Consider the following 115,343-nt stretch of genomic DNA (forward strand, 5'->3'; position numbering starts at 1 on the left):
AAAAGGAACATTATTTCACACTTTCTCAGCGAAATGAAGCGAATAAATCGATCCTTTATCTCTCCTCGCTCTATAAGGCTGCACACGATCTTTACACAAGATCTAACCAGGCTGCAAAGAAGAACAGGCATGAGAATATTGATGATGTTGAAGATGTAACCTCTATCCATGTACTACAACACACAAAACATATACCCTCTCCAAAAATGGAGCGGATGTTAAATTTGAAAAACAAGATTTTGAGGCTTCGATACCAGGAAAAAATGTCCTATAGAGATATTTCTGACTTTTTACGCAAATTCCATCGTTTTGAAGTCTCTCATACCACCATCCATCATTTTGTAAAGCAGATGGATGAAACAAACCTAATAAAAAACTACAAAAAGGACACCAAATGAATCATCTATGGCTTAATATCACCTACCCGAAACATCTCATTGAAAAGATGGCAAATGAAATAAAAAGCAAGAAGCAACTTGAATCTCCTAAAAACCATTGTGATTTCAAATATTGTGGCTCCTCAAACTTTCTGCTTTGCGGCGCACGAACGGATTATTTATACCGCGTTTTTAAGGATTTAGAACATTTAGACAGGACCTATCAGTCAGTACATGATATCTTACATTCAATGCCGGACGATAAACCTGCCAAATCTATCTATGAGTCCATTATGCACCACAATTACCAAATACTTAGTATGATCGATAATAAAGGCTATAACCCTATTGTGGCAGGGGATGCTGCGCTTCTTTTTACGCTCAGAGAAATGGGACAGTTTCATACGTTTCTGGAGAATCGTTATGGCATACCCGCTTTGCTTGCAGATAATGACTATTATGCCTTGGGCTATGCGATTATTTTAATCGACCATAACAAAGATGCATATCTAATAGATCTGCTCAAAAACTATTTATCATCACTCAGACCAACAGAACACCCTATTTATGAAATACTGGAAAAGATTGATAGCAGGTATCGTCCTATGGATCATTAATCTATATGAGAGAGCCTCATCTTCTCTTCGAAGAGGGCATCTCTCTCCTCTTCAGAGAGTTGATCTACTGTACTGGAAACGAGTAGTTCAAGTTCCTCTTCCCACTCTATAGTGATTTTTTTTACAGTCACTTCTCCATTTTTAACGATGGATGTATATGTCTTGTCTTTATAGTGAAATATTGTTTTCATGATTTATCCTTTTACTCTGACTAATGGCTGTTAAAATGCTTATTCACATCTTCCATAGAGATATGATCATACATTGTTACCAGATCATAATTCCAAGACCAAAGACGACGAAGCTCTTCGGCTTCATGAGGATCTACCTCAAAGCCAAATAGTTTATATAATGACTTTCGTGCAGAAAATACACTGGAAGGACTTTCTCCTTGTATCATAAGCTGATTTAAAACCCCTTCTGTTTTATCATCAATATAATATTTTGAAAACAGTCCAAAAGCTGTTAGTGTATTACCATACTTATGTTTTAAAAAATAAACCTCATTTTTTTTACGCTCTATATTGCTATCATAACTGTTAATGCTATTTTGGATTTGAATCATTTGATATATACTATACAATATGATCATACTGGGGATACCTGCGACAACACTATTTTTTGTTATAGCATACCCTGCTATAGCCGCTATAGACATAAAGACTATCAAAATAATGTACAAAACATTTTTCTCAGGTCTTCTACGTGAATAAATAGAGTGGTATCTTCTTTCTATATCTCTTTTTATTTTCTCTACCGAAAATAAATTCACTTTAGAAACATCACCTCTAACTCGATAAAGCTCCTGAAACAAGTAATTGATATCTTTATCAATACTTAGTTGTTCTTGGTACTGCCTATGCGCTTCATTGTCCTCACGAATTTCATCTAATTTTTTATTTGCCTCAGATGCTTCTATGTACGCTAACATTTCCCATGTGCTACCCATAGTCTATTCCTCTACCTTTATATCTTTCGCAGAAGAAGCATTCTTATAAGCACTCCAGTCAATACAAGCATTTACTTTTGGTTCTTCACGCTTAAGCGTTTCTGCCGCATCCCAGGTAGGGAAAAGATATGTTGGCTTTTTAAACATTCGGATATGACCCCTATAGTGCGTTGCTATATGGTCAAACATCCTTCTGTACATGCATTTGTCATCTTCAAGCCCACTATCCGGCTCTTTGTTTGCAGGGTTGCAATACCGATCATAGGCTTCACCTGAAGTAATTGGGAAGCCCATCATATTATTATCATACTTAAATCCATAACCGGGATCATCCAATATAAAATATTTATATCCTTTTTTAAGTGTCTCACGCGCAGCAAGATACAAATACGTGTGCATTGCACACTCATGTTCTTTTTCCGGTGTTTTTGAAAAAGCTTCGTTTTCAGTAGGCGCAACAGGTTCCAAATAGAATCTATTGGTTTCTTTTTTGTGTAAGTTTACTGTAGGCTGCGCCCCTCCACATCCCGTAAACAAAAATGCTGATACCGTAACAATCATTCCAGTCAATATGTGTTTTTTCATTATCTGCTCCTTGCCTGATCTTTTTTGGCAATGGAGATCCATTTGCTTTCATTTAACTTGTCATTAGAGACTACAAGTGTCATCAGTCTTGTACGATCGCTTCCGGAATTACACTCTGTGACATAGAGATATTCATAATCACCGGTAGCAGCTTCATTGATAGAGTGTATGGCAAACACGGCAAGTCCTGCAACCGCACCGTTGACCAAACCAGAATTACTGATTAGTTGCGCACCATCAAGAGCACCTTTAACCGCTCTATCTTTTGCTTTTGCAATCTCTTCAGCATATCCTTTTCGATCTCCCTTGTAGACCAATACCGGTGTTGTTTTGCATGGAATGCGTGCAGTATTTGCCGTAAATACTTGTAGATTTTTATGATACTCATTTGCCATTGTCAATACAGGCAAAACAGCCAAGAGCCCTATGAATGTTTTTTTCATCTTCCTTCCTCTTACTTTATGTTCTATAGAACATTTAAAAAAGATTATATAGCTACTACACTTATATAAAAATTACCTATAGGACATATTTTGGAAAGTGCTGATTTCTCTGAGGAAGAACTAGAATTTTTTTACAGAAAAATCGGTACCGTAGTTCAAAGAGCAAGAAAAAAGAAAAATATTACGCAAATGCAACTTGCCCTTGCCATTGGTCACAACTCCGTTGGACATGTCGCAAAAGCCGAGCTTTACAAATATGGGAAACACTTTAGCTTGGAACAGCTTTATAAAATATCAAAAGTCCTCAATATTCCAATGGCTGAACTTTTTCGTGAAGTCGAAGCGATCGATTAACTTCTTTTGCTTATGTTAGATCTTGGTATTGAATTTGTGATGCGCGCATGCAAAGAAGGCATTTTATTTGGCTTCCATGTCCGCCAGTTTTTCACATAGCCATCTCGAAATCTATGATGTTTAAAAAATTCTGGATTTTTTTCGTATTGTTCTTTCCCTATTGCAAGAATAGCTGCAAAAAGAGCCAAAAGCCCCAAAGTAATCATTGCTTCTGTTGAATACATTGCATCTCCTTTCTTTTTGTAAATTATACCATATCCTAATACGCCAAATGCTCTAATCCATAAATCATATTTACTCTAAAGTCAATACCCTAAATAGTGCTCAGTAATATTCGCTCTAAAATGTTTCATCTCCCAACTTACACCCTGTAGTGCCTGCTCATAACTATAGCCGGCTTTCTGGTATGCCCTTACTCGGTTTTGAGCAAAAGTCCATCTAAAACCATGACTGCCATGAGGAGTAATGCCCAAAGAGAGACAAGCCTGTCTAATATCACTACTGTATGCCTGATATGAAATCCGAAAGATATGTGACTCTCGAAAATACTCTTCCAGTAAATGATAAACTTCTATCGGAACAAGCACATCCCCTTCTTTGCCACCTTTCTCTTTGGTCACGATCACTCCGTTGATTGCACCGGTTATTTTATCGTCCCTATAACCTCTAATCTGTTCCTCTTTAATGAGCGTAACCCCTTCGCTTCTGGCACCGCCATAGAGCTGTATCTGAGCAGCTATTTCATGTTTTTTCTCTTTAAGCCTCATAATAATACTTATGGGATCATCATAGACTCTGTTATGATATCCATCGGCAACAAGTTTTTGAACTTTTGCATAATGCAGAAGCTCTTTGCGTATATTCAAATCATACACCCTGTCTTCTCCATATGTATCACGACAGAAATATCTCAATGCCCATTCCAGTTTCCCAATAGCAGATACAATTTTCTCAAGATACTGCTTGGAGGGGTAATACTCTATTTTATAGGAGATATAAGCATGTACATGCTCTTGGGTAATTTTCTCAAAATCCTTGAGCTTCCAATGCTCTTTGAGATAGTTACCGAGATTATCCCAAACGCTTCTGTAAGTTCGCATCGTCTGATAGGATGAGATGCACTGAAAATATGGGTGTTCCGGATTGGTACGTTGATATTTTTTTGCCCCTTCTTGAAAAATAGCTTTTGTCAAAAGTGATGTCTGATAATATACTGATCCTCGCATCTATCGTTTCTTCCCTTATTGGGTATATTGTTTATGTTGAGTCGATCTGCTTTTATTGCCCTGTAGCATCTCAGGTCAGTATACACGAAGTGCACCACTGTCTCCATACGGGTTTTCACTTTTACTATACAGGTCAAGAGTGAGAACTTCAGCCACCTGTATGCCGCTTTTTACGATACCCGGCCCTGTATCGACTCTTCAATGAAAAGTAAATTGAAAGTTAAAGTGTAACAACTATGGTGTGTAAAGGGAAGAGAAGAACGAAATATTTAACATGTCATATTGCAAAAGTACCCGTTTCCATTGCTTTATAAGAGTCTGTACGACAACGTATGGGCGCGATTTCTGGATGTAAACTATATTTTGTGTTTTACAATTCATTTTACAAAAGTTTACAGGGGACTTTACAAAACAGGCGACAAGGTTTTTTATACTTTATCTAGTACATTTATTTTTTAGAAGTATCTTTCTCAAAGAAATGAACATACAAAGAAACCAACCCTACCATGAAGGTATCATAAACACTCATCAAAAGAGATATCCTCCAAATAGATTGCATGCTTCTCTTTGGAGAAGTGAAACAACTTTCTATACTGTGTGTCGTCTGCAAAAATAGTAATGATGACAAAGCGGTTCTTTTTTTTATTAAAGTCGATTAGCATGCTGTAGTAATTACTTTTTTCTCGATCTTTAGGGAAAATAAGAACAGCTCGTTGATACTGCAGCACCTCTCCTTGCTTGAGTGCTACTATAAGAAGTTTTTTAAGAACTGTATCACTAAACCCTTCAATACGAGGCTTCCCGTTTCTTTTATGGTAAAGATGTTTGGTTTTTATAATTTCATAGGCTTGATTGGCATATCTTATTTTCAAAACATATTTGATTTTGGCAGGGGCTTCTTGCATAACCTCCATCTGCTTCTTTCCTCTCTTTTTTCTTACAGATTTTGTCAATATATTTGCTGGAGAAAGACAGACTGTCGCATCTAAAGAGGTGGCATTACTGCCCTGATCGCTAAAATGAGCCCATTTTAAAATACTTCTTCTCTTTTTCAATATCCTTTTAAGCAATTTGGAATATTTTCTTTGTTCATCTTTAAAAATAAGCTTATTGATCCTTTCATCAAAACAAAAATCATCCCAGAGAATCTTTTGATCGTTTTTTATAGAGCTTATATCTATACTGTCAAAATACAAAAGCGTATTCTTGATATGAAATATTTTTGTACTCTCTTCGTAAAAAATTTCAATTTCCATATAGTTTTTATGTTGGATACTCTTGGGAATAACTATTCTAAAGTGCTGATCTTTCAGAGGAAAAAGTGCCCTCACCACTCGTTTAAACAACTCCTGCAAAACCTTTTTATACTCTTTTGAAAACTTTACATTATCTATAAAAGAATCTCTATCAAGCTGAATATGATACCGATCTTTTAGAATAAATGAAAATGTTTTTAGTCTCATAAATTTACTTTTATTTTCAAGTTTGTCTTTTAAAAGAGCTTGCGTACGAATTGTGAAAAACCACTCTTAGGTTTTCTTGTTAAAAACCAAAATAAAATGAATATCCCTGCCATATACATCCAAAAGAACAGGAATTCTTTTATTGAAAATAATAAGGTTGTGAGCAACACCATGCTGCATAAAAAAATAAAATCAAATATACTTTTCTTTAACATCTCTTCTTTCTTTGATATTTCAAAACAATCATAGCACTTGAGCACTTTAAACTTCCATTTTTTATGATAAACATTACCTATTGTAACAACTCTATTTTTTTATAAAAATCTGTTTTTATCCTCAAGTATTTGCATATAAATGAAACTCTCCTCAAGTATACTCAAGTTTCATCAAAGGTCTATTTTTGCTCTTTGACATATGAAATTTTATTGCAAATAATTGGAGTAATGATTTTTCGTGTGATTTTCAATAATACGGAAGAGGTAGCAAGTTAAAGATGCCCTGATTTGAAGCGTCAAACATCTCTAACTTACATTGAGAGGAGTATAGCAAAAAAATACTTCTTAATCAATGCCAAATATAATGTTAAGCTCTACTTCATCAAATTCCAAAAAAATCACATAACACCCTCCGGGGGTTCTACCTTATCCCGGTCTAAGTCGCAAGATATGATCGGGGCTGGTACTTATGGGCGGGAAACCGTTCTAGAGTTGATAGCACATATGCCGTGTTTTCAGCCGAGTGGTCAGGGCACTCTTTTGGGTTACTGATCAAAGATCTACATAATTGCTAACAAAAACTGAAATGCACCCCATCAAAAAGCCGACTCAAGACCTCCTAAGTGGCGAAAGCCCTCTCTAATCAATCCGGAACACCTGAATTAAGAGACCTATAGAAGAATAAGGAGTTATGTATCAGCTATCAATCGATACATATCTGATGATGACCGACGTGCGACGGATCGTTCAATCAGTGTTTTGAGCCCTGTGTTTTAGCATAGGGCTCAAGTGCTCTTCAAATTTCACTCGATGCTCTGGATCATCAAAAGTAGGCTCTATGGTGGTACATAGGTGGTATTTAGTGTCAGTGAACAATAGTTAAAATGCTCTGAGATATCGGTATATTGGGGGTTTAATTGGATTATAAAAAATAGATGGCCGGGAGAGGGGGATTCGAACCCCCGGAGGTGTTACCCTCACCGGTTTTCAAGACCGGCACATTCGACCACTCTGACATCTCCCGACAGCAATAAGTAGAATGAAATTCTATCTTAAAAAGATAAAAATCTCATGAAATGGAGGAGCCACCCGGATTTGAACCGGGGATAGCAGCTTTGCAGGCTGCGGCCTTACCACTTGGCGATGGCTCCACACTAAAATATAATGGGTGGTACCCGGAGCCGGACTTGAACCGGCACGGTCGCAATGACCGGGGGATTTTAAGTCCCCTGTGTCTACCATTCCACCACCCGGGCTTTCTAGGTACCATTTATTATTTATACTGTAACTTCTCATTTATGGAGCGGGCGAACGGGATCGAACCGTCGACCCTAACCTTGGCAAGGTTATGCTCTACCGCTGAGCTACGCCCGCATTTCCACAACCTATTTTAAGTATTAGCTTAAAATTGGAGTGCGATTATAGCCAAAAAACCTTTTAATGTAAAGAGAAAGTAGGATTTTTGAATATAAAAGTGCTATAATCCATAAAAACTATCCCGACTATAATAGGGAGTATAAAGGTTTCATATGAGAAGTGACGAAATAAAACAGGGGTTCAGCAGAGCACCCCATAGAAGCTTACTGCGCGCAACCGGTGTAAAAGAAGAAGATTTTGAAAAACCGTTCATCGGTGTGGCGAATTCTTTCATAGAGATCATTCCCGGGCATTTTTTCCTCAACAAGGTAGCAGAGGTTATTAAAGAAGAGATACGTGCGAACGGATGTGTCCCTTTTGAGTTCAATACTATCGGTGTAGATGACGGGATCGCAATGGGGCATGATGGTATGCTCTACTCTCTTCCGAGCCGTGAGATCATTGCGAACTCTATAGAGACGGTCATGAATGCTCACAAGCTTGATGCGATGATCGCCATCCCGAACTGTGACAAGATCGTTCCGGGTATGATCATGGGTGCACTGCGTGTGAATGTACCGACAGTGTTCGTTTCCGGCGGACCGATGGCTGCAGGACATATGAAAGACGGTACCCCTATCGATCTTGCCACTGCTTTTGAAGCTGTGGGTGAATTTGAGGCAGGAGAGATCAGTGAAGAAAAGCTCCATGAGATCGAATGTAACGCCTGTCCCAGCGGTGGATCATGTTCAGGTATGTTTACCGCAAACTCTATGAATACACTTATGGAGGCAATGGGGATCGCTTTACCGGGGAACGGTACGATCCTTGCATTAACACCGGAGAGAACAGAGCTTTACAAAAAAGCAGCGAGACGCATATGTGAGATAGCCAAATCCGAAGCAGCAGAGCAGGAGAAGTATAGAATAAGAAATATCCTCAATGAAAATGCAGTACGTAATGCTTTTGCTGTAGATATGGCAATGGGCGGGTCTTCAAATACAGTACTTCACATGCTTGCCATCGCTAAAGAGGCGGAAGTTGACTTTAACTTACAGGACATCAACGCGATCTCCAAACGTGTATCACACATTGCCAAGATCTCTCCATCATTGACAACAGTGCATATGGAAGATATCAACAAAGCAGGTGGTGTAAATGCGGTAATGCACGAAATGATGAAACGCGGTGATGATATCTTACTCGATAATCTTTCTATAACAGGTGAAACCTTATATGAGAAAGTCAAAGATGCAGAGATCCTGGATACGAACATCATCCATACCATTGACAACCCTTACTCTGAAGTGGGTGGGCTTGCTATCTTGTATGGTAACCTGGCAGAACAGGGTGCTGTTATTAAAACAGCCGGGATTACCGGTGATAGAGTCTTTACTGGTACAGCAGTATGTTTCAACTCTCAAGATGAGGCAATTAAAGGCATCATCAATGGTAAAGTCAAAGCAGGTAATGTTGTCGTTATCCGATATGAAGGTCCTCGTGGTGGTCCGGGGATGCAAGAGATGCTAAGCCCTACCAGTCTCATCATGGGTATGGGTCTGGGAGATAAAGTAGCACTCATTACTGATGGCAGATTCTCGGGGGCTACAAGAGGTGCAAGCATCGGTCATGTGAGTCCTGAAGCTGCAGAAGGCGGGCTTATAGGATTACTTGAAGATGGTGATGAGATCCATATCGATGTAGATAAGTATATCCTGCAGGCAAACTTGAGTGATGAAGTGATCGCTCAAAGAAGAGCAAATTTCAAGCCATTGGTAAAACCGTTAAAGAGTAGATGGTTAAGACAATACAGAGCGTTGGTCACCAATGCAAGTAACGGTGCGGTACTGGAAGCTGAATAGTCACTTTGCTCCAGTGCCTAGGCATTTTACATATTTTAGAGACAGTGTCAAGTCTTTTGCTGCGTGAATACTGAAATTTAGGAAAAATATTTAAGAAGATGTTGAGGAGCCGGAACTCCTCGAAGAGAGGGGTTTTGGTTATGAAGCTACTCTTCTGGCTCCCTTATAGCGTTGACTGTAGAAAGGTTTATTCAAACTTGTAATAACCACTTTCTTCTTTGCCGAGCTTGCATGGATGAATTTGTTGTTCCCTATATAGATACCCACATGATTGACATACCCTCTACGTCTTTTGGAAGTATCAAAGAAGATAAGATCTCCCGGTTTCAAGTGGCTTCTGCTGACATATTTTCCATATTTTGATTGTGCTATTGCTCTTCTTGGAATACTGATCCCATTTTTCTTACACACATAAGTTGTAAGTCCCGAGCAATCAAAAGTATTTTTCTGTCCTACGGCACCCCAGACATATCTTCTTCCAAGCTTCTTTTTGGCAAGATCAATGAGTTTTTTGCCTTTTACATTACTTTTTCTATGAAAAAAGATGTCATTTGAAGCAAGTTTTTTATTTTTATGTGCTTTTGTTCTGACCGCTTTTTTTGACTTTATGCGCATAAGTGCTCTAGCCAATTTTCTATCATCCCGTTTATTTTTTCTTTTAGCTGTTTTGATCTTCGCTCTTTTGGCATACACATTACCTGGAATTTTCAATGCTTTCCCCAATTTGAGTACTCCGCCTTTTTTAAGACCGTTTGCCTTTCTTATTTTTGCAACAGTCGTATGATGTTTGCGGGCGATCGTAGAAAGTGTGTCCCCGCTTTTAATAACATATTTCATTGATTTTGCTGATCTCTTGCTGTGTACTTTTTTAGCAAGTTTTTTATGCTTGCTTTTTTTAGCGATCTTTACCGGCTTTTTGTCCTCATTCTTGCGGGATTTCATCTTTTTATTTGGGAAATACGTATTTGTCGGTACTTTCAGCACTCTTCCTATCTTAAGCATAGCCCCCTTTTTGAGACCGTTTGCTTTTCTTACTTCTTCTATAGTTGTGTGGTTTTGATGTGCTATAGTATAAAGTGTTTCACCACTCTTGATCGTATGTTTGACTGTTTTTGTAGCGGCTTGGGCTGTAACTGCGGAAAAAGAAAATGTGAGTAATAGAATATAAAGTTTTTTCAATGAATACTCCTGAGAAATTGGTTTTTACAATATAGGATATACTCTCTATACTAAAAAATATTCAAAATTGTATCTATATATGATTAATAAAAAATAAATGTGAATTGAAATTTAACTTAAAGTCATGCCGATACTTTCTTTTTACAATATCCTGACAATATGGTCTGCCACTCTCAAAGCATTTGCATAGATCGTCCAGGTATAGGGAACAGAGCCTCCGGTAGGCATAAAACTGGCATCTGCTACGAAGAGATTGGGAATATCATGGGATTGACAATATTTGTTCAGTACAGACGTTTCAGGATCATCCCCGAAGCGGCATCCACCCGCTACCAGATTTTGAGGGGGAGCTGAAGAAACAGAGCTGTAAATATTTTTTGCTCCCATCTCTTCAAGTACCTTTTCACACTTCTTGGCGATGTATTTTCCTACTTTAACATCCTGGGGATGTGCTTCCAGACGGAGTTTCCCCACAGGCATACCGTATTTGTCCTTATGTGTTTTATCCAGACTCACAAAACAGTCATCATTGGGAAGCCAGTCATTGAAGATCTCAAAACGGATACTCTTGCTTTGGGTAAACCGTTTCACAAGCTTTTCACCCAGTGCTTTTCCCCAGACCAGTCTGCCGTCCTCTTCATTATTCTTGCGTGCCCGTGAAATGATATTTTGATGTTCAAACATGAACTCGACCGAGCCCCCTTTGAATTTACCGTCCCACCAATGGTCGATAAAGTACCAGTCAAGAATAGACCTGTTGACAAAAAGTCCTGTCTCCATAAGTGCTTCGAACTTTATCTCTTTGAGACTCTCCTCGTGCAGTTCTCCCTGCCCTGACCCTCCTGCTGAGAAAATAAGGTTTTTTCCTAATTCTCCGCTGCTGTTTGCAAGACCATGTGGGTGATGGCTGTTTGCCGAGTTCAGCAACAGTCTTGCACTTTCATGTGCCTGTGCTGCTACCACAAACATCTTCCCAAAGATCTTTTTTTCTTTACCCGTGAGCGTATCAACGACCACAGCATACTCCACCTCATCTTTTTTGCCTGCATGAAGATACTTGACATAGGTATTGCTCATCAGTGTAAGGTTCCCTGTAGCAAGTGCCGGTTTCAGAAGTGCTTCCCTGGAGCTTCCTTTTGCTCCGGAACTGCATCCATAGCTTCCGCAAAAGTTGGAATAGTAGCATGCATTACGATACCCTTTATCCTGGGAGAGTACTGCACGGGGTGTTACCAGAGGAACAATATCAAGTGCTTTACAGCTTTTGTCAAGCAGTTTTACCACTTCATTTTCTTTGGTTGGCGGTTGCGGGAAATCAGGCGTACTCCTTGGCGGTTCGAAAGGATGTTTCTCATATTTTCCGGAAATACCTACAAGTTCCTCTGCCAAAGCATAGTAAGGCTCCAACTCCTCATAAGAGATAGGCCAGTCCACAACATTCGCCCCCTTTATCTCTCCATACTTGCTTTTCAATCTGAAATCATCCGGGTGCATACGATGGAACATCCCGCTCATCAGGTTGGAAGAACCGCCTACGATATTACCGTTCCAAAAGCTCCAGCCGGATTCATAGGTAGGGGTAGCTACCCACTTGCCGTCCACTTTCTCCTCTATAGTATGGTATTCATCGAACAGACTCGGAGTAACGATATCTCTACGGGCATAAGCCAACTCATCTTTGGAGAACTCTTCACGCCTGATAAGCCGTCCTTTTTCCAGGACAGCCACCTTATATCCCGCCTTGCATAAAGTATAAGCTACTGCCCCGCCACTTGCACCGGAACCTACTATGACCACATCATATTTCATAATTCTATATACCTCGTAGTCGGCCGGGGAAGTCCGCCATATGCATGAAGGGCTTTCCATCCTGCCTCTTTTGTATTTGATCCGTAAATAGGATCGGAGAACATTCCCTCCATTGTCAGTGTCATGATACGAGAGAGCCAATTTCTTCCGTAATTGGTTTCTTCATAGGCTCTTAATGCACGCTCTTTCTCTGTATCTGATAAAAAAATGAATTTTCCTTTTTCACGGATCTCCAACTCTTCCGCTCCTTCTATCACAAAGGCTCTGATATCCTTATCATATGTGGGATGCATAATAGTCTCTACCAGGAACTGTGTGACATTCATACTCTTGGCCGAAGGTATCTGACTCCCTTCCGGAAAGAGATGCTCCTGTACTGCCCGGATCGTTTTCTCTGCTTTCTTTAAGGATCTGTTCGGCGGGGTACTGTTGTTTTTGCCTGCTGCATATCCGGAGAGCCCAAGAAGTGCCCCTGCAATTAAAAATTTTCTTCTTTGCATTTTATTACTTCTTTTTTTCTAATCATAATCAACCTCTGTGCACTTAAAGTGCAACACTGCCATACCAGACAGACAGCTACACGTATATTGCACGCTTATAAGATTATACTTGTATCTGTCTAAAGGGTAGCTCTATCGGGACCCTTAATTTAAAAAACAGGAGACAAAAATGAAAAAGTTAATTTTCGGTTCACTGCTAGGATTTGCACTTGTTGCCTTTACAGGATGTACAACAGGTGATGATGCAGAAGCAGGAATGAAGTGTCAGTCAGGAAAATGCCAAAGTGCCAGCAAATGCTCTGGAGACAAAGCGAAAGAAACAGCAGCAAAATGTTCTGCATCCGGCAAATGCGGTAAATAATCCTTCCAATATCAAACCTTATATGCTGTAAGACTTTCATTCTTACAGCATATAAATCTTACATTGCAGCTCTTCTGCATACCGAACAAGACCATTAAAGGAATATATCATCATGAAAAAACTACTTTTAAGTGCCATACTGGGGCTGGCATTACTTTCATTAACTGCTTGCAATGAAACAAAAACGAGCGAAGCAACATCTGCAACAACAAAATGCGAGTCAGGAAAATGCGGGGCAGGAAAATGCGGAGATGCCAAACAGACAGGAACAAAAAAAGCTGAGGATTCTGCACAAAAATGCCAAACCGGAAAATGCAATGAAGGTAAATGCGGAAACAAATAAATTTCTGATACCTCTACAGTGACGTAACAATACACATATATTACACATGATTCATACTATACTTCTATTGTATCAAAACTTGAAAAACAATCTTCTCCTGAGATACAAATATGATGAAGGAGGTATATTATGTTAAAACACATATACCCGCTCACAAAAAATATATTAAGCAATGGACAAAGCCTTTCTCTTTTATTTGCAAGGCTTGCTGTGGCTTATGGATTTTATGAACCTGCTATGCAAAAATGGTCCGATATAGGCAGTGTAGCTATCTGGTTCGGTTCCATAGGTATTCCTTTCCCGACGATCAATGCTTATATGGCTGCGAGTACGGAGCTTATCGGTGTTATACTGTTGACTTTGGGACTCTTTACAAGACTTATCTCTATTCCTCTCATGGTCATTATGATGGTAGCGATCATCACAGTACATTTGGCACATGGTTTTGCTGCCGGGAACAACGGGTTTGAAATACCTCTTTACTACATGCTGTTTCTAGCAATATTTGCTTCATTCGGAGCCGGAAAATTAAGTTTGGATCACCTTTTATTCGGTGACGAACAATAACAAAGGATATCACATGAAAAAACTACTTCAACTGGGACTGATTCTCGCTGGCTCTGTCGCCTTGACCATGACTCTTGCCAATGCAAAATGCAATACAGGGAATACTACACCAAATACAATGAAATGCGAAAGCGGAAAATGCAGTACAGGTAAATGCAACCAGGGTACAGACGGAATGAAAAAAGAGATGAATGCAACCAAACCTGCACCGACAAAAGGCAAATGCGGTACAGGTAAATGTGGATGACCAATAAACCCGATTTCTAAATGATCCAAATACCCTCTCTTTCTGCCATCTCCTTTTTTAGGGGATGGCAACTTCACTTTTCTTCCACAAATCATTGTATAATACATCTATATTATTAGAAGGTACCCACATGAAACAAATAGTGATAGCACTGATCCTGGTATTTTCTTTTTCAGGATGCCAGGATGCCAAAGAGAAGCAGGCACAGCATGATGCCCAGGTAGCACAGAAAGCCAAAGCAGAACTTCTTGCCGAACTCGAAGCACAGGCGGAAGAAGAGAAAAAAAGAAAGATGGAAGCACAAAAAAACAATAAACTCTTCCAGATAGGTATTACCTCAGAAGACGGGAGGATCATCATTGATACAAACAAGACCAAAGGCTTTTTCAAAGAGATGGCAGCAAAGATGACACACAAAATGGAAAAGCTCTCCAAAGATCTGGAAGAGGGGATGATAAACGATAAAAACACCGGTATTGAAGTAGATGAGACACATATCAATATAGATTTGAACAAAACAAAAAGTTTTCTTGACAATTGGGGCAGAAAAATGCAAGGATTCGTTAAAGAGTTTGATGATATCGCAAAAGAGATCAATAAGACAGTTTCACAATAAAGGATAATAATGCAGCAGATAGATATGAATTCAGATGAATTTCAAGCTGAACTGGAAAAAACATGGGGATTTGTAGAAAAAGTCAATAAACAGTTCGGCTTTGTACAAAATCCCAATGAAGAGGTCAATGAAGGTGTGGCAATGGGACTTGCCAGGAACAAACTCATCTACGGTAAAAGATTCTGCCCATGCTTCATGGTCATCGGAGAGACCAAAGAGGAACAAAAAGCTGCCGATAACCGTATCTGTCCGTGTAAGCCTGCTCTGGAAAAAGAGATCCCGGAAGAGGGTCTCTGTCACTGCGGGATCTTCTGCACACCGGAATATGCCGCTGCACAGGCACAGCACGATGAAATAGAAGAGATCGTACATGAACACTCCAAGGGTCTGACAAAAGAACAGGCTGAAGCACTTCTCAAAGAAGAGCAGCTCGATGGAGATGAACTTGAAGCACTTATAGAAGCCAGAAATCTGAATATGATCAACTTCACACTTATGGATGTAAGAGAATTCATGGAGTTTCAGATGGGACACATCACAGGAACAGACTGTCTTGTACCGACTTCACAGTTCTATGCAAAAATAGAAGAGCATAATGACAAGAAACAGACCCCTGTCATCGTCTACTGCCATACAGGAAGCCGAAGCTTTCAGGTACAACACGCTATGAAAGCACTTGGTTTTGAACATGTAGGTAATCTACGTCCAGGGATCATCGGATATACCGGAGAAACGCAGAGAGGATGATCTCTAAGTGAAGCGTGAAGCGTGAAGCGTGAAGCACTTTGACACAAAAACACTTTTGTGTCAAGGGAATTTTGAAGATACGGCAGTTCCTCACATTTTCTTTTTTTGGGTTCGTTTTTTGCTTTAAAGAAAAAAAGGAAAACTCAATCCAATTTTAAACAATGATAAAAATTAGGGAAAAATAAAAGGGGTTGAGGAGCCGAAGCTCCTCAAGAAATAGTCAACTAAAAGTTAATTATTTAGCAAGTGCTGCTTTAGAAGCTTCAGCTACTTTTGTAAAACTTTCAGGAGCATTCATTGCCATATCAGCAAGAATTTTTCTATCAAGTTCAATGTTTGCAAGCTTAAGACCATGCATGAATGTTGAATAGTTCATTCCATTCAATCTTGTTGCCGCATTGATACGAACGATCCAGAGTCTTCTGAAATCTCTCTTTTTCTGTCTTCTATCTCTGTAAGCATATACTAATGAACGCTCGAGTTGTTCTTTCGCTTTTCTGAAATGTTTTCTTCTACCGCTGTAGAACCCTCTAGCTTGTTTTAATAGTCTTTTGTGACGTCTATGTCTAACTGTACCAGTTTTTACTCTCATGGTTTTCCTTTACCTTATACTTGTACTACAACTTCATATCCGAAGTCATGTTATAGTAGGTGTCAAACATTTTCTCTGTTTGAACTTGCCCCTAATCGGGGGAATCTCTTTATCAAAAAAATGAAACTATAATTAGTTGATCATCTCTTTAATGTTTTTTGCATCTGCAGCATCAACATGTTTAGGACTTCTCATACCTCTGTGGTGTTTACCATCCACTTTACTAAGGATGTGGCTTCTATACGCCGTTCCTCTTTTGATCTTGCCGCTTTTTTTGATCTTAAAACGCTTAACAGCGCCTTTAACACTTTTCATTTTTGGCATATGCTTACTCCCTATAGAATTTTTTCTGCCACATCAAGTAGCAGAAAATGGGACGGTATTATACCTAGTTTTTCTGAAAGATTACTAAAGCTTACATTCTCCTGTAGTTCCCTCCCTTCCTCACAACTTCTCTTTACTCCGGCCACACCGCTTTCAACACCATAAAGCCAAAGCAGTTTACCTTTACTTAACGCTTCTCATGATAAAATCTAACCTAATAAAATATGAGGCATTGCTTGTGGACAAGATCACCGAAATACTTTCTCAAAAGAAGAAACTTTTAACAGAGATCTACTTTGACCTGCAGCGTCATTTTGAGCAAAAGTATGGGAAAGATGCCCTTGTACTTATGGAGATCGGTACTTTCTTTGAAGTCTATGAGGTCAACAATGACGACCTCAAGATCGGTAAAGCTAAAGAGATCGCCGAACTGCTTAATATTCAACTTACACGAAAAAGCAAAGCTGTTCTTGAAAACTCTGTAAACAATCCTCTGCTTGCAGGGGTACCTGCTGTCTCTCTGGACAGATACCTCTCCCGCCTCATAGCTACTAAAAAATATACGATCATTGTTGTCAAACAAAAAGGAGAAATGCCCAACGTCAAACGCTATGTCTCCAACATCATCTCTCCGGGTACGAATTTTGAATACCTGAGTGAACCCAGTGAAAACAACATTGTCTCACTCATGATAGATGAAAATGCAGGTATCTACTCTGTAGGATATGCTGCTATAGATGTGAGTACGGGGAAGACGATCTGCAATGAGATACACTCTACACGTGATGACAAAACCTATGCACTTGATGAAGCCTTTAATCTTTTACAGACCTACACCACTTCCGAGGTCATCATCACACTCGAAGGTAAAGAGATAGACCAGGAATGGCTTATCCATTATCTGGAACTGAACTCCCTGCACTACTCTGTCAATACCAAACGTTTCAGGATCAACTTTCAGAACGAACTCTTTACACGCATCTTTGAAATAAATTCTTTTCTCTCTGCCATTGAGTTTCTTGATCTTGAACGGCATCCTTATACCACGGAGGCTTTAACTGTACTCATAGACTTTATCATAGAACATGATGAAAGTATCATCGAGAAGATGAATAAACCCCAGTTTTTGGGTTCCAACCGTTATATGTATATCGGGAACAATGCAATGGAGCAGCTCTCTGTCATCTCAAGAGACCCTGCTGATATAACACTGCTTGACCTTATAGACAAAACTTCTACAGCTTTTGGGAAACGTCTGCTCAAAGAGAGGCTTCTCAACCCCATCTGTGACAAAGCACTCCTGGAAGAACGTTACGACCTGACCGAGAAACTGCTGCCCAACATCGACCGTTTTGAAACCCACTTAAAACAGATCTATGATCTTGAACGTATCACAAGGCGTATCAAACTACGTAAACTGCACCCTGTTGAGCTTACCTATATCGCAATGTCTTTGGAATCCATCCTCAAACTGCTTGAAGATGCAGACCGTAACGGACTGGAAATAGAAAGCAGACTTTTTGATGAGACGAAAGAGATGCTGGGTGTACTTGAAGAAACATTTGAACTGGATATCTGTGCCCGTTTCCGTATAGAACAGATCAATGACAATATCTTTAAAAACGGTATATACCCTGCTATTGACACCATTGTCAAAACCCAAAAGAAAGAGGTTGACAAAATGGAAGAGGTTGCTTCACATGTCGAGTCACTCTTTCAAAAAGACAAACTTTTTTCCGGAACTACACGCTATACAACTGTAGGCTATCTTGAAAGCGAAGGGTACTTTATCAACCTGACAAAGAACAGATTCTCTCTCATAGAGAAATCCCTTAAAGACTCTTTTGTGACCATAGACAATGAACACCACTTCTTTAAAGATTTTCACTACAAACACCTTAAAAATGCGGTAAAAATGCAGGCACCGCTCTTTGAAGAGATCACCCGTTCATATGAAACGGCTCAAGTCAAGCTTGTCTCTCTTGTCAAGCAACGATATATTGAAAGTCTGGATGTTCTGGAGAACAGATTTTCACTGTTACTGGAGAGACTCATTGCTTTCATCGCCAATATTGATGTAGCGATCTCTACAGCCAAGTGTGCCAAAAGTATGAACTTGTCACGTCCTGTCATAGAAGAAGGCAACTTTTATGAAGCCATCGCCCTGAGACATCCTATCATTGAAGCTAATGATGAAAGAGGTATCTATGTCCCTAATGATATTTTTCTGGGAGAGAACAACTCCAAACACAACCATATCACTCTCAATGCTAGTGAGGGAGAAGATGTCTTGGGTGTATTGCTCTACGGTATCAACTCTTCAGGGAAATCTTCACTCATGAAAAGTATCGGGCTTTCTGTTGTGCTGGCCCAGGCCGGGTTCTTTGTACCGGCAGTAGAACTACGTTTTGGGCTCTATGACAAACTCTTTACACGTATCGTCTCGCAGGACAATCTCTACAAAGGTCTTTCAACTTTCTCTGTAGAGATGATGGAACTCAAGAATATCTTCAACCGTGCAGATGAACGGTCTCTGGTACTGGGTGATGAGATCAGCCAGGGGACAGAGACAGAATCTGCCCTTGCGATTGTTTCAAGTGCTATTTTAAAGCTTATCTCACTCAGATCAACCTTTATCTTTGCAACACACCTGCACCAGCTAGGAAGCATTCCTCAGCTTCAGAACTTGAAACATCTTATCTTTTTGCATTTGGGTATCCGCTATGATGAAACCAATGATACACTCATTTACAACAGGGTATTGCAGCTGGGAAGAGGAGACAGTCTTTACGGACTGGAATTCGCCAAATCCCTGCATATGGATAAAGAATTTCTGCAAATGGCACAGACCATTAGAGAAAACCTTAACCATTCCGGAAGTGAGATCAAAAAACTACGCAGACAAAAAAGCAGCAAATACAATAAAGACCTCTACTTGAGCAAATGTGCCCTGTGTAATGAGAATGTAGAGGAAGTACATCATATTGCTGCACAAAAAGAGGCAGATCATGATGGTCATATAGATCATTTCCATAAGAATCATAAATATAACCTCATACCACTCTGTAAAAGGCATCACCATTTGGTACATGAAGGAAGGATCATCATCTCCGGCTTCGTGATGACATCAGAGGGGCTGAAATTACATTATGAGATCAAGAGTTAAAGCACAGTACAGGTGAGGAACTAAATTCCGAATCGTACAAAGAAGAGTAGGTTTGGATATACCGTGTCAGTACCGTACAAACCGTTATTCCCTGATATAGGTTGGCAGGTCCATTCCCATCTGCGGAGAGAGGGAATGTAAAAAGAAAAGAATCTAAAATTATTTTTTAAGCGGTGTTACATACATATTGATATAACGGCCCTCTTGATGCGCATCTTTTTCAAGATGCCCGACATCTTCAAGCATAGGCCAGACACGTTTAAGCACATCGATACCCCATTCCGGGTTTGCCATCTCTCTTCCTCTCAGAAAGACACGTAATTTAACGTGTTTCCCTTTTTCCAGGAATTCTCTGGCATGTTTCACTTTATATGCAATGTCATTCTCTGCGATCTTACAGGAGAACTTGACCTCTTTTACTTCGATCTTTTTTTGGTTTTTACGTGCCTCTTTTTTCTTTTTTTCCAGCTCGTATTTATGTTTACCGTAGTCCATTACTTTGGCAACAGGAGGTTTTGCATCTGGAGAGACAAGTACCAGATCCAGCCCCTTCTCTTCAGCTATATTCAGTGCCTCTGCTCTGGAGATAATACCGAATTGTTCTCCATCATCACCCAGCACTCTGAGCTCACTTGCTCTAATCGCATCATTCATGATGGTATCATCAGCTTTTTTTCTACCTCTGTTTCTGTCGTTTTGTCTACTCAAATCTTTCCTTCAGTAAGTTGTTTGGTTAATTTTACCATAAATTCGTCTTGTGTAAGATTATACTGTTCTTTAGCTCTTCTGTCACGAATTGCAACTGTTTTATTATCCACCTCTTCATCACCTATGATCACTACATACGGTACACGCTGCTTTTCAGCAGTACGGATACGTTTATTAAGACTTTCATTCTTGTCATATACTTCTGCATCAATGTCTTCGAGAAGCAACAGTTTCTTAAGCTGTTCGGCATAGGCGACATGACTGTCTGCGATCGGAACGAAGATCACTTGTACCGGTGCAAGGAAGAATGGGAACTCTCCTGCATAGTGCTCTGTCAAAATAGCGATAAACCGCTCAAATGAACCAAGAATAGCTCTATGTATCATAACCGGATTATGGCGTTCATTGTCTTCACCCACATACTCTGCATTAAAGCGTTCCGGCAGGTTAAAGTCCACCTGGACCGTACCACATTGCCATTTACGGCCCAGAGCATCCGTGATCTTCACATCAATTTTAGGTCCGTAGAACGCCCCGCCGCCTTCATCAATGGTATAAGGCAGATCATTCTCTTCAAGCGCAGCTTTGATCCCCTCTGTTGCCAATTCCCATACATTATCATCCCCTATCGCTTTATCCGGTTTGGTCGCGACTTCCATAGAGTAGTTGAATCCGAAGAGGCTCATCACAGTATCGACGAATTCAACCACTTCCAGAATAACAAGTTTGATCTGTTCAGGCGTACAGAAGATATGTGCATCATCCTGAGTAAACTCTCTTACACGTAAAAGTCCGTGAAGCACCCCTGATTTCTCATGTCTGTGTACTACACCGTATTCATAATATTTAAGTGGCAGATCACGATAGCTTTTCCCTGTCTGTTTAAATATCTGGATATGTCCGATACAGTTCATCGGCTTGATCCCGTATTCCTGTCCATCGATCTCGGTCAGATACATATTTTCACCATAACATGCATAGTGTCCGGAGGTATGCCACATCTGTGATTTGAGAATCTCCGGACCTCTTACCGGTTCATACCCTCTGATACGGTGTGCTTTATGAAGAATGGCTTCAAGTTTGTTACGGAGTCTTGCACCTTTTGGCATCCAGAACGGCAATCCTGCACCTGCCTCTTCATTAAACATGAAAAGCTCCATTTCCGTACCGATCTTACGGTGGTCCCGTTTCTTTGCCTCTTCCAGCATCGTCATGTGTGCTTTAAGGGACTCTTTATCTGCAAAAGCGATACCATAAATACGTGTGAGCATCTCTGCATTTTCATCACCGCCAAGATACGCTCCGGCAATTCTTGTAAGTTTGAAGTTATTTAAAAAACGAAGTGCCGGTACATGAGGTCCACGACATAAGTCTTCAAACTCTCCCTGTCTATAGATAGAAACCGTTTCATCCGGTATACGGGAAAGTACTGCCTGTTTCAAGTCATCATTCGAAAACTTCTCCAAAGCTTCATCTTTGCTGATCTCATACTTCTCTATTTTGTACTTTTTCTTAATGAGTTCTTTCATCTTCTTCTCAATGGCTTTAAGATCTTCTTCACCAATCTTCTCATCCACTCTGAAGTCATAATAGAACCCTTCATCCACTACCGGTCCTACAAAGAACTGTGCATTCGGATAAAGCTCCTTGATCGCCTGAGCCATAAGATGTGCGGTAGAGTGACGAATGATCTCTAATGCCATCTCACTATTATCATACTCTATAGGTGTAGCTGTACAGTTATCTTCTGCACTTTGTGTATCTATAATATTCCCTTGGTCATCTATATAACCGATAAGATTTTCACTCAAATTAACCCTTTACTGTAAACGCAACCCACAATGTCGCATTATAAAATGCAGTTATTATAGCTAAAAGTTGGATAGAAAGAAATTAATGGAATAAAATCATGAAGTTATAAAGTGTAGAATGAGAATCATAGTGATATCAACCACTACCGACCTATACAAGAAAAAAACATATACTTTAACATGGTTTATCTTCTACCAAGCCCAAAAGGCTGAGTAGAAAAGCTTTTAAAACTTATAGGTTACCCCAACGTTCACAGTGTAAATAGTGTAGTCCAAAGTTCCTCTGCCGTCTAAATTTTGACTTAAGGTAAGATCATCATCATATAAGTTTACATAATCTACAAATACTGAAAAGTTATCTGTAAATTCATAAGATGCCCCAAGACCCCAATGAAAACCATCTTCATCAAACCAGTCACCTGAGTCACTCAAAGTAACATTACCATAACCAAGTAATGCATAGACATCAAATTCCTCAGTTACCGGGTACATTGGCTTCACATAGATTCCCCATGCTGTAAAATCCATATCACTAGAAGATCCACTATTCGTATAACCGTCCGATTCATACTTCCAGTCACCATCACCGAATGAATTCCAGTATCTTCCTTCTACAGCAAGGTATTTGTTGATCTTGTACCCCGCTTGAAGCATGATGGTATCATACTCTTCAGTATATTCCCACATCGAATAACCATCATCATACTCCTCTGAAACATCTGCCGCACCATAGGCGATCCCTACATAGAAACCACTCTCATCAGCAACGGGAGCTACTACTTCAACTACCGGCTCGACTACTGGTTCTATATCTCCACCCGCCATTGCGAATGCACTCATTGCCAAAACCGCTGCTACTGAAAGTGTAAATTTCTGCATCTTGTTTCCTTTATTTATGTAAAATTTGTCTACCATTTCATAATATCAAGTTTAACATTAAAATAATATAAAGTTATTTTTAATGTTAATAGCGTATTAAAGAAAAGAAGGCAAGTAAATAGTCCTTAGTAAAAAAGAGGAATAGATTTGAAGTTTAGTAAAATGTATGTGTGCTTCATCTTCTAATCGCAGTAAATCTTTGATCAAAAATATTCCTTCTTTCCTTAAAGTTTCGCCAATTCAAGGGATAAGTGCAATTTCTGAGAGATAGTTTTGAAAGAGAGGGTTAATCGATCATAGGTTATCCTTTTTTCACCACAAAAACAGGAAATGCACTATGAAGTATAAACAATTAACCCTCACGGAAAGATACCATATTTCTCTTTTTTTAGAAAGAGGTTATACCCAAAAAGAGATAGCAGAAGAGTTAGGTGTTCATCCCTCAACAATCAGTAGAGAAATCAAAAGAAATTGGGATACACATGCAGATAAATATCAATACACCACTGCTCACTTCAATACGGAATATCGACATAGATCCAAACCAAAATATACTGTTATCACTCCTCAGCTAGAGAGCTACATTAGAGAGAAGCTCAAAGCTGGATGGTCCCCGGAGCAGATTGCAGGCAGAATGAAACGTGATAATATCGGAAGTATCTCACATGAGACGATCTATCAGTTCATTTATCGAAACAAAGCCAGTAAAGGCAGACTCTATAAGTATCTCAGACACAAGAACAAGAAGTACCATAAACGATGTAATGACTATCAACGCAGAGGAACGATCATTGACAGAAAGATGATCAATACACGCCCTAAGATTGTAGAGAAGAAAAAACGTATAGGGGATTTAGAGATCGATACAGTTATTGGTAAGGATCATATTGGAGCATTGGTAACAGCTGTAGATAGAAAGTCCAAATTTACTCTGATCAAAAAAGTACCTTCCAAACATGCAGAGATTGTCACTACTGCACTGATTGAAATGCTCGAACCTATCAAACAGGTGATCAAGACTATTACTAGTGACAACGGAAAGGAATTCGCTTATCACAAGCAGGTCTCACAGATACTGGATACAGACTTCTACTTCGCTAATCCGTATCACTCCTGGGAGAGAGGATTGAACGAACATACCAATGGATTGATCAGACAATATCTGCCGAAGAAGACAGACTTCACACAAATATCTAAGGAAGATGTGATTATCATACAAGAGAAGCTAAACCATCGACCAAGAAAAGTACTGAACTACAGAACGCCCTATGAAGTATTTTTTGAAGAGTTTACTAAGGAATTAGCTGCGTAAATTAGAGGTGAATTGCACTTATGATTTGAATGGGCGTTTCAATTTCTCTAATTTAGGATACAGAATCTATACCTTATAGATGGAGCATTAAGATATTTTATAAAACGCTTCACAAAAAAAGGATACACAAAAATAGTGTTTTATACGTTTGTTATAAGAAAATAAAAGTTATGATTGTTTAATTATGGTAAATGCTTATAGATAGAACTTTGAAGTGGTGATCACGATTGGACTTGAACCAACGACTTCTTCCATGTCAAGGAAGTACTCTACCAACTGAGTTACGCGATCAAAATATAGAATGGATTATATCTAAGAGATACTTAAATTATGGGAATTAGCCCAAATCCCGAAATAGAAAAACAAAAGAATAAGTGAAGATGCCGTAAAATACGAAGAAAGCCAGAGAAAAAGCCCACTCAACGCTTTCACCCAATGGGTGAGCTTTTTCCAGGAGGATAAAAGTATGGCACAAAGTGTTTTAAATTTCACTGTAGAGAGCACCGAAGAGAGACTGACACCCAGAGCAGGAGAGGCAGTCTTTGGAGAGTTTTTAAAAGCAATCAAGCTTGATCGGTTATGCAACCGATATCTTCCTTTACCTAAAAGTAACCGAGGCTACGATCCTTATACCTTTATCCATTCACTTGTTCTAATGTTACACAGTGGAGGCAGATATCTGGAGGATATCCGCACCCTTCAGACCGATCACGCACTCCAAGAACTACTTGGGATAAAGCATATTCCCACAGCAGACAGTATCGGCAAATGGCTCAAACGCTCCGGCAAAGTCAAGATGTCGGGGATGGAAAAACTCAACCGTACCTTGCTACAACGCTATCTTCGCAGAATAGATGAACCTTTGGTGCTTGATATTGATGCAACCGTGATAGAAAGCCATAAATCTATTGCGTTTACCACCTATAAAATGTTCCCGGGATTTACTCCCATCATTAGGCATCTTAATGGCGGCTATGTGATTCATCAGGAGTTTAGAGCCGGTAATGTAGCACCTGCTGATCATAATCTTGCATTCGTCAAACAGTGTGAAGCACAACTTCCCAAACATCGAAAACTCTCCTATCTGAGAGCCGATAGCGCTTCGTATCAGTCATCACTGTTCAATTATTGCAATAATCGTAATATCATCTATGTGGTAGGCGGGCATCTTGACAGGAGTGTACTGACAAACATTGAAACAATTGATTCCTGGGAACCCCTTAGAACAATAAAAGGTACCGCACATCATCTCAAAGAAGAGGTAGCAGAATTTTACCACACGATGCAGAATACCGATCATGCCTTTCGTATGATTGTGATTAAAAAAACCACCACCCCATTGCTGCATGGCATGGAGGCGTTTCTAAGCCAGGAAGAGAAGCTGGCACTCGCTTCTGAACGTTACAGTGTGATTGCCACCAATGACTTGGAGAAAACAGCTGAAGAGATTGTACGCTTTTACCGACAACGGGGTGATACCAGTGAAAACCGAATCAAAGAACTGAAAAACGGGTTCAATCTGAAGTACCTGCCAACTTCAGACTTTCAAGCCAATGCGCTCTACTTTCATATCGGTACATTGGCATACAACCTGTTCATACTCTTTAAACGTATATTACATGTCAGCTGGCAAAAACACACCATTCAAACCATTCGCTATAAACTGTATCATATTGCAGGTAAAGTAGTCCATCATGCTCGCCAAATCGTGCTTAAAGTCAATGAAGCGTTTGTGGATATCCTCAATCACATACGGCATCAATGCTATTTGCTCAGTTTAGAGTAGCAACTTCACCACTGCGGCATTCCCTTTATCATTTCTTCTTCAGACAAAGTGACAGGATAGCTATGTCAAAAAATCAGGAAAATGGCTTTAAAAAGAGTATTTGACGCACCACTTTGTTGACATAGGAATACAAAGAGCTCTTTTAAGCACACTTTTTTACAGTTCGGAGACAAAAACGGGTTATAGTCTCTCAATTTTTATGAAATGAATTTTCTATTTCGGGATTTGGGATTAGTTCTGACAGACCCAGGCACTCTCCTTGCAAAGCTTCTCCAGGTATTCACTTGCTTCACTTTTTCCTGCCTGAAGTGCTTTCTTAAAGTTTTCATACGCTTTCATTTTGTCATGAGCGATATCCTCTCCCCATGCATACATCACACCTATATTGACTTGTGCATTGGCATCCCCTGTTTGGGCTGCTTTTTTTAAAAGTTCAAAGGCTTTCTGCCGATCCTTTGCTACACCTTTACCTTCCAGATAGAGTGCTGCCAGATTGTTATATGCCTGTACCACACCGCCCAGAGCAGCCTTTTCATACCAGTACCTTGCTCTTTTATAGGCATGAGGATCACTCTCCCCGGTGTGGTGGTAAAGCTGGGCAAGATTGTACTGGGCAGAAGCGTTCCCTTGCTCTGCAGCCTTTTCATACCAGCGTTTTGCTTCAGACAAATCTGCTTTCGCCCCTTTACCGTTGGCATACATCATTCCTACATTATATTGTGCTTCGGCATCTCCGCCCTTTGCCAATACATAAAAAGTATTGAGTGCCTGAATATAGCTTCCCTTGTTATAGTCTTCTACCGCTTTGTCAAAATCATTGGAAAACAAACCCGATATTACAACTATAAATATAATCATTTTCTTCATCATACTTCTTTCTTATATAAATGTTTCAGCTACAAATGTTTTGGTCACTTTACCACCAAAACGATATACACCCTCTTCATAACTCACATAAAGTTCATCACCGCTCTTGGGATGGACTTTTACCTGATCAGGTACTTTACCCTCTTGATGGTTACGTATGAAACAGGCTACCATACCTGTCCCGCATGCCAATGTTTCATCTTCTACACCGCGTTCATAGGTACGTACATACATCGTATCACCCTCGACCTTGCAGATATTGACATTACAATCATACTTCTGACGAAGCGCTCTTGCCTGTTCCAGATCAAAGGTATCAATATCATTACGTACAGCAACCAGATGCGGGACACCGGAATCTATCAGCCACCAGTTCTCTCCATACTCTTCGATATCCTTGCTCCGGATATCAGGTTCCACCATATCACTCACTACATAGAGTCCATTGATCGTTGCCCGTATCACACCGGCCCCGGTGAGAAACTCTGCCGTATTGTCTTTGGAAATACCTTTTTCATGGGCAAAATGTGCCACACATCTGGAAGCATTCCCGCACATATCCGCACGACTTCCGTCTGAGTTATAGAACTCCCATTCAAAGTCATACTTCTCATGGGGAAGCAGAACCACCAAACCGTCTGCCCCTACCCCATTTTGCCTATGGCACAGTTTTCGTGCGAGTGCCGATCTGTCTGCTTTGTGTTTAGCCACGAACATCACAAAATCATTACCATTGCCTGAATATTTTGTCACTGTCACTTGAAATCTCCTAAAATTGCTTCTTTCACCTTCTCGCATTCATATCGAAGCTGGTCCAGATCACCTGTATTGTCTATCATATATGTTGCTCTTTTTTTCTTTTCCTCAATATCTATCTGTGATTCTATGCGTTTCAGTGCATCTTCTTTATTATACCCATCTCTTTGCATAAGTCTTTTTAACTGCTGCTCTTTTGTAGTATAGACTACCAGGGCCTTTTCTATAGGATACCGTCCCCCTTCAAAAAAAAGAGGGATATCGATAATATAAGGCTCCTGCACAGCATCCCGGAGGAGAGCCTGTTGTTCTATCTCATCATAAATAAGAGGATGGAGCAGTGATTCAAGCTCTTTTCGCTTAGCGGGATCTGCAAAGACCATAGCCCCCAGGGTCTTTCTGTTTACTTTGCCATCCTCAATACATTCTATACCGAACATTTCAGAGACAGCTGCCTGCTGCCTATCCAGTATTTGATGTGCGATCGTATCGGCATCGATAACAGAAAAGCCATAGCGGGAAAGCATCTCTACTACCGTGCTTTTACCCGTAGCAATACTTCCGGTCAAAACAACAGCATATTCAAATACCATAAAAAACTCTCTTCATACTGATCTTTCTTACCACTTTCTAAAAGAACTGAGTTGCATTTTGTCGTATCCGTATACATCTTGTCTAAACTGCAGTACACCATTATAGTCAACCCATGCGGTAAGATAAACAACATCCACAGGAACTTTTTCATTTAAATTAAGATGGGTTCTTTTTCTTCCTTTTAAGATCTTCTGTGATCTGTCAAAATCCACTGTACTGTTAAAGGTAGAGAATGTGTGGAGCAATTCTCTCGGCTGTTCCAGACGAATACAGCCATGACTGAAAGCTCTTACATTTCTTTTGAAAAGATTTTTGGTCGGGGTGTCATGCATATAAACAGAATATCTGTTGGGGAATAAGAATTTTATTTTACCCAGTGCATTTCGTGTTCCCGGAACCTGTGCAAAACGAAAAGGCATACTTTTACTGTAACGGTATTGGCTCCAGTCTATAGCACCTCCGTTTATTTTTCTTGCATCTTTCCCCCAGCCGGTATGAATTTCGATTCCTTTTCTTGCCATTGCATTCGGGTTCCTTAGCAATTTGGGGATCATCTCTTTCTGAATAATACTTTTTGGTACATTCCAGTACGGGTTAAGTACGATATACTGCACTGTATTACTGAAAACCGGTGTAGGATGGTTTCTTTTCCCGGTGATCACTTTCATTGACTGCCGTAACTTTCCATCTTCTTCAAAATAGAGCGTAAATGCCGGGATATTGACAATGATATGCCGTTTTGAATGCCGTTCTTTTAACCATTTGATACGGTCAAGGTTGAGACGGAGCGTCAAGATACGCTGTTCGATCGTTTGATTCAATGCTGCACGGGTATTTTTTTCTATCACTCCATTGGGCACAAGCCCGTTACGCTTTTGAAAATGTATCACTGCATTCTTCAGACATGCATCATATACCAGTCCCTCTTTGCTTCCCGAACAGGGTTGGTAGTCTCCGGTAGCACGTAATCTCTCACGAAGAAGAGGAACGATCTCATAAGGTTTACCCGGCTTAAGCGATCCTTTGAGATGCAGCGGTACCCATCCCCCGTTTTGCGCTATCTCCAAATACCTGATAAGCTCTTTTTTCAAGGCGGCATAATGATACTCTTTGGGTTCTGCTCTCTTAAATGCTTCTTCCAGACTGCCATTAATCATAGCATCTTCTATAAGAGAGAGAGGAGTCACTCTTGGTCTATGGGTATCCCATCCCGCATTGATGTCTTGTGCCTTCAGGTTGTAAAGTCTTGCCTTGAATGCACCCCAGTTAATACTGCCGTAAAGTGTATAATCCGCATATCCTTTATAGAGTTGGGATATCCTGAATTCCAGATCCACTTTTTGAGACAAAGTAGCTGCATTTCCGTACACTTCTGCTGCTTTTTGTTCCAGCTGAAGCATATCCTGATAAAGTCTGCTTGTATGGCTTAATGTTTTATCTCCTTTGATCTGGGCGAACAACTCATTCGTAAAAGAAGAAGCTGCCTCCTCATCGATCCACAGGGGAATAAAAAAGAGTTGAGTATAGAGCTTTCTTAAAAAACTATTTTTGGGTTGTGTTTGTAATGAGTTCATCATAACATCAGAGACTGCTTCATGAAATTCCAGGCTTCCTGTTTTTGCCAATGTACTCTGTCCAAAAAATAATACAGAAAAAAGTCCTATCCCCATCAATAAATGTATTACTTTATTTTTTAATTTTATCATCTCTATTTTCATCCATTAGAAGAATTTTTATAAAGTATATCAAAAAATTTCATGAAAATGATTGTTTTGATATGTAAATAGTATATTAAAGCTAGAAAATAGAGAGTATCCTGCCCCCCTATTGGTACTTTTGTACCTCTAAGTCCCGACTCATAGGATAGATGCTAAAATCTTATTATGTATTTTACGTTTGGCTCACCTTATTTTCTACTCTTATTACTTCTTTTACCCTGTTTTTTATGGTGTAAACAATACAGTAAGATATACTATTTTCCTAAACTAGGATGGATCAAAAGAGAGAGTCCGTTGTTAAGTTGGGAGCCTTGGCTTAAAATGGCACTGTTCACCCTTATGGTACTAGCCCTTGCCAAACCTTTTATCTATGATGCTGCATCCGATCAACATAAAAAAGGGCGAAACCTTATCCTGGCTCTTGATGCAAGTGGCTCTATGGGACAAAGTGGGTTTAATACAAAAGACAGATTTAAAAACAAATTCGAAACAGTGATCATGCTTTCCAAAGCATTTATACAGAAACGTTTTAATGACAATATGGGGGTGGTACTCTTTGGTACCTTTGCCTATACTGCTTCTCCTTTGACATATGATCTGGAATCCCTGTCCTATCTGCTTGAAATGACCAACGTGGGGCTGGCAGGAGAGAGTACTGCCATAGGAGATGCTCTTATGCAGTCCTTCCGTACCCTCTCCTTTGGTGAGGCACAGAACAAAGCGATCATCCTGCTTACAGACGGGTATCATAATGCAGGGAAGCACTCACCAAAAGAAGCTGTCGCCAAAGCCAAAGCACTGGGTATCAAGATCTATACCGTCGGTATAGGTAAAAAGAGTGATTATGATGCCGCGCTGCTGGAGACCATCGCAAAAGAGAGTGGCGGTAAAAGTTATGCTGCATCTTCGGCAGAAACACTCTCAGAAATATATAAAGAGATCGATGCACTTGAGCCGAGTCCCGTCCGGGGCGAGAATTATCTCAATCAGAAGCTTCTCATCCTCTTTCCTTTAGCTATGGTGTTCATACTTATTTTCCTTTGGGTTCTTTATCAGAGGAGGAGTGGATCATGACGCTGCTCTATCCCGGTTTTTTATGGCTGTTCATTCCCCTGATTATCCTCTTTTTGAGCCAAAAGAAAAAGAATCTCATCATAACGGTTCACCTTGTTATTCTTATGCTTATAGTCACTGCACTGAGTCGTCCTGTACTTAAACAGGGATTAGAGGAGCGTTCCATAGAGGCAAAAGATATCATCATCGCTCTGGATGTCTCCTACTCTATGAGAGCCAAAGACATCAGTCCTACCCGTTATGACTTTGCAAAAGAAACAATAAGTGCTTTTCTTAGAGAAAATCCAAAAGACAATATCATGCTCATTGCATTTACGACCAACCCTCTGCTACTCTCTCCTCCAACCACGGATCACACACTTATAAACATTGCTCTGAAAAGCCTTAACCCGGACTACATTCTTACCAAAGGGACTTCACTTAAAAAACTTTTTAAGAAAATCTCCTCTATGAAAATCACACATAAAAACCTGCTGCTCATCACTGATGGAGGAGAAGAGAGCGACCTGAACACACTCACGAGCCAACTCCAGGATGCAGATATCTCGTTAACGGTTCTGGCATTAGGTACGAAACAGGGCATAACGCTAGAAAAACCTGATGGGTCACTTCTTAAAGACAAGGACAACAATTTGGTCATCACACGGATCAATCCCCTGTTGGAGAGATTGACTTCCCGGACTGACGGGAATTATCTCACTGCTTCCGGCAGCCCTGCTGCAACAGCAGAAGCATTAAAGAATGCATTTGACACCTCCGTACAAAAAGGGGAAATGACAACAAAAAAACAATACCGATACAGAGAGTTCTACCAGATACCTCTTTTACTGGCGATACTGCTCTTTTTAATGGTCCATACCAGAGCTGTGAAATACCTCATCACACTTTTCACCCTCCTGGGGATCAATGCAGAAGCCTCCATGTTGGATACTTATCATCTGAACCAAGCATATAAGAGCTACCAGGCCCAAGACTTCAACACCACCAAACAGCATCTTAAAAAACTGGACAGCCTCTCGTTGCAAAGCCAATTTGCCCTGGCAAATACCTACTACAAGCTTCATGCATATAAAAAAGCGATCAAATTCTATAGATCCATCCGTTCCACTTCCCCTGCTGTCAAACAGAAACTCTTCTACAACATTGCCAATGCCTATACCATGCTGGAGGAGTATGATAAAGCCAAGATATATTATACTAAGGCTTTACAACTGGGAGTGGATGAAGACAGTACATACAATCTGCAACTTGTAGCACTTTTACAAAAGAAAAAATCTGCCAGGCTTGGCATTGCCCATCCTAAATCACAGAATGGCGGCTCAAGCAAAAGTAAATCACAAGAGAGTGATAAGGAACAGACAAGAGATGAAGACCAGCCAAGTTCCGGTTCCGGATCCGGAGGCGAAGGCAAAACCGGTGACAAAAAAGAGAAAGAAAGACTCATAGAGGATGAGCAGCAGGAGAAACAGCCTCTAAGCTCCAAAGTCTATGAGCTTATCAATAAAGGATATATACGTGAAACACAGCCTTGGTAAAACAGTATTGTTCTTTAGCCTGCTTTTCACAGTACTTCAAGCGGAAGATTTTACCTATACTTTTCATCTGGACAAACAGGATCCTTATGTCAAAGAGCCTGTCATCCTTACGCTTGACCTTGACCAGACCAACCCTGACATCGTGCTTCTTTTCAACTTTGATATTCACAAAAGTAATGCTTACAGCTTTCAAAGACTGGATATTAAAGAGACAGACACCCATCATCATGCAAAAGTGCATTATGTCTATCTCATCTACCCACTCAAATCGGGTGATATCAATATTACTTTTGATCTTCTTAAGAGGGTCACGACAGATGAGAGTGTTGCCTACAGCTTTTCCGGTGACAGGGATAATGTCAAAGGGTTGGTGACTGTTGATACCAATGTTCCTCTGCCGCCTCTGCCGCTCAAAGTCAAACCCCTGCCTGAAAACACCACATTGGTAGGAGATTTCAACTTGACCTACCAGGTCAAAAAACATCAGGCAAAAGCCTATGAGCCTCTTCCTTTTCAAGTCACTATTAAAGGAACAGGGTATCCTCCTTTAATGGAGAGACTGCTGCCTAAAGATATGAATTTTACCCTCTTTACAGAAAAGCCCATAGTCCATTCGGTCAACACAGAAGAAGGGACACAAAGCTCTGTCATCTACCCTATGGCACTTTCACATGCCAAGAGTTTTGACCTCCAACCTATCGTACTTAAAGCCTTTGATCCTAAAACCGAAAAGCATTACGAACTGACCGTACCGAAACAGCATTTTGACATTAGCAAAGCAGATGTCAACCGTTTGGTTGACAAAGTAGACAGCCCCAAACCTTTACAGAATGACTGGTCCTGGCTTACTGCTTTGCTTGGTTACCTTGTGGTTTTTGGGGCGGGATACCTGACAGCCATAAGCTTAAAGTGGAAGAAGAGAACCATCACACAAACATCCCACCCGCTCAAAGAGAAGATAGAAAACTGTAAAGATGAAAAAGCTTTACTGCAACTGCTTATCGCTGCAGATAGTAAAGCATTTGCATCAAGCATTGAGAAACTCGAAAAGCATTTATATGGAAATGGTAAAATCCATTTTAAGAAAGTCAAACAGGAAGTATTGGAGCAGATAATATGAATCAAAAGATAACACAACTCAAACAGGAACTCAGCAAAGCAGTCATCGGACAGAAAGAGATGATAGAAGGATTGCTTATAGGACTGCTTTCTGACGGGCATATTCTGCTAGAAGGAGTTCCGGGACTGGCCAAGACCACCACCATCAATGCACTCTCCAGAGCCCTCGGACTGGACTTCAAACGTATCCAGTTCACCCCTGACCTCTTACCTTCAGACATTATCGGTGCACAAATCTACAATCCTCAAGACCACTCTTTCAGCATCAAAAAAGGTCCCCTCTTTACCCACCTTCTCCTTGCCGATGAGATCAACCGTGCCCCTGCCAAAGTACAGTCTGCCCTGCTTGAAGTGATGCAGGAGCGACAAGTCACCATCGCAGAAGAGACTTTTAAACTCGAATTTCCTTTTCTGGTTATGGCAACACAGAACCCCATAGAACAAGAGGGAGTCTATGCCCTGCCTGAAGCACAACTGGACAGATTTATGATGAAGATCGTTGTGAAGCACAATACTGAAGAAGAAGAGTTGGAGATCATGCGTAAGGGAGCAAGTAAAAGTTTTGCAGAGGTACAAAAGGTACTCAGCATCGAAGAACTCCATGCTTTACAATCTGAATTAGAAAAAGTACATATAGACAAAGAGCTGGAACGCTATATCGTGCAGCTTATCTCTGCAACAAGAAATCCTGAAAAATTTGGACTGGACAACATTTCCCAAAACATTATGTTCGGAGCAAGCCCGAGAGCTTCCATAGACCTCTACAAAGCAGCCAAAGCCAAAGCCTTTTTACGAGGCAATGACTTTGTCACCCCTGCTGATATAGGCTATGTAGTCCATAATGTACTTCGCCACCGTATCGTACTGAGTTATGAAGCCAGAGCCAAAGGGGTTACTTCTGATGAAATGATCTCTGAGATCGTTGAAAGATTGCCGGTACCGTAATGCTAAGTATACAAAAATGTATCACTCTTGGGAGTGGCGACTTCAGTCCCACCTACAATTTAAATACTTATAGATTTTTATTGGGAAAAAAAGCACAAACTGTAAACAAACAAAAAAATTTTCAAGCAAATATACTTTTGGTGGGACTAAAGTCTCCACTTCCGAAAGCACATCTCTAAATGAACACCACATTAAAAGCCCTTCAAATCAAAGCCAGGCACCAAGTCTATACCCTGCTGTCCGGACATAACCTCTCCAAACTTCATGGAGAAGGCTATGACTTCTCAGAGTTGCGGGAGTACCAGATGGGTGATGACATCCGCAAGATAAACTGGACCATCACTGCAAAACTTGGGAAACCCTACATAAAGGAGTTACATGCCAACCGTGAACTCTCAGTCGTTGTGGCTGCTTTCATGGATGGAAGCCTCTATTTCGGATCAGGAAACAGAAAACAGATCAAGCTCACTGAAGTTGCCACGCTCTTAGGCTATGCAACACAGCAAAACGGTGATCTGTTTACAGGCATCAATTACACACAAAACAGAACATACACTACTCCACCCACCAAACAACTCTACCATATAGAGCAATTCTCCAAAACGCTTTTCGAAGCTTCTCTGCTTGGGACAAAAGTAAACTACAGTCCCCTCATAAAGGACCTTTTCAAAAGAATTCATAAACCCTCACTTCTCTTTATCGTAGATGATTTCCTGGAAGAGGTAGACTTATCCCTCCTTGCACAAAAACATGAAGTCATAGCCATTATCATCAGAGACAGAGACGAAGAGTCACCCAAGAAGCTTGGAGAAGTAACACTCAGCAGTCCTCAAAATAGTGCCAGGATGGATACTTATTTTGGGAAAAGAAGCATAGAAAAGTATCTTGCCAGATTAAAAGAGAATGATGAGAAGCTGATCGAACATTTTTCACGGTATGATATTCGGTATGTGAAGATCTTTACGGATGATGAGGTGGTGGGAAAGTTAGTCACTCTATTCCAATAAAGTAGCTCTCGTTCCCATGCTTTGCGTGGGAATGCATATGAGAGTTTTTTGTCAAATCAAAGTTATATTATTTATACAGTTTAAGTATACATTCCCACGTACAACGTGTGTATAGCCAAGGGACATCCTTTACACATGTAAAGAGACATAGTGTAAACTTTTCACATTTACGTCACGCTTCTCATACAAACAACAAAAATACAAATACCACAAACAAAATAAAGTGCAAGAACCCTTCAAGTACATTCGTCTCACCGTCATTAAAGTTGACAATACTCACAAGAAGTGTCAACCCCAGCATAACTCCCTGCACAGGCGTAATAGAAAGATTAAGTTCCATGCCCATGTATCTTGCAACTAAAATAACAGCCGGTATAGTAAGAAGTATGGTTGCCAACGATGCACCAAGGGCGATGTTGATGACTGTTTGCATACGGTTGTCTACTGCGGCACGTACTGCGGTGATGAGTTCCGGAGCTGCAGATATGACAGCTACTCCCACTGCGCCGATGGCAAGGGGTAATCCGAAGGTCTCCAGAGTATTACTCATGAAGACAGAGAGTATCTCGGCAAGTACACCGATAACGATAATAGAGATAATGAGATTAAAGGCATGATACCAGGCATTTATCTCACGGTAAGGCCCACAGTGTTCGCCCTCTTTACATTCACTCTGGACCTCATACTCAAAGAAGTATCTGTGTGATTTGAGTTGGATGCGGGTAAAAGTCACGTAAAGCAATATAAACATCACTACATTAAACATCATGAATGTATCGTGGTATGCGGGGTTAATGAAGTGTGGTAATACCATCGCTATACCTATGGCTACAAGCAACATAGAGAGGTAAGAGTTGGAGGAGTCCACGTTGTAAGGCTGCTCTCCGTACTTGATACCCCCGATAATCGCAGCAATGCCAAGCAGTCCGTTGATATCAAGCATCACTGCGGAGTAGATGGTGTCACGGGCAAGTGTGGGACTTTCGGCATGCATCATCATGATAACAATGATGATGATCTCTACGATAACCGCAGAGATCGTCAAAATAAGTGTCCCATAAGGCTCGCCAAACTTCTCTGCCAGCATCTCTGCATGGTGTGCTACAGACATAGCGGAGTAGATGATAACGGCAAACAGGATACCAAACCCCAGTAGGTTACCTGCCGTAGTGTGCACCAGTGTATGTTCAAAATAGCTGATGCCAAAGTAGGCAATGATAGCCAAAAAGAGACTGTACTCTTTTGAAAAATCTTTTAGTACTTGCATATTAGTTTAATATATCTTCATAGGTTTTGTTTGCATTCAATTTAAGTTGTCCTTTAATCTTCATCAAACGTTCATCACCCTTTTTATAGGCTTTTTTAAAACGTTTTTTAAGCTCTTCCTGTTTTTTCTCTTTCGCAATACTCTCAAGTTTAAAAAACTTTTTAAAACTGATCCACTGTGCCTCTTCTACTTCAAGCATATCTGTTTCAGTGACAACATCAATGGTGTTTTGCTGCTTTTTCTGTTCAAGCTGATGTATATACAATGCACGCATTTCATGAAATGCCTCTTTAAGCAGATCGATCTCTCCTTTGAGCGTAGTTGATATCTGTTTATTGCTCTTTTTAAGATCTTTGACCGTTCCCTTCAGCACAGAGATCGTTTCATCTTTGGCTTTCAGCAGCGCTTTATAGTCATTCTCTTCTTTTTGAGTGTCTTGTCTTGGGGAAGCTGTTTCATTGGGGGTTATCGTTTTTTGTCCTGGTCCGGAAGTAGACTTTGAAGTCTCATCCTGTGTTGTATTGTCAACCACAATATAGAGTTTTCCCTCTACATTTTTTGCTGTAAGTATGCCTCTTTTTATCTTTGCATAGACTGCCTGTCTTGAGATACCGAGTTCTCTGGCATACTCTGCCGGTTTCATCAACTTTTCCATTCCTCGTCCCTCTCTCTTTTATGATTGTCAATCATAACATAAAATTGATGAAAAGTGTCAACTACTTCTGGGTACCGTCAAGTATCGGAACAAAGAGGCATTGCTCTATCGCTTCAGAGCTGATACGTCCATTTTTTTTGTAAAAACGGGTAATGATATGATAATCTTTACTCTGTTCTATAGGGGCAATAAGTATTCCTCCCTCAGAAAGTTGTTCAAAAAGAACTTCAGGTACTTCTTTGGCTGTAGCTGAGAATAAGATACGTTCAAAAGGGGCATACTGTTTCCACCCTCTCTGTCCATCATCAAAACGGGTAAAGATATTATGCATTTCATGTCTGGAAAAACGCCCTTTTGCTTCTTTCAGCAGTTCATCAATACGTTCAATAGTAAAGACCCGGCGGGTGATTTTGCTTAGGATCGCAGCCTGATATCCGCTTCCGCAGCCAACTTCAAGTACAGAGTCTACGCCCTCAAGTTCTAAGTGCTGTGTCATTTTTGCAACTGTCAAAGGAGAAGATATCCACTGGCTTGCTGCTAAAGGAAGGGCATCAAGCTGATAGGAGAGGTGTTTAAACTCATTGGGTACAAAGATCTCTCTGTCTACTGCCAAAAACGCCTCTTTTACATGTACATCCAGTGTAAAATGTTTCTCGATCTCTGTTACAAGGTTTTGTCGCTGTCTTGCTTTTATCATACGTCCCTGTTCCTCAAATCCTAATTCATGGCGCAATTTTATCTAAAATGTAATTAATCCATTACAATATAACGACGCATCTTCCTTATCTCACGAAAATCCACCACACCTTCTATACTCTCTTTACTGTCATCCTGTCTGACTTCTCCGCTTGGGAGGATAATGGCTGAGGAACTTGCCATATCTGCATCCGAACTGTTTGAAAGCAGAACATAGCACTGGTTCATCACTGCCAATGCCCGGGAGAGTATCTCTAAATGTCTTTTACGAAGCAATCCCCACCTTGCCGGTACAAGCACCACATCAACACCCTCAATTCTTTTCCATAGCTCTTTAAATCTCAATTCAAAACAGATCAGCAGTGCATATGTTACACCCTCTATTTTAAAAGGCTTTATCTTTTTTTCTTTTCCTGCTTTCAAATAGAGATCTTCATCTCCCAGCCTAAAAAGTTTGACCTTGTTTTGTCTATGCACTACTTTATGCTTATGAATGACAACCGCCTGATTGACAAAATCATCACCATCCTTTAAGATAAGAGTCAAAACAACAATCTGTTCATCTACCTCTTTTTTAAGTGTTTTGAGGGCATTGAGTGAAAACATGGCAGCTGTTTCCATATGCTCGTAATCATAGGCTGTAAGATAGACTTCAGGAGCAACAATGATCTGTTTATCCTGGTGTATTTTAAGAAGTTCCAGTAGTTTGTCAAGATTCTCTTGATAGCGTTTTTTACTCGGAAGCTGCAGTACCACAGCTTCCATCTTTTTAGGTATTTTAATCATAGTTTTTCCTAAAAGTCATCCAGATCAAGACTTCCTTTTGAGTAGTTCGTCACATTCCCCTCAAAGAAGTTTGTCTTTTGGTCATTGAATTGAGAGAAGTTATCAACCCATTTGATAGGATGTTCCACATTATAAAGTTTCTCCATTCCAACTGCATGTAATCTTTTATCTGCAAGATACTGAATATACTGCTCAATGATCTCATCTGTAAGTCCAAGGATCTGACCTTGTGTAATGTACGCACCCCACTCACTTTCAAGTTTAACAGCTGATCTGAACATCTCATATACCTCATCAAGAAGTTCTTTTGTAAAGAGTTCCGGTCTCTCTTTTTTAGTGGCATTGATCATGTTTTGGAAAAGTAAAAGGTGCGTGACCTCATCTCTTTGAATGAAACGGATCATCTGTGCTGTTCCCAGCATCTTGTCCGATCTTGCAAGTGTATAGAGATAAGCAAATCCGCTATAGAAGTAGATCCCCTCTAATATCTGGTTCGCAAACATTGCTTTAACGATGTTTTCATCGGTTGGATTTTCGGAAAGTTCTTCATAGACTTTTGCAATGGCATCGTTTTTAGACTTGAGCTTCATATCTCTTCTCCAAAGCTCATAGATCTCTTGGGAATTTGTAGAGATACTGTCTACCATTACGGCATAACTTTGAGAGTGCAATGCCTCTTCAAATGCCTGTCTTACCAAAATAAGATTCACCTCCGGAGAAGTAATGAACGGGTTGAGATTATCAATGATGTTATTGGTCTGAAGTGAATCCATGAAGATGAGCTGTGCCAAGACCTTGTCATAGGCTGATTTTTCTGCATCAGTAAGATGCTTATAGTCATTTACATCCCTTGTCATGTCCACTTCTTTAGGGAACCATGTGTTGTTAAGCATCATTTCCCAAAGATTGTATGCCCATTGGTATTTGATGTCATTAAGCTCAAATATCCCTGTCGGATTACCTCCGAATATCTTTCTTTCACTGGTTTTTTCCTGAGATTCAGGATTGTATATCTTTTTACGTAACATCTGTAAACCTTGATTATTTATTATGATTTATTTTACATGCATTATACTGATTTTTAGCTACACTTTTGCTATGAAAAATATTGAACAAGACAAACTGGAAAAACTACTGGAGATCATAGCCCCTGCACCTGCTTTACGCATAGCCCATTTTTCCGAAGGCGGAGAGATGATGACAGAAATTTTGAGTGATTTTTGTCAAAAAAGAGGGTATGAATATCAAATAAACTGCACTAATCCCTCTTTTTTTGATGTAATGTCCAGTAAATTCAAGGACAAGGACATCGAAGAGGTCAAACCCATCAAATTCACACTTGAGCGCCCCAGATACATGATACAAGGTAAACTCTATGAATATCTTTTTGTCACAACGGCCATCAAAGAAGAGATACGAAGTGACTTTCTTAAAAAGGCTCATGGCATCATTAAAAATGCGGGGAATATCATCATCTTTCTTCCTAAAGGAAGCTACAAAGAACGCTACCATTGGATGGCACTGCTTGAAGAGCATTATTATGTAGCAAGCAATACCATAGATGACCTGTTTGAAAATTATGATGTACTCATCTCTAAAAAAATGCATGGATGGGGTGAGTAGCGTTAAGAAAACAACAACTGCTTGTTATTTTTAGCTACGAAACCGGAGTGGTCGGAGTGAAACGGAGCCATGAAGGAAAACGATACCTATACGTGAACTGCTTCACGTTTGTTTGTAGGAGAGAAACCGTAGCGGTCGTAACAAAGTGGAGCCGCGAAGGCAAGAACATTAGCAAAACCGAAATGGTCGGAGCGAAGCGTAGCCATACAGGCAATTAAAGGGTAACTTTTCTTAAAATATAATTTAAAGGAAGTTGTACCAAGGAGGGAGTTAAAGGTACAAAATAATAATGAAAAGTTACCAAGAAGACCGATCCATACTTACTATATGGATAGAGTGTCAAAAGGGGGAGGAAGAAGTGACACTCTACGACCTTCTTGTGAGAAGTATAGCTTTTTTTTGTGTACTGACTGTGGATTCTATAAATACGAACAACAATAATCAGTAATGGTTTTCACATTCACTTGAAATTTACTGTTTGCAGGGACATTGAAAGACTCTCCACCTTTCACGCTTACCCACGCATCACTACCTGGTAATTTCACATCCAGCTCACCCGAAGTGATCTCCATCAACTCTGCTGCGGCCGTGCCGAACTCATATTCCCCTGGAAGCATAAACCCTAATGTTTTTTTACTGCCGTCTGCAAAATTGACCGTACGACTCGTGACTGCTCCGTCAAAATAGCTATTACCTTCCAGCTCTACACTTACATTTTCAAATTTTTTCATGAGATATCCTTTTTTTGGAGGGATTATAGCAAAACTCCACACAAATTCTACGCATGATCACTATACTCATCTTAGAAGTCTTAGAAGGATATGCTTATGACACATGGTTCATACTATACACAAGTTGCCATTATTGGTGGAGGTATCTCCGGTGCAGCATTACTTTTTATGCTCTCCAGATATACAGAAATAGAGTCTATCACTCTTTTTGAAAAGTATAATAGACCTGCTACACTGAACTCTTCGGCAAAAGCAAACTCTCAAACCCTGCATATCGGCGATATTGAAACCAATTATGATTTTAAGAAAGCGAAAAAAGTCTCTGCCTCTTCTTCTATGGTTGCAAATTTCATTACGCATTTTAACTATGAAGATACGATAGGATTCAGAAAACCCAAAATGGTCTTAGCCGTAGGAGAGGAAGAGATAGCAGAGCTTCGAGCACGGTATAAGACCTTTAAAGTCCTTTTCCCCTACCTTGAACTTTGGGATGAAAAAGCACTTGAAGTCATAGAGCCTATGTTGACCAAAGGACGAAAAGAACCTATCTTGGCAATGGGAGCCAAAGATAAGATCACAACCATTGATTTTGGGAAGTTAAGTCAAACTTTTATAGACCTCTCCCAAAAAGAGAGCTGCACGGTGGATCTTAATTTTGGCATGGAAGTGACCAAGATCACCAAAAAATGGGACAAGTTTCTGATAAGCACTAACCGGGGTGAGTTTATGAGTGAAGTGGTGGTAGTAGACGCTGGTGCACACTCTTTACTCTTTGCACATGAGATGGGCTATGGAGATGACTATGCCATGCTTCCCATAGGCGGAAGTTTCTACTTTGCCAAAAAACAACTACTCAATGCAAAAGTCTATACCATGCAAAATCCAAAATTGCCTTTTGCAGCCATACATGGAGACCCAGACCTTACTGCAGACGGGAAAACACGTTTTGGCCCTACTGCCTTTGCTATGCTTGCATTGGAACGTTACCATCATATGGAGATACTCAATCTTTTTGACCTTCTTAGTCTTGACCGTTCTGTGCTTGGTGTCTACTATGACCTGATGAAAGATGGAGATATCCGTACTTACATCATGCGTAATTTTACCCACGAACTCCCGGGTATCGGAAATGAGTTCTTCATAAAAGAGGTACAAAAGCTTATCCCCACTTTACACAGTGATGACATAGAGTATGCTGATGGATATGGCGGTATGCGTCCCCAGATCATTGATAAAAAAGCCAAAAAACTGCTTCTAGGAGAAGCCAAAATAAACACAGGTGCAGGCATCATCTTCAATATGACCCCCTCGCCCGGTGCCTCCAGCTGTTTAGGAAATGCCTTTGAAGATGCAAAGATCCTTTGTGACTTTTTAGGTGTGGATCTACTCAAAAGAAAAATAAAAAAGGAGTTATGCGATGAAAAAGAATACTGTTACATTAACCAACAACAAAACAGGTAAAACGTACGAATATAACATCTTGGATGCTACGAGAGGACCTTCGATGGTCGATATACGTACCTTTTTTCAAGATACAGGTATGTTTACCTATGACCCTGGCTATACATCCACTGCATGTTGTGAATCCAAGATCACATTCATAGATGGTGCAAAAGGTGAGCTACGCTACAGAGGCGTTACCATAGAAGACCTGGCTCAAAATCATACCTATCTTGAAAGCTGCTTTCTTCTGCTCAATAAACGTCTTCCTTCTGCTCAGGAACTTAGTGACTTTGATCTGGAGATACGACATCGTGCATTTTTACACGAAGGCTTACGTCACCTCTTTAATGCCTTCCCGGACAATGCACATCCTATGGCAACACTCTCCGCAGCGGTAACTGCTCTAGCCTCTTTTTATGATGACCACCTGGAGTTGGGGAGCGAAGAGGAGTATCAGGAGATGGCACGACGTATCATCTCAAAGATCCCAACCATTGCAGCGTTTGCCTATAGACACTCTTTGGGCATACCGTTCATCCAGCCCGATATCGATCTGGGTTTCACGAAAAACTTTTTAACCATGATGCGTGCCTACCCCGGAGGAAAGATGCATCTGAGTGCAAACGGACATGAAGTAATAAAAGATATTGAGGTGCGAGCCCTGGACACCATCTTCACCCTGCATGCAGACCATGAACAAAATGCATCAACCACCGTAGTAAGAGGGGTAGCCTCGACAGGTGCACACCCTTATGTTGCCATCGCTTCAGGTATCTCAGCACTTTGGGGTCGGGCACATGGAGGAGCCAACGAATCCGTCATTGCACAACTGGAGATGATAGGAAGTGTAGATAACGTAGAAGCTTTCATAGAAAAAGCCAAAAACCCGGATGATGACTTCAGACTTATGGGCTTTGGTCACAGAGTCTACAAAAACTTCGACCCGAGAGCCAAGATACTCAAAAGGTTACAGGATGAACTGAGAGACGAATTGGGTCTTGATACAGAACTCATGGCGATCGCCAGAAAAATAGAAGAGATCGCTTTGAGTGATGAATATTTTATTTCACGAAATCTCTACCCGAATATTGATTTCTATACCGGTATCATCCTCACTGCCTTACAAATACCAAAACCGATGTTCACTCCTATTTTTGTCATAGGAAGAACAGTAGGATGGATAACCCAATGGATAGAGTTCAAAAAAGATGAAACATCAAAAATTGCCAGACCGAGACAACTTTATACTGGTGAATAATAAAAATCATTATTTCATCGTCAAATCAGCCTCTTTTTAGGGGCTAAAATAAGCGTTTTTTTTATTTTTTCCATATCTATGGTTAAAAAAGCTGTTAAAATGGATTATTTTGTGTTTTAGGTGGGTTATTTTGGATTTTAGGCATTATCCATCATTTTCGTAGGGTGCGTTTGCCAACGCACCTTGAATTTGCAGGAAGTTGTGTATTTTTCATGTGAAACAATTTTAAAGGTGCGTTGGCAAACAACACCCTACAGATTTTATACTACTTTTTATTTACACCTAACGGTAGATTAAATTTATTTTGAAGTTTAAGTTGATATATACATTGCATAGGAATGAAAGAAAAAATGAAGCAGAGTCCACTTCAAATAAAAATCCAAAGAAGAATTTATTTCCCGCGATAGCCATTTGCACTTTCTTCTTTTGGGTTCGTTTCTCTTCTTTGTTGCAAAAACAAAGAAGAAAAGGAACAAGAAGAAACTATTTTAATAAGAATATTATTGGCAACCCACACATTCTTGTGAACGATCTTCTACATCATTAGAAGATTCAGGCGACTGACTTCTCAAATAATAAGTCGACTTCAACCCAAACTTCCAGGCATTCATATAGATCTCATTAAGGTACTTACCACTCGCTTTGTCAAGCGTAATGAAGATATTCAGACTCTGCCCCTGGTCTATCCACTTCTGGCGGATCGCTCCGGCTTTGATGAGTACATTTTGATCAAGATCGTATGCCGGTGTATAGTACTGCCAAGTATCCGGAGAGAGGTTCGGTGCTACTACAGGGATGAGTCCTGAAAGGTTCTCTTCAAACCATTTACGTTTATAGACCGGCTCTATAGCCTGTGTCGTACCCGTCAAGATAGAGATGGAAGAGGTAGGAGCAATAGCCATAAGGTAACCGTTTCTCATACCGTCTGTTTTGACTTTCTCTTTAAGTGCCTGCCAGTCATGACTGTAGCCGAAGAGTCCGCCTCTGTCAACCAGTTTACAGGCATTCTCATTTGCTTTGTCAATAGGGAAGATACCTTTAGCCCAGTCAGACCCTTCATAGGTAGGATACTTCCCTTTCTCCAATGCCAGGTCACTTGAAGAACGGATAGCATAATAAGAGAGAGACTCCATCACTTCATCTACTTTGGTAAAGTGCTCATGGCTTCCCCACTCTATCTTGTTCTCTGCAAGCATCTGTGCTTCACCCATTACTCCAAGACCGATGGATCTTGACTTTTCATTCGTCTTCTTTACTTTTGCAAGAGGGTAGAAGTTAAGGTCTATGACATTGTCAAGCATACGAATAGCCGTAGGTACAACGCGTGCCAGATCCTCCTGTGTATGCACTTTGGAGAGGTTGACAGATGCCAGGTTACATACTGCCGTGTCACCGTCTGTCTTCTCTTTATCAACGATCCAGATCTGCTTACCCTTAATACTGTCGAGTGCTGTCACTTTCTTGGCCGGTTTTGTCATACCGTTATCTACAGTGATCATCTCATTTTCATCATAGGCTTCTACAGTACCGTCTTCGAAAGTAAATTGTGTTCTGTAGGTATTCGGCGCTGTATTCTGGAAGATCTCCGTACACAGGTTTGAACTTCTGATGACTCCTGCATGCTTGTTCGGGTTTGCTTTATTTGCAGCATCTTTAAACGTAAGGAACGGGTTACCTGTCTCAAAGTAAGATCTGAGTATCTCCTTCCAGAGCCCTTTTGCCGAGATCACTTCTCTGGTGATGTTGTCATCAGAGTTTTCAAGTTCTATGTAACGCTTTTCAAACTCTTCACCGTAAAGTGTTGTCAACTCTGTCACTTCGAACGGATCAAAGAGCGTCCAGGTACTGTCTTCTTCCACTCTTTGCATAAAGAGGTCATTGAGCCAGAGTGCAGGGAAAAGGTCGTGTGCTCTACGACGCTCTTCACCGGAATTTTTCTTCAGATCAAGGAAATCGCGTACATCTACATGCCAAGGTTCAATGTAAACAGCAATAGCACCTTTACGCGTACCAAGCTGATCTACGGCTATAGCAACATCATTGGCTATCTTGAGGAAAGGAACGATCCCCCCTGCAGCATGTTTATGCCCGTCAATATATGAACCCATACCACGGACCAAAGACCAATCCCAACCGATGCCTCCGCCGAACTTGGAAAGCAGTGCCATCTCTTTGTATCCGTCAAAGATACCTTCAATGTTGTCCGGTGTTGAACCGATATAGCAGGAACTGAGTTGGTGTCTTGGTGTTCTGGCGTTCGAAAGTGTCGGTGTGGCTGCCATCACTTCAAATTTACTCAAGATGTCATAAAACTTCTTTGCCCATGTCTGGCAGTCAAACTCATTTTGTGCCAGGAACATCGCTACACCCATAAAGAGTTGTTGTGGAAGTTCTATAGGCACACCATTACGGTCTTTCAGTAAATATCTATCGTAAAGTGTACGAAGGCCAAGATAGGTGAACTGCAAATCACGTTCCGGCTTGATGTAATCATTTAAGTCATCAAGATCATACTTCTCTTTGAGTCCAAGAACAATACGCCCCTCTTTTTCACCACGCTCAAAATGCTCACGAAGGTGGTTGTACCCTGTAAAGCCTGTAGCTTTATGGTAGATATCATAGAGGAACAGTCTAGCAGCTACGAAGGTCCAGTTGGGTCTGTCTATATCGATCTTGTCAACCGCAGTCTTGATAAGTGTGGTCTGTATCTCCTCAGAGCTGATCATATCACGAAACTGGAGTTTGGCATCGACTTCTAATTCACTCTGACTTACACCGTCAAGCCCCTCTACTGCAGCCGATGTGTACTTCTGAATCTTGGATACATCCAAGGTCTCTACTCTTCCGTTTCGTTTTACAACTCTAATCATAGCTGCTCCCCCATATTACTTCATTTTTATATCAAAAAGACCTCTGTTCTGAGGTAAAATATTAAATGATTCTACTCAAATTATGCTTGGATATTTTTGAATTTTTGTATCATTTTTAACCAATTCTTTTATAAGAAAATATAATAGTTTTGGGAGTGCCGACAGGGTGGGAAGCAGTGGGAAATAATGAAGAAACTGATGAAGAAATAAAGTAAAAAAGCCATACTTAAAACTAAAGAGGATTAGCATGTATTAATTTGTGCAGGAGATTTAAAAGCTGTACATCTGTACAGCGTTAAATATCTCGTGCAAAGTGATATGCTATAAGCCTATTTAAAAACTCTGGCGAATATCTTATCTACATTTTTAGTATAATAATCAAAATTAAAACACTCTCTGATCTGCTCTTCACTCAATGAATTTCTTAACTCTTCATCTGCGAGCAGATACTGAAGGTAAAGTGATTCACCCTGTTCATTGGTTGTCGGTTTTCCTTGTTGGATCTCTTCCCATACTTTCATTGCGTTCCGTTGCACGATCTTATATGCATCCTCACGGCTTACACCTGCTTTAGGAAGCTCAAGAAGTACACGCTGAGAAAATACCAGTCCACCTGTAAGGTTCAGGTTCTTCATCATGTTCTCCGGCATTACAGTGAGGTTTGCAATAACGTTATTCATACGGTGCAGCATAAAGTCTGTTGTGATGAATGAATCCGGTAACCAGAAACGCTCTGTAGAAGAGTGTGAGATATCTCTTTCATGCCATAGTGCTACGTTCTCCATCGCAGGTGTTGCGTAAGCTCTAATAATACGTGCAAGTCCTGTAATGTTTTCTGTCAAGATAGGGTTTCTTTTGTGTGGCATAGCCGAAGAACCTTTTTGCCCTTTCGCAAAGAACTCTTCACACTCATACACTTCAGTTCTTTGCCAGTGTCTTACCTGCACAGCAAACTTTTCGATACTTGATGCAAGCAGTGCCAATGCTGTAGCAAGTCTCGCATATCTGTCTCTCTGGATAACCTGGTTTGATGCTGGTGCCGGTTGAAGCCCCAGTTCTTCCATCGCATACTCTTCAAGCTCTAATGGTGCATGTGCGAAGTTACCCATAGCTCCTGAGATCTGTCCTACTGAAATGACTTTCATGGTCTGTTCCAAGTTCTCAAGGTGACGAGCCATTTCATCATACCATACAGCAAGTACAAGACCAAAAGTAATAGGCTCACCATGGATACCGTGGCTTCTTCCCACCATCAATGTCATTTTATGTTCCATCGCTCTTTTTTTAATGGATTCCATCATCATCTTCACATCTTCGATAATGATATTCAAAGAACGTTTCATCTGAAGTGCTACAGCAGTATCTACAGTATCTGAAGAGGTCATACCGTAGTGGAACCATCTGCTCTCTTCACCCAGTGTTTCAGAAACTGAAGTGGTAAAAGCAATAAGGTCGTGTCTTGTGATCGCTTCTATCTCATCAATACGTTCTACAGAGAACCCTGCATTGTCAATGATCTTTTTTGCATCCTCATCTGGGATAAGCCCCAATTTATTCCATGCTTTGACCACTGCTTTCTCAACATCAAGCCATGCCTGATATTTTGCCTGCATCGTCCAGTTGCGTGCCATCTCTTCCCGTGAATATCTTTCTACCATGTTTACATCCTAAGTTATACGATAATTTTGGTATTATTCTACCAAAATAGCAGTTACATAAAGGTGAATAAAGTATGCCATTCGTTAAAGAGAAGTTTACCGTACCAAAGAAAATGCCCGCTTTTCTTTTTATCATGCGTACTTTCAACTTTACACAGGGACAGGCACAACGGGTTCTGGCAAAAGGTCGTCTTCTGATAAATGGTGTGTCACTTTTTAATACCGGAGAGAGCATAGAAGGAGAGGTGGAAGTTGTCTATTTCAAACCTGCATCACAAGGAAACAAACCTCTCTTTCAAAACAAAGATTTTATGGTTTTTGAAAAATATTCTGGTGTTCTGGTTCACCCCAATACCATGGCGACCCCCTACTCTTTACTTGATGAGATACGTACTGTTGCCGGTGACAATGCAAATGCCGTACATCGTATAGATATGGAGACTTCCGGCCTTTTACTGGCAAGCAAACATAAAAAAGCCGAGACCTATCTTAAAACATCTTTTGAAAACAGAAGCATCAAAAAAAGCTATCTGGCATGGGTGGTCGGCAGACTGTCTGAACCTTTCAGCGTCAATGAACCTATCAGGATCAACAATGACTACAGCCAGACAAAACATAAAGTATTTATCTCCAAAGAAGGGAAAAGTTCCTATACAGACTTTATCCCACTCTCTTATAATGAGGATCTCGATGCTACACTTGTAGCCTGCTATCCTCATACCGGACGTACACATCAGATCCGCGTTCATTTGTTTCACGTGAAACATCCCATACTGGGGGACCCTCTTTACGGAACTGATTTTCAAACTGCAAATGCTTATTTGGAGGATATATTAACACCTGAGGAGAGACTTGTAAATACAGGTGCAACACGCCTTATGCTTCATGCACAGACCCTTACATTCCCCTATGGAGCAAGATATCATATAGAGAGTAAATTGGATTTTAAAGGAATGAAAGATTTGATCTGTTCGAAAGAAAAGAGAAAGTTTAATCATCAACCGTAGGGTGCGTTGGAAAACACACCCTGCAAGACGATTCAAGATAAGTTTTTAGATGTCATCTGCGGGAATCATAAATAAACCAGCCTACACCGATACCTGCTACCAAAATAATAAACCCCAATAAAAACAATTCCATATTTGGCATTATTTATCTCCTTCTAATTCTTGTTCTCTAAGTTGTCCACACGCTGCAGAAATATCTAATCCTTTAGACTCACGAATAGTACAATGTAATCCTCGTTTGGTAAGATATTCCTGAAATGCTTTCATATCTTTTTCTGAAGGACGTTTGAATTCAGTCCCTCCATAAGGATTGAAATAGATCAAATTCACTTTGGCTTTGATACCGTCCAGAAGACTCAAAAGTTTCTTTGCCGCAGAGATATCATCATTGACATCTTTGATAACAAGATATTCAAACATCACTCTTTTTCTATCGTTGACAGGAAAGTTTTTCACAGCATCAATAATTGACTTGATATTGTATGCTTTGTTAATAGGCATCAACTGTTGTCTAAGCTCATCATCTACTGCATGAAGTGAAATGGCAAGGTTGATCCCAAGCTCCATTTTTCCCAGTTTCTCTATCTTGGAACTAAGCCCGGAAGTAGAAATGGTTTGGCGATGTGTAGCAATAGCCATTCCTTCTGGATCGGCAAATATTTTTACTGACTTGACTACCTCTTCCAGGTTGTCAAGCGGTTCTCCCATACCCATATATACAATATTGACACGACGGTTTGCATCTATACGGTTATCTTTCTTGATCATACGCAACTGCTCAACGATCTCACCGGCAGTCAAATTACGCATAAAACCGCCCTTTGCGGTCAAACAAAAGGCACACCCTACCTTGCACCCTACCTGAGAGGAGATACAGACTGTATAGCGTTCCTGATGCTTTACAGAGCCATCTTCATGATACTCTTTGTCTCGCATCAAAAGCAACACGGCTTCTACCGTATGTCCATCATGCAGTTCAAAGAGATATTTACGGCTGCCGTCTATACTGTCTTGTACCGTAAGTGTTTTGAGTGGCGTAAGTGTATACTCCTTATCAAGTTTTTCTCTCATCTCTTTTGGCAGGTTTTTCATCTCTTCAAATGACTCTGCATACTTATGATAGATCCAATTATAAATTTGTTTTGCTCTAAAAGAAGGCTTGATCAGTTTACTTAACTCTTCTTTGGTTAGATCTTGTATTATTTTTTTATTCATTCTTTTCTTCTTTATCTTTACTAATAGGTTTCAATCTATAGAACAGTGATCTTTCTAAGTTGCCGGTTGATACCCGCTACCTGTCTGCTCACTATTCACTCTTTTTCTCATATATTCTGTCAATTTATTCATTGCTTCTTTTTGATTAGCCATAAAATCTTTATGTGCATGCTCATCACAATAATTTGTCACTATAAAAACACCACCCGCTGGAATATCAAATTTCTTCGCTACTTTTAGGACGGCATAAAATTCCATATTTTCCAAGCCAATATTTTTTAAGAGATAGTCTCTTCCTATCTTTTTATCTGTTGTAATATAATTTGATGAATTCACAAGTGTTTCCCGGCCTTCGCGGGTCGCTTTGCTCCACCGCTCCGGTTTCAACCCTATAGACAACAAACTATTGTCGTCTGCTTCACATGTTTCACGTGAAACATGTGAAGCGTTAAGCAAAGATGATATAGCAAAGGTACTATCCGAGGCTGAACTGATCATATTGTCTATGGGCGTATAAGAACTGCCTGTAAAAAAACTGTTCTCTATATTTGTAGCAGTGCGTGATTCAACAATATCAAAAATCTTCTTTTCACCGTAACTTCCTGCTGTTCCGACAAAAAGTAAAAACTCGGGAGGCTTTAACATGCAAAGCTGTGTGAGGTTAATGGCAACATCAGTCAATCCTATGCCTATGGGTTCAGCAAAAGAGAACTGTTCACTCTGCCCTGCACATACAATCATTATAGTCTCACTTGCATTACATTCTCACTGGGATATTTTTCCCTCTAAGATAGCTTTTTAGTTCCATAATGTCAATCTCTTTAAAATGGAAAATAGAAGCAGCAAGTGCTGCATCTGCATTTCCTAAAGTAAATGCCTCTTCTATATGCTTCATCGTACCTGCTCCACCAGATGCTATAACAGGAATATTCACAAGTTCACCGATCTTTTTATTGAGTTCATTATCAAATCCTGCTTTAGTTCCATCCGCATCCATTGAGGTTGCCAATAGCTCACCGGCTCCTCTTTCATATGCTTCCTTTGCCCATTCCAATGCATCGATACCTGTATCTTTTCTGCCGCCATGCGTGAAAACATGCCATTTACCGTTAGAGACTCTTTTAGCATCAATAGCAACTACAATACACTGAGAACCGAATCGTTTTGCACCTTCTTCAATAAACTCTGGTCTTTTGATAGCAGCAGAGTTAATGCTTACTTTGTCACAACCTACATTAAGAAGATTATAAATATCAGAGAGTTCCCGTATACCCCCTCCTACAGTAAGAGGAATAAATACCTCTTGTGCTACTTTTTTTACCACTTCTACGATGGTATCACGACCTTCATGACTTGCACCGATATCAAGAAAAGTGATTTCGTCTGCACCTTCATCATTATAGCGTCTTGCTACTTCTACAGGATCACCTGCATCACGTAAACCTACAAACTTTACACCTTTTACTACACGTCCATTATTGACATCAAGACAAGGAATAATTCGTTTTGCAAAATAGTCCATATAAGCATCTCTTTTCATTTTAAATTATTCTAGAACTTTAGCTAATATATATAAATACAGCCGGTTATATAAGCCGACTGCTGAAACTATCGCAGCCTATAGCCTTAGTATAACGCAATGTTAGCCTAGTTTTTCGGGCTTTGCGTGAAAAACGTTCTAAATTATGGTAAGATTATACAAAAATTATCCCTAGCTTGGGATTAGAATATAGTATAAAGGTAGATTATAGTATGATTACTGAAAATTTAGCCGAATTTGCATCTAAAAAATTTGGTCAAAACTTTTTAAAGAATGATATCTATCTTCATAAAATCATCCAATCGATGCCCAATGATGACCTGAGGGTCGCAGAGATCGGGCCTGGCTTAGGTGATTTAACCAAAGAACTTGTAAAAGTTCGAAATGTCACAGCATTTGAGGTTGATAAAAGATTATGTGAGCATCTTACTACTGAATTTGAGGAACCCATCCGTCAAGGGAACTTTGAATTGCGATGTGGAGATGTGCTTGAGCGTTGGGAGTCAGGAAACCTGCTGGATGAGCCTTATCATCTGGTTGCGAACCTGCCCTATTATATCGCGACCAATATCATCTTAAAAGCATTTAAAGATGAACAATGCCAAAGTATTTTGGTCATGGTTCAAAAAGAAGTTGCCGTAAAATTTGCAGCCAGCGTGAAACAAAAAGAGTTTTCTGCTCTTTCTGTACTTGCTGCAAGTGTAGGAAATGCCACACTCTGTTTCGAAGTTGAGCCCGAAGCATTTGTACCACCTCCGAACGTTACTTCAGCCGTGCTTTTAATAGAGAAAAAACAGTCACAGGATGACGAGAAGTTTGAGGCGTTTTTAAAGATCGCTTTTGCGCAACCACGCAAAAAACTCTCCAAGAACCTTACAGCCGTTTTTTCTAAAGATATTGTAGATCAAACTTTTGCAAAGCTGGAATTGGATTCCAACTTACGGCCTCATGAAGCTGAGACATCTATTTATCATCGCTTATATAATGAATTAAAGGATAATTTAGATGGAAAACAACAATCAAAACAACGGAAACTCTCAAAATCAAGGGCAAAAAACTCCCGATAACAGAGCACAAAGAAACAGAAGACCAAATCCCCATAGACAAAATAACAATAACACACAAAATACCAATGCACAAAGCGAAAACAGACAAAATACCAACAGACCGACTAACAACCCGAACAGAAAATCCCACCCTAATAGAAACCAAAATGCCAATGTTCAAAACAGTGAAAGTACAAACAACAATCAAAACCCTAACAGAAGACCTAATCCTAATCAAAAAAATAACCCAAGCAGAAAACCCAACCCTAATAAACCAAGTAACAGACCTAGCAGCAATCCAAATAAAAGCAATAAGAACAGAGGCAAAAAGAAGAATGTCACTACTGTAAATGAAGCAATGAGAGCTTCCATAGAAGAGAACAGACGTGTACAGGAAGCTAGAATGGCTCCTTGGAAAAAACTTAATCTCGCAAGTAAAGGCAAAATTCGATTTACACCACTTGGTGGTTTGGGTGAAATTGGCGGGAATATGGCAGTACTGGAAACAGAGAACACTGCTATTGTCATCGATGTAGGAATGAGTTTCCCGGATGAAACAATGCATGGTGTTGATATTTTGGTACCAGATTTTTCTTATTTACATGTGATCAAAGACAAGATCAAAGGTATTGTCATCACACATGGTCACGAAGACCATATCGGTGCAATGCCTTATCTCTTTAAAGAGCTGAAATTCCCTATCTATGGAACACCACTTGCTCTTGCAATGATAGAGAATAAATTTAATGAACATGGACTTAAAGCTGATGCAAAATATTTTAATTTTATCACCAAGAGAAAGCAGTATCAGATCGGTGACATGCAAATAGAATGGATACACAATACCCACTCGATCATTGATGCCTGTTCCCTTGCCATAGAAACACCTGCCGGAACACTTGTCCATACGGCAGACTTCAAAATAGACCATACTCCTGTCGATGGGTATACAATGGACCTGCAGCGTTATGCTTATTATGGAGCAAAAGGGGTGCTTTGTCTCTTCTCTGACTCTACCAATTCACATAACCCTGGTTTTACAAAAAGTGAAATGGTCGTAGGGAAAACATTTGATACTCTTTTTGAGCAAGCCAAAGGAAGAGTGATCATGTCAACCTTCTCATCCAATGTACACCGTATTTTCCAAGCAATGGAAAGAGGTGTAAAACATGGTAGAAAGATCTGTGTGATCGGACGTTCTATGGAGAGAAATGTAGAAACCAATAGAGCATTGGGTTTTGTGGATATAGATGATAAACATTTCATCGAAGTACATGAAGTACCAAAATATGCTGATCATGAAATCCTCATTGTAACAACAGGTTCACAAGGTGAGACTATGGCAGCACTCAACCGTATGGCAACAGATGAGCATAGACATATCAAACTGAAGCCATCAGATACTGTCATTATCTCTGCTTCAGCCATCCCTGGAAATGAAGCTTCTGTCTCTAAACTCATGAACCTTCTTATTAAAGCCGGTGTAACCGTACGTTATAAAGAATTTGGAGATATCCACGTATCAGGTCACGCTGCACAGGAAGAGCAGAAACTTATTCTCAGACTCATCCAGCCGAAGTTCTTCTTGCCTGTCCACGGTGAATACAATCATATTGCCAAACATGCAAAAACCGCTGTAAGCTGTGGCGTTGATGAGAGAAATATCCTTCTTATGAGCGATGGTGACCAGGTAGAAATCACACCTAAATACCTCAAAAAAGTAAAAACAGTCAAAACAGGAAAAACCTACATTGATAACCAAAACAATATGACTATTGAAAATGATGTTGTACTTGACAGACAGAAACTGGCTGAAGACGGTATTGTGACGGTAGTAGCACAAATTGCACAGAGTAACCAAAAAATAGTAGGTAAACCAGTAGTTTCAAGCCATGGGCTTGTACCGGACAAAGACGATAAGAAATTTGCCAAAGAGATAGAAGTCCTTCTGGAAACCATGCTTCTGCATATGAAGCCTGAAGCACTCAAGGAACATAAAAACGTTGAAAATGAAATACGAAATACCATTAGAAAACATATTATTCGAACAAAAAAGAGATATCCGCTTATTATTCCTACTATTTTCATCGTCTAAATATCAAGGCCTCTTGAAGAGGCCTTGAGTCTACTCCCTAACCTTCACTATGCTATAATCTATTGATTTTAATGAAGTTCTGAAGCATCAACAAAAACTTCAACAGAAAATCTGAAATTCTTTTTAAACAGCAGATAAAAACCAAAGGTAACGTATGGATCTTATTAACATTGCACAGGAAACATTTTACATAGAAGCAGAAGCACTCCGGAAAATGGCAGAGCGTCTCGATCAGAATTTTTTGGATGCTATTGAGCTGATCATGCATACCAAAGGTAAATTGATCATCACCGGTGTAGGCAAATCCGGTCTGGTCGGTGCCAAAATGGCTGCCACCTTTGCAAGTACAGGGACATCCAGTTTCTTTTTACACCCGACAGAAGCATTGCATGGGGACCTGGGAATGATAGGGAAGGAAGATACGCTGCTTGCTATCAGCAGCAGCGGAGAAAGTGAGGAACTGACAAAGATACTGCCTCATATCAAACGGTTTGATATTCCGCTTATCGGGCTCACGGGGAATAAAAACTCTTCACTTGCAAAATATGCAGATGTCTTTCTTGATATCTCCGTTGAAAAAGAAGCTTGTCCCCTCAATATAGCCCCTACTACCTCTACCACACTGACCATGGCATTGGGTGATGCACTGGCTGTTGCCCTTATGAACAAAAGAGGCTTCAAGAAAGAGGATTTTGCTTCTTTTCATCCGGGAGGCTCTTTAGGGAAAAAGCTTTTTATTAAGATCAAAGATCTGATGAGAACAACCTCTTTACCTATTATTGATACGGGAACAACACTCAAAGAAGCTATTGTAAAAATGAGTGAAGGGAAGCTCGGCACAGTATTGATAGTTGATGATAAAAACAGGTTCACCGCCTTACTCAGTGATGGGGACCTCAGACGTGCATTGATGCAAAAAGAGTTCAACTTGGAACATTTGGCCATAGATTATGCCAGCAAAAATCCTAAAAGCTATCATGATACGGATATGCTTGCTTCAGAAGCACTTGAGATGATAGAAAATGATCGCATACAACTTCTGCCGCTTACCGATGAATCAGGGAAGATCTTAGGTGTACTGCACATTCATGACCTTATTAATGCAGGTATTAAATAGTGGATCTTCTGAATATCTCCGACTATTCAGAAGATCAAAATAAATAAAGATTGGATAGACATGAGATTAAATAAATATATTTCACATAACACAAAATACTCACGAAGAGAAGCAGATAAACTTATAGAAGCCGGAGAGGTCACACTCAACAAGAAAGTATTGAAAAATTTTGCTTATGAAGTAGAAGATGGTGACCATATCTACGTTAAAGGCAAGCCGGTCAAACCCAGCAAAGAACTTACGATCATCGTCTATAACAAACCCAAAGGTGTACTTGTCACCAAAAAAGATGACAGAGGACGTACAACGATCTATCACAAGCTGCCAGGTAAATTCAGGCACTTTATTCCCATAGGCAGGCTGGACTATGCCTCAGAAGGACTTTTACTTCTTACAGACTCTCCGGAAGTAGCAACAGCCCTTATGGAGAGTGGTCTGGATCGTACATATAACCTAAAAATCGATAAACCTGTTACTGAGGAGATGATCACTGCCATGAAAGAGGGGATGGTTCTTGATGATGCAAGGGCAGGAGCACATGAGAAAAGCAAGATATACAGTATGGAATTCGCTCCTTTTGCACATTTTGAAATAAGAGCTGAAGGGAAAAGTTTTTCCAAACTTCGTGTCACTATTACTGAAGGGAAGAACAGAGAGTTAAGACGCTTTTTCGGGCACTTTGAAGCCAAAGTACTTGACCTGAAACGTGTAGCCTTCGGAGGAATAGAACTGAACAACCTTCCTACCAATAAAACACGTTTCTTTACACGAAGAGAGTATGATGATGTTCATAAGTTCATGAAGCGTAAAAAAGCAAATGATAAAGCCGAGATCAAGAACAAAGCAAATGCGCAAAAACAAAAAGAAGAGAAGCAGCGAAAAACAGAATATAAACAAAAAAAGTTCAAATAAAAGAGTAACTTTTGATAAACCTTGCACTTAAGTATCGTCCTAAAACACTTGATGAGATCATAGGGCAAACCCATCTATTAGACAATGGTGCTGTACTTCGAAAACTCATCGAAACAGATGCCCTGCCTCATACCTTCTTCTATGGTCCTCCAGGCTGTGGAAAGACCACACTTGCCAGAATCATCGCTTCTCAGCTGGATAGACCCTTTTATGAGATGAATGCGACCACACTCAAAATAGAAGATCTGCGTAAAATATTTAAAGAGTACAGCAATGCTTTGCAAAAACCACTTATCTTTATAGATGAAGTTCACAGACTAAGCAAAAATCAACAAGAGGTACTTTTACCTTTTATGGAGAATAATGCTGCACTTATTATAGGGGCCTCTACGGAAAATCCATACTATTCACTTACTGCAGCCATGCGTTCACGTTCACATCTTTTTGAACTGAAGGCACTGCATCATGAAGAGATGAAAAACTATATTAATAAGATCATTGCATTGGAATCCATCTCTATAGATGAAGATGCAAAAGAATATCTTGTTTTTTCAAGTGCCGGAGATGTGAGAGCAATGTTAAACCTCCTGGAAAGTAGCAGCCTTGTCCAAACACCTATTACCCTTGAGATACTCAAACAGATACGTCCCCATGCCACGCAGGCAGGAAGCTCCGAGAGTGAAAGCCATTATGAACTTACTTCTGCCATGATCAAAAGTATCAGAGGAAGTGACATAGATGCCGCTATCTACTATCTGGCCAGACTCATCGATGGTGGAGAACCCGCTGAATTCATTGCCAGACGTTTAGCCATACTTGCCAGTGAAGATATAGGCAATGCCAATCCCCCTGCCCTGAATCTGGCAAGTTCTACACTGAATATTGTGAAACTTATAGGATATCCGGAAGCACGGATACCCCTCTCCCAATTAGTCATATACCTTGCTTCTTCTCCTAAATCAAACAGTGCATATCTGGCTATAAATAGTGCCTTGAAATCCATAAAAGAAGGGGAAATACACCCTATTCCTCCACATATTAAAACCCATGCAAAAACATATGTCTATCCGCATGACTTTGGAGGATGGGTAGAACAGACTTATCTCTATGTACCTTTACGCTTTTATCAAACACAAAAAATTGGATTTGAAAAGACTCTATGGCAGTGGCATACAAAAATAAAATCTGCTGAATAACAAAATCTCTCAGTAATATTCTGACACTATTTCAACACTATTTTATGCTATAATAAAATATATTAAAATAAAAAAAGGAGCAAAAATGAAAAAGAATATTGTTAAAATAATACTTGCTTCAACTGCATGTATAGCCTTATTAAGCGGATGTACCGGTACAGAAGCAGCACCTAGTAATGCTACACAGACCGGTGCCGTAACAGGTGCCGTGGCTGGTGCAGTTATAGGATACAATACCAAAGGTCATAATAAAGGTCAGCGTGCTGTTATCGGCGGTCTGGTTGGGGCTGCTGCAGGAGCTGCGATAGGCAGTGCAATAGATGAGCAGAACCCTGAACCTCAAGAAACAGGCGGATGGCAATAGTCAAACTTAGATAAAAAGGAGATACTATGAAATTACTTAAACCAATGATAGCAGCTACTGTTGCAGCTTTCATGCTCGGAGGGTGTTATAATCAACCTGGTCTGGTACAGGACACTAGTTATGACCGTACAAAAACCGGTGCTGCAACAGGAGCAGTAGCAGGTGCAATCATAGGATATAATACAAAAGGTCACAACAAAGGCCAAAGAGCCTTAATTGGTGGATTATTGGGAGCAGCCGTAGGTGGTGCTATTGGATACAGTATGGATCAGCAAGCCAATGAAGTTGCACGTGCACTTGGAACAGGTGTAAACAACGATCCACTTGCAGCACTTGACCCACGTAGAGATATTATTGTATCAAAACATCCGAATTATGTGAAGATCATGTTCAGAGATCGTATGATGTTTGCTTCAGGTTCATCCAGACTGCAATCAAATGCACGATACAAAGTCCAAAAAATTGCTCGTCTCTTAGAACGCTATCCGCAAACTGTAGTCGGTGTCGCAGGATTTACAGACAATCAGGGAAGCTATGAGTATAATCAAAGACTTTCAGAAAGAAGGGCACGAACTGTTGCTGACCTGCTTGCGGTCAATGGATATCCTAAAATTAAAGGATGCTCATACAATAAACCTATTGCACCGAATGACAACAGTATGAACAGAGCACTTAACAGACGTGTAGAAGTATACTTTTATGCAGATGCAACTAAAATGACTGATCCCTGCCGTTAGCCAGACCTCTATTTTAACAGGCTAAGCTCCCGCTTAGCCTGTTCTGCAGTCATTGTACCGGCAAAATATTCACCTTCAATATAATCTATCATCTTTAAAAGTTTTGCCTGTAGAACATCTCCTCTGGTCCGTTCTTTTACAAAATGTTTCATATCTGCAAAATCTGGGAAAAGTTCGAGAAATTCTTCTTTCAATTGGCTTTTATTCCATGCGCTTATCTGTGTTTTGGAATCGGTACCTGTAAGGTCAAGAATTTCCCGGCCTATACTGTCTACACTCTTGTACTGATCATATTTATGCTTTAGTTGATATTCCCTATTCTGATAACGGTCATCTTCTTCCTGGATATCACCTACAAAATTCGTGATAAAGTAAAGAAACCCTATACCTACCAGAATAAAAGCAAGTAAACTTTTATCCATTATAAATCCTCTCAGATATTTAATTGTCTATTAGATTATACTATAATTTTTAAAAAATTATTGATTAGAAAAATTTGATTGAAGTTGTTTAAAAGTAGATGGTGCGGATGAGAGGACTCGAACCTCCACGCCGTAAAGCACCAGATCCTAAGTCTGGCGTGTATACCAATTTCACCACATCCGCATGTGATTGTTTTACTAAACAATGAAAAGTAGTGGTACACCCATTAGGATTCGAACCTAAGACCCTCGCCTTAGAAGGGCGATGCTCTATCCAGCTGAGCTATGAGTGCACATATCATATAATAATGGTGGTACGCCAGAGAGGACTCGAACCCCTAACCCTCAGATCCGAAGTCTGATGCTCTATCCAGTTGAGCCACTAGCGCTTCTTTCTGGGAGGTTCCCAATCAATTACCAATGGGGTGGACGACGGGGCTCGAACCCGCGACAACCTGTGCCACAAACAGGTGCTCTACCAACTGAACTACGTCCACCATCAATTGTTTCATTATTATATCAATTTTAAATATCTAAATGGTCGGAGTGAAAGGACTCGAACCTTCGACCCCCTGGTCCCAAACCAGGTGCGCTACCAGACTGCGCTACACTCCGTTTCCTCAAACCTGAATATCAGATTTAAAAAGGACTGCAATTATAGTCAAAAGGTTTCTATTTGTCAATAGATTTTGGAAAAAAAATAAAAAAAATCTATTTCTTCCTTATTTAGAGGTACTTTAGGCGTTAATGAGTATAATATTTTTATCTAGTATCAGGAGTAATACATATATGGACAGTATATTTGAACAGATTAATAGTATATTGGGTTCGGTCTTCTTTTTCGATATCTTTTTTGGAGCAATGGAAGGAACCAGTATGCCCTTCATTGTTGCATGGCTTATCGTCGGGGGGGCTTTTCCTTACATTCCGATTCGGTTTTATCAATATTCGTATGTTCACACACTCCTATAAGATCATTACAGGAAAATACCGGACTGCAGATGATGTAGGCGAGATCACTCCTTTTCAGTCTTTAAGTACGGCGCTTTCTGCTACGGTCGGGTTAGGGAACATTGCCGGTGTTGCTATTGCTATTGCTATTGGCGGTCCCGGAGCTACATTTTGGATGATCTTGGCCGGTTTTTTTGGTATGACACTGAAATTTACAGAAGTTACACTTGCTCAGATCTACCGTGAGAAAAGACCCGATGGACGCATCATGGGCGGAGCAATGCAGTATCTCTCCAAAGGATTGGCTTCCAAGGGTCATAAACAGTTGGGAAAGGTACTGGCAGTCGTCTTTGCTGTCTTAGCTATAGGAGGTTCTCTTGGCGCAGGAAATGCCTTCCAGACTTCTCAAGCCATGGGTGCTCTTTCTGATCGTATCCCATTTTTCCAAACCTACCCTATTGTCTTTGGTTTGATCATGGCAACGATCGTCGGTTTTGTGATCATTGGAGGGATCAAACGTATCGCAAGTACTGCTGAGAAGATCGTACCTTTAATGGTTTTGATCTATCTGCTTGCTTCACTCTGGATACTCATAGTGAATGCCTCTGCTGTACCCTATGCCATCTCTACCATATTTCATGAGGCATTTGCCCCTACTGCTGCAGCCGGTGGTCTTATAGGTGTACTTGTACAGGGCTTTAAACGTGCTGCATTTTCAAGTGAAGCAGGGATAGGATCTGCTGCTATCGTACACTCTACAGCTGCAGTAAAATACCCGGTAAGACAGGGGATGGTAGCATTATATGAACCTTTTATCGATACCATTGTTATCTGTACTATGACAGCACTTGTCATTGTTACTACGGGTGTCTATGACCCTGCCGGGGAATTTGCCAACCTTGTAGCTTCCAAGCAGGGTGCTGCACTTACAGCAGCCGCTTATGGGACTGTGATCTCCTGGTTTCCTGTTATCCTGTCATTCTCTATCGTACTTTTTGCCTTTTCCACGATGATCTCATGGTCTTACTATGGTGAACGATCCTGGACTTACCTGTTCGGAGAGAAATATACACTGGTCTATAAACTTATCTTCATCTCATTTACTGTGATGGCATCTGTAACAAGCGCTTCAGCGATGTTAGACTTCTCAGACCTGCTTATCCTGGCAATGGCCTTACCTAACCTCATAGGGCTCTATATTTTACAGGGAGATGTGAAAGAAAATCTTAATGCTTATTTAGCGAAATGGAAAAATGGAGAATTGGATGAGGAAGCGATACGGAAGTAATATTTGTATATGTGAATAAAAATTTCTGATATACGAATTCAAGGGGGGCCTTATGGGTACCCCTTGGAATTCAAAAAGAAGATAAGACGGTTTTAAACCATCTCTACACCCTTTTCACCTTTAGCTAAAGCACCGATCACATAACCGTCTGTATTTGCAAGTACTGCATCTACATCTTCCGGTTCAACTACCCATACCATACCTACACCCATATTGAAGGCTCTGTACATCTCTTCTTCATCCACATATTGGGCCATGAATTCAAAAATAGGCAATACTCGGATAGCGTCTTTATTTACAATGGCTCTCATACCTTCCGGAAGGACTCTGGGGAGGTTTTCTACGATTCCTCCTCCTGTAATGTGGGCTAAGGCTTTAACGTACTGTTTATTAGCTTTATACTCTTTCACATAGATGCGTGTTGGTTCAAGCAGTGTATCGATGAGCGGCTTGCCGTCAAATTCTGTTTCAAGACTCATTCCAAGCTTATCGAAAAAGAGTTTCCTTACAAGAGAATATCCGTTGGAATGCACACCTGAACTTGGCATGGCAATAAGCACTTGCCCCTCTTGCACATTGGCAACTGTATCCATCTCACTACGCTCTGCAATACCTACTGCAAACCCTGCAAGATCAAAATCGTCATCAGAATACATTCCCGGCATTTCAGCCGTTTCACCACCTACAAGAGCACACTCTGAACGGCGACACCCTTCTGCAATGCCGGCAACAACATCTTTTGCATTTTCAGGAAGCAGCTTTCCTGTTGCATAGTAATCAAGGAAGAACATCGGTGTTCCGTTATTGCATATAAGATCATTCACGCACATTGCCACAAGGTCAATACCCACGGTATTAAGTCTGCCACTCTCAATAGCAAGTCTGAGTTTGGTACCTACACCATCTGTTGCAGAGAGGATTACCGGCTCTTTATAGCCCGTTGGAAGAGCATACGCACCGGCAAATGAACCGATCCCGCCTATGACATTACTATCAAATGTTGATTTTACATCTGCTTTGATCGCTTCTACGAATTCATTACCTGCATCAATATCTACACCGGCATCTTTATATGAAATATTTGACATGTTTAACCTTTGTTTTCTTCACATTCACAAGGAGGAAATACCTTTTTCAAAATGATCAGCCCCGGACAAAATCCGGTAAGACCGCCTATCAGAAGCATAACCATCATTGCCAGCATAACCAAAAATGCCGCTTTGAACATCTGTGCACCCGCCAATCCTAAAATGAAACCTAAGATTATTGCCTGTACAATTCTTTGCATTCTTTCAGCACATAACATCTAAAATCCTTGTAAAAATTTGCTGTAATTATAGCAAAAACTAACTTCTAAGCTTCCGTCCAAGTTTTGCCTCTACCGAACCAACCTTTTTGTTAAGTCTACCAACCGGACCTTTACGATAATCAATCTTGATAGAACTATAAACACGTTCACAATCTTTTTGTAACTCTTCATAGGCTTTGTTGATAACAGACAATACCTCTTCAACCGTTTCACCCTCTATGATAGTACCCATAGGTGTGAGTTGATACTCTAATCCACTTTTGTCTACAATGTCCAAGACTCTTGCTACAAAGGCACTTTTACTCTGGGTGGCTTCTGTAGGGAACATACTGAATTCTACTAATGCTGACATGATTGATCCTTTATTCGTAAGTTTTGTGTAATCCTACCTAAAATTTCTCTTTCTTTTTTTAAATTTCCTTTTACTTGAATTGAGGCAAGGCACGCTTTGCATGATTTTAAGTATAATTACTTTATGAAAAATAAAGAGTGGATCATTATCGGAGCAGGGGCTTCCGGGCTTTGTGGAGCTATTGTATTGGCTAGGGCAGGGCAGAGGGTTGTTTTGTTGGAGCAAAACAGCAAAGTAGGGAAGAAGATACTTGTCTCCGGTAATGGAAAATGTAACATAGACAATAAATACATCACCTCAAACCGTTTTCATTCACAAAACCCTAATTTTATAGAAGAAGTTTTAGACGGATATGATTTTAAAGCCATAGAGAAGTTTTTCACCTCTATTGGGCTTGAGCTTATGGAAGGAAAAGAGGGGAAGATATTTCCTATGTCTTTGCAGGCTTCTTCTGTAGTGGAACTTTTGGAGTATGAAGCCAAAAGGGCAGGGGTAGAGATAATTTGTGACTGTGCTGTAACCGGTATAGAAAAAGAGGGTGAGTATTTCAAAGTGGAGACTTCACAGGGTACAAAAGAGTGCAGTAAACTTCTCATTGCCTCAGGTTCACCTGCTGCTCCACAACTCGGAGGCAATAACTCAGGGTATGCCTTTGCTACAAAGATGGGTCACAGCCTCATACCACGTCACCCTTCACTGGTACAGCTTTGCTCTGAAGAGAGTTGGGTAAAAGAGTGTGCCGGAGTGAAAGTAGCAGGGCAAGCCAAACTCTATGCAAATGGGGAACAGATCACAGAAAAGGAAGGCGACATCCTCTTTACCAACTACGGCATCAGCGGACTGGCCATCCTGGACCTAAGCAGAGAAGTAAGCACCAGATTAGCCAACTTTAACTACTGTGAACTCAGCCTAGATCTTATACCGACATTCAGCAAAGAGAAGCTGACCAATCTGCTTCTGAATAGAATAGAAAAAGAGAGTGAAAAACCTATAGAGCTTTGGCTGCAAGGTGTTATCAACAAAAAGCTCATCAAGATCATTTTAAAGCAGTCTAAATGCAAAAGCAGGGTAGAGAGCGATCTCAACCGAAAAGAGATTAACAAACTCGTCCACAGCATCAAAAACCTCAAACTCAACATTAACGATACCAAAGGCTTCAAAGGTGCCGAAGTAGCCACAGGAGGCATTGACACCACAGAAGTAAACCCAAAAACCATGGAGTCTAAAATCATACCAAATCTTTACTTCGCAGGAGAGATACTAGATGTTGATGGAGACAGAGGAGGGTTTAATTTTCATTTTGCTTGGGTTTGTGGGTTGAGAGTAGGAATAAATAAGTACGATTAAAAAATAAATTAAAATAGGCAGAAGCAATTAGCTAGTGCGGGGACAAGGCGTATAAAAGCATCATAATATTTTTGTATTTTTAAAGGAATCAAGAGCGGTGAGATTGTGCTGTGAATTTTGCAGGCGTACGAATAGTACTCCGAAAATTCACAGTGTAAGATTGCCGATTATAACTCTTTTAGTCGTTTTTTCCACTCTTTTTCGAATTTCTTTCGCTTAATATATGAGAGCTTTTCGATGAATACCTTACCATCCAAATGATCCATCTCATGTTGCATAGCGATAGCAAGGAAATCATTATCTTCTATAACCTGTTTGTTTCCATCTCTGTCAAAATACTCCACTTTGACATGTTTTGCACGCTCCACATCTTCATAGACACCGGGAATGGACAAACACCCCTCTTGGAACTTTGTTGAACCATCTTTTTCTATAATGACAGGATTTATCATCTCTAAAGTATTCTCTTTAGGTTGATCATGTTCTCCATCTTCATTTTCCAGGGGAATATTGATGATCAGTGCCCTTAAGTCAACACCTACTTGAATAGCTGCAAGTCCTACTCCGTTTTTAGCACGCATGGTCTCATACATATCATCAAGCAGATCATGCAGTGCGCCATCAAAAGACTCTACCTCTTTTGAGATGAGCTTGAGTCTCTTATCCGGGTATACTACTATCTCTCTAATCATCTGGCAAACCTAATTAAAGCTCTTCGTTAAAACTTTATCAATAAGACCATACTCTAGAGCTTCTTTTGCAGACATAAAGTTATCACGCTCTGTATCTTTTTCTATCTTTTTAGCTGTTTTACCTGTTTTTTCTGCCAAAATCTCATTGAGTGTATCTTTGAGTCTTTGTATCTCTTGAGCTTGTATCTGAATATCTGTTGACTGCCCCTGCGCTCCGCCTGATGGCTGATGTATCATGATACGTGCATGCGGAAGTGCATAACGTTTACCCTTTGTACCTGAAGCCAGGAGGAATGCTCCCATAGATGCTGCCTGACCGATACAGATCGTTACGATATCTGGCTTGATATAGTTCATTGTATCAAACATAGAAAGGCCCGAAGTGATCACCCCGCCCGGTGAATTAATGTAAAAATAGATATCTTTATCCGGATCCTGTGCTTCAAGAAACAACAGTTGTGCTACGATCGAAGAAGCAACCTGATCGTTGACTTCCCCACTCAGCATTATGATACGGTCTTTAAGCAGTCGTGAATAGATATCATAAGATCTTTCACCTCTGCCTGTCTGTTCTACAACGTATGGAATATAACTCATGTTTTTTCCTTTAATAATATATAGTTAAATAGATTTTATAATCAACTCAAATATACACTTTATTGGTTAATGAAGGAGCTATAAACGACAAACTATTGTCGTTTACTTACGCTTCTTATTTATCTAAACCTAAAAGTTTTCCAAAAAGTTTATCTTCAATCATACCCATTTTTACAGCTGGGAGAAGATTGTTATCTTGGTAATATTTGATCACTTGCTGAGGATCCTGACCACTCATCATCGCTTCGTAGTAGATCGCTTGAGATACTTCCTGATCTTCTACATTTACTTCTTCTTTTTTAGCCAATGCATCCACAATGAATGTTGCTTTCACACTATTTTGTGCTTCTTCTCTTACCTCATCACGAAGTGCTTCTACTTTTTCAGGATTTTCCTGATACTCTTTAAGCTCTTCCTCTTTCATCTCTCTTGCTTTTGCATTGATCTTCGCATCGATCTCCTGCTCAACAATATTGTTTGGAAGTGCAAAATCAAAGTGTGCTACGAGTGCTTCGATAAGTTTTGGCTTTAACTCTTCGTTATAGATTTTTGATACTTTTTCAGAAACGATCTGCTCTTTGAGTTTATCTTTGAGTGTATCAAGTGTCGCTTTTTCATCTTGAAGAAGTTTTTGTGCCAGTTCATCATTAAGCTCAGGTGTTACCTGTTCTTGGATCTCGTGAAGTTTTACTTTGAATTCCGCTTCTTTACCTGCAAGATCTTTTGACTGATACTCTTCAGGGAAAGTCACTGTTACTGTTTTCTCTTCATCGTACTTCATACCGATGATCTGCTCTTCAAAACCTGGAATGAACTGACCCGAACCGATTTTGAGATTGAATTTTTCAGCTTTACCGCCGTCAAATGCAACACCGTCTACGAAACCTTCAAAGTCGATAAGTGTCATATCTCCGTCTTTTACCATTCTTTTTCTTTTGATCTTTTCAAATGGTGCCTGTTGTGCAGCAATTTCAGTAAGTTTCTCTTCTACTTCTTTCTCTGTTGCTTCCGGCTTTTCGAATGCAGGAACTGCTTTTTCATACCCTTCTGCTTTTACATCAGGTCTTAGAGATAACTCTAATTCTACCTCTATCTTGTCATCCTGCTTATCATACTTTTTGAAAATAGGCTCTCCGATGATCTCTGCCGCATTGATCCCTGCTTCTTTGATACCAAGATCCATAAGTGATTTCAAAGCATCCGATTCGGCATCCTGTCTTAGTTTATCACCGTGAAGTTTTTTCACAACATGTGGAGGTACTTTACCTTGTCTGAATCCGTCCACTTTCATCTGCTTCCCGGCTTCTCTTGCAAGCCTGTCAACATTCGTTTCTATTACACTATTTTCAATAGTACCGCTTACCAATATATTGGCATCATCAATTTTCTTTACTGTAACTTTCACTACAATCCTTTTATATATAATTCCGTGATTTTATCTAAAAATTGTTAAAACCCTAATAACATCAAAAAATACTCCCCATTTACAGAATATAAAAAAGTGTATAATAACATGCATATAAGGGAGAAAGATGCTACGCTACAGGCTCACAGAATTAGATATATTCAGAGGGTGGGCTATCCTGCTTATGATCGTCTATCACTTTAGTTACGATCTCAACCATTTTGGGGTTATTCATATCGATATGGATCATGAGCCTTTTTGGGTCTATGCACGCTATGTGATCGTAACAATGTTTTTACTCAGTGTCGGGATAAGTCTGGCACTCGCACATACACCTGCGATACAGTGGCAAAAAATGCGTAAGCGTACACTCCTCTTAGGCGGTGCCTCTTTACTTGTAAGTATAGCAACTTACTTACAATTTCCTCATACATGGGTCTATTTTGGTATCTTGCATTTTATTTTAGTCGCTTCTTGGTTAGGGTTACTCTTTTTACCTTATCCTCTCCTTGCACTTTTGACTGCACTTGTTATCTTCCTTGGTTCAGCGATGGGGTGGCTGCATATGCATGGGCTCTTTTCTCTGCTGCAAACCCCTTTACATCTCCCGTCAGGTTATACACAGGATGTGGTACGACTCTTTCCCTGGTTTGGTGCCGTATTGATGGGAATTGTCTTTGTCTCTTACAATGTACATACCAAACTGCTCAAAAATACTTTTTTCAGCCCACATACTTCACCCAACAAAGTACTTGCATTTTTTGGTCGGCATGCATTGGTCATATACCTCATCCACCAACCCATACTTTTTGGATTGTTTTCACTCTTTCATTAGGCTATAATCCCACATGCAGAAAATCCACCAAAAAATCCATGACTGGTACCAAAATCACGGGAGACTTGACCTTCCGTGGCGTATGGCTACTGACCCTTATCACATATACCTTTCTGAAGTAATGCTGCAGCAGACACAAGTGAAAACTGTTTTGGAGCGTTACTATTTTCCTTTTTTAGAGAAGTTCCCTACACTTCAAGCTCTGGGTGATGCTCCTCTTGATAATGTATTAAAAATGTGGGAAGGCTTAGGGTATTATAATCGTGCAAAAAATTTACATAAGACTGCTACACTTATAGATGAATTGCCTCAAAGTATAGAGGAACTCATTAAACTTCCAGGCATAGGTAAAAATACGGCTCATGCTATAGCTACCTTTGCTTTTAAGCAACCCGTCACTATTATGGAAGCTAATGTTAAACGTATACTCTGTCGTCTAAATAAACTAAAAACTCCTAATGACAAAGAGTTATGGGAAATCGCTTATACTTTAGTAGACAAAGAAAATCCTTTTGACTACAACCAGGCGATGATGGATATAGGAGCAACTATCTGTTCACCTAAAAATCCAAAGTGTAATATTTGTCCTTTGGCTGATATCTGCAAAGGCAAGGATGAACCTGCCCTTTACCCTGCCAAGAAAAAAAGAGTGGTGCCTACACGTAAACAAAACATACTCATCCATATCTATGATGATAAACTTTCCCTCTCACAAAGAGAAGGAAAGTTTCTTCATGGTCTTTGGGGCTTTGAAAGTATTGAGACGGCACCCTGTGCGGCTGAATCCATAGGAGAAGTTACTCATACTTATACACATTTCAAACTACTGTGTAACGTCTATGTTTATTATGAAACAGTACCTGAAAAAGCAGATTATTTCAGTATCGAAGAGATACAGGAACTAGCCATCTCCAAAGTCGATGAAAAAATAGTAAACCTGTTTAAAGATCAATCAAGATACTTACAATCCTTTTGATCCACATCAAACTGAAACAACACTTTTTTACTTACTGCACTGGTATAGACATAAGAGATATCAATACCGCTTTGCAAAAATCTTTTTGAAGAGTTGCAAATACCCGTAGTTACTGCTCTTTTCATGCGTGATTTATCTTCTTTAATAATGGCTTCATCACTTTTTGCCCCTGTATTGATCTCAAAGACATACACCAGTGTCTGCTCTTTTGCCTCGATCTTTACAAGTTGTGTATAGTCATCTACCTTTTGCGGCAACTGTTTGGACATATCGGATGCAGCCATTTTGATGACATTTTGATTTTGCAGATAAACCTTATCTGATATCTCATCAGCAAAAAGTATCATATTGAGCAGGAACGAACTTAAAATAATTAAAAGTGTTTTTGACATAGTTTCCTCTTATTTTTAATTTGGATATAATTTTACTATAAATTACATTACAGGTTAAGAAATAATGAACAAAGAAGAAGAATTTGAACAAGCCGTCATCAAGGTCCTTGAACTCTTAGGAGAAGACCCTAAACGGGAAGGACTACTTAAAACACCTAGCCGGGTAGCAAAAGCCCTGAAGTTTCTTACAGAGGGGTATAGCCAAGACCCTAAAGAGATACTTAATCAAGCACTTTTCACTACGAGTAATGATGAGATGGTACTTGTACGTGACATTGAGTTTTACTCCATGTGTGAACACCATATGTTACCCATCATCGGACGTGTACATGTAGCATACATCCCTGATGGTAAAGTCGTAGGTCTCTCCAAGATCCCTCGTATTGTCAATGTCTATGCAAGACGTCTGCAGATACAAGAACAGATGACAGAGCAGATCGCTGATGCTATCTTGGAAACTATCAAGCCTAAAGGTGTCGCTGTAGTTGTACATGCCCGCCATATGTGCATGGAGATGAGAGGCGTGCAGAAGATAAACTCTACGACTGTCAGCTCTGCACTCCGTGGACTTTTCAAGAGTGACGAGCGTACAAGAAATGAGTTTTATAATCTCATCAATACCCCAACACCTTCAAATTTCTAGATCTATTTTTTCAATAACCAAGAGAGGGCTTTGTCTCTCTCTTTGAAAAACTTTGATTTTCCCTTCATTAAATGGCTCATCATCCCGGCAGATGTCTCTTCCCACTTTTTATTTCCGACAATTGCTATTTTATTAAAGGCATTGCGGTGTTTCACACCAAACTTAAAATCATCCCAGACAGCCAAAAATTTCCAACCTTTGAAAGCGCTCATATCAACCAAAAGATCTGTCTCTAAACCTTTTGCCTCTTTTAATGCTTTATCTATCATTGGTACAAAGATCTGATAATCTTTATGTGTCAACTTGCCAATCATTGAGATTTCTATAAAAAGTCTCTTTTTGCTTCTCTTAATAGCGATGCCAATACCATGTTCTTTTATCACTTTTGCCATTACAAACCCTTTTTATCAAATTGATCTTATAGTGATTATATCATAGAAGCGCATTCACTTAACGGATTGATACAAATCAAGTGAACATAACCTAATTCGGAGTATAATCCTCCTCTTTAATTTGTACTTTTATGTTATTTTAAGAAAAACTGCGTAATATGCAGAAAACTAATTAGGACTAAAATTGTCTTAATTAAAATGAATATCGTTCTCAAAGGAAATTTATGAGAGTCTATTTAGACAATAATGCAACAACCATCGTTGATCCGCATGTATTTGCTGAAATGGAACCTTACTTTGTACAAAAGTATGGCAATCCAAACTCACTGCACTGTTTTGCCAGTGATACACATCCGGCTATTAAACAAGCCATGGAAAAGATATATGCAGGTATCCATGCACCTAAAGAAGATAGCGTCGTTATCACATCATGTGCAACAGAGAGTAACAACTGGGTACTTAAAAGTATCTACTTCCAGTACATTTTAACCGGTAGAAAAAATCATATTATCGTAAGTGAAGTAGAACACCCTTCAGTCATCGCTACTGCAAAGTTCATAGAGAGTATGGGTTGTAGAGTAACGTATCTGCCTATCAACAGTGAAGGTCTTGTTGACGCACAAACTGTAAGAGATAACATTACTGACAAAACAGCACTGGTCTCTGTCATGTGGGCGAACAATGAAACAGGAGCTATATTCCCTGTTGAAGAGATAGGTAATATTTGTGCAGAGCATAATGTACTTTTCCATACTGATGCTGTACAAGCCATAGGTAAAACCCCTGTAGATGTACAGAGTTTCAATGTGGACTACCTAACATTCTCAGCACATAAATTCCATGGACCTAAAGGTGTAGGTGCATTGTATATCAAGAAAGGTAAAGAGCTTATACCTTTGCTTCACGGTGGCTCACAAATGGGTGGATACCGTTCAGGTACGCTCAATGTCCCAGGTATCGTAGGCATGGGTAAAGCAATGGAACAAGCTGTAGATGCTCTGGATTTTGAGATGAGTGATGTCAGAGAGATGAGAGATGCATTTGAAGATGAACTTCTCAAGATCAAAGATACATTTGTTGTAACGCCTAGAGAAAAAAGAACACCAAACACCATCCTCATCTCATTTAGAGGTATCGAGGGTGAATCGATGCTATGGGATCTTAACCGTGCCGGTATCGGTGCAAGTACCGGATCTGCATGTGCAAGTGAAGACCTGGAAGCAAATTCCGTTATGGAAGCCATCGGTGCAGCGGAAGACTTGGCACATACAGCCATACGTTTTTCACTAAGCCGTTATACTACGCAGGAAGAGCTTAATTACACACTGGAGACAGTAAAAACAGCCGTTGAAAGACTTAGAGGCATCTCTAGCTCTTACGCTTATGCACCTGAAGGTCACGAGAGTGGTTTGGACGCAGGACATTAAATCTGCTTATTTAAAACCGATGCTTTAGCTTCGGTAGAAAACTACAGCAGTAAAAAAGATACAAATAAGAGCGAAGCTAAAGCATCGCTTCCGAAAAGATAGATAAAGGAAAAATTATGGGAATGGATAATTTAATCGGTGGTACCATCTGGGATGAGTACAGCCAAAAAGTAACAGACTTAATGAACAACCCCAAAAACATGGGTGAAATTACGGAAGAGCAGGCAGAAGCAATGGGTGCAAAACTCATCGTAGCAGACTTTGGTGCAGAGAGCTGTGGAGATGCAGTAAGACTCTACTGGGCAGTTGATCCTAAAACAGATATGATCTTAGAGTCAAAATTCAAAAGTTTCGGTTGCGGTACAGCCATAGCCTCCTCAGATACTATGGCAGAACTTTGTAAAGGTAAAACCGTAGATGAAGCTGTAAAGATCACCAATATCGATGTAGAAAACGCGATGCGTGACACACCTGATGTCCCGGCAGTTCCGCCTCAGAAGATGCACTGTTCTGTTATGGCTTACGATGTCATTAAAAAGGCCGCTGCACAGTACAAAGGTGTAGATATGGAGAGTTTTGAAGAGGAGATCATCGTATGTGAATGTGCACGTGTATCTCTCTCTACACTTAGAGAGGTGATCCGCCTTAATGATCTTACTACGGTTGAGGAGATAACAGATTATACCAAAGCAGGTGCTTTCTGTAAATCATGTATCCGTCCTGGCGGTCATGAGGAGAAAGATATTTATCTTGTAGATCTTCTTGAAGAGTATGAAAAAGAGAAGATGGCAAGTGCTGCTGATGCCTCTGCAAGCGGAGCAGGTCTGGACTTTGCCCAAATGACCATTGTGCAAAAACTCAAAGCTGTAGATAAGGTCATTGATGACAATATCCGTCAAATGCTTATCATGGACGGTGGAGATATGGAGATCCTGGACATTAAAGAGAACGGTGCTAATTTTGACATCTATATCAGATACCTGGGTGCATGCAGCGGATGCGCAAGTTCAAGTACAGGTACACTTTTTGCTATTGAGAATATCCTTAAAGAAAAACTTGATGAGAATATCAGGGTTTTACCTATCTAATATGTTTACTGTGCGGGCAGAAGATGCCCGCATACTACTTTGTAAATACTCTGACCACTCCTCTTAAAAGCACAAAAACCACATAAACAACCACCGTAAAGACCAATGGATGCAGTGCACCTATACCATATGCTCCGGCCGACGGAAGAGCTATAAGATGTTCAACAGGATGAGAAGTCCACTCTTTAAAATGCATACCGATTGCTAAAAACAGAAAAATACCTGTAAATATCGTTAATTCTTTTTTCATAATAAAATTCCCTTGTAAAATATGGCATAATCATATCGAAATAATAACCTTAGTTCAACAGTATAACATGCTCACAGAAGCTAAAGAGAGGGTAAAATTTGCCTTGTCTATAAAAAACCTCATAAAGCTGTGACTATGTTATACTGTTGAACTCAGGTTAATACAATTATTATAGAGATATCCCTAAAATATATGCTTATAATAGTTATAATATGTACTAAACTAAAAGGTTGTATCTATATGATTAATAAAGAACAGATTCAGGAAAAACTTACTCAAGTCATCTATCCCGGTTTTACAAAAAATATTATGGATTTTGGTTTCGTTAAGGAGATCATCATTCAAAACAATACTGTTTCCATACACTTGGATATTCCTTCCTCTGCCGAGGAAATAGAAAATCAGCTTCGTGAGGAGATCAGCAAACGACTCTCTTTTTTAGGTGAATTTCAGACAGAGATATCTGTCACCAAACCCAAAATGCCGAGAGAAACAAGTTCACATGGCAAAAATGTACTGCCCAACATTCAAAACTTTGTAATGGTAAGTTCCGGGAAAGGCGGTGTAGGAAAATCTACTACCACGGTCAATCTTGCCATTGCTCTTGCACAGCAGGGTAAAAGGGTTGGGCTGCTTGATGCAGATATTTACGGACCAAATATCCCAAGAATGATGGGTATAGAGGGCAAACAACCTGTTTTCCTGGGAAAAACCATTAAACCTATTTCAGCACATAACATTAAAGTCATGTCTATTGGCTCTTTGGTAGAACGAGGGGCTTCACTCATTTGGAAAGGGGCAATGGTCACTCAAGCCATCGAACAGATGCTTGAAGATATAGAGTGGGGCAGTCTGGATGTATTGCTTTTTGATATGCCTCCCGGAACCGGTGATGCTCAACTGGCACTTGCCCAAAGTCTGCCTGTCACTTCCGGAGTATGTGTCACTACCCCTCAAAAAGTAGCTCTGGATGATACGATCCGCAGTATGGATATGTTTACTCAGCTTCATATCCCTATTGCCGGTATTGTAGAAAATATGAGTGGTTTTATCTGTCCGGACAGTGGTAAAGAGTATGATATTTTTGGGAAAGGTACAACCCAGCCCTTGGCTGATAATTACAATACTGAAGTTTTGGGTGAGATACCTATAGAACCTGCCATTAGAGAGGGAGGAGACAGTGGACTGCCTATCACTGTTTTAGCTCCAAATTGTGAAACATCTAAGCGTTATCAAAAGATAGCCAGTAAACTTTGGGAAAAACTACTTGCAGTGAATGAAGAAGGTGGAGTAAATAATGAGGAGATACAGCCTACAATTTTTTAGGATATATAAATAAAAGAGAAGGTGGCACTCTACCACCTCCTATCAAAATAAGTAAGTAAAACCTCACCTATTAATGATGCTCATCTTCATCCAAATTGAATGCTCTTGTACCCACATAATAGAGTAAAATACAAAGACCCAATCCGCCTAAAGAGATCATGATCTCTGTTACTGAAGGGAAATAATGAATCCATTCTGGTGACAATTGATACTCTCTTATTTTCATCATTTGAAGCGGTTTAAGTTGTGTATCATGCACAAGATTGTATCTCATAAAGAAGATCCCGACCATACCACTTAATGATGCCCAGAACATAAGAACCGGACTTTTCCCAAAATCTTTCAAAATAACAAGTAGAGGAATGATCATTGCCAAGATCACTTCCGTCCAAAATGAACCTGAACCCAAAATATGCACTGCTACTTCAGCACGGTTCGGCATACCGCCATATATATCTGTCAAGAGTTTCCATGTTACAAAAAAGATCAGGATCGAGATCAATAACCCTTGAATCTTAGCCAGACCTTCCAAAAGCTTTTTCGTTTTTTCGTTAAAATTCAATTTATATCTGAATCCCATAATAATGAAAGATAAAAAGATACCTGTAATGAATGCTGTCAAAATAAAATATGTCGGATAGAACACACCTTGTGAAATGGTTCTGGCATTCAAGAATCCAAATACAGACCCGAGGTTAGAGTGTGCTGCAAGACCCACAAGCAGACCAGTTAAACCAAATACTTTAGCTTTTTTCATATCATTATTTAAAAGAAAATAAAACTCAATGATCATAAATGTCAAATAAAGACCATAAAGTGTACCCATCCACCAGATAGCCGATGTTAAACCTGGGCTTAATACATTGTAGATCATCATCGTTACCGGGTGACCAATCTCAAATGCAATAACCGTAAATCCTGCCAAAATCGTAACGATCGAACCAAAAATAGCTCTTTTGGAGATCATAGTAAAGTCTTTAAACCCAAATACATCTCCAAGTGAACCAACGATACAAAAACCTGTTGAACTAACCACAAAGAAGATATACACAGCGATCAAGAGTCCCCATGGGTGTTCTCTTGTAACATTATAAGCATGATGTCCATGCAGTAAGTAAGTTGCAACACCAATTACCAACATAGCCAACATTGCTAAAACGGATACAGCTACCAAAATATTGACAGGAGTTTTCTCGAAAGCTAAAATCGATTTTAATGAAAAATCTTCTTTTAGTGGAATATTAATAGGACCTATTTTCATTCTATACTCCTTATGTTAGATAAAATAATTTTGGTTTAGTACCAAGATTGGCTTTGAGACTAAAGTGTTCTCTAGTTCTAAGCAGTTCGCTAATCTCACTGTCATAATCATCAAGATCACCAAAAGTTCTCACTTTTGTCGGACAGGTGTTTTGACATGCCGTAGTAGTTTCTCCTCGTGCGAGTCTCGTGTCTGAACAGAAAGTACATTTATCTACCGTCATTGTTCTGTCATCTACATAACGTGCATCATAAGGACAGGCATTCATACAGTAACTACACAAAATACATTTATCACTATCAACTCTTACCACATGATTTTCATCATAATAGGTTGCATTGGTCGGGCATACCTCCTGACAAGGAGCCTCATCACAATGCTGACACTGACTTGGTAAAAAAGCTGCTGAAGCAATATCCAAAAGGGGCCACTCACCTTTTACATCATTCGAACCTACCCAAATCCTATGTTTATCTGCACCAAGAAGTACGCCGTTCTCTTCTTTACAGGCAACTTCACACGCTTTACAGTTAATACAATTCTTATAATCTAAAGCCATTCCATATCTTGCCATGATTACACCTTTCTTATTTCTACATTGGTTTCATGCATTGATGCTGCACCATAGACAGGCTCTATTACATCTTCAATCACAGCATTGTCATTTCCACCATTTTTATAAGCCCAAGTCAAGGCTTCACTCTCTTCACCGAATCCGTGTACAAAGAAAACCGTTTTAGGACCGACTTTTTCTGTCGGATAAGCTTTAAGCTGTGTTCTTCCTGTACGGCTCGAAATTTCTACTTTATCTCCAAACTTAATACCTTTTTGCTCTGCTACACGTCTGTTGATCCAAACATAATTTTCAAAGATCAGGTCTCTAAGCATTGCATTGTTGGCTGTACCACTTTGTGTAAATTGAGCATGACGTCCTGTAAGCATTCGGAATTTTCCTTCCAGTACCGAGAAATTATATTCATCTTTCCACACAGGCATAGGATCAACACCTTTTTTAGCCAGGTTAGGAAGGTTACATTCTACTTTTTCGCTATGCGTTTTAGGTTTTCCGCCATTGACTCTGTAGGCTTTCTCTTTTTCAGGATAATACTGATGTTCATTTGCTGAGATCTGTTTAAAGAATTTATCCATATTCGGATAGAAGACTCCATGCTCCTTAAGTGCTTTAACCGCTTCTTCACCATAGACACTCTCTACCATATGTCTGTTGACCTCTTCTTGAGAATGTTCAAATGGTTTGGTCAGATCAAACTCTGCATAAACTTCCGCCTCACTGGAGTCCTTGATCTCTTCCTGAACATCTTCATCATATTTTTTAGTGATTTCAAAAAGCGGTTTAGAGATCTTTTCAGTCAATCCTCTCATAATGTCCATGACCGGTTTAGTCTCAAACATAGGATCAACTACTTTGTTTCTCTGAGCAATAGACGGTTCTACACCACCAAATGTTTTCACCGGATCAGTTCGTTCAAGATAGGTACATTCTGGAAGTACCACATCTGCATACATTACCGTATCACTTGGCATAGTATCTATTGCAACCACTAATTCCATTTTTTTCAGCATTTGAGCTGTTTTCTCTGTATTTGGCATATTCATCATTGGATTATGTTTGTAACAGAACATACCTCGTACTTTATATGGCATACGATCTTCCAAAAATCTATTTCTCCATGCAATCCATGAACCACCACCACTGACTACAGCACAATCCGCATAACCGGGATGTCCTTTTTTAGGGTGTTTTATTTTATCTACAGCTCTTGCTTCTGCTCTTGCATAAATAGGCTCCAACCCTTCATGCTTACCTAATTTAAGTTTCTTACCAAAAACCAGACCACCTTTGGTATCGATACCGCCACTGAGTCCCTGAAAGATCGCCATAGCACGACGAAGCTGGAAATCATTATTGGCAAAGGTACTTCTTCTTCCCGGATAATATACAGCTTTTGGTGCATGCGCCATAAATTCTCTGGCTATCTTATAAATATCTTTAGCTCTGATACCTGTAATTTTTTCTGCCCACTCCGGTGTATATTTATTATCAAGCACACTCTTCTTATACTCATCAAAACCATTGAAGTTTTCAGCTACATATTTTTGATCATAAAGCTCTTCGGTAAGTACAACATAAGTCAATGCCAAAACAAATGCAAGATCCGTTCCAGGGTTGATCGCCAACCACTTATCAGCTTTTGCTGCAGTATTGGTAAATCGTGGATCAATACAAATAAGTTTTGCGCCTCTTCCCTTGGTTCTTTTAAAAGCATCCATAGTATCAGGTGTTACAATTGCTTCTGCCCTGTTGGCTCCTGCCATAATAATATATTCTGCATTTTCCAGATCAGCTGCTGCATAAGCACCTAAAGTGACTCCATAACCCGATACAACTGTTTGAAGACAAAGTGATGCATGGTTTAACCAGTTAGATGAACCAAACGCAGAAAAAAATGTCTTAAAAGTATGTTCTGCCATACCTTCACCGGCACAAAACAGAAATGATGAACGGTTATCTTTCTCTTCTTCAAGAATTTTACCCATACCCGGAAATTTATCTGTACCATTTAAAATAGCTTCGTAGGCCTCTTCCCATGAAACTCTTTTAAATTTTCCTTCTCCTTTTTCCCCTATTCTGATCATCGGATATTTTAAACGATCCGGATCATAAAGGGCTTGAATTCCCGCATTCCCTCTTGGACATAACATATTCTTTGATTTAGGGAACATTGGATTTGGATTTAGTTTAGTCACTATTCCATTCTCTACTCTGGCAACTGCAGCACATTTATTAACACACATTTCACACAATGTTGCAACTTCTGTAGCTTTACCTGTTCCTGTTTTTGTTGTAACGGTTAATTCACTTTTTTCTTCATGACTGTCATGTCCGCCAAAAAGATTGGTCACCCCTACACTTGTTCCACCAACGATACTTAAAGCAACACTACCCTGAAGAAATTTCCTTCTAGATACTTCAACCTGCATTAGGTACTCCTCCTTACTATTAAAAATATATCATTTATTAAATAGAAGCAAAAGCCTCCTATTCATAAATTTGTGTTATATGTTATAGTAGTTTACCTTATATAAGTATGATTTAGATCAAGAATTAACGTTTTTTTTAAAAAACTATGTAGTTTTTTCGTCAAAATAGTTATACTAGTGATAAAGTATATTCATATCATCCAGATTACCATATTCAAAATCTTTATGACATGCTATGCAATTTGATTTGTCTTTAATCTTTTTTTCTTTAAATACTGATCTTGAAATATCCTTATGTGTCTCTCTCCAATAAGGTGTCTTTGTAATGGCCTTTGGTCTTCTCTTTTCAAGAGAATTCATTATTTTGACTGCTGCTTCACGTGTACTGCTTTCCCCTGCATTTTGTGTTAAAAATTCTAAAATGGATGCCTGTTGAGACTTGGTAATATTCGCCTCTGTGATCTTTTCACCAAAATGATTATCCAATGCACCCATAATTCGTATCCATGATCTCTTTGGAAGAAGATAAGGAGGATAGATATTATGACAATCACTGCATTTTTCATAAAAAACAGGGTGCAGCTCTTCATAATCAATATTGGTATATTTTTGTAAAGTTAGAAAATTGTAATTACTGCTGATAATAAAAAAGTAGGTTCCAATAGCAATAAAGATCATCATATAAGAGAAAAAACTTAATAGCGGTTTAACTTCAGTATCTTCACCCTCTATTTTTTTATATCCCGTTATCATAGCAAAAACCATTCCTGTTTTATGCCAAAACTGCTCTACCATGACACCTGATATATGAAGAACAACCCATGCAGCAAAAAGATAAGAGGCATATTTATGGATCATATCTAAAATAAACATATATTGACTATATTGACTATATTGACTATTTAAATCTCTAAATAGACCTTTCCCCTCTTGAATACCATATAACAATAGTCCGGATATTACAATAACAGTACCGACACCCAATGCCCATACAGTAAACCAACTGGAGGCGGGATTGTGCCCTGCCGGTATCTTTCTCCATCTATTTTGTATTTTTTCAACAAAATAGTGCTTTAACTGTGAGGGTCTGAGTTTAAAAGTATTAAAAGTTGCATATCTGGGACCGATAATACCCCAAATGATCCTGTAGATAATAATGATGAAAAAAATAAAACCAAAAGCTACATGATTATGTAGCATATTTTCATGAAAAGAGGTGATAAATGCTGCTGTAAAAGAGAAAGCCATCATCCAATGGATAATTCTGGTACCGATAGGCCAAACAAATACATACCCCGATTTTTTATTCATTGTATTATCCAATAATTTATAATTATAATATTCATAAGACTATCATAACTTAATATAAAAATAGTTGTAAATCGATAAATAAGCAAAAGTATTGAAAGGAGATACAGAGAAGAAACTCTCTCTCCTCTGACCTGTAGTGTTAGTGTGCCGGACTGCTTTCCGGAGCTTCTGCCGGAGCTGTTTCTGCTGCTGGAGCAGGGGTTTCAACCACTGGAGTTGCTGTTTTTGGAGCTTCTCTTTTATAGAAGCTCTTCTCAATATACTCAGCCATTGCTTTAGGATCATAGTCATATCCTTTTTCTAAAAGCTTTTGCATATTGTGCTCCATAATATCATGTTCTGTTCCGGAAGACTGGTTCGTACCACCGTTTTTAACATCATAAAGATCCAACTCAAGTTCACCTGCCTGTCTATCATTAAGTGCAGGGGTTTTTTTCTCAGTTAAACCCTCAGCATTTTTACCATGGCATTTCACACATGATTGAGCATAGACTTCTGCCGGTGTTTTACTGTATGTTTTTGCCTCTGATGAACTTGGTATGTCATTACCACATCCACTCAATCCAAAAAGTGTTGCTACTGATAAGAGTACAATTGTTGTTTTTTTCATATATTTCTCCTTCTCTTCTTTTATGCTCTACCGGAAAGCATACCGTATTGTGTCATAGGTTTAAGTGCATAGACTTTGAGCAGCCACCAGATCCATCTCTCTTTTGTTGGGTCAAGTGGGAATGAAGGAGTTGGTTTTTTACTCCAATCAAACTCTGCAAGCATAACCGTACCAATACTAGTGATCAATGGACAAACTGTATATCCGCCATACTGTGCTGTAGGCTCTTTACCATTCATCATAGAGATAATATTATCAACAACTACTTTATATTGTTTTCTAGCTGATCCACCTGTTTTACCCATTGGCACCGCAGCAATATCTCCCAATGCATATACATTTGGATACTTCACATGCTGAAGTGTCTCTTTATGTACAGGTACCCATCCTTTAGCTGAACCTACAGGAGAATTAGCGATCTCTTCCGCTGCTTTCATCGGTGGTGTAATATGAATGAAGTCAAACTCTTTTTCTACTGTTTCACTTCTTGGTACAATTGAATACTCTTCAAGATCCTCATCCCATGCACCTTTCTCTTTCCAATGTCTGTTAAATGTAGCAATTTTTTTCACCGGATCCACAGCAATAAGATTATGTCTGTAGTTCCATTTCATATCTCTTGCTTCAAATTGATTTACAATCGCATCATGATACTCTTTCACACCAAACATTTTACTACCGTTCGGATAGAATGTCAGTTCTGCATTGTCTCTTGCTCCTGCTTCTCTAAGTCTTGCATCTGTAAGATACATGATCTTTTTAGGAGCTCCACCACATTTAATAGGTGTATTTGGGTGTGTAAAGATACCTTTTACTTTTTTGCCGCTCTTTGCATCAGCAATGAATTTCTGCATCTCTGTCCAAGTATCTTTTGCACCTTCCTGGAAATAAATAGAAGCAATCCCGTTTTTACCTACTACTTTACTTACAGGAGAGTGATCTCCTGTTGAAGTAATCGTACTTTCGATCCCAAGACCTTTAATACGTGCATAATCAAGTTTAAGTCCTGCAGCAATGACCATATAGTCATATTTGACTGTCTTTCCGCCACTTGTTTTTACTGTATTGTTCTGAGGATCAAACTCAACCGCTTTCTCTTTAATGACAGTAACACCACTTGGAATAAAATCATCAGTGTTATACATTACATCTTCTTTTTCCCAGATACCGGCACCTACAAGTGTCTGACCCGGCTGATAAGAAGTTGCCAGCTTACCTGGTTCTATTACAGTGATATCCGGATTATCCAAAGAATTGGTCAATCTTGCTGCTGTTGACATACCGGCCAATCCTCCACCAATAATCAATATCTTGGCTTTTGCCGCACTGCTGCTTGCATTTGCCTGGGTTGCTGCACCGCTTGCCATAAGCATAGCAGCACCACCTGTACCAAACATCTTCATCGCATCACGGCGTGAGATACCTTCATTTTTGAAATGTGCATCGATGAGTTCCATGCCCTCTTTTAGCATTTTTTTATCCAAAACTACTCCTTTATATTGTTCATAGTCGTGTATTTTACATAAATTAATATAAATATTTATTAAAAATATAATAAATATTATTTATACTATTTATACAAATATTTATTATAATCTAATATAATAATTCTTTTATAAAAATACTATTTTTATTATTGTACTATTATCTTATCTACAATAATCTGTAATGTAACATTGCCTCTGAAATGATTTTCATTCACCGTATAAACAATATCCACTTTAGCTCCTACTTCAAACACTTCTTTAGTTTTAAACTTCACACCTTGCATTACAAGACCCTCTTGTGCAAAAGAGAAACGTATATGTTCACCCTCTTTACCCATAGTATCTGATTGAAGTATTTCTACATTTTTTGAAATAAATTTCGGTGTAGGATTTCCTTGTCCATAAGGTTCAAATTTTTTAACCAGCCTAGTCAAATCAAAACTAATATTAGAAAAATGCAATTCACCTACTATCTCAGGATCAAGCTCTTCTTTAAGATAATTACCATTGAGATAACTTGCTTGTAATTTCTTTTTAAACACTTTTAACTGATTTTTATGCATACTCAAACCTATGGCCGCCTGATGTCCGCCAAACTTCTCCAGATATTCCCTGCAATTATCAACAATACTAAAAAGATCACAGTTACCAAAGCTTCTACCGCTTCCTTTGAGTAAACCCTCATTACTTTGTGTCAGTACAATACAAGGTTTTTCACATGCTCGTGCTACTCTGGCAGCAACAATACCGACAACACCCTCATGCCACTCTTCCCCTGCTACTACAATGATATCATCTTCCTCTTTTACCTGCATCATTGCTTTTTGTGTTATCTCTTGTTCTGTTGTTTTTCTAAGTGTATTGAAATCAATAAGGCGTTCCAACCTTACTCTGGCATCATAAATATTTGTAGAACTCAAAAAGTCTACTGCAAATGAAGCATCTTCCATACGTCCGGCACTGTTAAGCAGCGGTGCGAGGAAAAAAGCAATATCTTCTGAAGACAGTTCACTTTTTTGACTATGTTCCAAATAAGCCTTTATAGCAGGTTTAGTACTTTTTTCAAGTGCTTTTATCCCTGCAACAACCATGGCTCTGTTAATATGCTGCAGTGGCATCATATCTGCAATAATAGCAATGGAAACCAACTCCAGATATTCCATCATATTGATCTTTATATCCAAAGCATTTTTTAGAGAAGCTATCAGATACCAGGCGATCTGTGCACCACATACATCAGAAAATGGGAAAGTACACTCATTTTGTTTTTGGTTTATAATGGCATAGGCCTCCGGTACTTCCGGTGCAAGAAGATGATGATCTGTAATAATAAGCTCAATCCCCTGTTCCCGACAAAGTTTTGCTGCATAGACTGCTGAAATACCGTTATCCACTGTAATAGCCAGATCTGTTCCCTGTATACGGGGAATAATATTCGCAGAGAGTCCATAACCATCTTTAAAACGATTGGGGATGATCCACTCTACAGGATACTCTATCTCATCAAAAAAAAGTTTCATCAGTGTGGTAGAAGTGACACCGTCAACATCATAATCACCGATAATAGTGATCTTTTCCCTGTTCTTGATTGCAGAGACAATACGTGTGGTTGCTCTGTCCATATCTTTAAAAAGAGAAGGATGGGGAAGATCCTTCAAAGAGAGGAACCCCTCTTTGAAACGTGTATTCAGAAGTGTTTCTAACGCTTTAGGCGTTATGGTTGGATACATCTATTTTTTTTGTTCCATAGATGCTTTTACAAATGCCAAAATAGCAGGATTTGCATTTTGCAGTCTTGAAGTGAATTCAGGATGGAACTGTACACCCAGGAACCATGGATGGTCTACAACCTCTACTGCCTCAATAAGCCCATGTGACTCACCTGTAATATCCATACCATTGGCTTCCAATGCTTTTCTATAACTGGGGTTGGCTTCATATCGGTGTCTGTGTCTTTCATAGATCATACCCGAATCATATGCTGCCCTGAGATTTGAACCTTCTTTTGTCTCGCATTCATATTCACCGAGTCTAAGTGTTCCTCCCATAGGAGAAGTCGTTGTTCTTATCTGTTTTGCTCCACCGGCATCAATAAATTCATCAATAAGATAAATAAGCGGATCAGGTGTATTTTCATCAAATTCTACAGAATTTGCATCTTTAAGCCCAAGTACATTTCTGGCAAATTCTATCATAGAAAGCTGCATACCGAGACAAATACCGAGGAAAGGTATCTTCTCTTCTCTGGCATACTGGATCGCCTGTATCTTTCCTTCTATACCCCGTTCTCCAAAACCCCCTGCAACCAAAATACCGTCACAGTCATTCAGGAATTTTGCTGCACCTTCTTCTTCAACTTTTTCACTGTCCACCCATTTAATATTCACCCTGCTGTCAAGATGTGCACCTGCATGTATAAGAGCCTCCGTCAATGATTTGTAAGACTCTTTGAGATCAAGATATTTTCCGACAAATGCTATTTTTACTTCATCACTTGGCATAATGATCTTATGTACCAAATCAGTCCACTCTTCCATCTTGGGTTGACAATTGTCGAGATCCAATTGTTTACAGATAGGTGTAAGAATATCCTGTCTTAAAAAATTAAGAGGTACCTGATAGATTGTTGATGCATCTTCAGCAACAATAACCGACTCTTCATCTACATCACAACTGTAAGCGATCTTTCGTTTGATTTCAGTCGATACAGGTACTTCTGCTCTGAGTACCAGCATATGGGGAGCAATACCTATACGTCTGAGTTCCTGAACTGAATGTTGTGTCGGTTTTGTTTTAAGTTCACCTGCTGCTTTGATATAAGGAAGCAGTGTCACATGTACATTCATTACATTGGATTTTCCAAGTTCATGTTTCATTTGTCGGATCGTTTCCAGAAAAGGCAGACCTTCAATATCACCTGTTGTTCCTCCAAGTTCTACAATAAGAATATCTTTACCCTCTCCTGCACGGACAATACGTTCTTTTATTTCATTTACAATATGAGGAACCACTTGGATCGTTTTACCAAGATATTTACCTTTACGTTCATTTTCAATTACTGTTTTATAGACCAAACCTGTTGTAAAGTTATTGTTCTGGGTCAGTGAAGTATCTAAAAATCTTTCATAGTGTCCTAAGTCAAGATCTGTTTCTGCCCCATCTTTGGTTACAAAAACTTCACCATGTTCCAATGGGGACATAGTTCCCGGATCTACATTGATATAAGGATCCAATTTAAGTACACCTACTCTCTGTCCTGTATGTTTAAGAAGTGTACCTATACTTGCTGCTGTAATTCCTTTTCCCAATGAACTGAGAACACCACCTGTAACAAAAATATATTTTGTTTTATTTTCACTCATCTAACTTTTCCCTTTGATCTATGCAACGATTGGCATAATAATTGTAATAAAATTGTCGTCTTTTACGATAAACGGCAAACTTGGTTCATTAAATTCTATAGTAAACTCATTTTTATCGATCTGTGAAATGAAATCCAAAATATATCTACTGTTAAAACTTAATTCAAATTTTTCATTTAAACCGGTATTGATCTCTAACTCGGTTTTTGCTTCTACATTATCTGCACTTAAAGAGTTAAAAATAATCACATCGGAAAGAAGTGTCATTTTGATCTCCTGGGAGATTGTAGTAATCATTTTAATAGCATCGATCATCTCTTTTTTAGGAAGAGTAATTGAATGTTTGACTGTAGAAGGAACGATTCTCTGATAATCCGGGAATTTACCGTTAATAAGACGTGTATAGAAAAAATAGTTCTCATTTGTAATAATAAGATTTGTTTCATCAAAGAAAATATCGATCTGATCCAAAAACAGTTTTTGTATTTCCAAAATAGCTTTTTTAGGAACAATTAAAGAAAGTTCCTGATTATTGTTTCCGGGAATAGATGCTATAGCCAGTCTACGTGTATCTGTACCTACAAGATCTGTAGAATCATTTTTAATATTGATAAGAGCACCGTTCAATTCAAATTTCGGATTATTTGTATCTATAGCAGGAGATATTTTTTTAAGATTTTGAATAAGGCTTAAGGAATCCAAAGTAATTTGGGGTTTATCTTCTATGGTTGGAAAAGCAGGATATGAATGAGGATCAAATGTCGGTAATTTAAATTTAGAGTGTTTTTGTTTTATGACCAATGTATTGTCCAACATTTCTAAAACAATCTCATCATCTTTCAATATACGGATAATATCAAGCAGTTTTTTACCATTTGCAGTAAAAGAACCTTCTGATTCGATGACAATATGGTCAGTAACGATCTTTAGACCGATCTCTCCATCAGTAGCCTTTACGATGCATTTATCGTTCTGTGTGTTGAACAATATATGTGAAGTGATCTGGCTAGCATCTTTTTTTTCTAAAAAAGGTTGCAGATTGATGAGTATTGATTCTATAATTTGTTTTTGTGCTCTTATCTTCATAGACTCCCCTTATTTTTAATAATTTAGTACGTAGTAGTAGTTCAACATGAAAATGTGAAAAACCATCTTATTGTCCGTGTTGCCGTTCTTTTATGTGTGTTTAATTTTTTTTAAACATTCACATTTATTCACTTTTAAAATTATATCTTTTTTTTATTCAAGTTTTATAAGTCAATTCTCAAGATTTTGTGTATCAGTATGAATTTTATTTGAGAGTTCTTCCAATAATACTTTAAAGTTCTCATCATTATCTATAATTTCGTTGATTTTTTTCATAGCATGAGAGATAGCCGTATGGTCTTTCATACCGAAATACAGAGCGATTTGAGGCATAGAATTGGGTGTAAGATTACGGGCCAGATAAATAGCGGTTCTTCTTGCATTGACAACATTTTTTGTACGTTTTTTTGACTTGATATCAGAAGGTTTTATATTGAGTTCTTTAGAGACGATCTTAACAATATCATCAATGGTTACGTTCTCTCTTTTCTCTTTGAGTTGATCTTTAATAGCATTTTGTGCAAAATCCAAAGTGATCTCCTGATTGAGCATCGAAGAGAGTGCATTCAGCTTGATGATTGTTCCTTCTATTTCTCGTATATTGTCTCCCATATGTGTAGCGATATAGTTAACGATCTCATTCCCCAGTTTGATACCATCCAATTCACATTTTTTTTGGATAATAGCAATTTTTGTTTCAAGTCCCGGAGGTTGAATATCTGCCATAAGTCCCCATTCGAAACGGCTTTTGAGTCTGTCGACCAATCCGGCGATCTTATTGGGCTGTCTGTCTGAAGTGATAACGATCTGTTTATTGGCATTATAGAGTTCATTAAAGGTATGAAAGAACTCTTCCTGGGTCTGTTCTTTTCTGCTTAAAAACTGTATATCATCGATAAGCAGTAGATCGCATTCTCTGAATTTATCTCTGAATCGGTCCATGGTCTGGGAACGCAGATGGGAAGTAAATGAATTCATGAATTGTTCAAGAGTGGTATAGATAACAGTTTTCCCCAAGTCTATATGATAATTACCAATAGCTTGAAGCAGATGGGTTTTACCCAATCCTACACCACCATAGATAAAGAGCGGATTATATTGTTTTCCGGGTTTTTCTGCGACTGACTTTGCTGTAGTATATGCAAATTGGTTAGAGTCACCTACAATGAAACTGTCAAAGGTAAGGGAGGGGTTCAGGTAGGTACTTTTGGAACTGCTTTTTTCACTGCTTTGTTTGAGTGTTGCTACAGAGGTTTGTTTTGTCTGTTTTCCTACGGTAATTTCTATTTCAGGTTTGACCTCATTTTGAAGTTCAAAAAGATGCATCAGTTTTTCGGTATATTTTGTTTTGACCCATTTTGCTATAAGCATATTGGGTGCATTGAAATAGGCAATATTACTTCTTGAACGTTTGGTATCATAGATCAATTTTTTAATATAGCGTTCATATTCTGTTTCACTGATCTCTTTTTTGAGTTCAAAAAGTACTTTTTGTCCGATATTCATCTTATACTATCCTTGATATTTTTAAATGTGTGAACAGATTTTCACATTTTGAAAGTATTCAAATTCTTAATGTGAATAACTTCCGGTATTTTAGCTAATATAAGCTAAAATAAGGGTATCAAACAGAGTTGAATAATTTTATTCACTATGTGAACAAAGGTGTGAATGAATATTTTAGGAATAGACCCTGGAAGCCGTAATTTAGGGTATTGCATACTATATTGGGATGGGAAAAAGTTTTCACTTGTTGAGGCAGGTTTGCTTAAAATCAAGACCAAAGAGCTGCAGGAACAGATAGTCGAGCTTGTTGAGGGAATTGATCTCATTTTAAAGGCACATCAAATAGATGAAGTGGCCATTGAAGATATCTTTTTTGCCTATAATCCGAAATCGGTTTTAAAGCTTGCACAATTCAGAGGTGCACTTTCTCTGAAAATACTTCAGGAAGTAGGATATTTTTATGAATATACTCCTTTACAAGTGAAAAAAGCAGTCACAGGAAACGGTAAGGCAGCCAAAGAGCAAGTTGCATTTATGGTAAAAAGATTACTGGGTATTAAAAAAGAGATCAAACCGCTTGATATTACAGATGCAATGGCTATTGCATTGACACATCTGCAAAGAGTAAAGATGAGACCCGTTAAATAAATGATACTGGTTTGTCGTTTATAGGGTCGTAACCAAAAGTGATGTCGCTTGCAACCACTGACGGAGATTATTGAGAAATGACACTAGTTTGTTGTTTATAGGGGTGAAATCAGAGTGTTGTCCTGACAGGCAGGAGAAAATGCCTTGGGCATAAAACAAAATGGATCCAGAGCGGCAAAACAGATTATTATGGTTTTATCTGTTCACCTTTTTTAATTTGCCCATTTTTCTTTACTGAGATCATACGTTTTTCAGGTATGGAAAAAGTAGATTTTTTATGGCCTTCAACAGATTCTTCTATGATCTTGTCATACAGATAGATATCATTTTTAAAATAGGCCAGTCCATCCTCTTCATAGACTGTAAAATAGAGTATATGTACAGGGATGGATTTACGTAATCTTACAGTAGTGGGTTTATTTGTAGCAATGATCTCTTCTATATCATCGCGGGAATAATTCTCTTTGGCATGTTCAAGCAATACATCCATTAACTCAAAAGGTTTCTCAACCCTCATACATCCTGAACTGTAGATCTTGTAACGTCTTGTAAGCAGCGTTTTGTTATCGGTATCATGGAGATATACAGCATATTTGTTGGGGAACATGAATTTAATACGGCCCAGGGCATTGTTATCTCCGGGAAACTGTACGAAACGGTACGGTACACGTTTGTCACTTTTTTCATAAGGGTCAAGCATTTCCTGGGTAATTTCTATCTCTTTTTTCCCGGAAAAGACATGAATATTATTCTCTTTCAGATACATAGGATTTTCTCTGAGTACATGGATCAGATCTCTTTTAATAAGATTATCAGGAATGGTCCATGTAGGGTTGATCACCATGTATTCTATCTTGTCATCAAAAAGTGGTGTAGGTCTGTCTATACGGCCCACAACAATACCCATTTTCATGATCTTTAGACCATCTTTATAGTAACGTAGATTAAAGTCGGGAATATTGACTTCAATATACTCATCTTCAAAGTGTTTCGGATAGAGTTTGGTTTTATCCAGGTTCGTGATAATGGCTTGTATATTTTTCTTTGCAGGCTGATTTAGATAGTAGGTCATTACCTTGTCGACCATACCGTCCACTTTAAGCAGATACCGTTTTTGATACGTGATCACGGCATTTTGAAGTGCAGTATCGAATTTTTTATCCAATGGAGCACTTTTTGGGTAGTCACCGGAAATCTGAAGGCGTTTTTTGATCTGCAGGATACGGTCAGACCGGTCTCCTAATTTTAAAGGGGTATTGCTGTATTTGATCTTTGGGAATTTATCCATGACACGATAGTTCTTCAAAAGAGTTACTAATTTTCTGTACCGTTTTTCCATAGGGATGAGTGAAGTCAGATATGTATAGATATTTCCCTCAACGATAGCAGAAACAAGTTGGTCCTGGTTGGGAAATGTTTTAGGTGACATTTCCCAATTTACTTCAATATCGTCACTCTCTTTCAGTGCTTTGAATTTCTTTTGTACCAAATTCCAATCCACATCACCCTGTACGATGAAACGTACCAGGCGTACCATAGAATTTGTAAGCATCAGATCAAGTCTTGCATAAACAGCAGCTTGTTTGCCAGGGGTTATATCATTATTATCGAGAAGAAAAAAAAGATGTTTGATCGCTTTTTGGTCAAAAGGTTTGTTCTTATAATTAAAAAGAGGATCATTCAGCGCCTGAATGAGCTGACTCAATTTTTTTTTATTCAGGCTTCCTATCCATAAAGGTCTGTTCTCAGTCTGTGCATAGATATTTTGGATGATATCTTTATTTTGACCTTTAAGATGTGTAGGAAGAGTATTTTTTATATTGGTGCTGATATTTTCTATACTCAATGTTTGTGCATATGCAGAAAATTGAATGAAGAGAAAGAGTAAAAATAATTTTATGTTTTTCAAAAAAGTTTCCTTATACATCTCTGTATTTTTTATCGATCAGTTTCAGATATTTTTTGGGAGTGACTTCTTTCATCGCCTCGGCAAGCCACTGTATCTGAAACCATGCTGCGCCTGAATCTCTCAGATCAAAATAATTTTTGAGACTCCGTATGTTAAAAGTGACTACCATATCGACCTTCCAGTTATCAGAGACGATGTGTTTAAACCCATCACCCACATTTCTTTTTTTCTTGCCACATTGTAATGCTTCAAAAAGAGCTTCAGCATTGCCTTTATGTTCTTCAAGGAAAGGAAGAGAAGATTTTGCTACAGCATTGTTGACAAATGTATTGTCTTTATGATACTGAAACAACAATTTGTCATAGATTGCACGGATCTCTATGGCAAGATACGCTTGATCGGAGATCACAAAAAGATTGAATCCAAGCAGTTTTTCCAAGAAGAATGTAAAGCTGTCTTCTGCTTCAAAAGAAGCAACGAATGCGTTGATGACATTTGACATTGTATAGCGTGTGCTTCGTACAGAAATAGCCTGGAGTCTGTGTCTGGCATGTTCCTGGAGTACACCTCTTGAAGTCCCCTGTATCAAAAAACTCAATGTAGCATGTTCTATAATGGAATGATGATGATGCACCCATGCAAGATTGGAAAGCAGATCAGAATTTTCAATGCTGTTAATGGCATTTGTATCCATATTTGTCATGGCATGCTTCACACACTCATTCTCAGAGTTCTCAAAACTGTCATAACAGGTTCTTGCAGCTATTTCGGCAACCCCAAGACCACTCTCTTGTAGCAGTGTTACAGTAGGTTTTTCATACTCAATATGATACATTTGCATAGGAGACTCCATTATAATTTAGATACAATTATAGCAAATATTTTTATATAATAAATTGTTAGTCAGGATACTATAGTAATGCAGGCAAATGAAAGATTTTTTAGTTTTGAAGAGGATTTTAGAGATCCTTATGCAAGAGACCGGGATAGAGTACTCCACTGTAGCTCATTTAGACGTTTGGAATATAAAACGCAAGTTTTTTTAAATCATGAAGGAGATTACTTTCGTACACGTTTAACCCATTCGCTTGAAGTAAGTCAGATCGCACGAACACTTTCCCGTATGCTTGAACTCAATGAAACACTCGCAGAAGTCATTGCACTTTCACATGACCTGGGGCATACACCTTTTGGTCATGTAGGAGGGGATGAGCTCGATACATTGCTTAAAGCTGATGGGCATCAGTTAGGATTTGAACATAATTTTCAGTCTTTCAGGGTATTGACAAAACTGGAAAAACGCTATAAAGATTTTGATGGACTGAATCTTACTTTTGCCACACTGGAGGGTGTTCTGAAACACTCCTATCCCTATAAAAAATCTTTTTTGGAGGATTTGGATGTATGCTTTAACTTAGATAAACATCCTTCACTTGAAGCCATGGTGGTGGACCATGCAGATGAGATAGCCTATACTTCACATGACATTGATGACGGCATTAAATACGGACTCATTACTTTTGATGATCTGCTGGAAGACGCACTTTGTCTCAGAGTAGATGAGATGGTACAAAAAGAAGGTATTCAAAGAGGTGAAAAACTTTACCGCCATCGCTTTGTTGCAGGACTTATTAAGTTGCTGGTAGAAGATTTTATAGAAAACTCAAAAGAGGGTGTTAAAAAACATCGTAAAGATTTGCCTATTGTGGCGACTTTGGATGCAAAATCACCCGTGCCGGCAGGTTTTTCAAAACAGACCCAAACAGAACTTAAAAAGCTTAAGAAATTGCTTTTTTTCAAACTCTACAGACATGAGAAAATAGTACGTAAAATGTATGCGGGGAAACAGTGTATCAAAGGACTATATATGGCATTTACTGAAGATATAGATCTTTTACCGCCACACCAAAAAGAGCTTTTTGAGGTACGCAACAAAGAGCGTGTAATTGCAGATTATATTGCAGATATGACAGACAGATATGCGATGAAAACCTATCATGAAATGTACGGGTTTTCATTATAGAAGAAAATTTGGGTATAATTCGCGAAAATTATTAAGGTTCAGACCTTAACTTTAGGACATTTTATGCAAAAAATTAAAAACATTGCCGTTATTGCACACGTTGACCACGGTAAAACAACACTTGTTGATCAACTGCTTCAACAAAGCGGAACATATGAAGCACACCAAGAGGTACAAGAAAGAGCGATGGACTCTGATGCTATCGAAAAAGAAAGAGGGATCACGATCCTTTCTAAAAATACAGCTATTACCTATGGTGACCACAAGATCAACATTATAGACACTCCGGGTCACGCCGACTTTGGTGGAGAGGTAGAGCGTGTACTTAAAATGGTGGACGGCGTACTTATGCTTGTTGATGCACAAGAAGGTGTTATGCCACAGACTAAATTCGTACTTAAAAAAGCAATTGCACTTGGACTTATTCCGGTAGTTGTTATCAATAAAATTGACAAAGATGGTGCAGAGCCGGACAGAGTTCTTGATGAAATGTTCGACCTTCTTGTTGCACTTGAAGCAAACGAAGAGCAACTTGAATTCCCAGTACTTTATGCAGCAGCTAGAGATGGTTATGCAAAATGGGAAATGGAAGATGAAAACAAAGACATGACACCGCTTTTTGAAGCGATCATCGAAAAAGTACCATATCCAGTTGGTTCACCAGATGCTGATACACAAGCACAGGTATTTACACTTGATTCTGACAACTTTGTTGGTCGTATCGGTATTACACGTATCTTTAACGGTAAAGTGAAAAAAGGTGATGAGTATGTACTTGTAAAAGCTTCAGGGGAGAAAACAAAAAGCCGTATCTCCAAGCTTATCGGATTTAAAGGTCTTGAGCGTATGGAGATCCAGGAAGCAGAAGCTGGTGATATCGTAGCGATCGCAGGATTCAACGATATTGATGTGGGTGACTCTATCTGTGATCCAAAAAACCCGGTAGCGCTTGATCCTATGCATGTTGAAGAGCCTACACTTTCAGTTATCATGTCGGTAAATGACGGTCCTTTGGCCGGTACAGAAGGTAAACACGTTACTTCTAACAAAATTCAAGAGAGACTTGAAAAAGAGATGGAAACGAACATCGCAATGCGTATGGAGCCTCTTGGTGATGCATCATTTAAAGTTTCGGGTCGTGGTGAACTTCAGATCGGTATTCTTGCAGAAAATATGAGAAGAGAAGGATTTGAGTTCCTTCTTGCACGTCCTGAAGTTGTGGTAAAAGAAGAAAATGGTGTAAAAATGGAGCCATTTGAACATCTTGTTGTAGATGTTCCAGAAGAGTTCCAGGGTGTTGCTATTGAAAAACTTGGTAAAAGAAAAGCAGAAATGACTTCACTTACACCAATGCCGGACGGTACAGTAAGAATAGAGTTTGAAATTCCTGCAAGAGGACTTATCGGATTCAGATCTGAATTCTTGACAGATACTAAAGGTGAAGGTATTATGAACCACTCATTCATTGAGTACAGACCTTATTCTGGTGTAGTGGTAAGCCGTACACCGGGTGCACTTGTTTCTATGGATAATGGTGAAGCTGTTGCGTTTTCTATCTTCAACCTTCAGGCAAGAGGAACACTTTTCATCAAACCTCAAGATAAAGTCTATTCAGGTATGGTCATCGGTGAGTCTGCAAGACCGGGTGACTTGGATGTGAACCCACTTAAAGGGAAACAACTTACAAACATGAGAACTTCGGGTGCAGATGATGCCATCAAACTTGTTCCGCCAAGACAGATCACACTTGAATCAGCAATGGAATGGATAGAAGATGATGAACTTATCGAGATCACACCTGAGAGTATTAGGATTCGTAAGAAGTCACTTGACCCAGTGGTAAGAAAAAGAGCAGCCAGAGACAAAAAGAACGCAAAATAGTTCTTTTATTTCACTATATCTTTGATCGGATGGGGTATGTGGAATGACCCCAAAACTATAGACACTTTTTTACGCGCTGATTGAGTACAATAATAGAAGAGGCAGTAAAGGAGTAAAAGTAATGCCGGCACGCTATACAGATGAGTTCAAAGAAGCAGCAGTTAAACAAGTTTCGGAAAATGATTACAGTATCAAGGAGACAGTGGAAAGACTGGGAGTGCATCCCTATTCACTGAGTAAATGGATCAAGCAATTCAATGATCCGATGCCCCATAAAATACAGGACGAGAAACACCAAGAGATCCTCCGGTTAAAGAAAGAACTTAAGCGAGTAACGGAAGAGCGGGACATTTTAAAAAAGGCCGTCGCGTACTTTGCAAAACACCAAAGCTGAAGTACGCGTTCATTCGTACCCATGCTTTGGAATATCCCTTCAGGAGGATGTGTAAAGTCCTGAAAGTGCATCCAAGCGGTTATTATGCTTGGCTGAAAGAGCCTGAATCTCCAAGAGCCAAAGAGAATAAGGAACTTCTGAAAAAAATTGAAGAATCCTATGTTCTGAGTAATCGTACCTATGGCTATAGAAATATTCATAAAGATCTCATAGAACTGGGTATTAAAGTCAATAAAAAGAGAGTGGCAAGATTGATGAAGCTTCAGAAGCTTTATGGTACAGGTACAGTTGATTTTCCTATAAAAAATAAATCTTACTGAAGCAATGTCTTAGATTTTAGGGGGCATTATAATAATTCACTCAACTATTGGATGACACAAATTTGTGAACAGTCTCTTAATGTGTTGAACAGGTCCCCATACCTTTACTTTTTTTTAATTTACCAGAAAGGAATAGTTCAATACTTTCTTTTATTGTTAGGGAGTTTTGATCAAAGTATAAATCTAATCCTGCTTGAGCAAAACCTTTAGCAGGGGAATTTCCAATACCTGAAACAATTAAGGCATCAGGCTTTAAATTCATAATATTAGACACTGCGTTACCACATCCTCCTTCTTGATGTCCTTGATTTTTTATACTTTCTACAGTTAATATTTTGGTACCATCAAGAGTAATAATGGTATAATACTTAGCTTTACCAAAATGAGCACCTCTTTTACTTAAAAACCCCATGTTTTCATCTGTTGGGAAAATCAATCTCATTATAAGTTCTCCTTTTTTAATTTGATATTGTCTGACAAGAAAGAGCTTTGTAAAGAGTAGAAGATACATCATCAATATAAATATCTAAATTATCTTCTAAAACTCCTTCTCCGCTTAAGAAAGTCATAGCACCTAAAATTCCACTAATTAATGAAAAAGTTATATAAAAATCCTGCTCTTGAAATTCACCAATAGCTACCCCAGTATTTATAAGCTTTTCAACTTCATCTATAAACTCTTTTGCTAAAGAAAAACCACAATCCTTATCATCACAGAAGAGCTCTCTGTTTGATAGGTATACCCTAAAAAAGTATTCAATCATTTCCGGATTTTTTTGAATAAAATTAAAATAGACACTGACAAAATTATTAATTTTGTCTTTAGGGCTAATTTGTTGTGCATTAATAAATCGTAATTCCATAGCCAATTTTCCTGTAACAAACTTTATAGAAGCTTTTGCCAAACTCTTTTTTGATGGGAAATAGTTATAAATATTTCCTACACTAATTCCCATATATCCTGAAATTTCAGCTATAGAGGTATTATAAAAACCTTTTTTTGAAAAAAGTTTTAATGCGGATAATAAAATATCGTTTTTCTTTTTAATTTTACGGACCATGTGCGATTTGTTACCTCTTTATAAATTCTATAGATTATTTTATATTGTTTTCTTTGAAATCTTTTAACATTGAAAGTGCCGCAATGCGCCCATCTGCTGCCGATGTTACGGCGAGGTCAGCACCTCGTACTGCATCACCACCGGCAAAGATTCTTCTATTTGATGTTCTTTTGTCTTCATCAACTAAAATATCACCCCATTTTCCGGTATTGATCTCTGCTATACTGTACCATGAGAACTCCTGATTATCAAAACCAAGTGCAAGAATGATCACATCGCACTCTATCTCAAAATCACTTCCCTCTATGACACTTAATCTTCTTCTTCCATTCTCATCAGGCTCACCAAGTTCTGTCTTTTGACAAATCAACCCTTTCACATGGTTACCTCTGTCTACAATTACCTCTTTGGGTGCTGTATGAAACTCAAATAGAACACCCTCTTCACGAGCATTCACAACCTCTTTGTTGCTTCCTGGCATATTTGCTTCGTCTCTTCTGTAAGCACATTTAACAGACTTTGCACCCATTCTGACAGAGGTTCTCAGGGCATCCATGGCAGAATCTCCACCACCGATAACAATAACATTTTTATCTTTTAGAATATTCTCATAGAATGTCTCAAATACACCTTTTTGAGCGTGTGTTAAGATATCCATAACTTGATAAACACCATGTGCATCTTCGTTTTTCATTCTTGCACCTCTACCTTTTGGCGCACCAACTCCTACAAAAATCGCATCATACTCATCAAGCATCTCTTTTATCTGCTCTGGAGAATCAATATAAGACTCTAAATTTAGGTGCATACCAGCCTCTTGCATCCATCTAAATCTTCTTAAAATCACATCTTTGCTGATCTTGAAGTTTGGGATACCATAGGTTAAAAGTCCACCTGGTCTGTCTGATTTCTCAAACATATCTACATCAACTCCGCCACGAAGCAAAAATGTTGCACAGCTCATACCGGCAGGACCGCTACCGATAATAGCTACTTTTTTGCCAATTTTTGGACTATTCTCACCATAATCTGGTTTAAGACCCATTTTAAATGCCTGCTCATTCAAGAAAACCTCAATCGCACCAATCGTTACAGAGCCGCTCTCTGTTTTTGAAATGGTACAACCACCTTGACAGAGATTATCATGTGGACAAACTGTTCCTAATATCTCTGGAAAAGGAGAAATTTCATTGCTAAGCTCAAATGCCTTTTTAATATCTCCCTTTTTTGTTGCCTCTATCCAGAGTGGAATCTTATTCTCTAACGGACAGCCCGTTCTGCAGAAACTAAACTCTCCGTCCATTCCCTTAAATAGGTCAACAGGACACTTAAGACAACGCTCTGACTGTATACCTGCCTCTTCTTGGTTAAAAAGAAAGTAAGTTGGATTAAAATCCACTTTTCTTTTTGCCGCATCCCTTTTTCTAGGGGTCTCTTTTTTTACTTTTAGATAATTTGTTTTTTTCTTAACAATTTTTCTATCCATTACTCATCCTTTAACTCTATATAATCTATATGCATTTCTTGACCAGTTAAAACTTTTGTATCTCCACTTTTGCAATATGGACAATAAAAATTATAACTATCAACTAAAGCTTCTTTTTTGCAATCGTTACACTGTATTGTTATATCTATGATATTCATTTCTAAAGTAGCTTCTTCGCATAAAGTTCCCTCTTTAAATACATCAAAGCTCTCTTTTAAAAAAGGTGGTTCAACCCCGCTCATTTTGCCAATGTTTGCTACTACTTTAGATATTTTTTTACCCTTAGAGCTTTTCTCGCAAACATCAACCATAGACATAACTACAGAATACTCATGCATTATTTTTGACTCATCATTGTTTTAAATTTGTCATAATCTATGAGCAATATTGCATCTGTTGGACATATATTGATACAAGCTTGATCTCCAGCTTCTCCTCCACATAGATCACAAGTTAGTGCTACCATTTGTGAAATAGGAGCATCACTTTTTGTATTTTTTGCCATAACAACTGCACCATAAGGACACACCATATCACAACTTCCACACCCTATACAATCACTCTCATAATATCTTACTAAATCATCTTCAAATTTAATAATATCTATAGGACAAGCTTCCAGACAAGGTGCATCAAGACATTGCATACATTGCATTGGAGCAGTTTTACCATCTATTTTTACAACTTTGTTTCGTGATGGTGCTACTTCTTTACCAGCTAATTTCATCTCATAAACAGTATCGACATCCAATCCCATATGACTAGCACTACAAGCTAATTCACAACTAATACACCCTATACACTTATTTGGGTCTGCATATATAAATCTATTGTTTTTATCACTCATAACTTACCTCTATCTCTCTGTACACGAAATACATGGATCTATACTATTAAATATCAAAGTAACATCATCTACACTATCACCTATTATCATAACTTTTAGTGCTTCCCAGTTGGTATATGTAGGAACTTTCCATCTCATTCTTTTTGGTTTTTGACTACCATCTGTTTGTAGATAATATATTAGCTCACCTCTTGGAGCTTCAGTTCGCACAACCGCTTCACCAGCAGGGATATGTGGTCGTTTTTCAAGTATCACTTTTCCACTTGGCAAATCATTTACTATCTCTTTGATAATTCTAATAGCCTCTACACTATCACCAAATCTAGCCATTGCTCTGCTATAAACATCACCATCATTTTGTAAACTAAGCTCAACATTTGGTCTAATTTCTGGTTTGATTGCATAGTAGCTATATGGAGCTTTTACCCTTACATCATTATTTACTCCACTTCCTCTTGCAACTGGTCCTGTTACTCCAATCTCTAGGGCTTTATCTCTTGGCAATACCCCTACACCTTTTGTTCTTTCAACTATTTTTTGACTATTTGTATATTTTTCTCTTAGTTTTTTGATTTTTGGCTCAACTATTTTTAAAGTATCTAAAATAAGTTTTACTTTCTCATCATCTAAGTCATATTTTACCCCTGTAAGTGTGTTGGCACTCACATCCATTCTATTTCCCCAGATGATCTCTTTTAGGTCTTGCATATGCTCTCTTGTTTCCATAGTCTCTTTCATAAGGTCGTGGTCATGAACCAAATGTGTTAGCATACTTAGGTTAAATAGATTTGAAGCTACCCTTTTTACTTCATCTGCAACTACCCTTAAAGCTTCAGCCCTAAGTGGCACTTTTGTCCCAGAAATTCTCTCAACTGCTAATGCATAAGTAAAAGGGTGATTATTTGAACAAAGCGAACAAACTCTCTCAGTCAAAATAAGATTTTGCATAAAGTTTTTGCTAGTAACTAGTGACTCCATACCTCTATGCTCAAAACCATTTACTATTTCAACATTTTGAACAATTCTATTCTCATCAACTTCTAGTTTAAAATATACAGACTCTTCAAGTTCTGTATGAAATGGCCCAATTTCTATTTTTTCACTCATGCTTTTGCCCCCTCTTTTACTTTTTGCCACATCACATCACTATCACTAACTCCCAGTTGCATTTTTGATAGTGGGATATAATCATTTAGCACCCCTTTTGCGATACTATAATCCAAAAATAATCTATCTTTGCAAGGGTGTCCTATAGGCTCAACTCCAAACATCTCTCTCATCTCTCGCTCTGCCCAGTTTGCACTTGGTAAAATAGGAGTAACAGAAACTGTTGTAGCATCATCTGTATGAAGCTCTGCATTTACAATAGTTCCGTCTAAATCAAAATGATATACTACTGTATGAGTATCGTCATCATTTTTATAAGCAGTTGCAACTACACATCTACCTTTATAAGCTTTGATAGCTTTTGCTACAACTTCAATATCTTTTTTGCATTGTAATTTCACCCAAAAATTTGAGTTACCATAACTATCTACATCATCTTTTATATCATATTTGCCACTAACTTTTGTCTTAATAGCATTGTTAAACTCTTCTATATTCATGCATAAATCCTTTTGAAATTTTCTATTTTTCTACAAGATGGACAAAGGGTTGCATCTAATTTTTTGATATTTTTTTCATTGTAAGCTTTGCTTAACAATCCATCTGTAGGAGCTTTGAATTTTTCTCCACACTCTTTACAAGTTGAGTAAGAGATCTCAGCTCTATTTACATCAGTGTATTTTTCATTTTGTAGTTTTGCAGTATCGAAACTATTTGTATTAAATATAGCTCCAGTAGGACAGAAAAATGAACAGTTCCCACAATAACAACAACTATTATGCCAAATCTCATGGATAAACTTATCACCTTGTTTTGTGATTTTTATAGCATTTGAAGGGCATACAATCTCACAAGTTCTACAAGCAGTACATTCATCGGCATTTAAATCAACTCTACCTCTAAAACTCTCAGGTGCAGAAAAATCTTTAAAAATTGTATCTATTTTATTAGGGATTGCTTCACCTTTTAAAAGATGCTCTAATACCTTTGCACCTTTTGCGATACCTTCTGCTACTGATTCTGGTCTTGGTGGACAACCTGCTACATTTACATGCACCTCTACAAACTTATCAGTAGGTCCATTAATAGCATAAGAATCTCTAAAAATCCCACTACTAATAGAACAAGTCCCAATCCCTACAACCACAAAAGGTTTTTTTACCTTGCTTAAAGCAGCTCTCATAAATGGCTCACTTCTAGCAGTAAGTGGTCCAGTTACCACTATAAGATTTGCATCTTCAACATTTTCAACCAATTCTGGCTCTAGTGCTGCAACTCCATACTTTTCTACAAAAGCAGCAGCAACAAACTCAACATCACAGCCATTACAGCTTCCTGTATTTATTCTAAATACTTTAGGAATAACTTTACCCATTATAAATCCTCACAATCACATAATTTTGCATCAAGTGCTTCTACCAAATCTTCAAAAAAACAGGCACCCTCATGATGATAATCATCATAAAACTCTATAAATACCTCTCCATAATTATTTATTTTACGAATAGAAATATCAGGGATAACTCTGTGTCTATGTGATAATTCATCCGCTTTAGACAATATTTTTTCTTTTTGGTCTTCATTAAAAAAAACTAAAACAATTCCATGACATCTACCTTCAGATTCACAATACATCCGTATACATGTTTCATTCACAATTTCCTCCTTTTATATTTTTGCTCTCACGAAATATAATAAAACAAAAGGGGGAAAAGGGGGGAAAAGGGGGGAAGGTACTATTAAATTAAGGGTCTAGACTAGTTCAGGGGTTCTTTTCTGAAGATTTTCAACAAAATTTTGTATAAATCTTCACCTCTATGATTGAACCTAAACTCACACTCTTTGAGATGCGTATTAAAGTGTTCTTTGTCCAGTCCTCTGAATTTGACTAATCTAATTTTAGCATAACTCCAGAAGGATTCAATACCATTGATATGGCAATGGCCTCTAGCAAATTCATTTTTGCCATGATGGACTCTGAAATGTTTGTCATATCCAATATCAACCAACCCATCATAGCCTTTCCAACCATCTGTATGGATTTCACTTTGAATATCTATCTTACCCCGTATGATAGCCTGCAGTGTGGCTTTCTTGGCATCTGGTATAATTTGCGTATAGACCTTATCATTACGTTTCAACAAACCAAATACAATAGTTTTCCCTGATGCACCTCTACCTCTTTTGCCTCTGACTCTTCTTGCCCCAAAGTAACTCTCATCCATCTCTATCTCTCCTGAGAGAGGAGATTCCTTTTCTTGAATCTTAACAATTCTATCTCTGAATAATGAATAGTATCGGTTAATAGTATTACGATTAATGCCTGTAAGATTAGCTGTCTGAGTAGCTGAAAGATCATTAGCAAAGCACTTTACAATGAGCCTAAATTTACTCTCTGAAATCTTCGCAACTTTTATATACTTGTTTTTCATCGGTATAATGGTACTTTCTTTGCACTTTATACCCTCTGTTCTAGTCTAGACCCAAATTAAATAATTTTAGCCTATAAAAAAAAGGATATGGATACATAGTATCCAGAGAGGAAAAGTAGATGATATTGTATTCCTCTTCATTCTTTCCCCTCTTTTCCCCCTTTTTATTATGTTAGTCTCTGAGTAAATGTTCTTATGCTTTTTATAGATTTGTTGTTACATTTTTTAATGAGAAACATTCATTTAAAACTGTCAATTATTCTGTAATCTATAAATTTGCAACATACGCTTATCCATTGTAATTGGATGTGAAAATAATATTAAAATTAAAACTGGAAAGCCCATGTTATACAAAAATATAAAGAAATATATCTACAAACTAGATCCTGAAACCGCTCATACTGTGATTGAGAAAAGTTTACATTTCATAGGAGAAAAAGCACCACTTTTACTAAACCCTCTCTCAAAAATGTTTACATTTTCAGATGATTCTCTCTCTCAAGATATTTTTGGAATAACTTTCCCAAATCCTGTAGGAATAGCAGCAGGATTTGATAAAGATGCCACCATGCTGCTTGGATTGGAAGCTATGGGTTTTGGTTTTATTGAGTTTGGGACGGTTACTCCTAAACCACAAGAAGGCAATGCCAAACCAAGACTGTTTCGTTATCCGGAGCTTAACTCCATCCAAAATGCAATGGGCTTCAACAATCAAGGATTGGACACTGTTAGGCATAATGTGCAAAAACATTATCCATTCAGTCTGCCTATAGTTGCCAATATAGGTAAAAACAAAACCACAAGTGAGGAAGATACACTTAAAGATTATGAAATACTCATTGAGGGTTTTAGAGATGTTTGTGACTTTTTAGTGATCAATCTCTCTTCACCAAATACACCGGGCCTTCGAACATTCCAAAATAAAAAATTTATTCAAAATATATTTCAAATGGCAACCCAAAAAACAGCTAAACCTATCTTTTTGAAAATCGCACCGGACTTGGAAGTATGTGATGCTATAGAAATATGTTCTACTGCTATTGAGTATGGAGCAAGTGGAATTATCGCCACCAATACAACCATTGATTATACACTTTTACCAAATGCTAAAAAATTTGGTGGCATTAGTGGGGAGGTCTTAAAAGAAAAAAGTTTTATACTTTTTGAAGCATTGGCAAAAAAGTTTTTTTCAAAAACAATACTTATATCCGTAGGGGGCATCAGTGATGCAAAAGAGGCATATAGAAGACTAAAGGCAGGAGCTAACCTCATACAGGTTTATAGTGCTTTAATTTTTGAAGGACCATCCTTGGCAAAAAATATTAATCAAGAATTAGTAGAGTTGCTCAAAAAAGATGGCTATAAACATATTTCTGAAGTCATAGGTATTGATCGAATAAAAAATAATAAATAAGGAGATAAAATGTTGGATCCTAAACACATCAAAGCCCTTGAGAATCTTGTAGGGAAAGAAAATGTCTATAGTGACAAAGCACATCTCATTGCCTACTCCTATGATGCTACCCGTACACGCTTTGAGCCTGATGCAGTGGTTTTTCCCAGAGATGAAGAGGATGTAAGCCGTATCCTTGTCTACTGTAACCACCATCACATTGTGATCACACCTCGTGGTGCAGGTTCCGGTTTTACAGGCGGTGCACTGCCTACCAGCGGCGGTATCACACTTGCTATGGAAAAACATATGAACAAGATCCTTGAGATCGATATGGAAAATATGGTTGCAGTCGTACAGCCTGGGGTGATCAATATGGATCTGCAAAAAGCGGTAGAAGAAGTAGGTCTTTTCTATCCACCGGATCCGGCAAGCGAGGAGTACTCAACACTGGGAGGGAATGTCAGTGAAAATGCCGGCGGTATGCGTGCAGCCAAGTATGGTATTACAAAAGACTACGTCATGGCATTGCGTGCAGTACGTCCCAATGGTGACATTATCCGTGCAGGAAAACGTACCATTAAAGATGTAGCAGGATATAACATTGCGGGTATCCTGATTGCAAGTGAAGGAACACTTGCGGTATTGACTGAAATTACGGTCAAGCTTATTCCAAAACCTAAATTTACCAAAGCCTATATGGGTATCTTCCCTTCTGTAGATGATGCGATGAATGCTGTGTTTAAATCTCTGGCAGCAGGAGCAAACCCTGTAGCAATGGAGTTCATGGATGATTTGGTTGTTCAGGCACTCAAAGAGAAGTTAGGTATTGAACTTCCTGAAGATGCAGGTGCACTGCTCATTGGAGATGTAGATGGAAATGTGACAGAGGAAGTAGAGTTCCAACTTGAGATCCTTGGAAAATCGTTCAAAGAGAATGGTGCACAGGAGTTTGTCATTGCCAACAATGACAAAGAGAGAGACGAACTCTGGTATGCCAGACGTAATGCATCCCCCTCCATTACCATCTTTGGAAGCAAGAAACTTAATGAAGATATCTCAGTTCCTAGATCCATGCTTCCAGAAGCACTTAAACGCATCTATTCCATCGGTGACAAATACGGATTTAAAGTACCGTGTTTCGGACACGCAGGCGACGGGAATATCCATGTTAATGTCATGGTGGACGGTTCAGATGAAAAGCAGCTTGAAGAGGGGCATCAAGCCATAGAAGAGATCTTTGAACTAGTTGTTGATATGGGAGGAACACTCAGTGGTGAACATGGTATAGGCACAAGTAAAGCACCGTTTATGAATATTGCATTCAATGATGTAGAGCTTGCACTCTTTAAAGATATTAAAAAAGCTTTTGATCCCAATAATATTTTAAATCCAGGAAAAATGGGATTATAAAAGGTTTATAAATGAAATATATATTTATCATATTATATATTATGGTTCAACCACTATTTGCAGAAGTAAAAAGGGATAAAATTGATTATAACATAAAGGTAATGGCAGATACTTGTTTTACTTGCCATACGGTACAAAAGAATAATAAATCATGTTTTGGATTTTCTTCGATAGCAGGAAAAAACAAAAGTTATCTTAAAAGCACCCTGATGATATTTAAAACTGATAATAACAGCTCTATTGATATGCATCGCTATGCAAAAGGATACAGTAATAAGGAGATAGCACAATTGGCAATATATATAAGTAAGGTAGAGAGTAAATGAGTTTTTCTGAAAGAAGACGAAGTTTTTTAAAATGTATAAGCTCTACATTGCTGTTACCTGTATTTTCTTATACTGAAGATAAAAAAATAAAAAAGGCGCACATAGTTGTTATTGGAGGTGGATTTGGTGGGGCAACTGTAGCTAAGTATCTTAAAAAATATGATAAGAAATTAAATGTTACTCTAATTGAACCAAATAAAATTTATACTACTATGCCTAAAGGAAACTGTTATATATCTCATATTATTGATATGAAAAATCTTTTAAAAAATCTTACAAAACTTCAAACTGTTTTTGGAGTGAATATAATAAATGAAAAAGTGGAAAAAGTAGATATTTCTACGAAAACTGTAATTCTTGGAAATACAGAAAAGATCAAATATGATAAATTGATAGTATCAATTGGAATTGATTTTAAATATGAGATGATTGATGGATACAGTCAAAAAGATATAGAAAATATCCCTCATGCTTGGCAAACTAAACGGCAACTTGAAATTTTGTATAGGCAGCTTGACAGTATGGCTGATGGGGGCATTTTTACAATTGTTCCTCCAACATGTCCTTATCGATGCCCTCCAGGTCCTTATGAAAGAGCTAGTTTGGTTGCAGAGTACTTTAAAAAATTTAAACCAAAATCTAAAATTATTATTTTGGATCAAAAAAATAAATTTTGTAAACAGCCACTATTTGAACAAGGATGGGGAAAACTCTACGGAGATATGATAGAGTGGGTATCGGCAGAAAAAGGAGGAGAAGTCAAATCAATAGATACAAAAAAGAAGATAATAACAACACAAAATGGTACAAAAATAAAATCTGATGTTCTCAATATCATACCACAACAAAAAGCAGGAACATTGGCTTTTAATATGGATTTGACAGATAAGAGTGGTTGGTGCCCTGTAAATCAACAAACCTTTGAATCATCTATTGTAAAAGATATTTATATTATAGGTGACAGTGCAATAGCCGGTGATATGCCAAAATCAGGACACTCTGCAAATTCCCAGGGTAAACTCTGTGCCGCTTCTGTTATTTTGTCTCTTAAAGGGGCAGACCCTATATCACCTAAAATTACAAATACTTGTTATAGTCTGGTCGGTAGTGATTACGGTATTAATGTCATTGGTATCTATCAATTTAATGGGAAGAAAATGGCATCTATCAAAGATGCTGGGGGTACCACTCCTCTTGGGAAAGAGGATTATTTTTATACAACGGAAGCGTACTATGCGAAAGCATGGCATAAGAGTATTGCCCAAGATATTTGGGGTGGATAGTACTTTAATAATATAACTTACAAAGGAGAAAAATATGTATATAAAAAAAAGTTTGGCATGTGTATTGTTAGTTGGTTTAATGACTGTAATTAATGCCAAAGAGATAAATATTGATTTTGAATCTGTTAAGAAAGGTGCTGTTCCACAAACATGGGAATGTGTTTCTCGCTGGGAAATTGAAGAGGACAAAATAGCACCTTCTGGGAAACAGATTTTTTCTATGAAAAATAATAAAAAAGGGTTTTTCGGATATGGAAGCGGGTTTAATCTTTGTTATAATCCTAAATTAACCCTTAAAGACGGAGCGGTAACTGTTAAGTTTAGAGCAAACAGCGGTTCAATCGATCAGGGTGGTGGTATCATCTGGAGAGTTCAAGATAAAGAGAACTATTATGTTGCCAGATTTAATCCACTTGAAGATAATTTTAGATTCTATAAAGTTATAAATGGGAATAGAACACAACTAAAATCAGCAGATATTAAACTCTCTAAAGGCTGGCATGAGATGAAAGTTATACAAAAAGGGAGTCATTTTGAAGGATATCTTGATGGTAAAAAACTTTTAGATTGTAACAACAGTGCCATTGGCAAGAGCGGTGCTGTTGGACTTTGGACAAAGGCTGATGCTGCAACATCCTTCGATGATCTGTCGGCAAAGGTTGAAAAATGAAATTTTTTCTTCCAATAATAACATTTTTAGGATTGTTTACAAATTTATATGCGGCAGATAAAGGATCTGTGACCATTTATGTTTCAGAGGATCAAGTCTTTTCAGAACCTATTTTAAAAGATTTTGAGAAAGAAACAGGTATTAAAGTCAAAGCAGTTTACGATAGTGAAGAGTCAAAGAGTACGGGAGTTATGAATAGGCTACTAGCAGAGAAGAGAAACCCTCAAGCAGATGTTTACTGGGCAAATGAACCTATACGTGCGGAAGTGCTTAAAAGCAAAGGTATTTTGGCTCCGTATGTAAGTCCAAATGCCGAGGGTATTGATAGAATTTATATAGGAAAAGACAATATGTGGACAGGATTTTCAGCACGAATTAGACTCTTTGTTGTACATAAAGATGCACAAATGAAGCCATCTTCGATCATGGATTATGCCAACAGTGCATTGGCAGGAAAAGGGGTGATTGCAAATCCTCTTTTTGGAACGACAACCGCACATATCTCCGCACTATTTACGGTTCTAGGAGAAAGAAAGACCAAAGCATTTTTAGAAAAACTAAAAATAAATAAAACAGCCATCTCTACAAGTAATGGAAAGAGTGCTGATTTTGTGGCTTCAGGCAAGTATGATTTTTCATTAGTTGATAGTGATGATGCCATAAGTAGGCTGAGACAAAAAAAGCCTATCGAGTTTATCTACCCAGATCAAAAAGACAATAAATGGGGTCTATTTGTTGTGCCCAATGTAACTATGCTTATAAAAGGGGCAAAACATTCTGAAAATGCAAAAAAATTGATAGATTATCTTCTTCGTAAAGAGACGGAAGAGAAATTGGCCTTATCTGATTGTGCACAGATCCCTCTTCATAAGGGAGCGATAGGTCCTAAAGAGTTAAAAGCGATAAGTGAATTAAAAGTTATGGATGTTGATTACGCAAAAATAGCAAAAAAGTTAATAGAAATACAACCTTATCTAAAACAATGGTAGGAGGATAAATGACACAGAAAGGGTTTGCAAGAGGTATTTTTGGAATAGTTTTTGTATTTTGTCTATTACCAGTTTTGGCAATGATATATAGCTCATTTTCAGGAGAGTATAACTATAGAACAATTTTTGAAACAGAAGAGGTATTTCAAAGTTTTGTGAACAGTACCCTTTTATCTTTGAGTGTTGCAACATTGACTACACTCATTGGAACATTCATAGGTATCCTCATCTCTAAAACAGATTTTTATTTTTCAAAAATCATTTTACTTTTTTTGCTTGTCCCTATGTTTCTTCCTCCATATATACTAGCGCTGGGGTGGATTGATATTATTGGTGTAATGGGGAGTATGAGTACACTTCTTTTTGGTTTTTTGGGGACAGCTTGGGTATTGTTTAGTGTATATTTACCTATTTCGATACTACTTACTCTTTTCTTTTTAAAACAAATTGATCCTCAATTGGAGAGATCTGCACTGCTTTTTTGTGGTGAAAAAAAAGTACTTCAAAAAATCACATTACCTCTAATAAGCCCAGCAATTATCCTTGGTTTTTTATTGGTGTTTGTTTTAACATTTGGTGAGTATAGTGTAGCAAATGTATTGCGGTTTTCAGTTTTTCCTTTGGAGAGCTTTATTCAGTTTAGTGCTTTTTATGATTTTGATGCTGCTGTAGCAATGGCTATGCCAATGCTTCTGATTGCAATTGCTGTTATTCTTGTTGAACAGCTGTATCTATCAAAAAGAGTTTTTAAATATAAAACCTACAGAGATATGATTATTTTTACACTTAAGAAAAAAGAGAAGATTTTTTTACTTTTTTTTACTTGTATCTTTGTTTTTGTAATAGTTATTCTACCTCTCTCTGGTCTATTTTTTACTGTTGGCATGGTAGACAATCTCTATATAGCTTTTGAAAAAGCACTAGATCCCCTTTTAAGAAGTTTAACCTTTGCAATTTTTGGAGCAACTTTATTGATGATTTTTGGTTTTTTGACCGGATATGTTCTGTTTTTGAAAATACCGATTTTAAGTAGAATACTTGATGCCTCTATACTTTTTTTATTTGTGTTGCCGGCAACAGTTTTAGGGATAGCTTTAATTTTATTTTGGAATAGACCGTTTATAGATTTTATTTATACATCTCCTCTCATTATTTTGTTTGGATATGTTAGTAAATATTTAGCCCTTTCTGTAAAAATATCTCAAACCAAACTTGTTTCATTACCAAACTCCATGATAGAAGCAGCACAAATATCCGGTGCAAATTGGTTTGAGATATTAAGGTTTATTCTACTCCCTGCATCAAAAAAGATATTAATATCAATATTTATTGTAGGGTTTGTCTTTTCATTGAGGGAAAATACAATAACAATGCTCGTTTATCCTCCAGGATATGAGACATTACCGATATATATAGTAACACAAATGGCAAACGGTAAAGAGGAGATTGTAGCAGCATTATCTGTTATTATGATATTGGTTTCTCTTCTGCCTTTTTTGCTTTTTGCTTTTTGGCAATTTAGAGGAGAGAAAAATGTTTAAATTTAAGAATGTTCATTTTCATTATGAAAAAGAGATAATAAAAGGTGTAGAGTTATGTGTAAGATCAAAAGAAAGAGTTGTGATTACAGGGTCATCTGGTTCTGGGAAAAGTACTCTTTTGAAACTTTTGGCAGGATTTATTCCTCCTACAAGTGGAAAGATTATTTTTGATAACCAAATAGTTAGCCAAAATGGAGAAATTATTGTTCCTTCTCATCAGAGGAATATTGCAATGGTTTTTCAAGATCTAGCATTATGGCCACATATGAATATTGAAGAAAATATAGAGTTTGGTTTAAAAATAAAAGGTGTTTCAAAAGAGCTAAGAAGAGAAAAGGTGAATGAATTCTTATCTCTTGTTGGTCTTGAAGGATATAATACAAAAAGAGTTGAGGAGCTTTCTGGAGGGCAACAACAGAGGGTGGCTTTAGCAAGAGCATTAATTGTTTCTCCTAAAATTCTATTAATGGATGAACCTCTTTCAAGTCTAGATGAAAAACTCAATATCCACCTTAGACAAGAGATTGTAGCTCTGCAAAAAAAACTTGGTTTTATTTTAATTTATGTAACACACAATAAAGAAGAAGCCCAATATATAGGGAATAGAATTATAGCAATGGAAGATGGTCATATTATTGATGAAACTTATAACTATTAAAAGAAGGAAAGAGTAAAAAATGGAAAGTATTTTTGATTATACGAAAATTAGTGATATGTGTATCAAGTGTGGAAAATGTATACAAGTTTGTACTGTTTATAAGGTAAATCCAGATGAAACGACAAGTCCCAGAGGATTTATTGATCTTTTAGGAGCATATAAAAGAGGAGAGCTTGAGTTAGATAAAAATGCTAAAAGTATTTTTGAAAGTTGTTTTTTGTGTACTGCCTGTACTGATGTATGTCCCAACGACCTGCCAACTGATATGATTATTGAACAAGTCAGACACGATATAGGAAAAAAGTTCGGTATTGCCTGGTATAAGCGACTGGCATTTTTCTTTTTACGAAACAGAAAAGTAATGGATATTGCCGCACGTATTGGTTACACCTTTGTACCATGTGTAATGAAGATAGATGAACGAAAAAATTCAATGTTCCTTCGTTCTATCCCACTTATCAAGTATGACAGACTCTTCCCCTCTCTTGCTAAGAAAAGTTTTTTAAACTCACAGCCTGAGGAGATCATCTACAATGGTGGCAAAGCAAAGATCGGTCTTTTCATAGGTTGCCTGGCAAACTATATGTACACAGACATTGGAGTAGCACTGCTAAAAATACTGAAAGTCTTAGAAATAGATGTTTACCTTATAAAGCAACAAAAATGTTGCGGAGCACCTTCTTATTTCACCGGTGATTTTGATAGCGTAGATACATTGGCAAAATTTAATATAAAGTACATTGAAGGCTTCCTCGATGAGCTTGATGCCATTATTATTCCTGAGGCAACCTGCTCAGCAATGATCAAGGTAGACTATATGCATTTTTTCCATGACCAGCCGGAATGGTACAAAAGAGCAAAAAATATAAGTCCATATATTCATATGGCAACAGACTGGCTCTATCACAATACAGACTTAAAAAAAATATTGGCAGAACGAGGGATAAATAGAGATATATTGATAACTTATCATGATGCCTGTCATGCTAAAAAAGTACAAGGTATTGAAAAAGAGCCAAGAGAGTTACTTGAACAAAACTATAATATGATAGAGATGGAAGATCCAAATCAGTGTTGCGGATTTGGAGGTGTAACAATACAAATCGAAAAGTTTCACCTTGCCCAGGCGGCAGGCAAACCAAAAGCAAAGATGATAGAGGAGACCGGAGCCAAAATAGTCAGTGCAGAGTGTAGTGCCTGTCGTATGCAAATAGGGAATTCTCTTCATGAAGCAAAGGTAGATGTAGTATTTAAGAATCCTATTGAGCTCATTGCAGATGTTTTGTAACACCCTTTTTTTACCCCTTTTTATAGATATAACCTTTGGTAAAAGAGGAGAAAAAATGAAGAAACTACTCTATTTTCTATTTTTATTACTACTGATGTTGATAGTATTTGTAGGATATGAAAATATTATAAAATGATTTAAAGCAGTGGAGAACATTAGGTTAAAAAAAGATACTTTTAAGGAAAAAAATGAAACACAATGCAAGAAGATGGTTTATGAGAACAGCGGCAATAGCAGGGACAGTCCCATTTGTAGCTCAAGCAGCAGAGGGTACAAAAAAGGTACCGACACTTAAAATCATTCATGCAACAGATACACATATGGATTTGGGGAATGAAGAGTCCATTAAGTATATGAAACTCATGGTTTCATATATTAATGAGCATTACAAAGATTTGGATTTTGTGCTTTTTGGCGGAGACAACTTTAACAATAATGTTGAAGGAGATAATGATGCAAAGCTTTTTAATGAAATTATCTCAAAGTTACACTGTCCATCACTATTGGTAAGAGGAAACAAAGAGTCTTCACCTAAACCAGCTGATGGTGTAGATGCTAATAGTTTTGCCAAACTTTTTTTCAATAGAGAGGGAATGCAAGTAGAAGGTAAAAATTGGGTCGTTACAAAAAAAGGTTGCCAAATTGTTGGGCTCGATAGCAGTATTGAAGGGAAAAACAGTGGACTTTATACTAAAGAGACGATAACATTTGCAAAAAAAGTACTCGATAACGGTTTACCTACAATCATTCTCAATCACCACCCATATACCAATTATTGGAACGGTACAGAGAATGAGGATATTGAAAAATATGTTTTAGGCAATACAAAAGAAGTACAAAAAGAGCTTTTTGGTTATAAAAATCTCATATTGACACTTTCAGGACATAAACATATCGATTCTGTAGGCAAGATTGCTCATGTCAATGTAGTAGCCACCAGAGGGTACAAAAGACCGCTTGATAAAAACAGATATCCTATGCGTTATGTAGAGATAACTGGTTTTGAACTGCTTGAAAAATTGATTTATACGGTAGGTTAAGGCATTCAGATGAAGAAAATATGCTTATTATTTTCTATTTTCATATTTATCACCAATATTGATGCAAAAGAAATTAAAACTAATTTAGATGGTATACTGGCAACTGGTGGGCAAATGGGAAACATGAGAGACATTTTGGCCCTCTATACGATGGTTGGTGCAGGTATAACCTATAAATCTCCCAAGGAGAGTCTCAAAAAAAATATTGCTCTCTATGAGTTAGAACTTGACTGTTTGGAAAAAAATTTTAAATCTAAAGAAATTCAAGAATATGTTCTTGCCAGCCGAAAAGCATGGGGACCTCTAAAAGCAAAAATTCTTACAGCTTTTGAAAGTTCTGATGAAAAAACCATGAGAGAAGTGGCAAAATTCATCCATGACAATATTAGAACTGTCATTGTGCAACAGATTAAAATGAAAAGTTTTTTTCTTAAAAATATTCCTGAACAAGAACGAGAATTAATCAACGCTGCCATTGAGATAGGTGCCTCAATCAAACGTCTTTCCGCCCACTATATGATGAAAATGTGGAAATTGAATGATCCTACGATTGAAAAACACTGGGATAAAGGTGTTGCTATTTATACAAACTCCATTCTTGTTCTAGAAAAATCTGATCTCTACAAAGATCCATCTTTTAAAAAATTGCTTGACCAAAGCAAAAAAAGTCTTCATTTCTTTAAAATAATATGGAAATTTAATAACAAAAGCATGCCTGTCTTGATAGATCAACGAGGAAAAAGTGAATACAAAAATGCTAAAAACATTTTAAAAGCTGTTTTAGAATATACATCAAAATAAAGGAGAAACAAAATGAAGATATTAATATTATTTGGTGGTTTGTTACTAGGTTTTTTATTTGCAGGAAACAGTTATTCAACAAAATCAGACTGGTTACTTGAAACAAACACTACACAAGCAAAGTTCAAAGCGATACAAAAACAGTTTAGAGGCTTTGATTTGTCAATGGTTGAAGTGGGATACAGGTTTAACAGTTTTTATTTTGCGATACAAGATAAAAACTATGATTTGGCACAGTATCAATGGGACAAGATAAAAAAAGCCATAGAAAATGGCATTATAAGAAGACC

Annotated in this window: 116 protein-coding genes and 10 tRNA genes (2 of these 126 cut by a window edge); 54 read left to right on the forward strand and 72 right to left on the reverse strand. The window is 38.6% G+C overall.

Features of this window, described 5'->3' with window-relative positions:
* Together ACZ48W_RS06100 and ACZ48W_RS06105 are read left to right on the forward strand one after the other, a co-directional pair.
* Positions 1-398, forward strand: partial view of a hypothetical protein gene (locus tag ACZ48W_RS06100; protein WP_464827439.1) — the 3' portion only. 118 nt of this gene lie to the left of the window's left edge; 398 of the gene's 516 nt are visible here — the last part of the coding sequence; its start codon lies off the left edge, out of view; its stop codon occupies positions 396-398.
* Positions 395-994 (forward strand): hypothetical protein, encoded by a 600-nt coding sequence (locus ACZ48W_RS06105; protein WP_464827441.1) that lies wholly within the window; start codon positions 395-397, stop codon positions 992-994. Before ACZ48W_RS06100 ends, ACZ48W_RS06105 begins: the two co-directional genes overlap by 4 nt.
* Here ACZ48W_RS06105 and ACZ48W_RS06110 read toward each other — a convergent pair.
* From ACZ48W_RS06110 to ACZ48W_RS06125, 4 genes are read right to left on the reverse strand one after another with little or no spacing between them, the layout of a single operon-like run.
* On the reverse strand, positions 991-1,185 hold the full coding sequence (locus ACZ48W_RS06110) for a hypothetical protein (RefSeq protein ID WP_464827442.1): 195 nt from the start codon (positions 1,183-1,185) through the stop codon (positions 991-993). The two genes, ACZ48W_RS06105 and ACZ48W_RS06110, sit on opposite strands and share 4 nt — an antisense overlap.
* A gap of 20 nt (positions 1,186-1,205) precedes the next feature.
* Complete coding sequence (locus ACZ48W_RS06115; RefSeq protein ID WP_464827443.1) at positions 1,206-1,943, reverse strand: hypothetical protein; 738 nt, start codon at positions 1,941-1,943, stop codon at positions 1,206-1,208.
* A 3-nt stretch (positions 1,944-1,946) separates the two neighbouring features.
* Complete coding sequence (locus tag ACZ48W_RS06120; protein WP_464827444.1) at positions 1,947-2,528, reverse strand: hypothetical protein; 582 nt, start codon at positions 2,526-2,528, stop codon at positions 1,947-1,949.
* The gene (locus tag ACZ48W_RS06125) at positions 2,528-2,971 is read right to left on the reverse strand and encodes a hypothetical protein (RefSeq protein WP_464827445.1); all 444 of its coding nucleotides are present in this window, start codon (positions 2,969-2,971) and stop codon (positions 2,528-2,530) included. The genes ACZ48W_RS06120 and ACZ48W_RS06125 overlap by 1 nt, the downstream gene beginning before the upstream one ends.
* A gap of 90 nt (positions 2,972-3,061) precedes the next feature.
* Between ACZ48W_RS06125 and ACZ48W_RS06130 the strand changes: the two genes are divergently transcribed.
* A complete protein-coding gene (locus tag ACZ48W_RS06130) occupies positions 3,062-3,325 on the forward strand; it encodes a helix-turn-helix domain-containing protein (protein ID WP_464827446.1) in 264 nt (87 codons plus the stop codon).
* Here the strand turns inward: ACZ48W_RS06130 and ACZ48W_RS06135 are convergent.
* From ACZ48W_RS06135 to ACZ48W_RS06165, 7 genes are all read right to left on the reverse strand, one after another.
* Positions 3,322-3,549 carry a hypothetical protein gene (locus ACZ48W_RS06135; RefSeq protein WP_464827447.1) on the reverse strand — a complete coding sequence of 76 codons (228 nt, stop codon included), beginning with the start codon at positions 3,547-3,549 and terminating at the stop codon, positions 3,322-3,324. The genes ACZ48W_RS06130 and ACZ48W_RS06135 overlap by 4 nt on opposite strands.
* A gap of 81 nt (positions 3,550-3,630) precedes the next feature.
* A complete protein-coding gene (locus ACZ48W_RS06140; protein ID WP_464827448.1) occupies positions 3,631-4,551 on the reverse strand; it encodes a hypothetical protein in 921 nt (306 codons plus the stop codon).
* Positions 4,552-5,066: 515 nt separating this feature from the next.
* Positions 5,067-6,014 (reverse strand): hypothetical protein, encoded by a 948-nt coding sequence (locus tag ACZ48W_RS06145; protein WP_464827449.1) that lies wholly within the window; start codon positions 6,012-6,014, stop codon positions 5,067-5,069.
* Between the two features lie 1,151 nt (positions 6,015-7,165).
* A tRNA-Ser gene (locus ACZ48W_RS06150) sits at positions 7,166-7,253 on the reverse strand.
* Positions 7,254-7,306: 53 nt separating this feature from the next.
* Positions 7,307-7,380 (reverse strand) — tRNA-Cys (locus tag ACZ48W_RS06155).
* An 18-nt stretch (positions 7,381-7,398) separates the two neighbouring features.
* Positions 7,399-7,485, reverse strand: a tRNA-Leu gene (locus ACZ48W_RS06160).
* 43 nt (positions 7,486-7,528) lie between these two features.
* Positions 7,529-7,603 (reverse strand) — tRNA-Gly (locus ACZ48W_RS06165).
* A 155-nt stretch (positions 7,604-7,758) separates the two neighbouring features.
* On the opposite strand from ACZ48W_RS06165, the gene ilvD reads away from it, so the two are divergent.
* A complete protein-coding gene (gene ilvD / locus ACZ48W_RS06170; protein WP_464827450.1) occupies positions 7,759-9,447 on the forward strand; it encodes a dihydroxy-acid dehydratase in 1,689 nt (562 codons plus the stop codon).
* 138 nt (positions 9,448-9,585) lie between these two features.
* Here the strand turns inward: ilvD and ACZ48W_RS06175 are convergent, their stop codons facing one another.
* From ACZ48W_RS06175 to ACZ48W_RS06185, 3 genes are all read right to left on the reverse strand, one after another.
* On the reverse strand, positions 9,586-10,626 hold the full coding sequence (locus tag ACZ48W_RS06175) for a C40 family peptidase (protein WP_464827451.1): 1,041 nt from the start codon (positions 10,624-10,626) through the stop codon (positions 9,586-9,588).
* Positions 10,627-10,767: 141 nt separating this feature from the next.
* The gene (locus ACZ48W_RS06180) at positions 10,768-12,435 is read right to left on the reverse strand and encodes a GMC family oxidoreductase (protein WP_464827452.1); all 1,668 of its coding nucleotides are present in this window, start codon (positions 12,433-12,435) and stop codon (positions 10,768-10,770) included.
* Positions 12,432-12,935: a gluconate 2-dehydrogenase subunit 3 family protein gene (locus tag ACZ48W_RS06185; RefSeq protein WP_464827453.1), complete on the reverse strand. Its 504-nt coding sequence runs from the start codon at positions 12,933-12,935 to the stop codon at positions 12,432-12,434. The genes ACZ48W_RS06180 and ACZ48W_RS06185 overlap by 4 nt, the downstream gene beginning before the upstream one ends.
* A 169-nt stretch (positions 12,936-13,104) precedes the next feature.
* On the opposite strand from ACZ48W_RS06185, the gene ACZ48W_RS06190 reads away from it, so the two are divergent.
* The 6 genes from ACZ48W_RS06190 (at position 13,105) to ACZ48W_RS06215 (ending at position 15,816) form a co-directional block, all read left to right on the forward strand.
* The gene (locus tag ACZ48W_RS06190) at positions 13,105-13,296 is read left to right on the forward strand and encodes a hypothetical protein (protein ID WP_464827454.1); all 192 of its coding nucleotides are present in this window, start codon (positions 13,105-13,107) and stop codon (positions 13,294-13,296) included.
* Between the two features lie 112 nt (positions 13,297-13,408).
* Positions 13,409-13,639: a hypothetical protein gene (locus ACZ48W_RS06195; RefSeq protein WP_464827456.1), complete on the forward strand. Its 231-nt coding sequence runs from the start codon at positions 13,409-13,411 to the stop codon at positions 13,637-13,639.
* A gap of 129 nt (positions 13,640-13,768) precedes the next feature.
* A complete protein-coding gene (locus ACZ48W_RS06200; protein WP_464827457.1) occupies positions 13,769-14,206 on the forward strand; it encodes an HvfX family Cu-binding RiPP maturation protein in 438 nt (145 codons plus the stop codon).
* Between the two features lie 13 nt (positions 14,207-14,219).
* Positions 14,220-14,453: a hypothetical protein gene (locus tag ACZ48W_RS06205; RefSeq protein WP_464827458.1), complete on the forward strand. Its 234-nt coding sequence runs from the start codon at positions 14,220-14,222 to the stop codon at positions 14,451-14,453.
* Between the two features lie 130 nt (positions 14,454-14,583).
* A complete protein-coding gene (locus ACZ48W_RS06210) occupies positions 14,584-15,069 on the forward strand; it encodes a hypothetical protein (protein ID WP_464827459.1) in 486 nt (161 codons plus the stop codon).
* Between the two features lie 9 nt (positions 15,070-15,078).
* A complete protein-coding gene (locus ACZ48W_RS06215; protein ID WP_464827460.1) occupies positions 15,079-15,816 on the forward strand; it encodes a ferredoxin-thioredoxin reductase catalytic domain-containing protein in 738 nt (245 codons plus the stop codon).
* A 235-nt stretch (positions 15,817-16,051) separates the two neighbouring features.
* Here the strand turns inward: ACZ48W_RS06215 and rplT are convergent, their stop codons facing one another.
* Both rplT and rpmI read right to left on the reverse strand, forming a co-directional pair.
* Entirely contained in the window at positions 16,052-16,408 is a 357-nt protein-coding gene (gene rplT, locus ACZ48W_RS06220) for a 50S ribosomal protein L20 (protein ID WP_464827461.1), read from the reverse strand.
* 132 nt (positions 16,409-16,540) lie between these two features.
* Entirely contained in the window at positions 16,541-16,732 is a 192-nt protein-coding gene (gene rpmI / locus ACZ48W_RS06225) for a 50S ribosomal protein L35 (RefSeq protein ID WP_464827462.1), read from the reverse strand.
* Between the two features lie 199 nt (positions 16,733-16,931).
* Between rpmI and ACZ48W_RS06230 the strand changes: the two genes are divergently transcribed.
* Positions 16,932-19,898 (forward strand): MutS-related protein, encoded by a 2,967-nt coding sequence (locus ACZ48W_RS06230; RefSeq protein WP_464827463.1) that lies wholly within the window; start codon positions 16,932-16,934, stop codon positions 19,896-19,898.
* A 159-nt stretch (positions 19,899-20,057) separates the two neighbouring features.
* Here ACZ48W_RS06230 and infC read toward each other — a convergent pair whose 3' ends face one another.
* The 3 genes from infC to ACZ48W_RS06245 all read right to left on the reverse strand — a co-directional run bounded on the left by infC (position 20,058) and on the right by ACZ48W_RS06245 (position 23,296).
* Positions 20,058-20,606 (reverse strand): translation initiation factor IF-3, encoded by a 549-nt coding sequence (gene infC / locus ACZ48W_RS06235; RefSeq protein ID WP_464827464.1) that lies wholly within the window; start codon positions 20,604-20,606, stop codon positions 20,058-20,060.
* Positions 20,603-22,417 (reverse strand): threonine--tRNA ligase, encoded by a 1,815-nt coding sequence (gene thrS, locus ACZ48W_RS06240; RefSeq protein ID WP_464827465.1) that lies wholly within the window; start codon positions 22,415-22,417, stop codon positions 20,603-20,605. Before thrS ends, infC begins: the two co-directional genes overlap by 4 nt.
* A 225-nt stretch (positions 22,418-22,642) precedes the next feature.
* Positions 22,643-23,296, reverse strand: coding sequence for a porin family protein (locus ACZ48W_RS06245; protein ID WP_464827466.1), 654 nt, complete (start codon positions 23,294-23,296; stop codon positions 22,643-22,645).
* A 337-nt stretch (positions 23,297-23,633) separates the two neighbouring features.
* On the opposite strand from ACZ48W_RS06245, the gene ACZ48W_RS06250 reads away from it, so the two are divergent.
* Positions 23,634-24,608, forward strand: a complete 975-nt coding sequence (locus ACZ48W_RS06250) for an IS30 family transposase (RefSeq protein WP_464827468.1) — start codon at positions 23,634-23,636, stop codon at positions 24,606-24,608.
* A 215-nt stretch (positions 24,609-24,823) separates the two neighbouring features.
* Here the strand turns inward: ACZ48W_RS06250 and ACZ48W_RS06255 are convergent.
* Positions 24,824-24,899, reverse strand: a tRNA-Val gene (locus ACZ48W_RS06255).
* 175 nt (positions 24,900-25,074) lie between these two features.
* On the opposite strand from ACZ48W_RS06255, the gene ACZ48W_RS06260 reads away from it, so the two are divergent.
* Complete coding sequence (locus ACZ48W_RS06260) at positions 25,075-26,394, forward strand: IS1380 family transposase (protein WP_464827469.1); 1,320 nt, start codon at positions 25,075-25,077, stop codon at positions 26,392-26,394.
* 231 nt (positions 26,395-26,625) lie between these two features.
* Here ACZ48W_RS06260 and ACZ48W_RS06265 read toward each other — a convergent pair whose 3' ends face one another.
* From ACZ48W_RS06265 to ACZ48W_RS06280, 4 genes are read right to left on the reverse strand one after another with little or no spacing between them, the layout of a single operon-like run.
* A complete protein-coding gene (locus ACZ48W_RS06265; RefSeq protein WP_464827470.1) occupies positions 26,626-27,264 on the reverse strand; it encodes a tetratricopeptide repeat protein in 639 nt (212 codons plus the stop codon).
* A 9-nt stretch (positions 27,265-27,273) separates the two neighbouring features.
* On the reverse strand, positions 27,274-28,020 hold the full coding sequence (dapF, locus tag ACZ48W_RS06270) for a diaminopimelate epimerase (protein WP_464827471.1): 747 nt from the start codon (positions 28,018-28,020) through the stop codon (positions 27,274-27,276).
* Complete coding sequence (gene coaE, locus ACZ48W_RS06275; protein ID WP_464827472.1) at positions 28,017-28,610, reverse strand: dephospho-CoA kinase; 594 nt, start codon at positions 28,608-28,610, stop codon at positions 28,017-28,019. Before coaE ends, dapF begins: the two co-directional genes overlap by 4 nt.
* Before the next feature lie 27 nt (positions 28,611-28,637).
* Positions 28,638-30,317, reverse strand: a complete 1,680-nt coding sequence (locus ACZ48W_RS06280; RefSeq protein ID WP_464827474.1) for a L,D-transpeptidase family protein — start codon at positions 30,315-30,317, stop codon at positions 28,638-28,640.
* A gap of 177 nt (positions 30,318-30,494) precedes the next feature.
* Between ACZ48W_RS06280 and ACZ48W_RS06285 the strand changes: the two genes are divergently transcribed.
* The 5 genes from ACZ48W_RS06285 to ACZ48W_RS06305 all read left to right on the forward strand — a co-directional run bounded on the left by ACZ48W_RS06285 (position 30,495) and on the right by ACZ48W_RS06305 (position 36,009).
* On the forward strand, positions 30,495-31,403 hold the full coding sequence (locus ACZ48W_RS06285) for a vWA domain-containing protein (RefSeq protein ID WP_464827476.1): 909 nt from the start codon (positions 30,495-30,497) through the stop codon (positions 31,401-31,403).
* Positions 31,400-32,938, forward strand: coding sequence for a VWA domain-containing protein (locus tag ACZ48W_RS06290; protein WP_464827477.1), 1,539 nt, complete (start codon positions 31,400-31,402; stop codon positions 32,936-32,938). The genes ACZ48W_RS06285 and ACZ48W_RS06290 overlap by 4 nt, the downstream gene beginning before the upstream one ends.
* Positions 32,919-34,058, forward strand: a complete 1,140-nt coding sequence (locus tag ACZ48W_RS06295) for a hypothetical protein (protein ID WP_464827478.1) — start codon at positions 32,919-32,921, stop codon at positions 34,056-34,058. Before ACZ48W_RS06290 ends, ACZ48W_RS06295 begins: the two co-directional genes overlap by 20 nt.
* Positions 34,055-35,002 carry an AAA family ATPase gene (locus ACZ48W_RS06300; protein ID WP_464827479.1) on the forward strand — a complete coding sequence of 316 codons (948 nt, stop codon included), beginning with the start codon at positions 34,055-34,057 and terminating at the stop codon, positions 35,000-35,002. The genes ACZ48W_RS06295 and ACZ48W_RS06300 overlap by 4 nt, the downstream gene beginning before the upstream one ends.
* A 179-nt stretch (positions 35,003-35,181) precedes the next feature.
* Positions 35,182-36,009, forward strand: coding sequence for a DUF58 domain-containing protein (locus tag ACZ48W_RS06305; protein WP_464827480.1), 828 nt, complete (start codon positions 35,182-35,184; stop codon positions 36,007-36,009).
* 181 nt (positions 36,010-36,190) lie between these two features.
* On the opposite strand, the gene ACZ48W_RS06310 is transcribed toward ACZ48W_RS06305, so the two are convergent.
* The 5 genes from ACZ48W_RS06310 to ACZ48W_RS06330 form a co-directional block, all read right to left on the reverse strand.
* Positions 36,191-37,276, reverse strand: coding sequence for a calcium:cation antiporter (locus ACZ48W_RS06310; protein ID WP_464827481.1), 1,086 nt, complete (start codon positions 37,274-37,276; stop codon positions 36,191-36,193).
* Position 37,277: 1 nt separating this feature from the next.
* Positions 37,278-37,931 carry a DUF3972 domain-containing protein gene (locus ACZ48W_RS06315; protein WP_464827482.1) on the reverse strand — a complete coding sequence of 218 codons (654 nt, stop codon included), beginning with the start codon at positions 37,929-37,931 and terminating at the stop codon, positions 37,278-37,280.
* Between the two features lie 61 nt (positions 37,932-37,992).
* Positions 37,993-38,628: a protein-L-isoaspartate(D-aspartate) O-methyltransferase gene (locus ACZ48W_RS06320; RefSeq protein ID WP_464827484.1), complete on the reverse strand. Its 636-nt coding sequence runs from the start codon at positions 38,626-38,628 to the stop codon at positions 37,993-37,995.
* Positions 38,629-38,681: 53 nt separating this feature from the next.
* Positions 38,682-39,413 (reverse strand): carbon-nitrogen hydrolase family protein, encoded by a 732-nt coding sequence (locus ACZ48W_RS06325; RefSeq protein WP_464827485.1) that lies wholly within the window; start codon positions 39,411-39,413, stop codon positions 38,682-38,684.
* An 8-nt stretch (positions 39,414-39,421) separates the two neighbouring features.
* A complete protein-coding gene (locus ACZ48W_RS06330; RefSeq protein ID WP_464827486.1) occupies positions 39,422-40,441 on the reverse strand; it encodes a ribonucleotide-diphosphate reductase subunit beta in 1,020 nt (339 codons plus the stop codon).
* Positions 40,442-40,511: 70 nt separating this feature from the next.
* Here ACZ48W_RS06330 and ACZ48W_RS06335 point away from each other — a divergent pair, with 70 nt between their 5' ends.
* A complete protein-coding gene (locus ACZ48W_RS06335; RefSeq protein WP_464827487.1) occupies positions 40,512-41,036 on the forward strand; it encodes a hypothetical protein in 525 nt (174 codons plus the stop codon).
* Positions 41,037-41,455: 419 nt separating this feature from the next.
* Here the strand turns inward: ACZ48W_RS06335 and ppnP are convergent, their stop codons facing one another.
* On the reverse strand, positions 41,456-41,767 hold the full coding sequence (gene ppnP, locus ACZ48W_RS06340) for a pyrimidine/purine nucleoside phosphorylase (RefSeq protein WP_464827488.1): 312 nt from the start codon (positions 41,765-41,767) through the stop codon (positions 41,456-41,458).
* 96 nt (positions 41,768-41,863) lie between these two features.
* On the opposite strand from ppnP, the gene ACZ48W_RS06345 reads away from it, so the two are divergent.
* Positions 41,864-43,228, forward strand: coding sequence for an FAD-dependent oxidoreductase (locus ACZ48W_RS06345; RefSeq protein WP_464827489.1), 1,365 nt, complete (start codon positions 41,864-41,866; stop codon positions 43,226-43,228).
* On the forward strand, positions 43,185-44,468 hold the full coding sequence (locus ACZ48W_RS06350) for a citrate synthase (RefSeq protein ID WP_464827490.1): 1,284 nt from the start codon (positions 43,185-43,187) through the stop codon (positions 44,466-44,468). Before ACZ48W_RS06345 ends, ACZ48W_RS06350 begins: the two co-directional genes overlap by 44 nt.
* A gap of 500 nt (positions 44,469-44,968) precedes the next feature.
* Here the strand turns inward: ACZ48W_RS06350 and ACZ48W_RS06355 are convergent, their stop codons facing one another.
* Both ACZ48W_RS06355 and purB read right to left on the reverse strand, forming a co-directional pair.
* A complete protein-coding gene (locus ACZ48W_RS06355; protein ID WP_464827491.1) occupies positions 44,969-47,338 on the reverse strand; it encodes a ribonucleoside-diphosphate reductase subunit alpha in 2,370 nt (789 codons plus the stop codon).
* 329 nt (positions 47,339-47,667) lie between these two features.
* A complete protein-coding gene (gene purB / locus ACZ48W_RS06360; protein WP_464827492.1) occupies positions 47,668-48,996 on the reverse strand; it encodes an adenylosuccinate lyase in 1,329 nt (442 codons plus the stop codon).
* A gap of 74 nt (positions 48,997-49,070) precedes the next feature.
* On the opposite strand from purB, the gene ACZ48W_RS06365 reads away from it, so the two are divergent.
* Positions 49,071-50,003: an RluA family pseudouridine synthase gene (locus ACZ48W_RS06365; protein WP_464827493.1), complete on the forward strand. Its 933-nt coding sequence runs from the start codon at positions 49,071-49,073 to the stop codon at positions 50,001-50,003.
* Positions 50,004-50,144: 141 nt separating this feature from the next.
* Here the strand turns inward: ACZ48W_RS06365 and rlmN are convergent, their stop codons facing one another.
* The 3 genes from rlmN to hisF are packed head-to-tail and all read right to left on the reverse strand — an operon-like array spanning position 50,145 to position 52,740.
* On the reverse strand, positions 50,145-51,218 hold the full coding sequence (rlmN, locus tag ACZ48W_RS06370) for a dual-specificity RNA methyltransferase RlmN (protein ID WP_464827494.1): 1,074 nt from the start codon (positions 51,216-51,218) through the stop codon (positions 50,145-50,147).
* A 54-nt stretch (positions 51,219-51,272) separates the two neighbouring features.
* Complete coding sequence (locus ACZ48W_RS06375) at positions 51,273-51,959, reverse strand: phosphorylase family protein (protein WP_464827495.1); 687 nt, start codon at positions 51,957-51,959, stop codon at positions 51,273-51,275.
* Between the two features lie 16 nt (positions 51,960-51,975).
* The gene (gene hisF / locus ACZ48W_RS06380) at positions 51,976-52,740 is read right to left on the reverse strand and encodes an imidazole glycerol phosphate synthase subunit HisF (protein ID WP_464830476.1); all 765 of its coding nucleotides are present in this window, start codon (positions 52,738-52,740) and stop codon (positions 51,976-51,978) included.
* Positions 52,741-52,970: 230 nt separating this feature from the next.
* Between hisF and rsmA the strand changes: the two genes are divergently transcribed.
* The 7 genes from rsmA (at position 52,971) to ACZ48W_RS06415 (ending at position 60,225) form a co-directional block, all read left to right on the forward strand.
* Positions 52,971-53,825 carry a 16S rRNA (adenine(1518)-N(6)/adenine(1519)-N(6))-dimethyltransferase RsmA gene (gene rsmA / locus ACZ48W_RS06385; RefSeq protein ID WP_464827497.1) on the forward strand — a complete coding sequence of 285 codons (855 nt, stop codon included), beginning with the start codon at positions 52,971-52,973 and terminating at the stop codon, positions 53,823-53,825.
* The gene (locus ACZ48W_RS06390) at positions 53,764-55,899 is read left to right on the forward strand and encodes a ribonuclease J (RefSeq protein WP_464827498.1); all 2,136 of its coding nucleotides are present in this window, start codon (positions 53,764-53,766) and stop codon (positions 55,897-55,899) included. The genes rsmA and ACZ48W_RS06390 overlap by 62 nt, the downstream gene beginning before the upstream one ends.
* A gap of 154 nt (positions 55,900-56,053) precedes the next feature.
* On the forward strand, positions 56,054-57,016 hold the full coding sequence (locus ACZ48W_RS06395) for a KpsF/GutQ family sugar-phosphate isomerase (protein WP_464827499.1): 963 nt from the start codon (positions 56,054-56,056) through the stop codon (positions 57,014-57,016).
* A 60-nt stretch (positions 57,017-57,076) separates the two neighbouring features.
* Positions 57,077-57,928 carry a pseudouridine synthase gene (locus ACZ48W_RS06400; RefSeq protein ID WP_464827500.1) on the forward strand — a complete coding sequence of 284 codons (852 nt, stop codon included), beginning with the start codon at positions 57,077-57,079 and terminating at the stop codon, positions 57,926-57,928.
* Between the two features lie 11 nt (positions 57,929-57,939).
* Positions 57,940-59,124, forward strand: coding sequence for a replication-associated recombination protein A (locus ACZ48W_RS06405; protein ID WP_464827501.1), 1,185 nt, complete (start codon positions 57,940-57,942; stop codon positions 59,122-59,124).
* 85 nt (positions 59,125-59,209) lie between these two features.
* Positions 59,210-59,488 carry a glycine zipper domain-containing protein gene (locus tag ACZ48W_RS06410; protein WP_464827503.1) on the forward strand — a complete coding sequence of 93 codons (279 nt, stop codon included), beginning with the start codon at positions 59,210-59,212 and terminating at the stop codon, positions 59,486-59,488.
* A gap of 26 nt (positions 59,489-59,514) precedes the next feature.
* Positions 59,515-60,225, forward strand: coding sequence for an OmpA family protein (locus ACZ48W_RS06415; protein ID WP_464827504.1), 711 nt, complete (start codon positions 59,515-59,517; stop codon positions 60,223-60,225).
* An 8-nt stretch (positions 60,226-60,233) separates the two neighbouring features.
* On the opposite strand, the gene ACZ48W_RS06420 is transcribed toward ACZ48W_RS06415, so the two are convergent.
* From ACZ48W_RS06420 to ACZ48W_RS06445, 6 genes are all read right to left on the reverse strand, one after another.
* A complete protein-coding gene (locus ACZ48W_RS06420) occupies positions 60,234-60,647 on the reverse strand; it encodes a hypothetical protein (RefSeq protein WP_464827505.1) in 414 nt (137 codons plus the stop codon).
* Positions 60,648-60,746: 99 nt separating this feature from the next.
* Positions 60,747-60,831: transfer RNA gene (locus tag ACZ48W_RS06425), tRNA-Leu, on the reverse strand.
* A 32-nt stretch (positions 60,832-60,863) separates the two neighbouring features.
* Positions 60,864-60,940: transfer RNA gene (locus ACZ48W_RS06430), tRNA-Arg, on the reverse strand.
* Positions 60,941-60,959: 19 nt separating this feature from the next.
* Positions 60,960-61,036, reverse strand: a tRNA-Arg gene (locus ACZ48W_RS06435).
* A gap of 32 nt (positions 61,037-61,068) precedes the next feature.
* A tRNA-His gene (locus ACZ48W_RS06440) sits at positions 61,069-61,144 on the reverse strand.
* A 41-nt stretch (positions 61,145-61,185) separates the two neighbouring features.
* Positions 61,186-61,262 (reverse strand) — tRNA-Pro (locus ACZ48W_RS06445).
* A 337-nt stretch (positions 61,263-61,599) separates the two neighbouring features.
* On the opposite strand from ACZ48W_RS06445, the gene ACZ48W_RS06450 reads away from it, so the two are divergent.
* On the forward strand, positions 61,600-62,886 hold the full coding sequence (locus tag ACZ48W_RS06450; RefSeq protein ID WP_464827506.1) for an alanine/glycine:cation symporter family protein: 1,287 nt from the start codon (positions 61,600-61,602) through the stop codon (positions 62,884-62,886).
* A gap of 92 nt (positions 62,887-62,978) precedes the next feature.
* Here the strand turns inward: ACZ48W_RS06450 and purM are convergent, their stop codons facing one another.
* Genes purM through ACZ48W_RS06465 form a run of 3 tightly spaced genes read right to left on the reverse strand, consistent with a single transcriptional unit; the run spans position 62,979 to position 64,547 of the window.
* A complete protein-coding gene (purM, locus tag ACZ48W_RS06455) occupies positions 62,979-63,974 on the reverse strand; it encodes a phosphoribosylformylglycinamidine cyclo-ligase (protein WP_464827507.1) in 996 nt (331 codons plus the stop codon).
* A gap of 2 nt (positions 63,975-63,976) precedes the next feature.
* Positions 63,977-64,192, reverse strand: a complete 216-nt coding sequence (locus tag ACZ48W_RS06460; protein WP_464827509.1) for a hypothetical protein — start codon at positions 64,190-64,192, stop codon at positions 63,977-63,979.
* Positions 64,193-64,232: 40 nt separating this feature from the next.
* Positions 64,233-64,547, reverse strand: coding sequence for an MTH1187 family thiamine-binding protein (locus ACZ48W_RS06465; protein WP_464827510.1), 315 nt, complete (start codon positions 64,545-64,547; stop codon positions 64,233-64,235).
* 123 nt (positions 64,548-64,670) lie between these two features.
* Here ACZ48W_RS06465 and ACZ48W_RS06470 point away from each other — a divergent pair, with 123 nt between their 5' ends.
* Positions 64,671-65,894 carry a BaiN/RdsA family NAD(P)/FAD-dependent oxidoreductase gene (locus tag ACZ48W_RS06470; RefSeq protein ID WP_464827511.1) on the forward strand — a complete coding sequence of 408 codons (1,224 nt, stop codon included), beginning with the start codon at positions 64,671-64,673 and terminating at the stop codon, positions 65,892-65,894.
* A 167-nt stretch (positions 65,895-66,061) separates the two neighbouring features.
* Here the strand turns inward: ACZ48W_RS06470 and def are convergent, their stop codons facing one another.
* From def to tig, 3 genes are all read right to left on the reverse strand, one after another.
* Positions 66,062-66,586, reverse strand: a complete 525-nt coding sequence (gene def / locus ACZ48W_RS06475; protein WP_464827512.1) for a peptide deformylase — start codon at positions 66,584-66,586, stop codon at positions 66,062-66,064.
* A 9-nt stretch (positions 66,587-66,595) separates the two neighbouring features.
* On the reverse strand, positions 66,596-67,183 hold the full coding sequence (gene clpP, locus ACZ48W_RS06480) for an ATP-dependent Clp endopeptidase proteolytic subunit ClpP (protein WP_464827513.1): 588 nt from the start codon (positions 67,181-67,183) through the stop codon (positions 66,596-66,598).
* A gap of 115 nt (positions 67,184-67,298) precedes the next feature.
* Positions 67,299-68,588 (reverse strand): trigger factor, encoded by a 1,290-nt coding sequence (tig, locus tag ACZ48W_RS06485; RefSeq protein WP_464827514.1) that lies wholly within the window; start codon positions 68,586-68,588, stop codon positions 67,299-67,301.
* A 127-nt stretch (positions 68,589-68,715) separates the two neighbouring features.
* On the opposite strand from tig, the gene ACZ48W_RS06490 reads away from it, so the two are divergent.
* Both ACZ48W_RS06490 and ACZ48W_RS06495 read left to right on the forward strand, forming a co-directional pair.
* Positions 68,716-69,423, forward strand: a complete 708-nt coding sequence (locus ACZ48W_RS06490) for a heparan-alpha-glucosaminide N-acetyltransferase (protein ID WP_464827515.1) — start codon at positions 68,716-68,718, stop codon at positions 69,421-69,423.
* A 13-nt stretch (positions 69,424-69,436) separates the two neighbouring features.
* Positions 69,437-70,399, forward strand: coding sequence for an A/G-specific adenine glycosylase (locus ACZ48W_RS06495; protein ID WP_464827516.1), 963 nt, complete (start codon positions 69,437-69,439; stop codon positions 70,397-70,399).
* Here ACZ48W_RS06495 and ACZ48W_RS06500 read toward each other — a convergent pair.
* A complete protein-coding gene (locus ACZ48W_RS06500; RefSeq protein WP_464827517.1) occupies positions 70,372-70,791 on the reverse strand; it encodes a hypothetical protein in 420 nt (139 codons plus the stop codon). The genes ACZ48W_RS06495 and ACZ48W_RS06500 overlap by 28 nt on opposite strands.
* 64 nt (positions 70,792-70,855) lie before the next feature.
* Between ACZ48W_RS06500 and folE the strand changes: the two genes are divergently transcribed.
* Positions 70,856-71,434, forward strand: coding sequence for a GTP cyclohydrolase I FolE (gene folE, locus ACZ48W_RS06505; protein ID WP_464827518.1), 579 nt, complete (start codon positions 70,856-70,858; stop codon positions 71,432-71,434).
* Positions 71,435-71,436: 2 nt separating this feature from the next.
* Here the strand turns inward: folE and ACZ48W_RS06510 are convergent, their stop codons facing one another.
* Positions 71,437-71,826, reverse strand: a complete 390-nt coding sequence (locus ACZ48W_RS06510) for a SpoIIAA family protein (RefSeq protein WP_464827519.1) — start codon at positions 71,824-71,826, stop codon at positions 71,437-71,439.
* A 224-nt stretch (positions 71,827-72,050) separates the two neighbouring features.
* Here ACZ48W_RS06510 and ACZ48W_RS06515 point away from each other — a divergent pair, with 224 nt between their 5' ends.
* Positions 72,051-73,253 carry a NifS family cysteine desulfurase gene (locus ACZ48W_RS06515; RefSeq protein WP_464827521.1) on the forward strand — a complete coding sequence of 401 codons (1,203 nt, stop codon included), beginning with the start codon at positions 72,051-72,053 and terminating at the stop codon, positions 73,251-73,253.
* 116 nt (positions 73,254-73,369) lie between these two features.
* Complete coding sequence (locus ACZ48W_RS06520; protein ID WP_464827522.1) at positions 73,370-74,341, forward strand: iron-sulfur cluster assembly scaffold protein; 972 nt, start codon at positions 73,370-73,372, stop codon at positions 74,339-74,341.
* A 34-nt stretch (positions 74,342-74,375) separates the two neighbouring features.
* Here ACZ48W_RS06520 and ACZ48W_RS06525 read toward each other — a convergent pair whose 3' ends face one another.
* Positions 74,376-74,591, reverse strand: a complete 216-nt coding sequence (locus ACZ48W_RS06525; protein ID WP_464827523.1) for a hypothetical protein — start codon at positions 74,589-74,591, stop codon at positions 74,376-74,378.
* A gap of 240 nt (positions 74,592-74,831) precedes the next feature.
* Between ACZ48W_RS06525 and ACZ48W_RS06530 the strand changes: the two genes are divergently transcribed.
* Positions 74,832-75,917, forward strand: coding sequence for an Mrp/NBP35 family ATP-binding protein (locus tag ACZ48W_RS06530; RefSeq protein WP_464827524.1), 1,086 nt, complete (start codon positions 74,832-74,834; stop codon positions 75,915-75,917).
* A gap of 70 nt (positions 75,918-75,987) precedes the next feature.
* Here ACZ48W_RS06530 and nrfD read toward each other — a convergent pair whose 3' ends face one another.
* The 10 genes from nrfD to dnaA all read right to left on the reverse strand — a co-directional run bounded on the left by nrfD (position 75,988) and on the right by dnaA (position 89,543).
* The gene (nrfD, locus tag ACZ48W_RS06535) at positions 75,988-77,178 is read right to left on the reverse strand and encodes an NrfD/PsrC family molybdoenzyme membrane anchor subunit (protein WP_464827526.1); all 1,191 of its coding nucleotides are present in this window, start codon (positions 77,176-77,178) and stop codon (positions 75,988-75,990) included.
* A 10-nt stretch (positions 77,179-77,188) separates the two neighbouring features.
* Entirely contained in the window at positions 77,189-77,752 is a 564-nt protein-coding gene (locus tag ACZ48W_RS06540) for a 4Fe-4S dicluster domain-containing protein (protein WP_464827528.1), read from the reverse strand.
* Between the two features lie 2 nt (positions 77,753-77,754).
* Positions 77,755-80,181: a molybdopterin-dependent oxidoreductase gene (locus ACZ48W_RS06545; RefSeq protein ID WP_464827530.1), complete on the reverse strand. Its 2,427-nt coding sequence runs from the start codon at positions 80,179-80,181 to the stop codon at positions 77,755-77,757.
* 174 nt (positions 80,182-80,355) lie between these two features.
* On the reverse strand, positions 80,356-81,492 hold the full coding sequence (locus tag ACZ48W_RS06550; protein WP_464827531.1) for a cytochrome b/b6 domain-containing protein: 1,137 nt from the start codon (positions 81,490-81,492) through the stop codon (positions 80,356-80,358).
* Positions 81,493-81,631: 139 nt separating this feature from the next.
* Entirely contained in the window at positions 81,632-82,102 is a 471-nt protein-coding gene (locus ACZ48W_RS06555; protein WP_464827533.1) for a c-type cytochrome, read from the reverse strand.
* A 20-nt stretch (positions 82,103-82,122) separates the two neighbouring features.
* The gene (locus ACZ48W_RS06560) at positions 82,123-83,586 is read right to left on the reverse strand and encodes an NAD(P)/FAD-dependent oxidoreductase (RefSeq protein ID WP_464827534.1); all 1,464 of its coding nucleotides are present in this window, start codon (positions 83,584-83,586) and stop codon (positions 82,123-82,125) included.
* A gap of 149 nt (positions 83,587-83,735) precedes the next feature.
* On the reverse strand, positions 83,736-85,319 hold the full coding sequence (recJ, locus tag ACZ48W_RS06565; RefSeq protein WP_464827535.1) for a single-stranded-DNA-specific exonuclease RecJ: 1,584 nt from the start codon (positions 85,317-85,319) through the stop codon (positions 83,736-83,738).
* Entirely contained in the window at positions 85,320-86,951 is a 1,632-nt protein-coding gene (locus ACZ48W_RS06570; protein ID WP_464827537.1) for a CTP synthase, read from the reverse strand.
* Between the two features lie 18 nt (positions 86,952-86,969).
* On the reverse strand, positions 86,970-88,037 hold the full coding sequence (gene dnaN / locus ACZ48W_RS06575; protein WP_464827538.1) for a DNA polymerase III subunit beta: 1,068 nt from the start codon (positions 88,035-88,037) through the stop codon (positions 86,970-86,972).
* A 171-nt stretch (positions 88,038-88,208) separates the two neighbouring features.
* Positions 88,209-89,543 (reverse strand): chromosomal replication initiator protein DnaA, encoded by a 1,335-nt coding sequence (gene dnaA / locus ACZ48W_RS06580; RefSeq protein ID WP_464827539.1) that lies wholly within the window; start codon positions 89,541-89,543, stop codon positions 88,209-88,211.
* Between the two features lie 165 nt (positions 89,544-89,708).
* Here dnaA and ruvC point away from each other — a divergent pair, with 165 nt between their 5' ends.
* The gene (gene ruvC / locus ACZ48W_RS06585) at positions 89,709-90,191 is read left to right on the forward strand and encodes a crossover junction endodeoxyribonuclease RuvC (RefSeq protein ID WP_464827540.1); all 483 of its coding nucleotides are present in this window, start codon (positions 89,709-89,711) and stop codon (positions 90,189-90,191) included.
* Positions 90,192-90,378: 187 nt separating this feature from the next.
* On the opposite strand, the gene ACZ48W_RS06590 is transcribed toward ruvC, so the two are convergent.
* Together ACZ48W_RS06590 and ACZ48W_RS06595 are read right to left on the reverse strand one after the other, a co-directional pair.
* Positions 90,379-92,100 (reverse strand): L,D-transpeptidase family protein, encoded by a 1,722-nt coding sequence (locus ACZ48W_RS06590; protein ID WP_464827541.1) that lies wholly within the window; start codon positions 92,098-92,100, stop codon positions 90,379-90,381.
* Between the two features lie 10 nt (positions 92,101-92,110).
* Positions 92,111-92,941, reverse strand: coding sequence for an FAD-dependent thymidylate synthase (locus tag ACZ48W_RS06595; RefSeq protein WP_464827543.1), 831 nt, complete (start codon positions 92,939-92,941; stop codon positions 92,111-92,113).
* Positions 92,942-93,019: 78 nt separating this feature from the next.
* On the opposite strand from ACZ48W_RS06595, the gene ACZ48W_RS06600 reads away from it, so the two are divergent.
* The 4 genes from ACZ48W_RS06600 (at position 93,020) to ACZ48W_RS06615 (ending at position 96,718) form a co-directional block, all read left to right on the forward strand.
* Positions 93,020-94,123, forward strand: a complete 1,104-nt coding sequence (locus ACZ48W_RS06600; RefSeq protein ID WP_464827544.1) for a deoxyguanosinetriphosphate triphosphohydrolase — start codon at positions 93,020-93,022, stop codon at positions 94,121-94,123.
* 63 nt (positions 94,124-94,186) lie between these two features.
* Positions 94,187-96,004 (forward strand): translational GTPase TypA, encoded by a 1,818-nt coding sequence (gene typA, locus ACZ48W_RS06605; protein ID WP_464827545.1) that lies wholly within the window; start codon positions 94,187-94,189, stop codon positions 96,002-96,004.
* A 121-nt stretch (positions 96,005-96,125) separates the two neighbouring features.
* Positions 96,126-96,398, forward strand: coding sequence for a transposase (locus ACZ48W_RS06610; RefSeq protein ID WP_464827546.1), 273 nt, complete (start codon positions 96,126-96,128; stop codon positions 96,396-96,398).
* Between the two features lie 47 nt (positions 96,399-96,445).
* Positions 96,446-96,718: an IS3 family transposase gene (locus ACZ48W_RS06615; RefSeq protein ID WP_464827547.1), complete on the forward strand. Its 273-nt coding sequence runs from the start codon at positions 96,446-96,448 to the stop codon at positions 96,716-96,718.
* A 76-nt stretch (positions 96,719-96,794) separates the two neighbouring features.
* On the opposite strand, the gene ACZ48W_RS06620 is transcribed toward ACZ48W_RS06615, so the two are convergent.
* From ACZ48W_RS06620 to ACZ48W_RS06665, 10 genes are all read right to left on the reverse strand, one after another.
* Entirely contained in the window at positions 96,795-97,160 is a 366-nt protein-coding gene (locus ACZ48W_RS06620) for a NifB/NifX family molybdenum-iron cluster-binding protein (RefSeq protein WP_464827548.1), read from the reverse strand.
* 16 nt (positions 97,161-97,176) lie between these two features.
* Positions 97,177-97,779, reverse strand: a complete 603-nt coding sequence (locus ACZ48W_RS06625) for a TetR/AcrR family transcriptional regulator (protein WP_464827550.1) — start codon at positions 97,777-97,779, stop codon at positions 97,177-97,179.
* A 34-nt stretch (positions 97,780-97,813) separates the two neighbouring features.
* Positions 97,814-99,265, reverse strand: a complete 1,452-nt coding sequence (locus ACZ48W_RS06630; RefSeq protein WP_464827551.1) for an FAD-dependent oxidoreductase — start codon at positions 99,263-99,265, stop codon at positions 97,814-97,816.
* Positions 99,265-99,603: a hydrogenase maturation nickel metallochaperone HypA/HybF gene (locus ACZ48W_RS06635; RefSeq protein WP_464827553.1), complete on the reverse strand. Its 339-nt coding sequence runs from the start codon at positions 99,601-99,603 to the stop codon at positions 99,265-99,267. The genes ACZ48W_RS06630 and ACZ48W_RS06635 overlap by 1 nt, the downstream gene beginning before the upstream one ends.
* On the reverse strand, positions 99,603-100,112 hold the full coding sequence (locus ACZ48W_RS06640) for a 4Fe-4S dicluster domain-containing protein (RefSeq protein ID WP_464827554.1): 510 nt from the start codon (positions 100,110-100,112) through the stop codon (positions 99,603-99,605). The genes ACZ48W_RS06635 and ACZ48W_RS06640 overlap by 1 nt, the downstream gene beginning before the upstream one ends.
* 9 nt (positions 100,113-100,121) lie before the next feature.
* The gene (locus ACZ48W_RS06645; RefSeq protein ID WP_464827555.1) at positions 100,122-101,249 is read right to left on the reverse strand and encodes a hydrogenase large subunit; all 1,128 of its coding nucleotides are present in this window, start codon (positions 101,247-101,249) and stop codon (positions 100,122-100,124) included.
* A complete protein-coding gene (locus tag ACZ48W_RS06650; RefSeq protein WP_464827556.1) occupies positions 101,216-101,719 on the reverse strand; it encodes an NADH-quinone oxidoreductase subunit C in 504 nt (167 codons plus the stop codon). Before ACZ48W_RS06650 ends, ACZ48W_RS06645 begins: the two co-directional genes overlap by 34 nt.
* Entirely contained in the window at positions 101,716-102,594 is an 879-nt protein-coding gene (locus ACZ48W_RS06655) for an NADH-quinone oxidoreductase subunit B family protein (protein ID WP_464827557.1), read from the reverse strand. Before ACZ48W_RS06655 ends, ACZ48W_RS06650 begins: the two co-directional genes overlap by 4 nt.
* Positions 102,594-102,875: a hypothetical protein gene (locus ACZ48W_RS06660; RefSeq protein ID WP_464827558.1), complete on the reverse strand. Its 282-nt coding sequence runs from the start codon at positions 102,873-102,875 to the stop codon at positions 102,594-102,596. Before ACZ48W_RS06660 ends, ACZ48W_RS06655 begins: the two co-directional genes overlap by 1 nt.
* A 101-nt stretch (positions 102,876-102,976) precedes the next feature.
* On the reverse strand, positions 102,977-103,657 hold the full coding sequence (locus ACZ48W_RS06665; protein ID WP_464830475.1) for an IS1595 family transposase: 681 nt from the start codon (positions 103,655-103,657) through the stop codon (positions 102,977-102,979).
* A 337-nt stretch (positions 103,658-103,994) separates the two neighbouring features.
* Between ACZ48W_RS06665 and ACZ48W_RS06670 the strand changes: the two genes are divergently transcribed.
* The 12 genes from ACZ48W_RS06670 to ACZ48W_RS06725 form a co-directional block, all read left to right on the forward strand.
* Positions 103,995-105,065, forward strand: coding sequence for a quinone-dependent dihydroorotate dehydrogenase (locus ACZ48W_RS06670; protein WP_464827559.1), 1,071 nt, complete (start codon positions 103,995-103,997; stop codon positions 105,063-105,065).
* Between the two features lie 9 nt (positions 105,066-105,074).
* Positions 105,075-106,457, forward strand: coding sequence for an FAD-binding oxidoreductase (locus tag ACZ48W_RS06675; protein WP_464827560.1), 1,383 nt, complete (start codon positions 105,075-105,077; stop codon positions 106,455-106,457).
* Between the two features lie 11 nt (positions 106,458-106,468).
* Positions 106,469-106,783, forward strand: coding sequence for a c-type cytochrome (locus tag ACZ48W_RS06680; protein ID WP_464827561.1), 315 nt, complete (start codon positions 106,469-106,471; stop codon positions 106,781-106,783).
* The gene (locus ACZ48W_RS06685) at positions 106,780-108,066 is read left to right on the forward strand and encodes an FCSD flavin-binding domain-containing protein (RefSeq protein ID WP_464827562.1); all 1,287 of its coding nucleotides are present in this window, start codon (positions 106,780-106,782) and stop codon (positions 108,064-108,066) included. Before ACZ48W_RS06680 ends, ACZ48W_RS06685 begins: the two co-directional genes overlap by 4 nt.
* Before the next feature lie 34 nt (positions 108,067-108,100).
* On the forward strand, positions 108,101-108,736 hold the full coding sequence (locus tag ACZ48W_RS06690; protein WP_464827563.1) for a hypothetical protein: 636 nt from the start codon (positions 108,101-108,103) through the stop codon (positions 108,734-108,736).
* Positions 108,733-109,725, forward strand: a complete 993-nt coding sequence (locus ACZ48W_RS06695; protein ID WP_464827564.1) for an extracellular solute-binding protein — start codon at positions 108,733-108,735, stop codon at positions 109,723-109,725. The genes ACZ48W_RS06690 and ACZ48W_RS06695 overlap by 4 nt, the downstream gene beginning before the upstream one ends.
* Before the next feature lie 8 nt (positions 109,726-109,733).
* The gene (locus ACZ48W_RS06700; protein ID WP_464827566.1) at positions 109,734-111,266 is read left to right on the forward strand and encodes an ABC transporter permease; all 1,533 of its coding nucleotides are present in this window, start codon (positions 109,734-109,736) and stop codon (positions 111,264-111,266) included.
* Positions 111,259-111,924: an ABC transporter ATP-binding protein gene (locus ACZ48W_RS06705; protein ID WP_464827567.1), complete on the forward strand. Its 666-nt coding sequence runs from the start codon at positions 111,259-111,261 to the stop codon at positions 111,922-111,924. Before ACZ48W_RS06700 ends, ACZ48W_RS06705 begins: the two co-directional genes overlap by 8 nt.
* A gap of 19 nt (positions 111,925-111,943) precedes the next feature.
* A complete protein-coding gene (locus tag ACZ48W_RS06710; protein WP_464827568.1) occupies positions 111,944-113,212 on the forward strand; it encodes a (Fe-S)-binding protein in 1,269 nt (422 codons plus the stop codon).
* A 188-nt stretch (positions 113,213-113,400) separates the two neighbouring features.
* Positions 113,401-114,252, forward strand: coding sequence for a metallophosphoesterase family protein (locus ACZ48W_RS06715; RefSeq protein ID WP_464827569.1), 852 nt, complete (start codon positions 113,401-113,403; stop codon positions 114,250-114,252).
* Positions 114,253-114,261: 9 nt separating this feature from the next.
* Positions 114,262-115,053, forward strand: a complete 792-nt coding sequence (locus ACZ48W_RS06720) for a hypothetical protein (protein ID WP_464827570.1) — start codon at positions 114,262-114,264, stop codon at positions 115,051-115,053.
* 12 nt (positions 115,054-115,065) lie between these two features.
* Positions 115,066-115,343: the 5' portion of a hypothetical protein gene (locus tag ACZ48W_RS06725; protein ID WP_464827571.1), read on the forward strand. The gene runs 202 nt beyond the window's last position; only the first 278 of its 480 coding nucleotides appear in the window; the start codon lies at positions 115,066-115,068; its stop codon lies beyond the right edge, outside the window.

The organism is Sulfurovum aggregans, from assembly GCF_055385215.1.

Coding starts and splice junctions, on each gene's coding strand:
- dnaN (WP_464827538.1), bottom strand. CDS start 88,037: ATGAAGATAAGAGCACAAAAACAAATTATAGAATCAATACTCATCAAT.
- ACZ48W_RS06110 (WP_464827442.1), bottom strand. CDS start 1,185: ATGAAAACAATATTTCACTATAAAGACAAGACATATACATCCATCGTT.
- ACZ48W_RS06540 (WP_464827528.1), bottom strand. CDS start 77,752: ATGGCAAGATATGGAATGGCTTTAGATTATAAGAATTGTATTAACTGT.
- ACZ48W_RS06615 (WP_464827547.1), top strand. CDS start 96,446: ATGTGTAAAGTCCTGAAAGTGCATCCAAGCGGTTATTATGCTTGGCTG.
- ACZ48W_RS06490 (WP_464827515.1), top strand. CDS start 68,716: ATGCTACGCTACAGGCTCACAGAATTAGATATATTCAGAGGGTGGGCT.
- ACZ48W_RS06470 (WP_464827511.1), top strand. CDS start 64,671: ATGAAAAATAAAGAGTGGATCATTATCGGAGCAGGGGCTTCCGGGCTT.
- ACZ48W_RS06600 (WP_464827544.1), top strand. CDS start 93,020: ATGCAGGCAAATGAAAGATTTTTTAGTTTTGAAGAGGATTTTAGAGAT.
- ACZ48W_RS06510 (WP_464827519.1), bottom strand. CDS start 71,826: ATGGCAAAAGTGATAAAAGAACATGGTATTGGCATCGCTATTAAGAGA.
- ACZ48W_RS06105 (WP_464827441.1), top strand. CDS start 395: ATGAATCATCTATGGCTTAATATCACCTACCCGAAACATCTCATTGAA.
- ACZ48W_RS06365 (WP_464827493.1), top strand. CDS start 49,071: ATGCCATTCGTTAAAGAGAAGTTTACCGTACCAAAGAAAATGCCCGCT.
- ACZ48W_RS06620 (WP_464827548.1), bottom strand. CDS start 97,160: ATGAGATTGATTTTCCCAACAGATGAAAACATGGGGTTTTTAAGTAAA.
- rlmN (WP_464827494.1), bottom strand. CDS start 51,218: ATGAATAAAAAAATAATACAAGATCTAACCAAAGAAGAGTTAAGTAAA.
- ACZ48W_RS06655 (WP_464827557.1), bottom strand. CDS start 102,594: ATGGGTAAAGTTATTCCTAAAGTATTTAGAATAAATACAGGAAGCTGT.
- ACZ48W_RS06195 (WP_464827456.1), top strand. CDS start 13,409: ATGAAAAAACTACTTTTAAGTGCCATACTGGGGCTGGCATTACTTTCA.
- purM (WP_464827507.1), bottom strand. CDS start 63,974: ATGTCAAATATTTCATATAAAGATGCCGGTGTAGATATTGATGCAGGT.
- ACZ48W_RS06185 (WP_464827453.1), bottom strand. CDS start 12,935: ATGCAAAGAAGAAAATTTTTAATTGCAGGGGCACTTCTTGGGCTCTCC.
- clpP (WP_464827513.1), bottom strand. CDS start 67,183: ATGAGTTATATTCCATACGTTGTAGAACAGACAGGCAGAGGTGAAAGA.
- ACZ48W_RS06635 (WP_464827553.1), bottom strand. CDS start 99,603: ATGCATGAGTATTCTGTAGTTATGTCTATGGTTGATGTTTGCGAGAAA.
- ACZ48W_RS06570 (WP_464827537.1), bottom strand. CDS start 86,951: ATGAGTGAAAATAAAACAAAATATATTTTTGTTACAGGTGGTGTTCTC.
- ACZ48W_RS06545 (WP_464827530.1), bottom strand. CDS start 80,181: ATGCAGGTTGAAGTATCTAGAAGGAAATTTCTTCAGGGTAGTGTTGCT.
- ACZ48W_RS06420 (WP_464827505.1), bottom strand. CDS start 60,647: ATGGATAAAAGTTTACTTGCTTTTATTCTGGTAGGTATAGGGTTTCTT.
- ACZ48W_RS06495 (WP_464827516.1), top strand. CDS start 69,437: ATGCAGAAAATCCACCAAAAAATCCATGACTGGTACCAAAATCACGGG.
- ACZ48W_RS06115 (WP_464827443.1), bottom strand. CDS start 1,943: ATGGGTAGCACATGGGAAATGTTAGCGTACATAGAAGCATCTGAGGCA.
- ACZ48W_RS06325 (WP_464827485.1), bottom strand. CDS start 39,413: ATGATTAAAATACCTAAAAAGATGGAAGCTGTGGTACTGCAGCTTCCG.
- ACZ48W_RS06530 (WP_464827524.1), top strand. CDS start 74,832: ATGATTAATAAAGAACAGATTCAGGAAAAACTTACTCAAGTCATCTAT.
- ACZ48W_RS06650 (WP_464827556.1), bottom strand. CDS start 101,719: ATGAATATAGAAGAGTTTAACAATGCTATTAAGACAAAAGTTAGTGGC.
- ACZ48W_RS06465 (WP_464827510.1), bottom strand. CDS start 64,547: ATGTCAGCATTAGTAGAATTCAGTATGTTCCCTACAGAAGCCACCCAG.
- ACZ48W_RS06145 (WP_464827449.1), bottom strand. CDS start 6,014: ATGAGACTAAAAACATTTTCATTTATTCTAAAAGATCGGTATCATATT.
- rplT (WP_464827461.1), bottom strand. CDS start 16,408: ATGAGAGTAAAAACTGGTACAGTTAGACATAGACGTCACAAAAGACTA.
- ACZ48W_RS06610 (WP_464827546.1), top strand. CDS start 96,126: ATGCCGGCACGCTATACAGATGAGTTCAAAGAAGCAGCAGTTAAACAA.
- ACZ48W_RS06355 (WP_464827491.1), bottom strand. CDS start 47,338: ATGATTAGAGTTGTAAAACGAAACGGAAGAGTAGAGACCTTGGATGTA.
- ACZ48W_RS06290 (WP_464827477.1), top strand. CDS start 31,400: ATGACGCTGCTCTATCCCGGTTTTTTATGGCTGTTCATTCCCCTGATT.
- ACZ48W_RS06415 (WP_464827504.1), top strand. CDS start 59,515: ATGAAATTACTTAAACCAATGATAGCAGCTACTGTTGCAGCTTTCATG.
- ACZ48W_RS06230 (WP_464827463.1), top strand. CDS start 16,932: ATGATAAAATCTAACCTAATAAAATATGAGGCATTGCTTGTGGACAAG.
- ACZ48W_RS06310 (WP_464827481.1), bottom strand. CDS start 37,276: ATGCAAGTACTAAAAGATTTTTCAAAAGAGTACAGTCTCTTTTTGGCT.
- dnaA (WP_464827539.1), bottom strand. CDS start 89,543: ATGAATATCGGACAAAAAGTACTTTTTGAACTCAAAAAAGAGATCAGT.
- ACZ48W_RS06205 (WP_464827458.1), top strand. CDS start 14,220: ATGAAAAAACTACTTCAACTGGGACTGATTCTCGCTGGCTCTGTCGCC.
- ACZ48W_RS06640 (WP_464827554.1), bottom strand. CDS start 100,112: ATGAGTGATAAAAACAATAGATTTATATATGCAGACCCAAATAAGTGT.
- ppnP (WP_464827488.1), bottom strand. CDS start 41,767: ATGAAAAAATTTGAAAATGTAAGTGTAGAGCTGGAAGGTAATAGCTAT.
- ACZ48W_RS06400 (WP_464827500.1), top strand. CDS start 57,077: ATGAGATTAAATAAATATATTTCACATAACACAAAATACTCACGAAGA.
- folE (WP_464827518.1), top strand. CDS start 70,856: ATGAACAAAGAAGAAGAATTTGAACAAGCCGTCATCAAGGTCCTTGAA.
- ACZ48W_RS06215 (WP_464827460.1), top strand. CDS start 15,079: ATGCAGCAGATAGATATGAATTCAGATGAATTTCAAGCTGAACTGGAA.
- ACZ48W_RS06280 (WP_464827474.1), bottom strand. CDS start 30,317: ATGATAAAATTAAAAAATAAAGTAATACATTTATTGATGGGGATAGGA.
- ACZ48W_RS06675 (WP_464827560.1), top strand. CDS start 105,075: ATGTTGGATCCTAAACACATCAAAGCCCTTGAGAATCTTGTAGGGAAA.
- ACZ48W_RS06555 (WP_464827533.1), bottom strand. CDS start 82,102: ATGAAAAAAACAACAATTGTACTCTTATCAGTAGCAACACTTTTTGGA.
- ACZ48W_RS06690 (WP_464827563.1), top strand. CDS start 108,101: ATGTATATAAAAAAAAGTTTGGCATGTGTATTGTTAGTTGGTTTAATG.
- ACZ48W_RS06705 (WP_464827567.1), top strand. CDS start 111,259: ATGTTTAAATTTAAGAATGTTCATTTTCATTATGAAAAAGAGATAATA.
- ACZ48W_RS06515 (WP_464827521.1), top strand. CDS start 72,051: ATGAGAGTCTATTTAGACAATAATGCAACAACCATCGTTGATCCGCAT.
- ACZ48W_RS06320 (WP_464827484.1), bottom strand. CDS start 38,628: ATGATAAAAGCAAGACAGCGACAAAACCTTGTAACAGAGATCGAGAAA.
- ACZ48W_RS06120 (WP_464827444.1), bottom strand. CDS start 2,528: ATGAAAAAACACATATTGACTGGAATGATTGTTACGGTATCAGCATTT.
- ilvD (WP_464827450.1), top strand. CDS start 7,759: ATGAGAAGTGACGAAATAAAACAGGGGTTCAGCAGAGCACCCCATAGA.
- def (WP_464827512.1), bottom strand. CDS start 66,586: ATGATTAGAGAGATAGTAGTATACCCGGATAAGAGACTCAAGCTCATC.
- ACZ48W_RS06335 (WP_464827487.1), top strand. CDS start 40,512: ATGAAAAATATTGAACAAGACAAACTGGAAAAACTACTGGAGATCATA.
- typA (WP_464827545.1), top strand. CDS start 94,187: ATGCAAAAAATTAAAAACATTGCCGTTATTGCACACGTTGACCACGGT.
- ACZ48W_RS06700 (WP_464827566.1), top strand. CDS start 109,734: ATGACACAGAAAGGGTTTGCAAGAGGTATTTTTGGAATAGTTTTTGTA.
- ACZ48W_RS06315 (WP_464827482.1), bottom strand. CDS start 37,931: ATGGAAAAGTTGATGAAACCGGCAGAGTATGCCAGAGAACTCGGTATC.
- ACZ48W_RS06460 (WP_464827509.1), bottom strand. CDS start 64,192: ATGTTATGTGCTGAAAGAATGCAAAGAATTGTACAGGCAATAATCTTA.
- ACZ48W_RS06395 (WP_464827499.1), top strand. CDS start 56,054: ATGGATCTTATTAACATTGCACAGGAAACATTTTACATAGAAGCAGAA.
- nrfD (WP_464827526.1), bottom strand. CDS start 77,178: ATGAAAATAGGTCCTATTAATATTCCACTAAAAGAAGATTTTTCATTA.
- ACZ48W_RS06520 (WP_464827522.1), top strand. CDS start 73,370: ATGGGAATGGATAATTTAATCGGTGGTACCATCTGGGATGAGTACAGC.
- ACZ48W_RS06685 (WP_464827562.1), top strand. CDS start 106,780: ATGAGTTTTTCTGAAAGAAGACGAAGTTTTTTAAAATGTATAAGCTCT.
- rpmI (WP_464827462.1), bottom strand. CDS start 16,732: ATGCCAAAAATGAAAAGTGTTAAAGGCGCTGTTAAGCGTTTTAAGATC.
- ACZ48W_RS06135 (WP_464827447.1), bottom strand. CDS start 3,549: ATGTATTCAACAGAAGCAATGATTACTTTGGGGCTTTTGGCTCTTTTT.
- ACZ48W_RS06330 (WP_464827486.1), bottom strand. CDS start 40,441: ATGTTACGTAAAAAGATATACAATCCTGAATCTCAGGAAAAAACCAGT.
- purB (WP_464827492.1), bottom strand. CDS start 48,996: ATGGTAGAAAGATATTCACGGGAAGAGATGGCACGCAACTGGACGATG.
- ACZ48W_RS06595 (WP_464827543.1), bottom strand. CDS start 92,941: ATGCAAATGTATCATATTGAGTATGAAAAACCTACTGTAACACTGCTA.
- ACZ48W_RS06180 (WP_464827452.1), bottom strand. CDS start 12,435: ATGAAATATGATGTGGTCATAGTAGGTTCCGGTGCAAGTGGCGGGGCA.
- ACZ48W_RS06350 (WP_464827490.1), top strand. CDS start 43,185: ATGAAAAAGAATACTGTTACATTAACCAACAACAAAACAGGTAAAACG.
- ACZ48W_RS06245 (WP_464827466.1), bottom strand. CDS start 23,296: ATGCAGAAATTTACACTTTCAGTAGCAGCGGTTTTGGCAATGAGTGCA.
- hisF (WP_464830476.1), bottom strand. CDS start 52,740: ATGGACTATTTTGCAAAACGAATTATTCCTTGTCTTGATGTCAATAAT.
- ACZ48W_RS06720 (WP_464827570.1), top strand. CDS start 114,262: ATGAAGAAAATATGCTTATTATTTTCTATTTTCATATTTATCACCAAT.
- ACZ48W_RS06410 (WP_464827503.1), top strand. CDS start 59,210: ATGAAAAAGAATATTGTTAAAATAATACTTGCTTCAACTGCATGTATA.
- ACZ48W_RS06525 (WP_464827523.1), bottom strand. CDS start 74,591: ATGAAAAAAGAATTAACGATATTTACAGGTATTTTTCTGTTTTTAGCA.
- ACZ48W_RS06200 (WP_464827457.1), top strand. CDS start 13,769: ATGTTAAAACACATATACCCGCTCACAAAAAATATATTAAGCAATGGA.
- ACZ48W_RS06190 (WP_464827454.1), top strand. CDS start 13,105: ATGAAAAAGTTAATTTTCGGTTCACTGCTAGGATTTGCACTTGTTGCC.
- ACZ48W_RS06695 (WP_464827564.1), top strand. CDS start 108,733: ATGAAATTTTTTCTTCCAATAATAACATTTTTAGGATTGTTTACAAAT.
- ACZ48W_RS06375 (WP_464827495.1), bottom strand. CDS start 51,959: ATGATTGTATGTGCAGGGCAGAGTGAACAGTTCTCTTTTGCTGAACCC.
- ACZ48W_RS06715 (WP_464827569.1), top strand. CDS start 113,401: ATGAAACACAATGCAAGAAGATGGTTTATGAGAACAGCGGCAATAGCA.
- rsmA (WP_464827497.1), top strand. CDS start 52,971: ATGATTACTGAAAATTTAGCCGAATTTGCATCTAAAAAATTTGGTCAA.
- ACZ48W_RS06625 (WP_464827550.1), bottom strand. CDS start 97,779: ATGGTCCGTAAAATTAAAAAGAAAAACGATATTTTATTATCCGCATTA.
- ACZ48W_RS06680 (WP_464827561.1), top strand. CDS start 106,469: ATGAAATATATATTTATCATATTATATATTATGGTTCAACCACTATTT.
- ACZ48W_RS06210 (WP_464827459.1), top strand. CDS start 14,584: ATGAAACAAATAGTGATAGCACTGATCCTGGTATTTTCTTTTTCAGGA.
- ruvC (WP_464827540.1), top strand. CDS start 89,709: ATGAATATTTTAGGAATAGACCCTGGAAGCCGTAATTTAGGGTATTGC.
- ACZ48W_RS06300 (WP_464827479.1), top strand. CDS start 34,055: ATGAATCAAAAGATAACACAACTCAAACAGGAACTCAGCAAAGCAGTC.
- ACZ48W_RS06260 (WP_464827469.1), top strand. CDS start 25,075: ATGGCACAAAGTGTTTTAAATTTCACTGTAGAGAGCACCGAAGAGAGA.
- ACZ48W_RS06305 (WP_464827480.1), top strand. CDS start 35,182: ATGAACACCACATTAAAAGCCCTTCAAATCAAAGCCAGGCACCAAGTC.
- ACZ48W_RS06630 (WP_464827551.1), bottom strand. CDS start 99,265: ATGGATAGAAAAATTGTTAAGAAAAAAACAAATTATCTAAAAGTAAAA.
- ACZ48W_RS06670 (WP_464827559.1), top strand. CDS start 103,995: ATGTTATACAAAAATATAAAGAAATATATCTACAAACTAGATCCTGAA.
- recJ (WP_464827535.1), bottom strand. CDS start 85,319: ATGTATCCAACCATAACGCCTAAAGCGTTAGAAACACTTCTGAATACA.
- coaE (WP_464827472.1), bottom strand. CDS start 28,610: ATGGTATTTGAATATGCTGTTGTTTTGACCGGAAGTATTGCTACGGGT.
- ACZ48W_RS06250 (WP_464827468.1), top strand. CDS start 23,634: ATGAAGTATAAACAATTAACCCTCACGGAAAGATACCATATTTCTCTT.
- ACZ48W_RS06285 (WP_464827476.1), top strand. CDS start 30,495: ATGTATTTTACGTTTGGCTCACCTTATTTTCTACTCTTATTACTTCTT.
- ACZ48W_RS06265 (WP_464827470.1), bottom strand. CDS start 27,264: ATGATGAAGAAAATGATTATATTTATAGTTGTAATATCGGGTTTGTTT.
- ACZ48W_RS06450 (WP_464827506.1), top strand. CDS start 61,600: ATGTTCACACACTCCTATAAGATCATTACAGGAAAATACCGGACTGCA.
- ACZ48W_RS06125 (WP_464827445.1), bottom strand. CDS start 2,971: ATGAAAAAAACATTCATAGGGCTCTTGGCTGTTTTGCCTGTATTGACA.
- ACZ48W_RS06345 (WP_464827489.1), top strand. CDS start 41,864: ATGACACATGGTTCATACTATACACAAGTTGCCATTATTGGTGGAGGT.
- ACZ48W_RS06390 (WP_464827498.1), top strand. CDS start 53,764: ATGGAAAACAACAATCAAAACAACGGAAACTCTCAAAATCAAGGGCAA.
- ACZ48W_RS06550 (WP_464827531.1), bottom strand. CDS start 81,492: ATGAATAAAAAATCGGGGTATGTATTTGTTTGGCCTATCGGTACCAGA.
- ACZ48W_RS06500 (WP_464827517.1), bottom strand. CDS start 70,791: ATGTCAAAAACACTTTTAATTATTTTAAGTTCGTTCCTGCTCAATATG.
- ACZ48W_RS06140 (WP_464827448.1), bottom strand. CDS start 4,551: ATGCGAGGATCAGTATATTATCAGACATCACTTTTGACAAAAGCTATT.
- ACZ48W_RS06710 (WP_464827568.1), top strand. CDS start 111,944: ATGGAAAGTATTTTTGATTATACGAAAATTAGTGATATGTGTATCAAG.